The sequence below is a fragment of the Paenarthrobacter sp. E2MeOHC11 genome, from assembly GCF_058744955.1.
The window spans coordinates 57672-141365 of record NZ_CP196674.1; the positions used below are offsets into that span (position 1 = coordinate 57672).

At 61.2% G+C, this 83694-nt stretch carries 85 protein-coding genes and 1 pseudogene (1 of these 86 cut by a window edge); 46 read left to right on the plus strand and 40 right to left on the minus strand.

What is annotated here, in order from left to right; genetic code table 11:
* From ACSSVG_RS23580 to ACSSVG_RS23595, 4 genes are all read left to right on the plus strand, one after another.
* A protein-coding gene (locus tag ACSSVG_RS23580; RefSeq protein WP_492419546.1) for an ABC transporter permease crosses the window boundary here: on the plus strand, positions 1–154 show its end. 788 nt of this gene lie to the left of the window's left edge; only the last 154 of its 942 coding nucleotides appear in the window; its start codon lies off the left edge, out of view; the stop codon is at positions 152–154.
* Positions 151–1944 (plus strand): dipeptide/oligopeptide/nickel ABC transporter permease/ATP-binding protein, encoded by a 1794-nt coding sequence (locus ACSSVG_RS23585; RefSeq protein ID WP_492419548.1) that lies wholly within the window; start codon positions 151–153, stop codon positions 1942–1944. Before ACSSVG_RS23580 ends, ACSSVG_RS23585 begins: the two co-directional genes overlap by 4 nt.
* Positions 1941–2816, plus strand: coding sequence for an ATP-binding cassette domain-containing protein (locus tag ACSSVG_RS23590; RefSeq protein WP_492419550.1), 876 nt, complete (start codon positions 1941–1943; stop codon positions 2814–2816). The genes ACSSVG_RS23585 and ACSSVG_RS23590 overlap by 4 nt, the downstream gene beginning before the upstream one ends.
* Positions 2817–2956: 140 nt before the next feature.
* Positions 2957–5251 (plus strand): alpha-L-rhamnosidase, encoded by a 2295-nt coding sequence (locus ACSSVG_RS23595; protein WP_492419551.1) that lies wholly within the window; start codon positions 2957–2959, stop codon positions 5249–5251.
* A 606-nt stretch (positions 5252–5857) separates the two neighbouring features.
* On the opposite strand, the gene ACSSVG_RS23600 is transcribed toward ACSSVG_RS23595, so the two are convergent.
* Positions 5858–6361 (minus strand): MarR family winged helix-turn-helix transcriptional regulator, encoded by a 504-nt coding sequence (locus ACSSVG_RS23600; protein ID WP_492419553.1) that lies wholly within the window; start codon positions 6359–6361, stop codon positions 5858–5860.
* 95 nt (positions 6362–6456) lie between these two features.
* Here ACSSVG_RS23600 and ACSSVG_RS23605 point away from each other — a divergent pair, with 95 nt between their 5' ends.
* From ACSSVG_RS23605 to ACSSVG_RS23620, 4 genes and pseudogenes are all read left to right on the plus strand, one after another.
* On the plus strand, positions 6457–7131 hold the full coding sequence (locus tag ACSSVG_RS23605; RefSeq protein ID WP_492419555.1) for an NADPH-dependent F420 reductase: 675 nt from the start codon (positions 6457–6459) through the stop codon (positions 7129–7131).
* Between the two features lie 44 nt (positions 7132–7175).
* Positions 7176–8219 (plus strand): LLM class flavin-dependent oxidoreductase, encoded by a 1044-nt coding sequence (locus ACSSVG_RS23610; protein ID WP_492419557.1) that lies wholly within the window; start codon positions 7176–7178, stop codon positions 8217–8219.
* A gap of 54 nt (positions 8220–8273) precedes the next feature.
* Positions 8274–8393 (plus strand): annotated as a pseudogene (locus tag ACSSVG_RS23615) (superoxide dismutase); the annotation flags it as partial.
* Between the two features lie 84 nt (positions 8394–8477).
* The gene (locus ACSSVG_RS23620) at positions 8478–9524 is read left to right on the plus strand and encodes an LLM class flavin-dependent oxidoreductase (protein ID WP_492419559.1); all 1047 of its coding nucleotides are present in this window, start codon (positions 8478–8480) and stop codon (positions 9522–9524) included.
* Positions 9525–9916: 392 nt separating this feature from the next.
* On the opposite strand, the gene ACSSVG_RS23625 is transcribed toward ACSSVG_RS23620, so the two are convergent.
* Both ACSSVG_RS23625 and mobF read right to left on the minus strand, forming a co-directional pair.
* Entirely contained in the window at positions 9917–10963 is a 1047-nt protein-coding gene (locus tag ACSSVG_RS23625) for a PDDEXK nuclease domain-containing protein (RefSeq protein ID WP_492419561.1), read from the minus strand.
* A 197-nt stretch (positions 10964–11160) separates the two neighbouring features.
* Positions 11161–15768 (minus strand): MobF family relaxase, encoded by a 4608-nt coding sequence (gene mobF / locus ACSSVG_RS23630; RefSeq protein WP_492419563.1) that lies wholly within the window; start codon positions 15766–15768, stop codon positions 11161–11163.
* A gap of 433 nt (positions 15769–16201) precedes the next feature.
* Here mobF and ACSSVG_RS23635 point away from each other — a divergent pair, with 433 nt between their 5' ends.
* Positions 16202–16615: a hypothetical protein gene (locus ACSSVG_RS23635; RefSeq protein ID WP_492419326.1), complete on the plus strand. Its 414-nt coding sequence runs from the start codon at positions 16202–16204 to the stop codon at positions 16613–16615.
* Positions 16616–16675: 60 nt separating this feature from the next.
* Here the strand turns inward: ACSSVG_RS23635 and ACSSVG_RS23640 are convergent, their stop codons facing one another.
* The 8 genes from ACSSVG_RS23640 to ACSSVG_RS23675 all read right to left on the minus strand — a co-directional run bounded on the left by ACSSVG_RS23640 (position 16676) and on the right by ACSSVG_RS23675 (position 20366).
* The gene (locus tag ACSSVG_RS23640; protein ID WP_492419328.1) at positions 16676–17161 is read right to left on the minus strand and encodes a hypothetical protein; all 486 of its coding nucleotides are present in this window, start codon (positions 17159–17161) and stop codon (positions 16676–16678) included.
* Positions 17162–17287: 126 nt separating this feature from the next.
* Positions 17288–17431: a hypothetical protein gene (locus ACSSVG_RS23645; protein ID WP_492419330.1), complete on the minus strand. Its 144-nt coding sequence runs from the start codon at positions 17429–17431 to the stop codon at positions 17288–17290.
* 40 nt (positions 17432–17471) lie between these two features.
* On the minus strand, positions 17472–18062 hold the full coding sequence (locus ACSSVG_RS23650) for a thermonuclease family protein (protein ID WP_492419332.1): 591 nt from the start codon (positions 18060–18062) through the stop codon (positions 17472–17474).
* Positions 18059–18703: a sce7726 family protein gene (locus ACSSVG_RS23655; protein ID WP_492419334.1), complete on the minus strand. Its 645-nt coding sequence runs from the start codon at positions 18701–18703 to the stop codon at positions 18059–18061. The genes ACSSVG_RS23650 and ACSSVG_RS23655 overlap by 4 nt, the downstream gene beginning before the upstream one ends.
* Positions 18703–18957, minus strand: coding sequence for a ParB family protein (locus ACSSVG_RS23660; RefSeq protein ID WP_492419336.1), 255 nt, complete (start codon positions 18955–18957; stop codon positions 18703–18705). The genes ACSSVG_RS23655 and ACSSVG_RS23660 overlap by 1 nt, the downstream gene beginning before the upstream one ends.
* On the minus strand, positions 18954–19172 hold the full coding sequence (locus ACSSVG_RS23665; RefSeq protein ID WP_492419338.1) for a hypothetical protein: 219 nt from the start codon (positions 19170–19172) through the stop codon (positions 18954–18956). The genes ACSSVG_RS23660 and ACSSVG_RS23665 overlap by 4 nt, the downstream gene beginning before the upstream one ends.
* 67 nt (positions 19173–19239) lie before the next feature.
* Positions 19240–20094 carry a single-stranded DNA-binding protein gene (locus ACSSVG_RS23670; protein ID WP_492419340.1) on the minus strand — a complete coding sequence of 285 codons (855 nt, stop codon included), beginning with the start codon at positions 20092–20094 and terminating at the stop codon, positions 19240–19242.
* Between the two features lie 5 nt (positions 20095–20099).
* Entirely contained in the window at positions 20100–20366 is a 267-nt protein-coding gene (locus ACSSVG_RS23675; RefSeq protein WP_492419341.1) for a glutaredoxin family protein, read from the minus strand.
* Positions 20367–20612: 246 nt separating this feature from the next.
* On the opposite strand from ACSSVG_RS23675, the gene ACSSVG_RS23680 reads away from it, so the two are divergent.
* A complete protein-coding gene (locus ACSSVG_RS23680) occupies positions 20613–21116 on the plus strand; it encodes a hypothetical protein (protein WP_492419343.1) in 504 nt (167 codons plus the stop codon).
* Positions 21117–21437: 321 nt separating this feature from the next.
* Here the strand turns inward: ACSSVG_RS23680 and ACSSVG_RS23685 are convergent, their stop codons facing one another.
* From ACSSVG_RS23685 to dprA, 4 genes are all read right to left on the minus strand, one after another.
* Positions 21438–21797, minus strand: a complete 360-nt coding sequence (locus ACSSVG_RS23685; RefSeq protein WP_492419345.1) for a hypothetical protein — start codon at positions 21795–21797, stop codon at positions 21438–21440.
* 250 nt (positions 21798–22047) lie between these two features.
* Positions 22048–23382 carry a ParB/RepB/Spo0J family partition protein gene (locus ACSSVG_RS23690; RefSeq protein ID WP_492419347.1) on the minus strand — a complete coding sequence of 445 codons (1335 nt, stop codon included), beginning with the start codon at positions 23380–23382 and terminating at the stop codon, positions 22048–22050.
* Between the two features lie 582 nt (positions 23383–23964).
* Complete coding sequence (locus ACSSVG_RS23695) at positions 23965–24357, minus strand: hypothetical protein (protein WP_492419349.1); 393 nt, start codon at positions 24355–24357, stop codon at positions 23965–23967.
* Between the two features lie 61 nt (positions 24358–24418).
* A complete protein-coding gene (gene dprA, locus ACSSVG_RS23700) occupies positions 24419–25327 on the minus strand; it encodes a DNA-processing protein DprA (RefSeq protein ID WP_492419351.1) in 909 nt (302 codons plus the stop codon).
* 499 nt (positions 25328–25826) lie between these two features.
* Between dprA and ACSSVG_RS23705 the strand changes: the two genes are divergently transcribed.
* Positions 25827–26027 (plus strand): hypothetical protein, encoded by a 201-nt coding sequence (locus ACSSVG_RS23705; protein ID WP_492419353.1) that lies wholly within the window; start codon positions 25827–25829, stop codon positions 26025–26027.
* Between the two features lie 110 nt (positions 26028–26137).
* Here ACSSVG_RS23705 and ACSSVG_RS23710 read toward each other — a convergent pair whose 3' ends face one another.
* The 6 genes from ACSSVG_RS23710 to ACSSVG_RS23735 form a co-directional block, all read right to left on the minus strand.
* Positions 26138–26287 (minus strand): hypothetical protein, encoded by a 150-nt coding sequence (locus ACSSVG_RS23710; protein ID WP_314326833.1) that lies wholly within the window; start codon positions 26285–26287, stop codon positions 26138–26140.
* A 182-nt stretch (positions 26288–26469) separates the two neighbouring features.
* Entirely contained in the window at positions 26470–27453 is a 984-nt protein-coding gene (locus ACSSVG_RS23715) for a DUF4192 family protein (RefSeq protein WP_492419355.1), read from the minus strand.
* A 79-nt stretch (positions 27454–27532) separates the two neighbouring features.
* Positions 27533–27883, minus strand: a complete 351-nt coding sequence (locus ACSSVG_RS23720) for a DUF3846 domain-containing protein (protein ID WP_492419357.1) — start codon at positions 27881–27883, stop codon at positions 27533–27535.
* Positions 27884–28474: 591 nt separating this feature from the next.
* The gene (locus ACSSVG_RS23725) at positions 28475–28825 is read right to left on the minus strand and encodes a hypothetical protein (RefSeq protein ID WP_492419359.1); all 351 of its coding nucleotides are present in this window, start codon (positions 28823–28825) and stop codon (positions 28475–28477) included.
* 575 nt (positions 28826–29400) lie between these two features.
* Positions 29401–29676, minus strand: coding sequence for a hypothetical protein (locus ACSSVG_RS23730; protein ID WP_492419361.1), 276 nt, complete (start codon positions 29674–29676; stop codon positions 29401–29403).
* 72 nt (positions 29677–29748) lie between these two features.
* Entirely contained in the window at positions 29749–30186 is a 438-nt protein-coding gene (locus ACSSVG_RS23735; RefSeq protein ID WP_492419363.1) for a hypothetical protein, read from the minus strand.
* 507 nt (positions 30187–30693) lie between these two features.
* Here ACSSVG_RS23735 and ACSSVG_RS23740 point away from each other — a divergent pair.
* The 9 genes from ACSSVG_RS23740 to ACSSVG_RS23780 all read left to right on the plus strand — a co-directional run bounded on the left by ACSSVG_RS23740 (position 30694) and on the right by ACSSVG_RS23780 (position 36920).
* Positions 30694–30918, plus strand: a complete 225-nt coding sequence (locus ACSSVG_RS23740) for a hypothetical protein (RefSeq protein WP_492419365.1) — start codon at positions 30694–30696, stop codon at positions 30916–30918.
* A gap of 931 nt (positions 30919–31849) precedes the next feature.
* Positions 31850–32173: a hypothetical protein gene (locus ACSSVG_RS23745; RefSeq protein WP_492419367.1), complete on the plus strand. Its 324-nt coding sequence runs from the start codon at positions 31850–31852 to the stop codon at positions 32171–32173.
* A gap of 57 nt (positions 32174–32230) precedes the next feature.
* Positions 32231–33241: an ATP-dependent DNA ligase gene (locus ACSSVG_RS23750; RefSeq protein WP_492419369.1), complete on the plus strand. Its 1011-nt coding sequence runs from the start codon at positions 32231–32233 to the stop codon at positions 33239–33241.
* Positions 33242–33417: 176 nt separating this feature from the next.
* Positions 33418–33849: a LexA family protein gene (locus tag ACSSVG_RS23755; RefSeq protein ID WP_492419370.1), complete on the plus strand. Its 432-nt coding sequence runs from the start codon at positions 33418–33420 to the stop codon at positions 33847–33849.
* On the plus strand, positions 33842–35140 hold the full coding sequence (locus ACSSVG_RS23760) for a Y-family DNA polymerase (RefSeq protein WP_492419372.1): 1299 nt from the start codon (positions 33842–33844) through the stop codon (positions 35138–35140). Before ACSSVG_RS23755 ends, ACSSVG_RS23760 begins: the two co-directional genes overlap by 8 nt.
* Positions 35141–35168: 28 nt before the next feature.
* Entirely contained in the window at positions 35169–35483 is a 315-nt protein-coding gene (locus tag ACSSVG_RS23765; RefSeq protein ID WP_492419374.1) for a hypothetical protein, read from the plus strand.
* Positions 35483–35881 (plus strand): hypothetical protein, encoded by a 399-nt coding sequence (locus ACSSVG_RS23770; RefSeq protein ID WP_492419376.1) that lies wholly within the window; start codon positions 35483–35485, stop codon positions 35879–35881. Before ACSSVG_RS23765 ends, ACSSVG_RS23770 begins: the two co-directional genes overlap by 1 nt.
* A gap of 9 nt (positions 35882–35890) precedes the next feature.
* Positions 35891–36034, plus strand: coding sequence for a hypothetical protein (locus ACSSVG_RS23775; protein ID WP_492419378.1), 144 nt, complete (start codon positions 35891–35893; stop codon positions 36032–36034).
* The gene (locus ACSSVG_RS23780; protein ID WP_492419379.1) at positions 36015–36920 is read left to right on the plus strand and encodes a helicase associated domain-containing protein; all 906 of its coding nucleotides are present in this window, start codon (positions 36015–36017) and stop codon (positions 36918–36920) included. Before ACSSVG_RS23775 ends, ACSSVG_RS23780 begins: the two co-directional genes overlap by 20 nt.
* 22 nt (positions 36921–36942) lie before the next feature.
* On the opposite strand, the gene ACSSVG_RS23785 is transcribed toward ACSSVG_RS23780, so the two are convergent.
* From ACSSVG_RS23785 to ACSSVG_RS23805, 5 genes are all read right to left on the minus strand, one after another.
* Positions 36943–37164: a hypothetical protein gene (locus ACSSVG_RS23785; RefSeq protein ID WP_492419381.1), complete on the minus strand. Its 222-nt coding sequence runs from the start codon at positions 37162–37164 to the stop codon at positions 36943–36945.
* 467 nt (positions 37165–37631) lie between these two features.
* Positions 37632–37814 (minus strand): YegP family protein, encoded by a 183-nt coding sequence (locus tag ACSSVG_RS23790; protein ID WP_231339728.1) that lies wholly within the window; start codon positions 37812–37814, stop codon positions 37632–37634.
* Positions 37815–37901: 87 nt separating this feature from the next.
* Positions 37902–38120 carry a hypothetical protein gene (locus tag ACSSVG_RS23795; protein ID WP_492419382.1) on the minus strand — a complete coding sequence of 73 codons (219 nt, stop codon included), beginning with the start codon at positions 38118–38120 and terminating at the stop codon, positions 37902–37904.
* Positions 38117–38770, minus strand: coding sequence for a GntR family transcriptional regulator (locus tag ACSSVG_RS23800; RefSeq protein ID WP_492419384.1), 654 nt, complete (start codon positions 38768–38770; stop codon positions 38117–38119). The genes ACSSVG_RS23795 and ACSSVG_RS23800 overlap by 4 nt, the downstream gene beginning before the upstream one ends.
* Positions 38771–38808: 38 nt before the next feature.
* Entirely contained in the window at positions 38809–39684 is an 876-nt protein-coding gene (locus ACSSVG_RS23805; protein ID WP_492419386.1) for an NAD(P)-dependent oxidoreductase, read from the minus strand.
* A gap of 109 nt (positions 39685–39793) precedes the next feature.
* Between ACSSVG_RS23805 and ACSSVG_RS23810 the strand changes: the two genes are divergently transcribed.
* From ACSSVG_RS23810 to ACSSVG_RS23820, 3 genes are all read left to right on the plus strand, one after another.
* Positions 39794–40582: an SDR family NAD(P)-dependent oxidoreductase gene (locus ACSSVG_RS23810; RefSeq protein WP_492419388.1), complete on the plus strand. Its 789-nt coding sequence runs from the start codon at positions 39794–39796 to the stop codon at positions 40580–40582.
* A 34-nt stretch (positions 40583–40616) separates the two neighbouring features.
* Complete coding sequence (locus ACSSVG_RS23815; RefSeq protein ID WP_492419390.1) at positions 40617–41978, plus strand: MFS transporter; 1362 nt, start codon at positions 40617–40619, stop codon at positions 41976–41978.
* A 148-nt stretch (positions 41979–42126) separates the two neighbouring features.
* Positions 42127–42765: an HAD family hydrolase gene (locus ACSSVG_RS23820; protein WP_492419392.1), complete on the plus strand. Its 639-nt coding sequence runs from the start codon at positions 42127–42129 to the stop codon at positions 42763–42765.
* Positions 42766–42797: 32 nt separating this feature from the next.
* On the opposite strand, the gene ACSSVG_RS23825 is transcribed toward ACSSVG_RS23820, so the two are convergent.
* Positions 42798–43982 carry an ROK family protein gene (locus ACSSVG_RS23825; RefSeq protein ID WP_492419394.1) on the minus strand — a complete coding sequence of 395 codons (1185 nt, stop codon included), beginning with the start codon at positions 43980–43982 and terminating at the stop codon, positions 42798–42800.
* Between the two features lie 288 nt (positions 43983–44270).
* Here ACSSVG_RS23825 and ACSSVG_RS23830 point away from each other — a divergent pair, with 288 nt between their 5' ends.
* The 7 genes from ACSSVG_RS23830 to ACSSVG_RS23860 all read left to right on the plus strand — a co-directional run bounded on the left by ACSSVG_RS23830 (position 44271) and on the right by ACSSVG_RS23860 (position 50698).
* Complete coding sequence (locus ACSSVG_RS23830) at positions 44271–45170, plus strand: substrate-binding domain-containing protein (protein WP_492419396.1); 900 nt, start codon at positions 44271–44273, stop codon at positions 45168–45170.
* A gap of 58 nt (positions 45171–45228) precedes the next feature.
* Entirely contained in the window at positions 45229–46233 is a 1005-nt protein-coding gene (locus tag ACSSVG_RS23835; RefSeq protein WP_492419397.1) for an ABC transporter permease, read from the plus strand.
* A complete protein-coding gene (locus tag ACSSVG_RS23840) occupies positions 46233–47021 on the plus strand; it encodes an ATP-binding cassette domain-containing protein (RefSeq protein WP_492419399.1) in 789 nt (262 codons plus the stop codon). Before ACSSVG_RS23835 ends, ACSSVG_RS23840 begins: the two co-directional genes overlap by 1 nt.
* An 8-nt stretch (positions 47022–47029) precedes the next feature.
* Complete coding sequence (locus ACSSVG_RS23845; RefSeq protein ID WP_492419400.1) at positions 47030–48055, plus strand: NAD(P)-dependent oxidoreductase; 1026 nt, start codon at positions 47030–47032, stop codon at positions 48053–48055.
* The gene (locus ACSSVG_RS23850) at positions 48055–49077 is read left to right on the plus strand and encodes an aldose epimerase family protein (RefSeq protein ID WP_492419402.1); all 1023 of its coding nucleotides are present in this window, start codon (positions 48055–48057) and stop codon (positions 49075–49077) included. The genes ACSSVG_RS23845 and ACSSVG_RS23850 overlap by 1 nt, the downstream gene beginning before the upstream one ends.
* 38 nt (positions 49078–49115) lie before the next feature.
* Entirely contained in the window at positions 49116–50309 is a 1194-nt protein-coding gene (locus ACSSVG_RS23855; RefSeq protein ID WP_492419404.1) for a Gfo/Idh/MocA family protein, read from the plus strand.
* A 215-nt stretch (positions 50310–50524) separates the two neighbouring features.
* Positions 50525–50698, plus strand: a complete 174-nt coding sequence (locus ACSSVG_RS23860) for a hypothetical protein (RefSeq protein WP_492419406.1) — start codon at positions 50525–50527, stop codon at positions 50696–50698.
* Between the two features lie 156 nt (positions 50699–50854).
* Here ACSSVG_RS23860 and ACSSVG_RS23865 read toward each other — a convergent pair whose 3' ends face one another.
* Together ACSSVG_RS23865 and ACSSVG_RS23870 are read right to left on the minus strand one after the other, a co-directional pair.
* Positions 50855–51085 carry a helix-turn-helix domain-containing protein gene (locus ACSSVG_RS23865; protein ID WP_492419408.1) on the minus strand — a complete coding sequence of 77 codons (231 nt, stop codon included), beginning with the start codon at positions 51083–51085 and terminating at the stop codon, positions 50855–50857.
* Positions 51086–51263: 178 nt separating this feature from the next.
* A complete protein-coding gene (locus ACSSVG_RS23870; RefSeq protein ID WP_492419410.1) occupies positions 51264–51773 on the minus strand; it encodes a hypothetical protein in 510 nt (169 codons plus the stop codon).
* Positions 51774–51940: 167 nt separating this feature from the next.
* Here ACSSVG_RS23870 and ACSSVG_RS23875 point away from each other — a divergent pair, with 167 nt between their 5' ends.
* A complete protein-coding gene (locus ACSSVG_RS23875; protein WP_492419412.1) occupies positions 51941–52939 on the plus strand; it encodes a helix-turn-helix domain-containing protein in 999 nt (332 codons plus the stop codon).
* A 745-nt stretch (positions 52940–53684) separates the two neighbouring features.
* Here ACSSVG_RS23875 and ACSSVG_RS23880 read toward each other — a convergent pair.
* The 3 genes from ACSSVG_RS23880 to ACSSVG_RS23890 all read right to left on the minus strand — a co-directional run bounded on the left by ACSSVG_RS23880 (position 53685) and on the right by ACSSVG_RS23890 (position 57862).
* On the minus strand, positions 53685–54455 hold the full coding sequence (locus ACSSVG_RS23880) for a ParA family protein (RefSeq protein WP_492419413.1): 771 nt from the start codon (positions 54453–54455) through the stop codon (positions 53685–53687).
* Positions 54456–55589: 1134 nt separating this feature from the next.
* On the minus strand, positions 55590–57515 hold the full coding sequence (locus tag ACSSVG_RS23885) for a MarR family transcriptional regulator (RefSeq protein WP_492419415.1): 1926 nt from the start codon (positions 57513–57515) through the stop codon (positions 55590–55592).
* A gap of 113 nt (positions 57516–57628) precedes the next feature.
* Positions 57629–57862 (minus strand): hypothetical protein, encoded by a 234-nt coding sequence (locus ACSSVG_RS23890; RefSeq protein WP_018779737.1) that lies wholly within the window; start codon positions 57860–57862, stop codon positions 57629–57631.
* Positions 57863–58483: 621 nt separating this feature from the next.
* Between ACSSVG_RS23890 and ACSSVG_RS23895 the strand changes: the two genes are divergently transcribed.
* Genes ACSSVG_RS23895 through ACSSVG_RS23905 form a run of 3 tightly spaced genes read left to right on the plus strand, consistent with a single transcriptional unit; the run spans position 58484 to position 60297 of the window.
* On the plus strand, positions 58484–58933 hold the full coding sequence (locus ACSSVG_RS23895; RefSeq protein WP_492419417.1) for a hypothetical protein: 450 nt from the start codon (positions 58484–58486) through the stop codon (positions 58931–58933).
* Complete coding sequence (locus ACSSVG_RS23900; protein ID WP_144651040.1) at positions 58930–59376, plus strand: hypothetical protein; 447 nt, start codon at positions 58930–58932, stop codon at positions 59374–59376. Before ACSSVG_RS23895 ends, ACSSVG_RS23900 begins: the two co-directional genes overlap by 4 nt.
* 6 nt (positions 59377–59382) lie before the next feature.
* Positions 59383–60297, plus strand: coding sequence for a hypothetical protein (locus ACSSVG_RS23905; RefSeq protein ID WP_492419419.1), 915 nt, complete (start codon positions 59383–59385; stop codon positions 60295–60297).
* On the opposite strand, the gene ACSSVG_RS23910 is transcribed toward ACSSVG_RS23905, so the two are convergent.
* Both ACSSVG_RS23910 and ACSSVG_RS23915 read right to left on the minus strand, forming a co-directional pair.
* On the minus strand, positions 60294–61445 hold the full coding sequence (locus ACSSVG_RS23910; RefSeq protein ID WP_492419421.1) for an alpha/beta hydrolase family protein: 1152 nt from the start codon (positions 61443–61445) through the stop codon (positions 60294–60296). The genes ACSSVG_RS23905 and ACSSVG_RS23910 overlap by 4 nt on opposite strands.
* Positions 61446–61632: 187 nt before the next feature.
* Positions 61633–61971 carry an ArsR/SmtB family transcription factor gene (locus tag ACSSVG_RS23915; protein ID WP_492419422.1) on the minus strand — a complete coding sequence of 113 codons (339 nt, stop codon included), beginning with the start codon at positions 61969–61971 and terminating at the stop codon, positions 61633–61635.
* Positions 61972–62338: 367 nt separating this feature from the next.
* On the opposite strand from ACSSVG_RS23915, the gene ACSSVG_RS23920 reads away from it, so the two are divergent.
* The 11 genes from ACSSVG_RS23920 (at position 62339) to ACSSVG_RS23970 (ending at position 74843) form a co-directional block, all read left to right on the plus strand.
* Entirely contained in the window at positions 62339–63412 is a 1074-nt protein-coding gene (locus ACSSVG_RS23920; RefSeq protein WP_492419424.1) for a M23 family metallopeptidase, read from the plus strand.
* Positions 63412–63945, plus strand: a complete 534-nt coding sequence (locus tag ACSSVG_RS23925) for a hypothetical protein (RefSeq protein WP_492419426.1) — start codon at positions 63412–63414, stop codon at positions 63943–63945. Before ACSSVG_RS23920 ends, ACSSVG_RS23925 begins: the two co-directional genes overlap by 1 nt.
* A 41-nt stretch (positions 63946–63986) precedes the next feature.
* Positions 63987–65174 carry a MinD/ParA family ATP-binding protein gene (locus ACSSVG_RS23930; RefSeq protein WP_492419428.1) on the plus strand — a complete coding sequence of 396 codons (1188 nt, stop codon included), beginning with the start codon at positions 63987–63989 and terminating at the stop codon, positions 65172–65174.
* Positions 65175–65188: 14 nt separating this feature from the next.
* On the plus strand, positions 65189–65533 hold the full coding sequence (locus ACSSVG_RS23935) for a hypothetical protein (protein ID WP_492419430.1): 345 nt from the start codon (positions 65189–65191) through the stop codon (positions 65531–65533).
* A 3-nt stretch (positions 65534–65536) separates the two neighbouring features.
* Positions 65537–66319, plus strand: a complete 783-nt coding sequence (locus ACSSVG_RS23940) for a hypothetical protein (protein WP_492419432.1) — start codon at positions 65537–65539, stop codon at positions 66317–66319.
* Positions 66300–68201, plus strand: a complete 1902-nt coding sequence (locus ACSSVG_RS23945) for a hypothetical protein (protein WP_492419434.1) — start codon at positions 66300–66302, stop codon at positions 68199–68201. Before ACSSVG_RS23940 ends, ACSSVG_RS23945 begins: the two co-directional genes overlap by 20 nt.
* 24 nt (positions 68202–68225) lie before the next feature.
* On the plus strand, positions 68226–69788 hold the full coding sequence (locus tag ACSSVG_RS23950; protein ID WP_492419436.1) for a hypothetical protein: 1563 nt from the start codon (positions 68226–68228) through the stop codon (positions 69786–69788).
* Positions 69785–71425, plus strand: coding sequence for a putative type IV secretion/conjugal transfer ATPase (locus ACSSVG_RS23955; RefSeq protein ID WP_492419438.1), 1641 nt, complete (start codon positions 69785–69787; stop codon positions 71423–71425). Before ACSSVG_RS23950 ends, ACSSVG_RS23955 begins: the two co-directional genes overlap by 4 nt.
* Entirely contained in the window at positions 71422–73113 is a 1692-nt protein-coding gene (locus ACSSVG_RS23960; RefSeq protein WP_492419440.1) for a type IV secretory system conjugative DNA transfer family protein, read from the plus strand. The genes ACSSVG_RS23955 and ACSSVG_RS23960 overlap by 4 nt, the downstream gene beginning before the upstream one ends.
* On the plus strand, positions 73110–73742 hold the full coding sequence (locus ACSSVG_RS23965) for a hypothetical protein (RefSeq protein WP_492419442.1): 633 nt from the start codon (positions 73110–73112) through the stop codon (positions 73740–73742). The genes ACSSVG_RS23960 and ACSSVG_RS23965 overlap by 4 nt, the downstream gene beginning before the upstream one ends.
* Before the next feature lie 156 nt (positions 73743–73898).
* A complete protein-coding gene (locus tag ACSSVG_RS23970; RefSeq protein WP_492419444.1) occupies positions 73899–74843 on the plus strand; it encodes a hypothetical protein in 945 nt (314 codons plus the stop codon).
* A 405-nt stretch (positions 74844–75248) separates the two neighbouring features.
* Here ACSSVG_RS23970 and ACSSVG_RS23975 read toward each other — a convergent pair whose 3' ends face one another.
* The 5 genes from ACSSVG_RS23975 to ACSSVG_RS23995 form a co-directional block, all read right to left on the minus strand.
* Complete coding sequence (locus ACSSVG_RS23975) at positions 75249–76544, minus strand: SAVED domain-containing protein (RefSeq protein WP_492419446.1); 1296 nt, start codon at positions 76542–76544, stop codon at positions 75249–75251.
* A complete protein-coding gene (locus ACSSVG_RS23980; RefSeq protein ID WP_492419448.1) occupies positions 76537–77064 on the minus strand; it encodes a Mov34/MPN/PAD-1 family protein in 528 nt (175 codons plus the stop codon). The genes ACSSVG_RS23975 and ACSSVG_RS23980 overlap by 8 nt, the downstream gene beginning before the upstream one ends.
* A complete protein-coding gene (locus tag ACSSVG_RS23985) occupies positions 77061–78281 on the minus strand; it encodes a HesA/MoeB/ThiF family protein (protein WP_492419450.1) in 1221 nt (406 codons plus the stop codon). The genes ACSSVG_RS23980 and ACSSVG_RS23985 overlap by 4 nt, the downstream gene beginning before the upstream one ends.
* 73 nt (positions 78282–78354) lie before the next feature.
* Positions 78355–78942 carry a hypothetical protein gene (locus ACSSVG_RS23990; protein WP_492419452.1) on the minus strand — a complete coding sequence of 196 codons (588 nt, stop codon included), beginning with the start codon at positions 78940–78942 and terminating at the stop codon, positions 78355–78357.
* On the minus strand, positions 78939–79901 hold the full coding sequence (locus ACSSVG_RS23995) for a nucleotidyltransferase domain-containing protein (RefSeq protein ID WP_492419454.1): 963 nt from the start codon (positions 79899–79901) through the stop codon (positions 78939–78941). Before ACSSVG_RS23995 ends, ACSSVG_RS23990 begins: the two co-directional genes overlap by 4 nt.
* Positions 79902–80447: 546 nt before the next feature.
* Between ACSSVG_RS23995 and ACSSVG_RS24000 the strand changes: the two genes are divergently transcribed.
* Entirely contained in the window at positions 80448–82955 is a 2508-nt protein-coding gene (locus ACSSVG_RS24000; RefSeq protein WP_492419456.1) for a helicase C-terminal domain-containing protein, read from the plus strand.
* 244 nt (positions 82956–83199) lie between these two features.
* Here ACSSVG_RS24000 and ACSSVG_RS24005 read toward each other — a convergent pair whose 3' ends face one another.
* On the minus strand, positions 83200–83325 hold the full coding sequence (locus ACSSVG_RS24005) for a hypothetical protein (protein WP_492419458.1): 126 nt from the start codon (positions 83323–83325) through the stop codon (positions 83200–83202).
* Positions 83326–83694 lie beyond the last annotated feature (369 nt).

The window sequence follows — 83694 nt, forward strand, 5'->3', positions numbered from 1 at the left end:
GGGCTTCGGGCAATTCTCTGCGATGTCAAGTATGCAGGGAGATACCCCGGTCACGATGGGCGTCGTGGCATTCACCGTCATCGTCATCGTCATCGTCAACCTCGTCATTGATCTGGCCATCGGATGGCTCAACCCGAAATCGAGGACACGATGACTGTAGTCTCCCCTCTGACCGTAGACCCCCAATTCGCAGGGCCAGCAGCCGATCCAAGGCGACATGGACTTCTTCGGAAGCTCTCGCATGATCCGGTGGCAGCCATCTCCCTGGCCATCCTCGTCACACTTGTGATCATTGGCCTCCTTGCTCCATGGATAACGCCGCACAACCCCGCCGAAGGCGATCTCGAGTTGGTCAACGCACCTCCGGGTGGCAAATATCTGCTCGGCGGTGACAGCTCCGGTCGAGACGTCCTGAGCCGGCTGATCGCGGCAATCGATATCAGCGTGCAATCGGCCGTTATCGCCACGGGCGTCTCATTCTTCGTGGGTGTCACCGGAGGCTTGATCGCCGGATATTTCGGTAAGTGGTTCGATGCCCTCTCCACTTGGGTGGCAAACCTTGTTATGGCACTTCCCGGTGTCATCCTTCTCATCGTTCTGTACCCGCTCACCGCCGGTTCCACACAGGTACTGATGGTGATCCTCGGCACACTGGTTGCCCCCGGCATATTCCGGCTCGTCCGTAATATGGTCGTGGCTGTCAAGAACGAGCTCTATGTCGACGCAGCCCGCGTGTCCGGCCTTTCCAACGCAAGAATCATTCGTCGCCACATCCTCTATGTTGTTCGCGCGCCACTCATCATTCAGGCCGCTTTCATCTCCGGAATCGCCATCTCTCTTCAAGCGGGACTGGCTTTCATCGGCCTCGGATCATCGACTGCCCCCAACTGGGGTTCCATGCTCTCCGAAGGATTCAGCTCCATGTACACCGCCCCGCTCCTGGTCCTGTGGCCGGGGCTGGCCTTGGGAATCACCAGCATCTGCCTCGTGCTACTGGGGAACTCGCTCAGAGACATACTCGAAGGATCCGAACAAGTGTCGAGCCGGTTCCGCGGACGGGTCGTACGCCGGAGGCTACCCTTGGACAGCACAGGAAGCGGGGCGTTGCTCACGGTCAATGACCTGCATATCGGATACCCGAAGGGCCGGGACGTCCTACCCGTCGTGAACGGAGTGACCCTCCAGGTTGAGGCCGGAGAGATACTCGGTCTGGTCGGGGAATCCGGATCGGGTAAAACGCAGACCGCCTTCTCCGTCCTGGGCCTTCTTCCATCTCAGGCCATCATCACCAAGGGCTCGATACGCCTTCACGGCGAGGAGTTATTGGATTTGTCCCAGCGTCAGATGGATAAGAAGCGCGGCTCGACCATCGCCTACATCCCCCAGGAACCGATGTCGAACCTGGACCCTTCCTTCACCATCGGAAACCAGATGATTTATGGCATCAGAGCAGTAACCAAGGCCTCCAAAACGGCCGCAAAGAAGACCGCCGTGGAACTGCTGGGACGCGTCGGAATTACAAACCCCGAGCAGGTCATCAAGCTTTACCCGCACGAGATTTCAGGCGGGATGGCACAACGCGTGCTGATCGCCGCCGCTGTTGCATGCAATCCCGAACTCCTGATCGCCGACGAGCCCACCACCGCCCTGGATGTGACCATCCAAGCCGAGGTCTTAGACTTGCTCCGAGATTTGCAGAAGGAGCGCCACATGGGCGTGATTCTCGTAACCCACAACTTCGGTGTAGTCGCAGACCTCTGTGACCGCGTAGCCGTAATGCAGAACGGATCCGTCGTCGAGTCAGGACCTGTCAGGGAGATCTTCCGGAACCCACAAAACGAATACACGAAGTCACTGCTCAGCTCGATCCTCTCCGAAACTTCCGTCCGGCCGGATCTGGCGGACGAACGCACATCTGCAGAAGCAAAGGCAGCCCAATCATGAGCGAATTGCTGAATGTCCGGGGGCTGAAAGTCTCATTCGGACGCAAGGGGTGGAGAAAGGCTCCCTTCGAGGTCCTGCACGGGATCGATGTGTCGCTGACACCAGGGGAAACGCTAGGAGTCGTCGGAGAATCAGGCTCAGGAAAAACCACTCTGGGCAGAGCCGTCCTCGGGCTGGTGCCGGCCTCTGCTGGCTCCATAAACTTCGAGGGACGGGATATAACGCGTGCCAGCGGCGCAGAACGCCGCAGTCTGGCCAAAGACATCCAAGTCGTTTTCCAGGATCCCTACACCTCCCTCAACCCCGCAATGAGCATCGCCGACATCTTGGCTGAACCGCTCATCGCCCTGGGCAAGAGCCCAAAGCATGCACGAGCGCATATCCGGACACTCCTCGACCAAGTCCAGCTCCCTGAGGACGCGATTCATCGCTTCCCACGCGAGTTTTCCGGCGGCCAACGACAGAGAGTCGCTATCGCCCGTGCTTTGGCGCTGTCCCCCAAACTCATCGTGTGTGACGAGCCCGTCTCGGCACTGGATCTCACTACCCAAGCGCGTGTCCTTGACCTATTTATCGACATCCAACGCGAGACCGGCGTCGCCTACCTGTTCGTCTCTCACGACCTTGCAGTCGTGCGACACATCAGCCACCGGGTCGCGGTCATGTACCGCGGGGAGATCGTTGAAACTGGCCCCGCCGCGAAGGTGACGATGCACCCAGACCACCACTACACGCAACGTCTATTGCTGGCAGCTCCTGTTGCTGACCCGGTCGACCAAGAAGCGCGGAGGGCGGAACGACAACGGTTATCAGCGACCCACAAAGAGCACGATGTCCGGTCCGGCGCCGTCTCCCCGGTGGGCGCCGGCTGACGTGCCCTCATCCCCTGCCCTCCCGCTTTCGGCGCCAGCCACAACAGCCATGGTGGGGGTTGAGCACACTATCAACCAATACCCAGCCGATCCCCAAAGTCTCCAGTTTCCGTCGGCCCTACTTACGAGAGAGCTCCAGAATGACTGATCAAGAATGGACCGCACGCATGATCGCGGCTGATATGGACCGTGACTGTGCACCGCTGCTCCGTCGCTCATTCAGCCTGTCCGAAGACCACGGTCCCCTGACCAAAGCCGAAATCGTCGCCACCGCGCTGGGACTTTGCGAGGTCTTCCTTAACGGCCATATCGTATCGAGCGATGTCCTCACGCCTGGGTGGAGCAGTTACGAGTGGAGGCTTCGTTACGCCCGATGGGACGTTACGAACCTTGTCGAGCCCACCTCCGTGATCGGGATTTCCATCGGGAACGGCTGGCACACCGGCCACCTGGGCTTCACGGGCAAGAAAGCCCTCTACGGAGAACAACGGGCAGCCTTTCTGGAACTGCGCCTCACCTACGCCGACGGCTTCGCGGAAACAGTCGCCACCGATGAGTCTTGGGAGTCCGGACCAAGCCCGATCACGGCGGACGACCTCTACAACGGCCAGAGCATTGACGCGCGCCTCATCGATCCAACGTGGTCCAAGCCGGGACCGGCACCGGAAGGATGGACCGGTGTACGCGTAGTCGACTTCGACCAGAGCCGCCTGACCCCCTACATAGGGCCGCCCGTACGCCGACAGGAAACCATCCAACCGCAACGCATCTGGCAATCTGACTCTGGCGCGACGCTGATCGACTTCGGACAGAATCTCGTGGGCTGGATCAGGCTGCGCGTCCAGGGAACCGTGGGTGACGTCATCACACTCCGACACGCCGAGGTCCTCGAAAACGGTGAGCTAGGAGTCCGTCCACTCCGCCTGGCCCGGGCCACCGACACCTACACCCTCAGCGGTGGGGCCGATACTTTCGAACCAACGTTCACTTTCCATGGCTTCAGATATGCAGAGGTCACCGGCTGGAAAGGTAATCATGATGAACTTGCCTCCGCCGTTCAAGCCGTCGTAATCAGCTCGGACATGAAACGCACTGGATTCTTCTCCTGCTCGGAACCACTTCTGAATCAACTGCACTCCAACATCGTGTGGGGCATGCGAGGAAACTTCCTTGACGTCCCCACGGACTGCCCGCAGCGGAACGAACGCATGGGGTGGACGGGAGACCTCGCCGCGTTTGCCTCCACGGCCGTCTTCCTCTTCGACGTCAACCACTTTCTGCAGGATTGGCTGCTGGACTTGGCAGCAGAACAAAAGAACACGGGAGGCGCCATCCCCATGGTCATACCCGACAATATGAAGTACGAGACCATCCCGGTACCTGAGGGCACGGAGACCACAGACGATCACATTTTCGCTTTATGGAATGACGCAGCATGCTGGGTTCCTTGGGCTTCATGGCAGGCCTACGGCGACGAAGCGGCCTTGAGACAGCAATACCAGTCGATGGCCGAATACGGACGCCGCATCGCCCGGGCAATTTCGGATCGAGGCCTGCTCGAGAGCGGACTCCAGCTTGGCGACTGGCTAGACCCCACGGCACCGCCCGAGGCCCCGATGAACGCCAAAGCTGACCCAAACGTAGTCGCAACAGCCTGCGTATTCCGCTCCGCAAGCATCGCTGCGAAGGCCGCCAGGGTGCTCGGCCGGGCCGATGACGCATCAGAATTCGAAGCCCTCAGCCATCGGATCCGCGCCGCCTTCAACGAGCACTATGTCTCCCGCGGCCGCATCCAAAGTGATGCGCCGACAGTGTACGCGCTGGCCATCGCCTTCGAACTCCTCGACCAGGCGGAGCGCCAGAGAGCCGGAGACCGGCTGGCGGAACTCGTCGCTTCGGCTGGCTATCACATCACCACTGGATTCGCCGGAACGCCTTTTATCACCGGAGCACTTTCTGACACGGGCCACCTAGATTCCGCGTACCGGCTGCTCCTCGAACGGGAATGCCCCTCATGGCTGTACCCGGTCACGATGGGTGCGACTACCATTTGGGAGCGTTGGGACTCCATGCTTCCGGACGGCAGCATCAACCCCGGCGAGATGACGAGTTTCAATCACTATGCCTTCGGAGCTGTCGGCGACTGGATGCACCGGGTCGTCGGAGGTATGTCACCAATCGAAGCAGGATATCGCAAGTTCCTCATCGAGCCACGCCCCGGCGGGAGGATCACGTGGGCCAAGACCGACCTCGCAACTCCGTTTGGTGAGGCATCGGTCCACTGGGAGCTTGATGGAGACAAGCTGGCTGTTCAGGCTACCGTTCCCCCGGGGTGCACGGCCCTTCTGCGGATTCCCGGGTCACCGGAGATGACGCTAAATGAAGGACACCATCAGTTGTTGCATGCGTCCATCGACCTGGCGCCGGCAAGGTGACTTGAACGGTCCCGCAAGGCATGTCCAGGACGTATGCATGACCGTCTGCAACGTTCAAGAACACCGCGATCATATCCTCGAGAATGCGCGTCCTGCGGCGCGATCGATGCTCCATCAGGTCCCAATTCCGCCAAGGGTACCGTGACCCTCACAAGGACATTCCCCGCCTCGCTTGGCGCTCATTTTGTGGGCATATGCAGGATACCCAAATCATGTTTGAAACGTCGTTTGCCTCCCCCTTCCTCTTAGTTCTCTCCGCCGTTGCCATGCCCGCAAGTCGACTCAGCCTGGACCAAGGAACCCGCAGCACTTTGCCTTCTGCAACGCGAAGACCAGGCGGAAAGGCGCAATGACGCGGCCGGCAGCCCCCGCCGCTGTTGCAGTGATCGCGCCGCGCAGCGCAGTTTGGTTACGCTACGGGCCGGAACCGGCCGCCGGTGTGAGGGACTCCACGAGGCTTATTAATGCGGTGCGGACGCCGCCCGCATGGTGGACCGAACTCGAAACGCCAGACGGCAGCACCTTCCTAGGTCCCCATTCCCGTGCACAACGGGCCTGCGGCAAATTGCCGCGTAAGCGGATGACCGCGACGTGCGAGAAGCGCTGCTAGACGTTGTCCATGGCTTCGCAGGGGTTGGCGCCGGGGTGGGCGCGATGAACGTTCTTGGCTAACTGACTAATCAGGACACCAAGGGCCTGGGCGTCCTGCTCTTCAATCCCAGCGAGAAGGTCGGCTTCGGCTGCCGCGACACGTTCCTCGTATGCGGCCAGCAACTGCCGCCCGCTTTCGGTGGCGATGATTTTCCGAGCCCTACGGTCTGATGGGTCGGCGATACGTTCGACGACGCCGGCGTCCACAAGAGTGTCCAGTAAGTAGGTTAGGACGGTCCTATCGATGGCCAGGTGGGATCCGAGGGCCTGCTGGTTCGGCGGATCTTTGTGCACAACGGACGACAGCACCTGGAAGCCGCGGATGCCGGCCGGCATCTGGTCAACAGCAGCCTCGAAGCGGGTCTGGTAGCCGCGCAGCACCATGCCGAGGTGCCAGCCCAGATCTCCTGGAACGGATGCCGTATGTGTGCCGCGATGGGTGGTTGTGCTTTCGGTCATGAACACATCATACCGCCAAACGTGAAGTTGCGCAGATGTTCTGTGAGGAATATAGTCTGTGAAACAACATATATTAATTAGGGAGGACCAGCAGCATGAGCGTTGAGCAGCACCAGCCGGCAGAGGCCCGGACGATTGGAATCCTCGGGGCCGGCCGGGTCGGAACCGCCGTCGCCCGTCAGGCTCTCAAAGCTGGCTACGACGTGAAGATCGCAACCTCAAAGCCGGCGGACGAAATCGCGCTGCTGGTGGAGATCATCACCCCCGGCGCGGTGGCCGTCACGGCCGCCGAAGCGGCGGGGGCGGACATCGTCGTCGTGGCTGTACCTCTGCACAAGTACCGCACGCTCGACCCTGATCTTCTGGCCGGCCGGACTGTCATCGACGCGATGAACCACTGGGCGCCCATCGACGGGGAGATCGACGGCTTCGAGAACGATGACAGGACGAGCAGCGAAATCGTCCGGGCCTACCTGTCCGGCTCAGAAATCGTGAAGACTCTCAATCACATCGGCTACCACGACCTCGAGGAGGATGGCAGGCTGCCGGGTTCCGAAAACCGGCGTGCTCTGGCCCTGGCCGGTGGCAGTGACGATGCGAAGGCCCTCGTGGCGGCCTTCATTGATCGCATTGGCTACGACACGGTGGACGCGGGTCCGCTCGAATCCGGACGGGCCTTCCAGCCCGGCACCGAGATCTTCAACGGCAGCCACTCGGCAACACAGCTCCGGTCAATCCTCGCCGCAGACCGCGAACCCGTCCGGGCCTGAACCCCTGCATTCAACAACCAGAGCACTGCAATCAGGAGAACATAATGGAACTCGGCGCTTACAGTTTCGGCGACACCCCACGCAACCCCGACGGAAGCCTTCGGCCCACCGCCGAGGCCATTAGCAACCTCCTCGAGGCGATGCTCCTGGCCGACCAGACCGGGCTGGATTACTTCGGCGTGGGAGAGCACCACACCCTAGACATGCCTGCATCTTCCCCGGGTGCTGTGATCGCGGCCGCGGCCGCGGCAACGAAGCAGATCAAGCTCGGCAGCGGCGCGAGCATCATCAGCACCGACGACCCGGTACGGGTGTTCCAGCAGTTCGCCACCGCCGATGCCGTCTCCGGGGGTGGCCGGGTGGAAATCACCGCCGGCCGCGGATCCTCCGTGGAGACGTTCCCGCTCTTCGGCTACGATCTGAACGACTACGACCGGCTCTACGCCGAAAAACTCGACCTGCTGATGACCATTAATAACAGCAAAACCGAAAACATCACCTGGTCCGGGACCGTCCGGCCTGATCTTCACGACCTGGCCGTCGTGCCCCGTCCGGTCAACGGTCCCCTGCCCCTCTGGCTCGCGACCGGCGGCAGCGCCCCGTCCTCGGTCCGCGCCGGAAAGCTTGGCCTGCCCATTTCGTACGGCATCCTCGGCGGAGCTCCAGCCAGGTTCGCCCCGCTCGCCGACCTCTACCGGCAGACCGCCGCACAGGCAGGACACACCGGCGAGAACATCAAGGTCTCCGTCGCTGCCCTCGGACTCATCGCCACAACCAAGAAAGAAGCGCTGGAACGCTTCTACCCCGGGTGGTACAACCTCAACATCGAAATGGGAAAGCTCCGAGGCTGGCCCGCACCGGACAAGCGCCAGTTCCTGGCGCAGACGGAGTTCCCCGGCGCATACTACGTCGGCGCCCCGGACGAAATCGCCAAGCGCATCGCCGACCTGCATGGGCACATGGGTCACATGCGCCACTTCCTGCAAATGGACATCGGCGGCCTGCCACAGGAGCACTTCCTCGAATCCCTCACCCTGCTCGCCACCGAGGTCAAACCCCGCGTCGAACGCCTCCTGACCGGCAAGTAGGCGAGGCATTCACGCACGTATCATTCCCCACGTTCTGAACACTAAGGAAGAACCATGAACACCTACGTACTGCCCGACCTCGACTATGACTACGCCGCATTGGAACCCCAGATCTCCGCAAGGATCATGGAACTGCACCACAGCGAGCACCACGCCACCTACGTGGCCGGCGCCAAACGCTTCGACGCCGCCCGCACGAACGCCACCGGCCTCATTCTGCAGGGAACTGCCGCCGGATCACAGGCCTAAGGAAGCTCCATGGAACTCGGCGTCTACAGCTTCGGCGACACCCAGCGCAACCCCGACGGGGGCCTCCGCCCCACCGCGGAGGCCATCCGCAACCTCCACGAAGCCATCGTCCTGGCCGACCAGACCGGACTGGACTACTTCGGCGTCGGCGAGCACCACACCGCGGACATGCCGGCTTCCTCCCCGGGGGCCATGGTCGCCGCCGCCGCAGGCGTGACTAGGCAGATCATCCTCGGCAGTTCCGTGAGCGTACTCAGCACCGACGACCCGGTCCGGGTATTCCAGCAGTTCGCAATAGCTGACGCGGTATCCGGCGGCGGGAGAGTGGAACTCACCGCCGGCCGCGGCTCTTCCGCCGAGTCCTACCCCCTGTTCGGATATGAGCGGCAGGACTACGACCAGCTCTACGCCGAAAAGCTCGACCTGCTGATGACCATCAACAACGCCGACGACGACGCCCGCGTCAGCTGGGCAGGCACAGCCCGGCCCGCGCTGGCTGACCTTGCCGTTGTTCCTCGTCCCGTCCACCGCCGGCTGCCCATCTGGCTGGGAACCGGCGGCAGCGCACCCTCCTCGGCCCGCGCCGGAATGCTGGGCCTGCCCGTCTCCTACGGCATCATCGGCGGCACCCCGTCCAGGTTCGCTCCCCTGGCCAAGCTGTATCGGTCATCCGCCGCCCAGGCCGGGCACAGCGGAGAAAATATCAAGATCTCCGTGGGTGCGTTCGGCCTAATCGCCCCGACCAAGAAGGAAGCGACTGAACGTTTCTACCCCGGATGGCACAACCTCAACATCGAAATGGGCAAGCTGCGCGGCTGGCCTGCCCCGGAGATGAGCCACTTCGATGCACTCGTAGAAGCGCCCCGGGCCTACTACGTCGGCGCCCCCGACGAAATCGCCCAACGCATCGTCGACCTGCACGGCCACCTCGGTCATATGCGGCACTTCCTGCAAATGGACATCGGCGGCGTGCCCCACGAACACCTCCTCGAATCAATCACCCTGCTAGCCACCGAAGTCAAACCACGCGTCGAACGCCTCCTGAAAAACCACTAAGGAAGCCGGCGACAGGGCTGCAAACCGTATTAGGAATGTCAACCAAAGGCGACGGAGCACTCTCAATACGGGAGCTATCCGCTCCGATGGAGATGGGCGTGGAGCTAAGTTTCCGGTTCCGGTACACCCCAACCTGACGTCCTGGGGCGGGTGGAAACCTCGTCAGATTAGGGTCTGAATCTCTTTCATGGACAGCAGCTTGAGGAAACCTTGAATCCAACCTGACACTTCCACCTTCATCGCGACATATGGGTGCTTATCGGCGTGAGGCGACTCGACAGGCTCGTTGCCATGGCTCATAGATCACCTGCGGCTGTTCTCTGGGTAGTGCAGCACCCGGCACTCCCCCGCAGCGTACTCGTCGTGCCGCCGGCAGCCCGCTGGTGCAGTAATCAGGCTTCGACTGCGTCGGCGGGGTCGTGTTCGAGCGCAGCGGTAATTGCGGCCGGGGAGGGTAGGGTTTCCTTTTCGTCGGCCGGGAGCGCTTCGTAGGTGTACGAGGTGACCGTGAGCGGCTGGGCGGATCCGTCGAGTGCGTATCGGACGGTTCGCTCGTTCCGCGACCCGCAGACAAGGATGCCAACGGTGGGCGCCTGTCGCGGTAGGCGCAGCATGTCGTTGACCGCTGCGACGTAGAAGTTCAGCTGCCCCAGGTGTTCAGGCTTGAACTTCCCTGCTTTAAGTTCAACCACAACGTAACGGTCCGAAGGCACGTGATACAGCAGAAGATCGATGAAGAAGTCATCTCCATCAACGTCGAGTGGATACTGCCGGCCGATGAAAGCGAAACCGGGGCCAAACTCGGCCAGTGTTTGAGCCATCCGCAGGGTCATGGCCTCTTCGATAGCGTGTTCTTGGGCTTCTTCGGTAAGGCCCAGAAAATCCAGCACGAGGGGGTCCTTGGCCACAGCCTGTGCCAGATCGGTTCCTTCGCCCGGAAGGCGCGCTTCCAAGTTATTCGGTGCTGCCCCAGTTCGGGTGTGAAGCCCGGTGAGGATCTGGTGTTCAAGAGCGGCAACCGACCAGCCGTGCTGGACCGCCCTGGCGGCGTACCAGCGGCGCAGTTCGTGGTCTTTGAGTTTGTTCAAGAGCGCTACGTTATGGCTCCAGCTCAATTGTCCAGACGGTGTCTGGACAATTGGTTCAGGCCCGTTCCACGCGGCCGCGAACGCGCGCATGTTGTAGACGTTCGTCCGGGAAAATCCCCTCATGTGCGGAAACTCCGCCCTTAAGTCACGTGCAAGCCTGTCTAGGACCTTACTGCCCCAGGATTCGTTCGCCTGCCGTTCCAGGATCGTCCGTCCGATGTTCCAATACAGCTCGATCATCGCACTGTTGACCACCTGCTGGGCCCTGAGTTTCGCGTCCCGCACCAGACCTTTGAGGGTCGTGAGGGCGGCTACATAATCTTCGGGTAGGTCCGGCTCGATCTGGTTCATGAATCCACCCTAGCGGCCACCACTGACGCTCAAAATTTCAATTGTCCAGACAGTGTCTGGACAATTGCCTTTCGGTCGGGCAAGAGACACTACTCGCAAAGACTCTCTTGCGGATGATCGGCATTACGACTCCGCTAGAGACCCACCGCTGCGTTGGTCATGCCGCTTGCCGGGCCTGCCCGTCTAGTCAAGCCAGCCTACAGGCGCGGTCCGCGGGGGCCTTGTTCCGGACCGGTGCCCGGACCTGGCTGGTCGCGGCTGCGACGTTCTTCGGCGGCTTTCGCGTCTGCTTGTTCCTGGCGGAGGTTTTCGACCGCGGATGGGGTGCCGTTTGGCTGCGCTGCGCGCCGGACGGCGGCGAGTTTCTCGGCAAAGTCCGGGCCGGTCTTCTTCGCTTGTTCTTTCTCCTGTTCGCGGCGGGCCTTGAGCTGGTCAAGGGCTTCCTGGACTGCTTCCGCGCTTTGGGTCTCGGACTGTCCGCCGGGCCGGTCTGCCCGGTTCTGGCGGACCTTGCGGGCTAGTTCGGCCAGTCGTTCGGCACGTTCCTGTGCCGGGCTCAGCTGCGCTTCCGCGCCACGGGCCTGCTGCAGGTGATCCACGACTTCTTCTGCCGGTGTCGGGGTCTCCTTAACGGCGGCCTCCACGTGGGCGGCTTCGGCCATCAGGGATGCGTCTGCTGCGGACAGGGGATCCTTGGCGGTCTGGGCCGTGTATTTGTGCATGGCGGTGACTCGGGCGGTCAGTTCTGACCCGAGGCCCTTGTGTTGGTGGTCCTTGGGCACGGGGGCAGATTCGCTGGCCGGGATCCGGTAGATGTCCCGGTAGGTGGAGATTTCCACGGCGAGGGTCCGCCACTGGTCCTGCCGCGCAGGGTCGGACGGCACCGGTCCAAGGGCAACTGCCCAGGTTGGAGGTTGGGCCGCGAGCTGGGCACCGAGCCGGGTGACTTCGGTGGACATGGTCTCCCGGCGCTGGCTAAGTTCCTTCCGCCACAGGGCCGGGGTGTCTTCGTGGTTTGCGACGTCCGCTGGTGCCATCCATGCCGGCAACCGGTCAACTGCAGCTTGCGGGCTGACGGGCGCGGGCAGTTGACGGCGTAGTTCGATTTCGGCGCGGATCCTGCGGTGGACCTGCGCGGCTGCTTGCACCTTGGGCGCCGTCTCGTCCCGGCGGTAGTTGGTCAGCGCGCCGCGTTCGTAGGTTTCGTCGGCGCGGGCTTCGGGGTTCATCAGTTGACGGAGGGATTGTTCCTTGTGCAGGGATGCTGCCAGCCATTGTGCTTTCCGCGTGGCCGCGGGGTTGTTGACGGTCGTGTCCGTGCGTCCTTGCTCCTGTGCGGTGCGCAGGCGTGTGGCCAGGTCATCGTCGCTGAGGTGGCCGTGCAGGCGCCGCTGCCACGGCGTGTTTTTCCGTTCGGCCATCCAGTTACGGACGAGGTCTTTCCGGTCCGGAGTTTCAGCACCTGGTGTGCGCGCTGCTTCTGCCTTGGCGCGCATCAGCTGACCAACTGCGCGACGGTCGAGCCGTTCGAGCGCCTCGTCAGTGATTGATTCCAGGGGACGGCGGCCGGGATCTGCCGCGCGTGAACGCCACCGGTCAAGGCGGTCCTCAACCCGCCATGCAAGAACCGCGGTGGGATCCTCGGCCGCGCCGAAGTCTTCCTCGTTCACGCTGTCTTTGAGCAAGGTGACGAGGTTGAAACCTTCGTTCTCGGCCGCGCGCAGGTGCGTGGAGACTGCTCCCCAGGCAGTGGACTTCGTGAACGTCCCTGCCACGCCTTCGCCAAGTTCGCGGCGGGCGATGTTCGCCATGCGCAGTTCGTTGGCTTGGACGTCAATGTCTCTGTACTGCTCGGACATTTCCGGCAGCGATCGGGCTTGGGCGCGGGCGGCGTCCATCTGTTCGTGCGCGGTCAGGTTCCCGTCATGGTTGGCGGCCACCGCACTCAGTACGTCCTCCATGGTTTCTCCCTCAGCAACAATGCCGTAGAGCTTGTTGGAAAAACGGCCGCGGGAAGCGGCGACATAGGCCAGCGCGCGGGACAGTCCAGAGCTGATCAGGGCGTGCACGGTGTCGCACGTGACTCCCTGGGTGCGGTGGATGGTTGCCGCGTATCCGAGCATCGTTTTCCCGCGCACGTAGTCGGCCGGGAGAGTGACAGTGCCTTGGTGGCTGCCGTGGCGGACGGTCAAGGACCCGTCCTCGTGGGCACCGAGAACATTCCACACGTCGTTGTTTTTGACGAAGTCCTTGCCCCTGTTGGTGGACAGGCGACGGTTGTTCTCACGGGTGACGATGATGTCCCCGGCGCGGGCGGTCAGCCCGTCACGGAGCATGGCTGCCGGGGTCGTGGAATCCAGTTCTCCGGTGGCGATCCGGTACGCCTGGGCACGGGCGTTCAAGTCCGTGACGGTGGCATTGTCGAACGCCATCATGATGGAATGTTTGCCGGCGTTGGTGTCTTTCTGCCACGCCTCGAACACCTGGGACGTCATGGTCTCGGCGTCGCCACCGACAACGCGGCGGTTCTCCCGGTAGAAGGTCCACGGGTCATCGACCCCGTTGAGCGGAGGTTCGCGGAGGGCCAGAGTGGCTTCCGCTTCTGCCTCGTTCGGGGTGCCGTCAGCGTTCCTGAACCGGTGCAGGTCTTCCAGATGCACGGCCCCGACGGTGTTCTTCAATAGCCGCAGCGCGCCGCCTGATCCCACCGCTGAAAGCTGCTGATCATCACCGAGTGCGCGCACGACAGCGCCGTGCTGTTCTGCAATGGTCACTGCCGAGGCGAACAACTCCGTACCCACCATCCCGGCCTCGTCAATGATGATGACGTCACCGGGCTGGGGTGTGGTCTTCTCGTCATTCGCCCCTGTTGTGTGGGCGAGAACGAAGGAGTCGATGGTGGTCGCCGTGGCTCCCAGTTCGGTTCCCATCACGGCAGCGGCCACGGCGGTGGGGGCCAGACCGAAGACCCGCCCGCCGGCTTCCCGGATGGTGTCAGCGGCAAGCTTCAGTGCTGTGGTTTTGCCCGCACCGGCCGGTCCGACGCCGACGAGCAGCAGCCGGTCGCTGCAAGCAAACTCTCTGGCCATGCGCAGCTGCCCGGCGTCGAAGGTCTTATCCTGGCGTGCCAACGCGGCGTCGAAGGAATCGACTGTCGCGGCGGGAATGACACTGCTCTGTGCGGCGGTCAGCAGCCGGTCTTCGCTGTGGAGGATCCCTGCTGATGTGTACAGGGTGGAGTGCGGTTTTCCGTACTTCGAAGCACCGTTGGACAAGCGCAGTGCGTCGATTTCAGGGGTAGGCGTTTCGGGTGTGATGCGCAGTGAAAACTGGTCAGTTGCGCGTGCCACGACTTGTTCCAGCAGCGCCGCGGGGATAGGCATCTCACCGAGCCGGGAACCCAGCCGTCTGGTTGCTTCGGCCCTGATGTGGTGCTCTCCCCAGACACCTCGGCTGCGTTCCAGACGTTCGATGACGCCCTGCGCTTCGACGGCGGGATCAAGCTCGTCAGCGTGGGCAACCATCCACAAAGGCTGGTCCTTCTCGGCCTGTTCACGCGCGTCATGCCGATGTTCGCGTGCGTTCTCGACGGCGGCCGGGCCGGTAACAACGCCCGGCAGCGCCCCTAATTCGGTCGTCCATTCATCAACCAGAACGGACAGTTGTCGGGCATCCTTCTTCGCCGGACGGGTGTCCAGAGTTGCCTGCTGGGCGAGGGCGATCAGTTGCTTCTTGTTGGGTGCGTAGCCGTGCTTTTCAATGAACTCTTTCGTCAGTTCATCAATCACGGGCTTGATGCCTTCCCGCCGTGACGAGGCAGCTTCGATGGCTGCAACATTGACGCCGGCGATCTCAATGACCGGACGGTCGCCGTTGACTTTGCGTTCGGTCAGACCGACACCCAGGCGGGCGCAGATCTTCTCCATGACGAGCCGGTTGTACATTTCCGAGGCAGCCACATTGAACTGGTACAGCAGCCGTCCGTCGAGGCTGGACCACTTACCATCCGCACCAAGAACCTTGTTGGAAACCACGATGTGATCGTGCAGCTGAGGATCCCCGTTACGGGAATCGTAGTGACGGAACTTGGTATAGATCAGGCCACCGTCCACATCCTCCTGGCGGACGCCGTTACGTCCTCTACGGGTAAACGTGGCTTCCTTTTCGAGGTAGCCCATGGTTTCTTCGATGGCCTCATTGTGGGCCGCTTCGATCTGCTTACGGGCCTCGTCTCCGCCAATGGCCCACAGGACGGACGCTGATTTTGCTGGAGCAAATACAAGGTCGTATCCGGCGACGGTCTGGGTCGCTGGCTTGGTTTGGGCCGTGATGAACCTGCCCAACTCTTCCTTGTCGGAAGGGTTTCTTCCGTTGAGCTCCCGGAAGTATTTGGCCCCTTCTTTCGTGCGGATCAGGCGCCGGTTGTCCGCATCAGGTTCGCGGTGATTCATGCGCTTGTAGTCACCGGTGGCGCGGCTGATCCGCGCCTGAAGCTCACTGTCCTTCTGATTGGCCTGACGGTACTTCTGGCCCAGGGAGACATCCGCTTTGGGGTCTTCCTTCAGCATTTCCGCGGCGTTAGGGTGCAAACCATTTCCGAAAAGTGCCGCCATTTGGGTTTCGGTGACTTCCCCGGAGACCCCCAGATGGTGCACACCGGCCCCGCGCCATTGTCCCGGCGGGTTGCCGTCCACGGTGTAGTAATCACCCAGTTCGCGGCCCTTCGCGCGCAGCTCATCACCGCTGGCGACTTCACGTGTGTAGTACGTGTATCCGTCGCCGGCACTGAGCTTGTGCACGGTCATCACGGTCCCCAGCATACCCGCGAAACGGCCCCACCTATCGATGATGCATGAGGTGTGACAGATATTGCTCTTTTTGGTCTGTGGAATTGGCTGATGGTCGCTTGCGAGCGGGGCTCAATGAAACGGAACGAAAAGGGTAAGATCGGGCCATCAAGATTTTGATGCGGTTCTGCACATGAGAATGGGCGGTGGGTAACACGCTTTTCGTTATCCACCGTTCGTTTCGATTGTGTAGAACCGCTGCCCGGGTTATCCACAGGTGGGCAGCGGAGAGAGCGGACTTTCTCTCGGAGGGTCCACGTGTGGGAAAGCCGGGCACGGCCAGCCCGAGCGCAAGCGAGGACCTTTGCGGCGCGAGCCGCACGCTTGGAACTGGTGCCGCGCTAGCCGTTAGGTTTGTACACGGACAGTCCAAAGGGGAGGGACCCACACCATGGCAACACCACGTAAGTCTGCACTGCAATTGGCGGCCCGCGAGAAGGCAATGGCCAAGGCCAGAGAGCTGACCGAGCGGCACGAGAAGCTGATCGAGATGGCGGCCGAGTTCTTCCAACAACAGGAGCAAGCTGAACTCGTGCGCACCGAGGCGAGGAAGAAGGCTGATGCTCTTCTGGCCAAGGCCGAGGCTGACGCCCACAACGCCGTCCGCAGTGCCGCGACGACGCTTCGCGCCATGCTCGATTCCGGCGAGCCCAAGTCCTCCGTGGCTGCACGGCTGGGACTGAGCGGAGCTGAGCTGAAGCGCATGCTCGATCTCAGCTCTGACGAGGAACCTGCTTCCGCCGGAAGCGGGAAGTCAGACGATCACGACTCGTCCCAGCCCAACACCCAGGACGTCGCCGCCTGACCACCAACAGCAAGGAAACGCCGAAGCCCCCCCGACACATGTGCCGGGGGGCTTCTCTTGTCAGAAGAGCGTTGGTGCGTCTGGATCCGCTCCGGAGAGCAGCGCACGGATAAGTTCCTCACGTGCCCATCCATGCGCGCGGACTTCGTCTCGTAGCGCCCTGGATTGCTCCGCGAACTGTCTGCGCGCAAGACCTCGCCACCGGAATCCAGTACCATTCGTGTCACGGCCCTTGGCCTGACGATCGAGCATGTTTGCCCTGGCATCCCCGACACTTAGGTGCGTGTCCGAACCGGTGGTTGCCCGCACGCAGAGCGGAATGTCGCAGTGGTGCATCAGAGGCCCGAAACCGTCTAGGTCGGCACCGAAGGCCAAGTGGAAAGCGAAGCGGTGGGGGCGGACAGCCTGAGTCCGTCCGGCGCTGTTCAGGGTGAAGCGTCCGTAGCCATCGTCGGCAACGGCCCGGCTCCAGAGCCAGCAATCATTCTCCCGCGGTCCCTTGATCACCTTGGACCAGAAGCGCGCGGCATCCCGTGATGGGTTCACGGCCGGGCTACCATCGACGCCAGCGGCGTTCGAGCCGGTTCGCGGCAAAGAAAGAGGCAACCATGAACACAGCCGGCGGCACAGCCTGGAGCAGACTCTGACCAAGCCAGGCCACCACGGCGGTGATCAACGCGATGACGCCGGCGGCCTTGCAGAGAAAGATGAGGATGCCTTGGCCGGGGCGGCCACCGGGTGAGTGAGTGCGTAGATGATCCAGCCGCCCAGGGCGACAACAGCGAACGCTGCGAAGAAGATCAGAACGACGGCCATGGTGTTCCCCTAACGATGGGCTGATGCGTGGTCGGCGGGTTCAGCAGCTCCATCGGCCCGCCCTGCTGTCCTTGGCTTGGTCGGCGGCCGCGGTGAAGTCCTCGCTGTACGCGAAGGGCTTGCCGTAGCCGGTAGCTTCGGCGTGGCCCTGTTCAAGGATCGAGAGGTTGGCCAGGGCGCCGTCAGCGGTCCAGACGTAGGCAAGCAGCCGGTCGTACTTGTCCCGCACCCCTTGGCCGGGATCCGCGGAGAGAAACACTTGGCTCCCGTCCAGGAGTGAGTGCAGGTAGGTGGACGCTTCCGGTCCGCCGCATTCGACGGGCGCGTCGTCTTTGACGCTTTCCGGGGCGTTGATGCCAACGAGTCTGACGCGGGTGCTGGTGCCGTTGCAGCTGATCCGGATCGTGTCACCATCGACCACACTCTCCACGGTGTAGGGGCCGCTGCCGGTGTCCTGTAGTGCCGGCGGCCGCGCGGCCGTCCCCGTCGCGCTACAGGGCACTTCATGCAGCGGTGCCGGGCCGCCGGCAGGAACAGTCTGCGGTCCGCCCTGCGGCGTGCAACCGACCAGGGCAAAGATGGCCAGGACACTTCCGAGCATTAGCCGGCCCTTGTGCTGGGTGATGGTCACGGGTGGTCCTCTCTTGCCGCTGTTTCCGTCGGGGTAGGTCGTCCCGGCGGGTGGCCAGATGTGGTGCGCCAGTTGTGCCTGGACTTGAGTTGTTCACGAACCAGGGTGCGCAGAGTGTCAGTATCGAGGTGGCCGGCCAGGCGTGTCATGAGGACGTGGTTTGGTTTGGAGCGGAAACCTTTGTCGATGCCGTGTGCGGTCAGTGCGTTAAGCAGTTCCTCACGCCACAGCAGCGTGGTCAGGAACCTGGGATCGATGGATGGGTTGGGCTGCTGTTCTCGCAGGGGTGTCAGCTCGATTCCGCCGCCGCGAACTTGTGCAGTTATCACTCCCCACCAAGGGGGCAGCAAAGGAACGGCATGGGAAAGATGTTTGTCTGCGATGACCAAGCTCATGTGGTCAAGGACTTTGGAGTAGACCTCTACCTGTTTAGGGAGTCGGCGCAGAGTGTCATGCGCGCTCTTTATTTCGTAGCCGGAAAACGATCCGTTGAGCACAGCGACGTCTACGCGGACTTCTCCGGCAAGACTTAGCTCATCGATGACCATCGTCGGGGTGCGCATCTCCCGATGCTGGTGCGTCAAGGTCGCATGCAATACTTCCCGAATGTCTTGATCCCGCGTGGAGCAAGATTCGTTCATCAGTTGTCCTCCCTCGCTGCTGTTTCAGCTCGGGTACGCCTGCCTGGGCGAAGCTCTCCGGCTTCAACTCCCTCCCATTTCCGGCCGTCGTTGTACTTGCGCTGCAACCTGCGAAGTTCCCGGCGTGCAGCTGCTTCAACGAAGTCCGAAATGGACACATACCCTTCGAGCTTCCCGACGGCTTGAACTGCCGCGCGGATCTGCCGCAAGTCCTCTTCAGTGAAGTAGGGCCCCTTCTTTTCGCTCGCTTTCATTGTTCTCCGGAGCCGAACATGCGCCGCTCCGATGCCGCGCCTATTCGTCTGGCAACAGCCAAAGCCCTGCCGGAGTCCTCATGCCGAGGGTCCGTCCCGGCCATCAGCTGCTCGGCGTAGCCTTTGGCGTAATCCAGGTCGAGTTTCGGCCAGCCGTCCAGTTCCTCGTCGGTGGCCTTTTCTGCTGAGTTGAACAGCTTCCTTGGACTTGGCATGTGTGGATCCTTTGTTTGATGGGCGAGGTAGCGCCGGGGTCAGCGTAGCGCCCCGACAGCCGGTGGTTTAGAACGGGGGTTCGGAGTCGGGCCCGTTGCCCCAGGAACCGGCGTTGGCTGATGTGTTCGCGGCCCATGGGTCGTCTTGCTGGATCGGCTGCCCGGTGGGCTGGTTGCCGAAACCACCCGCGTTGCCGGCGCCCTGGTTGTTGTTGCGCTGGGCGCGGTTTACTTTCGCATTCGCATACCGAAGCGAGGGTCCCACCTCGTCAATTTCAAGCTCTATGACGGTGCGCTTTTCGCCCTCTTTGGTTTCGTAGGACCGGGACTTGAGCCGACCCGAGGCGATGACGCGCATGCCCTTGGTCAGGGACTCGGCGACGTTCTCAGCTGCTTCCCGCCACACACTGGCGCGGAGGAAAAGCGTCTCCCCGTCCTTCCACTCATTAGACTGGCGGTCGAAGGTCCTGGGCGTCGAGGCGATGGTGAAGTTCGCTACCGCGGATCCCGACGGGGTGAACCGCAGTTCGGGGTCGTTGGTGAGGTTTCCGATGACAGTAATAGTGGTTTCGCCGGCCATGATGGTTCCTTTTCCTCGTGCGCTGGTGGTGTTCTCGGTGTCTGTGCTGGTTTCGTTCTGAGGTTCGGTCCCACCCGGTTGGTCGTGGGTGAGGTCGTTGGGTTGGTGCTGGTCCGCGGTGTGTTCGTCCCAGAGGCCGCCGGCCCCGATGGGGGCCCTGCTGATCGCGGCAAGGTAGCGGTCATTGTCGACGCTGTAGGGGATGCCGTAGTAGCCGGCGAAGGGTTCTTCCTTGGCGTCGGGGTAGATCCTGCCGCTGGGGTTGGTTTCCCGGAACAGGTCCACTTCCAACGGGATCCGTGGGCTGATCTTGAACCCCTCCACGGGGTGCGGGGTGGTCACTGTTATCACGCTGCCTTGTGGTTCATGGCGGCTTGGACGAGCTTGTCGCGGCGGAGGCCGGACCAGTGGTCCTGGTCATCGGAGTTGTTCACGATGACGGGCGCCTGGGAGTAGCCGAGCTCTGCGGTGATGTATTCCAGCGCTGCCGGCACTTCGGTAATGTCCACGGGCGTATAGGTGATGCCTTTGGAGTCGAAATACTCCATGGTGCGGTCGCAGTTCGGGCAACCGGGCTTGGTGTAAACCGTGTAATCGGTGATTGAGGAAGTCATTTTCAGTCCTGCGTTTCGTATCAGTTCGGTTAGGTTCGTCTGGCTGACTTACTACCTCTAGTCTAGCTTTTATCCGATTGAATAAAAAGCATTTTACCCCGAATTCTAGGCTCTTTCTTTCCAATTTTGGTAGGTGAGATGCACCGCCAAGGCAGCTTGACAACAGGTATTGTCTTCTTGTTTGACAACAGCTATTGTCTTTGGAGGGGCTGATTGTCCCGGTGGTCACGAGTAGGGGGATTCATCATGTCCGAGCTGGAACAGTACCCGGTTGCGAAAGTGGGCGATCCAGTCCAGGACTGGGATGAGCGGTGGCGTTCGTCGGCCATTCCGGAGGAGGACAAGCCGCTGTGGCGGGATCTCATTTACTGGTCCCAGTCACCGGTGCTGGCGGAGCGTCTTGCTGTGCATGGATGGAAGCCGGAAGACCTGGCTGCCGCGGTGCAGGATCCGTATTACCTCCTGAAGCTGGAACGGAGGCTGGGCAACGATCCAGAGTTGAGGCGAAACAGCGACACTGTTGAAGAGGCGAGGCTCTTGGTACTGGCAGACGTGGTGAGTCGGGTCATCGAACACCGTTTAGGCCTTGCGTTACAGATCCGGCGCAACGCCATGTCCTCGCTTGCGGAGCCCAGGAACAACGAGGGCCTGTCACCGGCCAAAGGGTGGACCTTTGATCGGATAGGCGAATTGGTGGGCCTGACCAAACAACGCGTCCGGGCGATCGTGCGAGGTCGTGGCGGATACTAGCAACTCGGAACATCCTACGGTTGGCGGGTTCGGGGTTGCGGGTAGTAGTCCGGCGGAACTCCCCCGGCTTCTTTAGCAGCTGCCCTGTGCGTTGGGTTCTTGTGCCCGCATCAGGTGATCCCGCTTGTCCCGATGTGTGGTCCCGGCTGAAAAGAACTGTTCCCCAGCGGGCGGCGGGTCGGCGGCGGTTGTCTTGGCCCATGGGGAAGGTACCGGTTTTGGGGTTTAAACAAAGCAGGACCGGCGCGGGCCGGTCCTGCTTTGTTCCTCTCGGCAAAAAGGAAATCTGTGGTTCAGTCTATAAGACTGAAGTCTTGTGCGTCAGCGCGTGGTTCGTGGGTGTGTTGCGCGGTAGCGGCGCAGGAGAAGGTAGGTGACCAGGGCGAGGATGACTCCGATGGCTGCGCCGATGATCAGCCCGGTAATGCTCAGCAGGATCAGGGGCAGGGAGATGGCGGTGACGAAGCCGACGTCGAACGGAAGGGCGTCGGAATCGATGTCCTCCATTCTGGAGTGGGCGATCCCCCATTGGATAAATAGGTAGATCATGGCGACAATCCCGAAGATTGCTGCCCCGATGATCCAGTGCTCCAGGACCTCACTCAGGCCAGGAAACATCTCAGCAAGATAGATTCCCGGGGGTGTCTGAGCGTTCATGGTGGCTCCAATCTGTATTGCCATGGGATGAGCGTAGCGCTGGACTCCGACAAACTCCGGTGGTGAGTCGTGGAGTAGCCGGGTCCCTGGCGGGCCGCGGCATCTTGGTGGGCGTGTGCCTGGTGGCGTTGAATGGCGGTCCGTCGCTGGTGATTGGCTGTTGTGGTTCGCCCTGGCGGCGGACCGCCCGACGTGTGGGAGGTTCCCGGCCCTGTCGTGGTGAGTGGCCGGGGGCCTTGCCGGGCGGTGGGGGGTTCCGCCCGGCAAGGGGTTCTTAGGCCGCTTCTTCTTCGGCTGGTTTGCCGCTGTCGATGATGATCTGCTCAACCTCGCTCGGGGTGTAGCCCCATGTGACGAGCTGGTTCAGGTAGTCCCGGTGGGCTTGTCCCGGGGACCGCCATGAGTCCTTGGCGATGGTGCTCTCATATCCGGCGCAAACGAGCGCGATCAGGGAGAACTCGGGCCGGGTTGGGGACTTGGCCACGTGGTCTTTCAGAGGGTTCCATGCCCATGACTTCTGCCCGTCGATCTTTGCGCTGACCATTACGGCAGCTACTTCTCCGTCGTAGCTCCGGGCGACTTCGGTGTGGTGGGTTACGGCGTGGACGGTGAAGTACTGCCAGCCCTTCGGTGCCTGCTTCTTTGCCAGCAGGGTTTTGACGAATTCCCGGCGCACTGTGGTGGCCGATTCCATGGCCTTGTTGTTGGCGATCAAGGTTTTCCGTTCGGCCTTCTGTTCCTCGGTCATCGGGCCTTTATTGGCTGCTGAGGAGCTGAACCGGTCCCTGAAGCCCAGTTCTTTCCATCCCACGATTACCGGCACTGTGGTGCATTCGCCGTTGTGGTTTTGCGTGATGTAGACGGCGTTGCCGTCTTCCTCGGTGGCCGGTTCCCCGTCTGCCCGGTTCAGATAGCTGACACGTTCGGTCTGGTTATCGTTGTAGCTGGGCTTTTCAACGATGGTGGTTCCGGCCGCTTCAAGCTCGGCGGTGAACGCTGCGAGGGCGGTGGCTGCTGCGCGGTCGTCGCGGAGTTGCTGGGCTATGTGGAACAGCTGCTCGGGTTCGTCCTGGATGACCGATTCCAACTCGGCTGTGGCTTCCTCGTCTCCTTCAAACTCCGCGAGGATCAGCGCTTCGTCGATTGTGCGGCCTTTGGACAGGGCGGCCGTTCCGGCCTCGGATGATTTGGCTTTCAGCGCGCCTTCGACGGCGGGTTTGGGCCGTTTGGTCTTCGTGGCGATCTCGGCGGCTGAGATTCCCAGAAGAGACAGTTGGTGGTAGCCGTCGGCTTCGTCCCCTTGGGTCATCGCTGCGCGGTGGATGTTCTCCACAATCTGCGAGACGATCCGCTCTGCTTCTTCCGGCGACTCGATGATCATCACGGGGATGCTGTCTCGGCCTGCTTCCACGGCTCCGAGCGTCCGGCGCTGTCCCATCAGCACGTGCACGGTGCCGTCGTCCTTGCGGTGGGCGATCACTGGCTCCATGACGCCGTGTTCTTTGATGCTGGCAACAAAGTCAGCGGTCAGGGCGGCGTCTTTCCGGACGTTGATGTCAAGGGTCAAGGTGGTGGGGTCGATCATTTCCAGCGTGGGCGCTGCGTTCATGGTGTTGCTCCTTCTTTTGCCGAGAAAGGTGGTGGGTGGGGCGGCTTAGGTGACCGGCCAGCTCCCCTCTCCCCCCGTTGTTTTTTGGCTGCTGGCGAAGCTTGCGGAGCTGTGGCCGACGGAGGCCTGTCTACCCTTGGGCAAGGTGTGGGAAATTCCCGGAGGAAATAAGCGACGCAGGAGCGCCGGAGGGACATTTCCTGCACCGCAGGCCCCGGAGCTTGCGGAGGGGCTAGACGGGGTGGAGCGGACACATAGAATCCGAAGGACAGCAGCCAGAAAACGTCGTAGACACAACAGGGCCGGGCACGGCGGAGCTCTGCGACGTCGGGACCGGGCCCAACAGCCGGCCACGGAGCGAAGCGGAGAGGCCGCCCAAAGGGGTGCGAGCCCCGCGAGCATGCACCTCCCCTGGCCAACGCTGATCCGCCCAGGTCAATCCCGGCTTGGGCTTGCCGCACGCACCAGGTGATTGGTGCCGGCCCCGTCGCGGGAACGGCGGTCCGCCGCCGGCAACCACCCACCCAGGCCGGCCACCTGCGGCGGACCGCCCGCCCTTGCGAGGCGAACGGCCTACCCCGCTTACGTGGCGCTGTCGATCGCGCGGGTGTTGAACCGGCGGAAGTTGGCGGCGATTTCTTGGGCGATATCGGCTATCGGTGTGCCCGGCGTGATGGCCTTCTCTTCGTCGGCGGCGAACGCCACCGGTTCGCCGTCGTCGTCATAGCGGTCCGGACCGTAGTAGAGCTCGGCCGTGGTGAACGTGGATGCCAAGGGGTCCTTCCAGCTGAATGATCCGGGGCCAACCGTGAATGTGTGGCAGCCTGCGCTCTGAAGGAAAAAGGTGGCGGTACCTCCGCCGGTTTGGTCGACGTGAAGTTCCAGGCCTTCGGCTTTCATCGCGTCCACCAGTTCACGCGCGGGAAACCATACGATCTCTTCGGCGTCCTGTCGACTTTCGGGGCTTTCAGTCATGATCGTTCTTCCTTTACGAATGGGGTGGCGGCCGGGACGGTCGTCCCGGCCACCGGTGGGTTTAGCTGGCGAGTAGTTCGGCCAGTTCTGCGGCATCGGAAACCAGGGCCGCCGTGCCTTCTTTCAGGAGCCTGTGGCAGCCTGCCGAGTTCGCGCTGTGCACGCTTCCGGGTACTGCCGCCACATGGCGGGCAATGGTTTCGGCGTGGTGCGCGGCGTTCAGCGCGCCGGAACGCCACCGGGCTTCGACAACACAGGTGACCCCGGCTAGGGCGGCGATGATGCGGTTCCGCTGCAAAAAGCGGCGACGCGTAGGCGCGTTTCCCGGGGGCTGCTCTGAGACGACCAGACCGTTCGCCCTGATCGCGGCCGCGAGGTCGGCGTTGCCGGACGGGTAAACCCGGTCAAGGCCTCCGGCTGCAACCGCGATGGTCGCCGGTCCGGTGCCGGTAAAGCCAGCAAGCGCACCACGGTGGGCGTGCGCGTCGATGCCGTAGGCCAGGCCGGAGACAATGCAGATTCCACGCTGGGCCAATCCATGGGCCATCTCACCGGTGACAGCTGCGCCGTAGCTGGTGGAATCGCGGGAACCGGTCAACGCTGCCGCGCGCTGTACCGCGGGGATCCCCTGGGTGATGTTCCCGACGTACCAGAGCCCATACGGGGCATCCGGCAGATCGTCGAGGCCGACGGGCCAGTGTTCGTCACCGGGGATCAGGAAACCTCCGCCCAGTCGTTCAATGGTGGCAAGATCCCTTTCTGCGTCCACGTCAGGGATCCGCTGCGCCCAGCGGCGCAGCCCTTCGTTCAATTCCTCTTCGCCGATGTGGCGAAGAGTGTGGGGCGATTGCTCCCCGGTGGCTACTCTCAGGGCCGCGTAGGCGCCCAAGGCGTGGACAAGCGCCCGGCCAGTGGAGTCCTGGGAATCGAAAAGACGAGTCAGGGCGGCGCGTGCAATGCGGTCGTTCATCGTGTTGCTCCTTCTTTTGCCGAGAAAGGTGGTGGGTGGGGCGGCTTAGGTGACCGGCCAGCTCCCCTCTCCCCCCGTTGTTTTTTGGCTGCTGGCGAAGCTTGCGGAGCTGTGGCCGACGGAGGCCTGTCTACCCTTGGGCAAGGTGTGGGAAATTCCCGGAGGAAATAAGCGACGCAGGAGCGCCGGAGGGACATTTCCTGCACCGCAGGCCCCGGAGCTTGCGGAGGGGCTAGACGGGGTGGAGCGGACACATAGAATCCGAAGGACAGCAGCCAGAAAACGTCGTAGACACAACAGGGCCGGGCACGGCGGAGCTCTGCGACGTCGGGACCGGGCCCAACAGCCGGCCACGGAGCGAAGCGGAGAGGCCGCCCAAAGGGGTGCGAGCCCCGCGAGCATGCATCTGAGTCAGCAACACGGGCCACCGTCCCCCACCGCTTTGAAATTCGGCCTTACGTTCACCAAACCAAGTCGATCTAAAGCGAAGGACGCTGCCATGAATACTGAAAGCATCAGGTTGGAACTCTCCCGGATGACCGCGAGGGTTGAAGCGTTGGAGGACCAGCCGCTGTCCCAAATCGTTGCGGCGGCCAGGAGCGAGGCCAAGGTGATCAACCTGAGGATGGCCGAGTCCACGTTGGAGGCCTGGGCCCGTGCCGTTTACTACGGCATTAGGTTCCGGTTCCATCTCCGCTGAGTGCGACTGTGCCTGTAAGGGCAGAAGAGCCGGCTCCCTGGTGGGGCCGGCTCTTCGTTGTTCCTCGGCAAAAAGGAAATCTGTAGTGCAGCGTCGTTGCTGCGGTGGTGCTAGAAGTCGTGGTGTTCCTGGGGGTGGGTGAAGTCCACCGCACCCAATGATTCATTGGCGGTGAGCAGCTGCAGCTCGATGACGTCTTCGAGGAAGCTCGCCCCTGGTGTTGGTTTGTCGTCCTCGGTCAGGATGTATTCGGTTCCCATGCTGGATCTCCTGGTGCAGTGTTCTCGTTGGAATCACTGTAGCCGTGGATCCTTTGCGTTGACTGGGTTGCCGCTGCGCCCGCGCCAGCGTTAAGGCGGCCGGGGGAGCGCCAGCGGAGGAGGCCGCCCCGCTACCTGAGAGGCCGGGCAGGACCGTTGCTGATCCTGCCCGGCCGAACCGGTTAGCTGGTGGGGCGCTTGTAGGCGGTTTCTTGGTTCTTGGCGACTTCTGCGATGTAGACACTGCTGATCAGGTCGTACAGCTGTTCCGCGAACTGGTAGCCGTGCACGTCCTCGACAGCCAGTTTCAGGTAACGCGCGGCGTGCTTTCCCGAGCCTTTGAGCCATTGCAGCCATCCCATGAGGGTCAGCATGGGTGCGCGCTGGCCCTCGGGGACGGCCTTCATCAGTTCGAAGGCAATGGTTTCGGCGTGATCCACGCGCTTCCAGTCCGGGCGTCCGTTGAACTTGCCCAAAATGATGTCAATGACGACGCCGTTGTTCGTGGTGATGATGTCTGCCATAAGGAAGTCCCTGATGTACTTGTCTTGGAACCATGCCGCCAGCTTCCGCGCGGTCTCATGGTCCGGCATTCCGGGGGTCTCCAGCGCAGCGCCCCATTCGCGGCGTGCTTCCTCAACGGATTCCTCCGTGCGGACGGGCACCTGTACCGGCTCCACCCATTTGCCCAGCAACGCCGGGTTATAGACGTCCACGTTCGGGGCGCTTCCCCTGAAGGTCAAAGTGGCGTTGGCGTTGCTGTCCTTGATCTGATCCAGCGGGTTCCGCTCGGTGCTGCCGTAAGCGGCCCAGTGCGTGCTGGTAACGAGGTAGACCTTGCGGACTGGCATCCGTGCGGTGGCCAGTTCGTTGCCCAGGGCCGCGACGTGGGCGGCGTAGGGGAAACGGGCATCGGTGCTGGTTTCGTCGGTGTAGACGACGAGGTAGCAGGCCGTGGCGTTCTCGTCTTGTGCCGCGAGGCTGGTCACCGTTTGGGCGAAACCCAGCGGGGCCGCGTCCATGGGTGCGTCCACGCGCAGCGTGGCGCCCAGCGCTCCGGCGGTGGCGGTCAGCACGACGAAGGATTCGGTGGGGGTTCCTCCGAGCAGGTGCGGGACGTAGGCCAGCAGGTCAGCGGGGCTGGTGAGGGTGAGTTTTTCAGTCATGATGTATGTCCTTCTTTTGCCGAGAAAGGGAGTGGGCGGGGTGGGCGGGAGCCTCGGGTTCCCGGCCACCGGTGGGCGGCTAGGCCGCTGGCTGGATCAGGCGGGTATCGAACAGCACTTCGGCCCTGCGGATGAGGTAGTCCGGCACGTCAGTGTCGTGGTTCAGGCCTGCCCGGCCCAGGAACACGGCGTTCCCGGTTACCGGCAGGTCAAGGCCGGTTTCGTGGAGCAGCTGCACCGCACGGACGTTTGAGGCTCCGGTGGTTTGCGTTTCCGCGTTCAGGTAGACCTGCCAGTCATCTCGGGCGATGCATTCCAGTCCGCCGCCGACGATGATCTGAAGGCTTGTGTGCCGGGCATCAACGCTGTGGACAGTGACGCTTTCGCTCAGCCGCGCCGGGACGTACAGCGCGATCAGGTGGTTAAGCATGTTGCTCCTTCTTTTGCCGAGAAAGGTGGTGGGTGGGGCGGCTTAGGTGACCGGCCAGCTCCCCTCTCCCCCCGTTGTTTTTTGGCTGCTGGCGAAGCTTGCGGAGCTGTGGCCGACGGAGGCCTGTCTACCCTTGGGCAAGGTGTGGGAAATTCCCGGAGGAAATAAGCGACGCAGGAGCGCCGGAGGGACATTTCCTGCACCGCAGGCCCCGGAGCTTGCGGAGGGGCTAGACGGGGTGGAGCGGACACATAGAATCCGAAGGACAGCAGCCAGAAAACGTCGTAGACACAACAGGGCCGGGCACGGCGGAGCTCTGCGACGTCGGGACCGGGCCCAACAGCCGGCCACGGAGCGAAGCGGAGAGGCCGCCCAAAGGGGTGCGAGCCCCGCGAGCATGCACCTCCCCTGGCCAACGCTGATCCGCTCAGGTCAATCCCGGCTTGGGCTTGCCGCACGCACCAGGTGATTGGTGCCGGCCCCGTCGCGGGAACGGCGGTCCGCCGCCGGCAACCACCCACCCAGGCCGGCCACCTGCGGCGGACCGCCCGCGCGGTGACCGGCCCCCAAAAGGGCCGGCCACCCTCCGGTCTACTCGCGGCGGTCGTGGAGCGGGATGGCTCCGTATTGTCCGGCTGCGCGTCGGAATCGTGAGTCGCTGCTGAAGATGAACGTGCCGCCGAACATGTACCACGGGGCGGGTTCGTCGTCTGGGGCGACTGGCTCGGTGTGGGTCACGGTTTCGCGGTGGAAGCTCTCGTTTTTGACTAGCCGGACGGCGGGCCGTTCCTCGGTGGCTTCGAAAACGGGGTCGATGCCCTCGCCGATGACGGTTACCTCCATGACGCGGGCGGAAATGCCCTGATTGGAGAAGTCCGTGCCCAGGGCGTCGCGGTAGATCAGGGCGGTGATGCCTTTGGGGGCTGCGGTGGCGTTGTTCATGGTGTTGCTCCTTCTTTTGCCGAGAAAGGTGGTGGGTGGGGCGACCAATGGTGACCGGCCAGTTCCCCTCTCCTCCCGTTGTTTTTTTGGTTGCTGGCAAGCTTGCTTGCTCGGCGGCCAGCGGAGCCCTGTCTACCCGCAGGGCAAGGGGCGGGAAATTCCCGGAGGAAATAAGCGACGCAGGAGCGCCGTAGGGACATTTCCTGCACCGCAGGCCCCGACTGCTTTTGGAGGGGCTAGACGGGGTGGAGTGGACGCCTACAATCCGGAGGACAGCAACCAGAAAACGTCGTAGACAAACAGGACCGGGCACGGCGGAGCTCTGCGACGTCGGGACCGGGCCCCGCAGCCGGCCACGAAGTGGACGCCCAAAGGGGTGCGAGCCCTGCGAGCATGCTTTCCCTGGTCCCTGCGGATTCGCCCAGGCCAACCCCGGCTCGGGCTTGCCGCACGCATCAGGTGAGTGGTGCCGGCCCCTGTGCGGGAATGGCGGTCCGTCGCCGGCGACCACCAACCTAGGCCGGCCACCTGCGGCGGACCGCCCGCCCTCACTGGGCGAACGGCCCGCCCTCCTGCTAGTGGAAGGTTGGGCGGTGTTCTGCGGCGAACAGGACGGCTATAGCTTCGTTGTGCCAGTCCAGTGCCGCGTATTGCCGGGTGGTGTCCAGTACGGCGGGGTTCACGTGTGCCTCGGTGTTGACGGCTTCCGCCATGCCCCGGATGTGGGCGGCGAGGTCTTCGGCTGCGCTGGCACTGTAGGCCACGGGGGACTTCTCTACGATTGCCGCGAGGGTTTCGAGGAATACGACGGCTTGGGCCGGGCTGTTGGCGATGCTGCGCTTTTCGGTCATTGTTCTTGGTCCTTTGTTGGTTGGGTGCCTTGCCGGGCGGCGGGGTCCGCCCGGCAAGGAGTAGAGGGGCTGTTAGGCGGCGGCTGCTGGTTGGAACGTGGGCGGGATGCGGTAGCGGCTGGGAAGCTCCGCGGCGGCTTGGGGCAGGTCTGCCGGGCCTTGGGCTTGCCCGTTCTTCCAGTGGGAAAAAGCCTGTTCGGTGATCGCGTCCCAGTACCGGGCCTTCGTCCGGTAGAACGTCGTTTTTACGTCGCCTTCGCAGTAGGTGGCCATGCCGAACAGGTTTCCGATTGCGTCGGCGGTGCGGGTTCCGGCGACCATGACATAAGGCCACTGGCCCAAGTCCCACCCGTCCGAGCCCCATCCGGGGATCACGACCCAGCCGTGTTCTGAGATGAGGTCCATCCAGTCGTAGCCGTCATTCATGTGGTAGTTGCCAAGTACGGTGACGCCGTGGATGGTTTCGCCGGTGTCCTCGGTGGTGATCGTCTGGACGCTGATTGCGTTCATGGTGTTGCTCCTTCTTTTGCCGAGAAAGGTGGTGGGTGGGGCGGCTTAGGTGACCGGCCAGCTTCCCCTCTCCCCCCGTTGTTTTTTGGCTGCTGGCGAAGCTTGCGGAGCTGTGGCCGACGGAGGCCTGTCTACCCTTGGGCAAGGTGTGGGAAATTCCCGGAGGAAATAAGCGACGCAGGAGCGCCGGAGGGACATTTCCTGCACCGCAGGCCCCGGAGCTTGCGGAGGGGCTAGACGGGGTGGAGCGGACACATAGAATCCGAAGGACAGCAGCCAGAAAACGTCGTAGACACAACAGGGCCGGGCACGGCGGAGCTCTGCGACGTCGGGACCGGGCCCAACAGCCGGCCACGGAGCGAAGCGGAGTGGACGCCCAAAGGGGTGCGAGCCCTGCGAGCATGCTCTCCCGCTGGTCTTGTCAGACTGGGTTGGTACGGTGAACCTGTCCCGCCTGGTTTCCCCCAATCCCAGGCGGGACACTTATCTCAGAAGGAGGGGTGGCAAATGGGACTGCGAAACATTCTGAGCAGGCTCCGCAAAGCAACGGAGCCATCCGTGGCTGCCCCGGCCGGCGAAGGCGTCGAGCTGGAGGCCGCCTGGGCGGAGCTGCGGCAGACGGTCGATGAGTCCAAGGTGACCTCGTTCCGTGCCTGCAGCCGCACCGGGCGCTCGTGGGCCGAAGACCCTGAGGCGGTGCGGCGGATCGCCCCACGATCGCGCGCATCATGAACGACAGGACTGAAGGGCCGAAGGGCAACCCGGCCCGGTAGGGCGGGCCCCTGTGTGGCAGGCCCGCCCCGGATCCGGTCTAGCCCTTGGGGACTTTTGAGTTGGCGCGGTACGCCAGGATCGCTGCTCCAAGTGCTGTGAGTGAGAGAACGAAGTTCACGATGTCCAGTGGTTCCATGAGGTTTCCTTATCGGTGAGTAGGACTTAGTCTGAGAAGGAGCCGGTGGCCGCAACCAAAGCGGTCACGACCACCGGGTTTCGTAGCTACACCTACTCCCTTGCTTTACGCTTACGCTTCCGAGTTGCAGCTCGGGAGCGTTTGCTTGTTAGGCGCGTGTTCCGCATGGAGAGTAGAGCGATGACAGCTGTCATCAAGCTCACGACCGAAGTCGCGAGCTTGATCGCTTCGTCGATGCTCATGTAGCCACCTCCTTCCTGCCCCGCCGTGCGAGGCCCCCACATCGCAGCCGGTCGAGGGTGGGCCGTCAACCCCGAAGAGCGACCGGGGAATCCCGCGAAATAAGGGAGCGGAGCGACTGCGTGGGATTGCCCGGTTGCGTGGGTTGACGGGTCGGGCCCCCGGACGGCTACGATCAGTGGCCTTGTACGGAGAACAACCCAGCCACATGTAAGGCAAAAAGAAGCTTCTACAGGCCGAAGCGCAGCGAAGGTCCTTATTCTGTCGGTCCCCTGGCCCATGCTTGGATGAGTACTGTGACAACGAGAGGGATGGCTATGATTCCGATGCGAACGAGGATCCGCTACCGCCTCGGTGGTCTTTTATGCCGGCTACGAGGTGACCACCGGCTTTCACTCGTTGTGTCTCATACGTTTGTTCCTGGGCAGGGTGAGCGTAGCGAGAGACGCCCCCTTTGCCGTGTGTGCTGGCAGATGCCGGGCGACTAATCCCAAATACTCAAAGGAGCAATACGTGCTGGGTTTTAAAGTGAACGTCCAGAACGAGGACAAGAGCGCGGAGTTGGAGATCCAGGGTTTCCTGGATCCGGAGACGGCCGAGGGTTTCGCGAACGCAGTTCAGGAAACCCTGCAGATGTGCGTGGAAGAGTACGACGAGATCACCGGTTTCGAGGTTGGCCGTCCCGGCCCCATGGAAACCCGCGATGATGTCCCCGAAGCGGATATTGAATACTTCATTGATCAGATCACCATGTCTGTCATGAATCCCGAACCGGAGAACCTGGTCAAAGGCGAGTCCCCCGTGCGGTTCGCTGTTGAGTACCCCGTGGAGTTGTAGCCGGGCGGCAGTCCTATGGCCTGGCCGGCCGGAGCGGCACGAACAGAACGGGATCCCATGAGCGAGTCCATTCCGCGGGCACTGCAACCACCGGTTGCTGTTGCCCTGGCGAAACTCGTCAAGACGTTCCCCGGACCCGCTGCCCTCCCGGGCGGGATCTGGGCCGAACCCAAATGGGACGGGTACCGGGCCATCGTTTTGAACGATTCTGACGGGGTAACCCTGTGGAGCCGGCAGGGCAAAGAACTCTCTCGCATTTTTCCTGAGCTCTGCGCTGCTGTGCGGGCGCAGGTCCCGCCCGGTGTCGTCCTGGATGGAGAGGCGGTCATCTGGAACGGAGACCGGCTGGACTTCGAGGCGCTGCAGCGCCGCATGGTCAGCTCCCGGGCGGCTCTGCCGGCACTGGTCCACGAGTTGCCCGCAGCGTTCGCGGCCTTTGACGTGCTGGCCGTTGCCGGGCAGGACATCCGGAGTGTCCCGTTCGCGGGCCGCCGGCAGCTGCTCGAGGAACTGGCCCGCGACTGGGCCGCTCCTTTGAACATCTCCCCGACTACCACGGACATGGAACTGGCGAAGACTTGGTTGAAGGACCTACCGGCCACGGGGGTGGAGGGGCTGGTGTTCAAGGGAGGGTCGCAGCCATATGATGGCTCGCGCTCCTGGTTGAAGCTGAAGACAAAAAGCACTTTTGATGCGGTCTGCGCGGCCGTCATCGGCCCGATATCGCAACCTCAGGCCATCATCGCCGGCTTGCCGGTCGATGGGCAGCTGCGGATCGTCGGCCGGTCCACGGTCCTCTCCACCCGGGTAGGGCGTGAGCTGGGCCGCCAGCTCCGCCCCGCGCAGCCCGGGCATCCCTGGCCGGAAGAGATCAGCGAAACTTCGTTGAACAGATTTAGCAAAGACAAGGGCCCGGTTCAGCTGACACTGGTGGAACCGATCGTGATCGAGGTATCGGCCGACGTCGCATGGTCCGGTAAATCCTTCAGACACCAGCTTTCCCTGCTTCGGTCCAGACCTGAGCTTGACCCTGCCGACGTCGAACTTCCCCCGCACCTGGAGAAGTAGCTCGTACCAGTCGCGGTGGACGGGTTGTGCACACTGGCGGGCAGGTGGAGCCCTCCGCACAGCTCAAAGCTGTCCCCTATTGTGTGCAAGCCGTCCACCCCGTCCACGGGGCGGCTTATTTTGTCGCAGGGCGGGAGTACAGTTAATCGAACATAGTTTCGAATAAAAGGTGTGTTGTGGGCGTGATAGTTGGCCCCCGTGTGATAAATGCGGGACTGTCTTTGGTGACGGTGCTGGTGGCACCGGTAGCGGTGGCTGCCGGCTATCCCTCCCCCGCCCAGGATTACTTTGACGGCCGGATCGACCTCAACGAACACTTGGTCAAGGACGTGACCAGCACCTTCATCGTCCGGGTCAGCGGACAGTCCATGGAACAGGCCGGCATCAGTGACGGTGACGAGCTGGTCGTTAACCGGGCACTGGAACCGAAGGACGGTTGCGTGGTCGTCGCGGTCCTCGATGGGGAGCTGACGATCAAGCGGCTGCGGATCACACCCACAGGCGTGATCCTGCAGGCCGACAATCCACGCTTCCCCGATATCGAGGTTCCAGCACTGGCGGAACTCTCGGTGTGGGGCGTTGTCGAGCGCTGTTTACATTATGTCTAAGCCCGCGGTGATGCGCCGGATGCAGGAAATCGCGCACGTGGACGTCAACTGCTTCTACGCCTCGGCCGAGCGCGCTTTCAACCCTTCGCTGGAGGGCAAACCGGTAATCGTTCTCTCCAACAACGACGGCTGCGCGGTCACCCGCTCACCCGAAGCCAAACGCCTGGGCATTGCCATGGGTGATCCGTGGTTCAAACTCCGGCCCCGGGCCAAGGAATGGGGCTTGGTGGCCCTGTCAAGCAATTACGAACTGTACGGGGACATCTCCGCCCGGGTGATGGAGCTGCTAGGCCGCTACTCGGCCTGGCTGGAGGTCTACTCCATTGACGAGGCTTTCTTGGGCGTGAAGGGCGAACCGGACGAGCTGCTGGCCCTGGGCCGGGAGATGAAGGCCGCGTGCCGACGGCACGTCGGCGTGCCGGTCTGCGTCGGAATCGCTCCCACGAAGACGCTGGCGAAGCTTTGCAACAAGTGGGCCAAGAACAACCCAGCCTTCAATGGTGTCTGCCGCTGGGAGTCAGTGCCGGCCGAGCAGCGCGAAACACTGATGGCCAAGCTGTCGGTCGTCGAAATCTGGGGCGTGGCCAACAGGCTCACCAAGCGCCTGAACGCGATGGGGATCTTCTCGATCCTGGACCTGACCCGGGCGAACCCGGTAGCGATCCGGGACAAGTTCTCTATCGTCATGATGCGCACCGTCCTGGAACTGCAGGGAACACCGTGTATCCCGATGGAAGAGGAACGGATCGGCCGGGACCAGCTGATCTTCTCCCGGTCCTTCTCCACCCCGATCACCACCACGGCAGGGTTGCGGCAGGTCATGAGCGTTTACGCGCAAATGGCCTCTGCCCGTCTGGCCAAACACGATCTGCAGGCCAAGGTGCTGACGGCGTTCGCGGCGACGTCGCACTTCAACCCCAACGAAAAGTCCTTCCCCTCGGTCTGTCTGGCGTTGCCGATGCCCACCGCGGACCCGGTGCTCCTGACCCGGGCAGCCCACGCGCTGCTTCCCCAAATCCATAAGGGAGTGAAGTACGTCCGGGCCGGGATCATGGTCACCGATCTACGCCCGTCCGGAAACCAGAAGCCCTTGGAGTTGTTCGAGAACCCGCACGAAGAACGCGGCATCGGAATTCTGCTCGAAGACGTGGCCAAACGGTACGGCCGCGGCTCCATCGGCCTCGGCCATGCCGGGATCAAGGGCGGGCCCGACTGGTCCATGAAACGCGACATGCTCTCCCCCAGGTACACCACCCACTGGGACGAACTCCCCCTCGTCAAGGCCGCCTGACCGGCGCCAAGGTAAGAAAGGAAACGCAATGACCCTTGCACCCGAACACCCCACAACCGGCCATGAGGTCGGTGTCCGCTTCACCCCCGACGGGATGCCCATGGCGATCCGGTATGACGGCCGGATCTGGATGGTCGATCCCGACGTCCACACCGCGCACTGGTTCACCAGGGACTCCTGGTGGGAAGCACGGAACCGGGCAGCCGTAGGGACCGGCGACCTGGTCAGCGTTGAGCATTGGCAGGTCCAAGCCACCCTTCCCTCCGCCAACGCAGAGCTGCGCACCTTCACGCTGCGGCGGGAGCCCTTGGCTACCGCGTGGCAGCTCGAATCCATCAGCTAGTGCCCGCTGATTTGTACCGCTACCCCGTTCCGGAGCAACTGTGGGAGCGGATCCGCAACGAGTTTCATCTACCGAGCCTGGAACAGGTCCACGAACGGCTCTCCGCCATTCACGAGGATCCCGAACCAGCCATGCGACAACTCGCACGGGTCTTTATGGACGGGGGAACGTTTTGCCCTGGTTACCAGTTCGAACCTGACCTGACCCTGAACACCGTGGTGGTGGCACTCTTCGAACGGGCCATGGAGCTGCGGATCCCACATAATTATTTCGCCCTGTGGATGATGGTCCCCTCTCCTGCCCTGCAGGGGACCCGGCCCGTGGATCTCCGACGCAGAGGCAAGGCCTCCCTGCTGCATGCGACCTTGGAACAGACCTTCTTGGAGAGTGCGGCCTAGGATATGGGGGTGAAAGTGATCCTTACCGTAGTGGCCGGCAACGGCGAACTCAGCTACGTGGACGCCGAGGCCGAGACGTACGAAGACGCCAAAGCTGCCGCTGAAGCACTGATATCGGAAGGCTCTAAAGCCATTGCCATCCGCACGGACTAGCAAGCGCCCCAAGAGCCGGGACAAACGAAGCGCAGAAGAAACAGCCCAGCTGATAGCCGAGTTTTACAAGGAGAACGGGTACCTTCCGACTCAGCACACACCCCCGACCGGCGAACACAAACGCCTGGCCCTCGCTCTCCAAAGATTCCGTAGGCTCAAAGCTGCCGGGAACCTGCCCGATGACGCTGCCCGCATCCTGGAACAGGCGCACCCGGGCTGGACCGCCCGGTCCGGACACGCCACCGAACTGTGGCACAGCAGAGCGGACGAATTCATTGCCTGGGTCCAGCACCATGGCCGATTCCCGCGGCCCTCCGCTGAAAACCCTGCAGAACGCTTCCTCAGTAAGTGGCTGCACCGGCAACGACACGATGCCCGACGGGAACGTTTTCCCGACCGCGTCAAGGAACTGGATTCGCGCCTGCCCGAATGGCGTGAGACGTTTTCGGACCAGAACAGACAGTCATACGTCGAATCGGCCCAGCAGATAGCCGCCTATGTACAGCAGACCGGGAGTCTGCCTGCCCCTGACGGTCAGAGCGGGAGCGAGACAGAGCGGCTTGCAGGGGTTCTCATTGTTTTGCGAAACCAGAAACGGCGAGGTCTGCTGGCCAAGGAAGCCACCCAGGCGCTCGATGCTGCGTTCCCTGGCTGGCTGGACGGGGTCACGCTCAACGTCGAACGTCACTGGCAAAGCAGGGCCACCGAATTCATCGAATGGGTCAAGGAGAACGGCAGGCACCCGCACCGCAGCGCCTGGGACCCCAAAGAACGGGCACTGGCCGGTTGGGTCGCCAGGCAACGGGTCCATGCAAAGAAGCGCCAATACCCTCACCGCATCAGGGAACTCAACGCACGCCTGCCCGAGTGGAACTGCCCACCCTAGACCTGGACGGCACCGGGCAGGGTTACTTGTCGGCCCAGCGTTCGTGCGCGGCTTGGCGGCTGATCCCGGCGGCCCGCCCGATGTCGGTCCAGGAAGCGCCGGCTGCCTTCGCGGCCGCGACGGTCTTATCCAGCCTGTGCCCGGCCTGTCGGTGCTCCTTCGCCGCTGCTTCCACACCCAGGATTGCCTCGGACGGTGCGATGTGGACATGCCATTCCTCCTGAACGGCGTCCTCCACCTCCATCGAGACATACGCGGCGTCCCCTAAGGGGACGTATTCCTTGCGCGTAGCAATGTCAGACTCTTCAGGCGTGAGGACCCGTTGCCACAGCTCTCCCTGCCACCCACAGGTGCAGGCACCACGCCAGTCATAATGAGGTCGTGCGGGACGATCTCCTCATTGGGGTCGGATTCCCCTGCCGGTTGGTAGTGTCGGGTGATCCCGTGGAAGAGTATTCCCGCACTGGTTGAGCTTCCTGAGAGGCGTCCGTCGGGTGCGATTTCAGCCACATAGCCCTCGTGTTGGTAGTCGTTGGATGTCCAGCCCATGGCTTCATGCCTTCCTGTCAGGGTTTCCTGACAGGAAGTCTTGCAGTAGTCGCCGACAAAAACCAGAACCGCTAAACCACGCACCTGACGCAGCAAAGCCCCCACTGCTGCTCTCCGGCAGCTTGCGGGGGCCTTGCGTTCGATATGTGGCGGATCGCGGGGCTATGAGTCGGTCAGGTCCACGACGTCGGAACCGGCGTTGTTCTTCACCGAGGTAATGCCGCTAAGGGCTGCGGCCTTGGTGGTGTATGACTCACTGCTGGCGATAACTTCACCGTTGCCGGCCTTCAGCCGGAACCGGAAGCCACCGGACTTGTCTTTGTAAACTTCGAATTTTCCTGCCATGCGTGATCCTCCTTCATGATGCCCACCCCCACGGGCGGCAATACGGGGAACTGCCCTAACGAGGCCAATCCTAACCGCGCGGGTACCTCACTCGGCTGATTCAATCAGTTCTGGTCCGTTGTTCCGGACGCTATTCACACGGGTGCTGGCAATCCGGGGGTCAACGTTGGTTCCGGCAAGGAATCCAGCAAGCCCTGGCCGGGCTTTATCGGCCAGGCCCGGATCGAGCCATTCCGCAAAGCGGTCCGGCGGAATGATGACCGCTGACCGGTCGTGGATGCCCCAACGCGTCCTGCGTCCTGTCATTCCGATCGAGATCCGACTCCACGGATGTGATCGGCCATCGCGGCGCGTGCACTTCCGGGATCCCCTGACCTTACGGCTTGAAATATTGCGCGGTGCTCTCGCACGGACACGTCGAGGTCACTCACGCCAGTGTCGCCGAAAAGCCTGAATCGTTGGAAGTGGATCGGCAGGGCTTCGAGGGCGCTGGTCATGAAACGATTGCCGGACGCTTCGGACAGAAGTGCGTGGAACTCGGCTGAAAGCCTCAAGTACTCTTTGTATTCCTCATATGTGACACCGCCGTGGGTGCCTTCCGTTGCCTGAAGATTAGCCTGCAGCTGATCCAGCAGCTGAGGCGTGATGTTCGTGGCGGCCATGGACGCTATTTCCGGCTCCAGGATCATCCGGGCATGCTTGAGCTTGACGACTTCGTCGCTCGAAAGCGGTTGACTCACTATAAACCCACGCATTGGCAGGCGTTCTACCAGATTGTCACCGACCAGCAGCTGGAGGGCTTCGCGTACGGGAGTGGGACTAAAACCAAGTGCGGTGGATAATTTCGAGATCCTGATCGGATCCCCGGGTTTCAGCGTGCCGTCCATGATCATCTCGGCTAACCGGCTGTATGCGGCATCCGTGAGTGGAAGGCGTTGCTCCGGCAGGCTGGTCATGGATCCAAGACTATCGGCCGCGTGGACCAATATTCGGTTCACGCTCCTTCCCGCCCCGCAAGGAACAATTCTTGAACCACTGAGTGGTCCAGGGCTCCCTGCCCATTGGCGACGACCTGTGAAAACAGGCTTTCCAGTAGTTTCAGCAGCGGAGCGAAAGCACCGATTTCCTCAGCGCACTGACTGGCATAGCCCAAATCCTTGAGTTGGTTGACCGCGCTGCCGCCGAGAGAGTATTCCCTCCCCAAAAGCTTTTGGACTTTCAAGTTGAGCACGGCGCCGCCCGCGAGGCCGCCTGCAAGGATTTCGGCAAGGTTGTCCAGATCGAGTCCTGCACGCGAGGCCATGCTGAATGCCTCCGCGAGTGAGGTGAGGGTTCCTGCCACCACCACTTGATTGCAAAGCTTTGCCATCGAACCGGCACCGAGCTGCCCCATGTAGCGGACCGTGCTCCCCAGCACTTCAAGAACGTCCCGGGCAACGACGAAATCGTCCTTGTCGCCCCCAACCATGATGCTCAGCGTGCCTTCCCTGGCCCCACGGTCACCACCGGACATGGGTGCATCCAGAACCGCTATCCCATATGGGTTCAGATCTGCCGCCAAATGACGCACCTTGGCAGGCGAGGTCGTACTCATCACGATGAGACAGGCTCGCTTGCTTCCCCACCGCTGCAACGTTTCCTCATCCAACAGCTCCCGTAGCTGGTCAACGTCGGGAAGGACCGAAAGGACGAACTCGGCAGCGGCCTCTGCAGGCGCCGTCGCGACAGTGGCGCCCAGCTCGATAAACGGCTCAGCAACAGCAACCGTTCGGTTCCACACCGTGGTTTCGATCCCTGCTGCTAGCAGATTCCGGGCTATAGGACCCCCCATTGGGCCCAACCCAAGAACGGCGACGGTCGCACTCTTCATGACTCTCCTCGTTGACGATGACCTTCAAAGTCTAGACGGAATAAAATTTTATCTGTAGGGTTTGAGTCGTTTCTACACAAAATAAAATTTTATTCTCGAAGGAGAGAACATGGCTTTGACCCCATATCCCGCTTCAGCCTTCCCCGCTCAGCCCGCTGCCATCGTCACCGGCGCCGCTTCTCCCAGGGGCATCGGACGGGCAACTGCCCACAGGTTGGCCAAAGACGGCTGGGCCGTGGCGATCTTTGACCTGGACGAAACGTCCAGCAAGGACGTCGCGAAAGAGATTGCCGACACCTACGGCGTCCAGAGTCTGGGTCTGGGTGTCGACATCTCAGACGAGCAAGCCGTGATCGACGCTGTCCGCCGCGTGGACGAGGAACTGCCCCAGCTGGTCGGTGTGGTGAACAACGCGGGGATCTCATCACCTGTTCCATTCCTGGACGTCACCACCGAAGAATGGCGCCGTGTCTTCGACATCAACGTTCACGGCACGTATTTCGTAACGCGCGAAGCCACCAAGATCTTCGTCCGCGAAGGCTTGGGGCGAATCGTCAATGTCTCCAGCGCGTCCGCCCAGCGCGGAGGCGGTGTTTATGGCCGGGCCGCTTACTCCGGATCAAAGGCCGCGTTGCTTGGCATGGCCAAGACCTGGGCCCGGGAACTGGGACAGTTCGGCATCACCGCCAACAGCGTGACCCCCGGATCGATTGACACCGACATCATGGGTGGAAAATTGACGGATGAGCGCAAGGAAGTTCTTCTTCAGGAACTGCCCGTCGGCCGGGTGGGCACTGTCGACGACGTTGCCGGTGTCATCAACTTCCTGCTCGGCCGTGAGGGCGGTTACCTGACCGGAGTGACGTACGACGTCAACGGCGGATCCCACATCGCCTGACACTGATCCTCGGTCGTACAAAGGAGTAATCGACATGACGACAACAACGACGGCTCAACCAGCTGAGCTTGAAAAGTCCACCATCAAGAAGATCACGGTCCGGCTCATCCCTTTCCTGATCCTGCTCTACATGATCAATTTCCTTGATCGCACGAACGTCGGGTTCGCCGCCAAGGGGATGGAAGCTGATCTCGGTATTACCGCCGCGGCCTACGGGGCAGGGGCCGGAATCTTCTTCCTCGCTTACTTCCTGTGCGAAGTACCCAGTAACGTGGCCCTGCACAAATTCGGAGCCAGGGTCTGGATCTCCCGGATCATGCTGACCTGGGGCGTCATCGCCACGGCAATGGCCTTCATACAGTCAATCGAGCACTTCTTCATCCTCCGGGTTCTCCTCGGGGCAGCCGAAGCCGGGTTCTACCCGGGCATCATCTTCTTCCTCTCGCTCTGGTATCCGGCGAGGTACCGCGCCCGAGTTATGGCGTGGTTCTACCTCGGCATTCCAATGGCCTCGGTCCTGGGCGCACCTTTGTCCACGGCACTGATTTCGTGGGGTGAAACCATCGGCTACGACGGCTGGCGGATGATGTATTTCGTTGAAGGACTCCCGGCGATCATCCTCGGCGTGGTGACTTTCTTCTACCTCACAGACCGACCAGAAAAGGCCAAGTGGCTCAACCCTGAACAACGGCAGTGGCTCATTCATGACCTGGCACTGGAAGAGACCGTCAAGGATCTCGAAGTCAGGGCGACATCATCGCATTGGGCACAGATCAAAGCCGTCCTTCGGAACAAGTTCGTATGGGCCCTGGCGTTGATCTACTTTGGAATCACGTCCGGATCAAACGCGATGAACTTCTTCCTCCCCAGCGTTCTGCAGACGTTCCAAGAGCGCCTTGGCCTGGGGAATGACATCATGACCATCGGGTGGCTGACAGCCATCCCCTACGCCGTCGCAGCCGTCGCCATGACGTTGTGGGCCCGCCGCAGCGACCGGCATAATGAACGCAGGTACCACGCGGGCGGCGCAGCGATCGTCGCTGCTGTGGCGATCACGGCGGCGCTACTGATCAACAGCCCCGTGGCGATCATCCTTGGCTTCGTGGCCTTGGCGTCAGGGGTCTACTCCGCCGTCAATGTCTTCTGGTCTGTGCCGTCGCAGCTATTGACCGGGGTCGGAGCGGCGACTGGCATCGGACTGATCAACTCGGTTGGAAACCTCAGCGGGTTCACGGGACCGATGATCATCGGCGCCATCAAAGACGGCACCGGATCGTATACCCCGGCCTTCTTGGTCATCGCTGCCATCGTGTTCACCGCGGGCGTCTGCTTCATCGCCCTGATGCGCAAGAAACGCTTGGTAACCATCGACGTGCCCGTCCCCGCAATCCGGTGACGAACATCGCCCAAGCAGCGGGGTGAACAGCAAGGCTTCCGCGCGCAGCAGACATCCAGCGGTTGTTCGGCCCGCGACGCCCTAGGGCGTCGCGGGCCCGCCCAGGGCCATGACGAACCAGTAGGTTGTCCCACAAGGGAGGGTTTCGATGTATACGAGCAACGAGCGCGAAGAGCTTCTTGAAGTATTGGGACCGAAAGCGGTGGGTGCAAACGTCATCTGGGACTTCGACGGTGTCGTTGCCCATTCGGAACCCATCCACGAGCAGAGTTACATAGTGCTCGCGGACAGGCGGTCGCACACACTTCCGGAGGACTATTTCCGGTCCCTGGTCGGCCATACCGAGAGGTGGATTTGGGACAGGCTCCTTGATGCCGGATTTCCGGCCGACCGTGGTGAGGTCGAAAACCTCCGGGCGGAGCGTTCCAAAGTTGTAGAGACCCTTGCCCGTGAAAGCCTTGACCCATCGTGGTTGGCGTTAGCCCTCATGCCGGTCTTCGCAGCCGTCGCCCGCAGGCAAACAGTTGTCTCCAATGGGGACCCGGAGTTGATTGGTTCGCTGCTTCGCCAATGGCACCTGTCATCGTTCGTATCCGTGGGCCTCAGGGAGGCGGCAGCCGACAAGGAACAGTTGTTCCGACGGACCTGCCAACCGCCGGCCATCGTCCTCGAGGACAGCGATGCCTTTTTGTCATTGGGTCGCGATCTGGGGGCGTTAACCGTGGGGGTACGGCATTCGCATAACAGTCAGGCAGCTCTACCTGCTGACCTCCTGGTGCAGTTGTAGGCGAATGGCGCAGTTGTAGGAGAAAATTCTCTCTACGCTGCGTTCAGAGAATGCTCGACGGCCAGTACCCCTGCCCCGATGATGGCAGCAGTGGCCTCCGGGCTGGCCTGCACGATCGTCAGCCCCTTGGTCGCCAAGGGCATCGCGCGTGCAAAGACCACCTCGCGGACGCCGGCGATGAGATGCTCCCCCACGGACGCGAGGGATCCGCCGATCACGATGACTGATGGGTTGATCAGACTCACGGTGGACGCCAGAATCTCTCCCAGATCGCGGCCGGACTGACGCACTGCCTGAACGGCGGCGATGTTTCCCGCTTTCAGAAGTTCCATGAGTTCAGCTCCGGATTCCACATTCAGGCCATCTGCCTGGAGGCGCCCCAGGATCGCCGGTACGCTGGCCACGGCTTCAAGGCATCCATGGTTCCCGCAGTGGCATGGCGTGTCCGTGTCACGACTGAGCCGTACGTGGCCGATGTCGCCGGCGGTCCCCTTCTCGCCCCGGAAGAGCTTCCCATCAAGGATCAGGCCAGCGCCGATACCCGTGGAGAGCTTGGCAAAGAGAAGATTGGTCTCCTTCGGCCATTGGAGCCTCCTTTCGCCGAGCGCCATGAGATTGACATCCTTTTCCACCAAAACGGGCGCATCGATGCGGCCCCGGAACCACGCGACCGTATCGAAGCCGTCCCACAAGGGCATGATGGGTGGGTTGATCGGACGCAGGGTGGCGTGTTCGATCGGTGCCGCCAAGCCCACCCCCACGGCGGCGATACGGGCCAACCCCCATCCCTCCGCGACGAGCAAAGCCTGGGCCGTAGCCCACGCCCACTCAAGGATCTCCTCGGGAGAGGTGGATGCATCCACTTTGCATCTCTGCTGAACGATGAGGTGCCCGGTGAGGTCAACGAGACCTGCCGCGGCATGAGTTGCTCCGATATCGACGGCGAGCATGACACGGCTGTCTGGAATGAGCTGGACCCTCATCGACGGACGCCCCCCGGAATAGACCGGATCCTCCTCAAAGCGCACCAGACCCACCGCTACGAGTTCGTCCACCCTCAGCGCAACCGTAGAGCGGGCAACCCCAATAAGGTCCGCGATCCGCACCCGTGTACGCGCTCGTCCATCCAGCAAAGTCCGCAGGACCTCGAGGGCCCCCATGGAGGTGCCAAGGCACCCTGTCATGACTGCGCTTCGGTCGACTTTTGTCCGTGGCATCGCGACATCTTTCGTTCGTGGAACTAACCCTAGCCAGTTCTATCGTCAAATGTTTATCCTGTAAAGCCAAACTTACGTTGACTATCGTCAAAAGTGAGATCTATCGTGATTGAAGTAGCCCATTGTGGGGCTCATCACACCCCTTTGAGAGGCAATACGATGAAGTATCGGCATCAGACAATCTTGTCCGCAGTAGGGCTTCTGGCTCTTTCCTTGACCGCATGCTCGTCCGGAAGCGGGACCGAAGGGTCCTCCGGGGGCACGCCCGGCCAGCCGGCGAAGGTCGCTATGGTCCTGAAGACGACCAGCAACCAGTTTTGGGCCACGATGGAGCAAGGAGCCAAGGCTGCCGCGGAGGAATCCAAAACCTCCCTCACTACCCAGTCCGCGACGGCGGAAGGGGCGATCGAAGAGCAGACCGCGCTGCTGCAGAGCCTTGCAGGTCAGGATTATTCCTGTTTCGCGGTCGCCCCGATCAGCGGTACCAACCTGATCCAGCCCTTGTCGGCTGTGCAGCAGGCCGGGCACACCATCGTCAATCTCGACTCGGCAGTTGACGCCCAGGCCGCCGAAGCAGCGGGGGTCCGCATAGCGTCCTTCATCGCATCCAATAATCAGGACGCGGGCCGCCTCGCCGGAGAGCAGATGGTGAAACTGCTCAATGGGACGGGATCGGTCGCCGTGATCGGGGGCATCGCCGGTGACGCCAACAGCGCAGCACGCACTGGTGGGTTCGTTGCAGCCGCGAAGGCTGGCGGGTTGACGGTGGTTCAGGAGACCGCAGCTAACTGGGACCGGCAGGCCGCCCTCGATGCTGCCGATAACATCCTGCACTCGAATCCCGACCTCGGAGGGTTCTACGCGGCGAACGACACCATGGCCCTCGGCGCCGTCCAAGCGAACGTGAACAACGGCAAGAAGGCTTTCGTCATCGGCACTGACGGTAATGAAGACGCCTTGAAGTCAATTTCCGAAGGGGCCCTGACGGCCACCGTTTCCCAGTACCCATCGGCCGTGGGCCGGCTCGGAGTAGATGCTTGCCGCGCCGCGGCCGGAGGCGCCACTCTTCCCGAAAAGGTCGACGCGCCGATCGCCCTCGTGGAGTCGTCCAATGTGAAGGATGCCCTTGCGAAGTTCCCGGAGCCATTCGCCCCGTACGAGAACCCGTTCACCGCTCTCATTCGCTGATCTTCTTCCCCACCCAGAGGCGCCTGTAGCCCGCCTCCCCTGATACAAGGAACAATTCATGTCCTCTAACACCTCAACCCCGCAGGCGGAGCTCCTGAAACCTCCCGGCCTAACCAGCCGGCTGGGCCTGACCAAGGATCAATTGGGAATGGCTTCGATAGCCAAATGGGCGCCGGTCCTGGCGCTTATCATCCTCATCGTCGTAGGTCTGCTGGCATCTCCGTCGTTTCTGAGCCAGGGCAATATCCGCACGCTCCTGCTCTCCTCCACTATCCTGATGATCCTTGCCGTGGGTCAGACCTTCGTCATCTCCACGGGTGGCATTGATCTGTCCATTGCCGCGATTGCGCAGCTCTCCGGCATTGTGATGGGGCTCTGCTTTGCTGCCGGCGCCCCCATCGGCCTGAGCATCTTCGCTGCCGTAGCCGCCGGTACTGTTGCGGGAATCCTCAACGGCCTGGTCGTGGCAAAGGGTCGCATCACCGATTTCATCGTGACATTGGGCAGTTTCAGCATCCTTTCCGGTCTCACATTGCTCATTTCCAATGCCAAGCCCCAAGTGGTGAACTCGCCGCTGTTGACCACCATCAGCACCGGCGGTATCGGCATCTTCAGTTTCATGATCCTTATTGCAGTCATCGTGGCCATTCTGGGACGGGTGCTGCTGTTCAACACCCCCTTTGGAACGCACGTCCTGGCGGTGGGCGGCAACAAGAAGGCAGCCGACGCCATGGGCATCAGTTTCGTCCGGGTCAAAGTTGGCGTTTATGCCGTCAGCGGGCTGCTGGCCGCTGTTGGAGGCATCCTGCTGGCCGCCCGGTTGGGCGCCGCCGAGCCCACGGCGGGATCGGCTTACCAGCTCACCTCAATTGCAGCCACGGTGCTCGGCGGCGTGAGTCTGTTCGGTGGAAAAAGCAACATCATCGGCCCGCTCATCGGCGCCGTGGTCCTCACCGGCGTCGTCAATCTGCTGAACATCACAGCAGTGCCCGTCTACTACCAGCCCATCGCCGTCGGAGCGGTCGTCATCCTGGCAGCCTTCCTGCGCAGATATGAGAAGTGATGAAACAAACAGAAACCCTCCCCTTTGCCACAGTCCCCGCACCCGAGAACGCACTGCTGAAAATCGAAGACCTTCAGCTGAGGTTCGGACCCGTAACTGCTTTGGGTGGAGTCACCATGCACGCCATGCCCGGAGAAATCACGGCCATCATCGGGGACAACGGGGCCGGTAAATCCAGCCTGACCAAGTGTATTCTCGGCGTTTATGAAGCGACCTCCGGGTCGATCTCCTTCAACGGGCGCCCGGCAGAGGTCAAAACGCCACATGACGCCAAAGCCCTCGGCATCGAGGCCGTTTTTCAGGACCTCGCGCTCTTCGATGACCTGACGCTCTGGCAGAACATGTTTATCAACCGGGAGCTCAAAAAGGGGTTCGGTCCCTTTAGTATCCTGGACAAGCGTGCGATGATCTCCCGCTCCGATGAACTCGTTCGGGGCCTTACGGTCAACGTGCCGGATGCCAAGAGGACAGTGCGCAGTATGTCCGGCGGCCAACGCCAGGCCGTGGCCATTGCCCGTGCGGTCGCATGGGGATCGGAACTTGTGATCATGGACGAACCCACTGCCGCGCTCGGAGTACGCGAACGAACCGAAGTTGAGGACACCGTCATTGGTCTGCGAAACGACGGACGGTCCTTCATGCTGATCAGTCACAGCTTCGACCAAGTCATGCGCGTCGCCGATGCCGTTTGGGTCATGAGGCAGGGCCGTGCCGTCGCACACCGCCGCATCACCGAAACCTCTGGCGAAGAACTCGTCGCACTCGTCACCGGCGCCCAGACAAACTAAGGATTCTTGTGGAAACCGCAACCAAACCCGTCGTCATCCTGAAACCCGCCCCGCAGCTACGGGACCGGATCTTCTCTACAGCCGCTCTGAAACGCCTTAACGACACCTTCGAAGTCATTGACCTGGAAGCCAACCCTGACCCGGGACTGTTCGAGAAGCATCTCCCCGACGCCTTCGCCGTGGTCGGACAACCAGACCTGGATGCACCCACCTTGGAAAGGGCCAAAAGCCTCAAGGCCATCGTTAACGTCGAAGGAAACTTCTTTCCCAACGTCGACTACGGGTCGGCCTTCTCCAAGGGCGTCCGGGTTCTAGGCTGTGGGACCGCCTACTCCCAAGCAGTCGCCGAGTTCTCCCTCGGCCTGGCCCTGGACCTGGCCCGTGGCATCAGCCGTGAAGACCGGGCAGCCAGGCGAAACGCTGAACGGTACGTGAGCGAGAGCAACATCGACGCCATACTACTGCGACGCGCAACGGTCGGCATCCTCGGCTACGGCAACCTCGGACGAGCCCTGCATGCACTGATCCGCCCCTTCGACAACGAAGTACTGGCCTACGACCCGTGGCTACCGGATGCGGTACTGCGGGATGCTGGAACCAAACCGGCCTCATTGGAAAGGACACTGCGCGAGAGCCAGTTCATCTTCATCTTTGCCACCGCCACAGAGGCGAACCAACATCTGCTCGATGCCGCAGCGTTGGATCTGATTCGAGACGATGCGCGCATCATTCTCGTCAGCAGAGCAAACGTGATGGACTACGACGCTCTCCTGGAGCGCCTCCAAGCCGGCCGGTTCTTCGCCGGAGTAGATGTTTGGCCGGTGGAGCCAGTCCCCGCGGACAGCCCGTTCCGAAACCTCGAAAACGTCATCCTCTCCCCGCACCGCGCCGGAGGAATCCCCGAAGCCTTCTACTCCATCGGCGACATGGTGAACGATGACCTGGAGTTAATGGCCGCAGGCCTTGCCCCGGTCCGTCTGCAATCCGCAGCGCCCGAGCTCGTGAGCCGCTACCGCAACAAGCCCGTGGGCTAATGTCCCGCTCAATTGTGCTTGAGGACGACTACATGCGCGTAGTTTGTTACCCCGAGCATGGATTTACCATCGGGTCCCTCGTTGACAAGCGTCACGACGTTGAACTGCTGTGGAACCCGCCGGAACCGGACTTTGGGGCGCTGACCATGGACCTGGGACCGGCCGGTGCGGCTTCGAGTGAGTACTTTGACCGGCGGATCCTCGCCGGCGGCTGGTTCGCCATGTTTCCCAACAGCGGACCAGCCGACTCGGAAGGTGGGCGGTGGATGCACGGCGAAGCTCCCCGCATTCCATGGCAAGTAGTCTCAGTGTCGGACGATGGGGTCGTCTGCGAAGTACTGACGCCAGCATCCCAATTCAGGCTCACACGAACCGTAGGACTTACCGAGGGGCTTTTGACCGTCCAGACAAGGGCCGTGAACACCTCCGCGCATCCGATCGAAGTAACGTACGGCGAGCACCCATGCTTCAGAAGGGAGGCCTTCGCGGGCGGCGCGGTGAACACTTCACGGGGTACCCCAGGCATGATCGGCTCACAGGGAGACCCCAGGAACTCACAGCTGGTCCCTCGTCAAACCTTTCTCTGGCCAACGGCAAAAGCCCGAAGCGGCGAGGACACGGATCTTGGCCACATTCCTCAAGAGCCGGACGGCCGCCACAACCACATAGTCATCGCCCCGGCCGACGGAAGCCTTGAATTGTTCTCCCCCTCGGACTCCCACATCAGAATTTCCTGGGAACCGGCGGCCATGGACTACGCCCTGTTGTGGCAGCACTACCAGCCCGAAGGCAGTCCTTGGGATGGTGATGTGCTGGCCATCGAACCAACGTCTACGCCCGAGCGAACCTGGGAAGAGTCGGTGAAGGCCGGATCAACCCGGACCGTCCACCCGGACGAATCGATTGAATTCGGCTGCTCTCTGCAACTCTTGGCCCGGCAAAAAGACAACACCTCGCCCCCGTCCGCCCGGCCCAGCGAGGCACCGCTCAATGGGCCACCCGATGCCCTCCCCACTGCCTAAAGGCAACACCTCGTCAACAACTTTTAGGAACTGGAACAATGACACACGACCTTCCCGCCGAATCTTCACCAGCCCAGGGCCGGGCTGAGAGACGCCCCTTGGGTGTTGCTGCGATCGGATACGCCTTTATGGGCAAGGCCCACTCCAACGCATGGCGGAACGTGGCAAGCTTTTTCGACGTTCCGGCGTTCGAGCAGAAAGTATTGGTTGGCCGGGATGCCGGACAGGTCTCGGAAGCAGCAGCGAAGTACGGCTGGGCTGAATCCGCCACTGATTGGCGGTCGGTGCTGGAGCGGGACGATATCGACATCATCGATATCTGCGCCCCGGGCTGGATGCACGCCGAAATCGCCATCGCGGCCTTGGCCGCGGGCAAGCACGTCCTTGTGGAGAAGCCTCTGGCCAACACGTTGGACGAAGCCGAAGCGATGACGAAGGCAGCCGCAGCGGCACGGGAACGTGGCATTCAATCCATGATCGGTTTCAACTATCGCCGTGTACCCGCCTTGGCTTTGGCCCGTGAGTTGATTGCCGAAGGCAGAATCGGCACCATCCGGCACGTCCGGGCCGCCTACCTGCAGGATTGGCTGTCCGATGCCGCATCACCCATGTCATGGCGGCTACGCAAGGAAACGGCTGGCTCAGGCGCTCTTGGGGACATCGCTTCCCACGCCATCGACCAGATCCAATACCTCACGGGCCAAACCATCCTGGAAGCAACAGGAACCCTGAAGACCTTCGTCGCGCACCGCCCGGGACCGGATGGGAATGAGGAGGTGACCGTGGACGACGCCGTGTGGGCCACCTTCTGGCTCACCGAAAACATGGGTGCTTCCGTCGAAGCCTCCCGAGTTGCGACCGGACAGAAGAACAGCCTGCGGATCGAGGTTTATGGGACCGACGGCGCCCTGACCTTCGATCTTGAAAACCTCAACGAACTCCGCTTCCTAGATGCCACTGCCCCGCCACGGGAACAGGGCTTCCGCCGATTGCTGGTCAACGAACCCGAACACCCGTACATGGAAGCTTGGTGGCCACAGGGGCACATCATCGGATGGGAGCATACCTTCACCCATCAAATCCGGGATTTCCTGGTCGCGATCGAGGATGGCATTGCTCCATCGCCGTCATTCGAAGACGGACTCCAGGTACAGCGCGTCTTGGCCGCCGTCGAAGAATCCGCCAACAACAAGAGCACCCTGACAGTCATCCCAGCACCGCCGGGCCGCTAACAGCCACAAGCCCAGCCCGGACAAGCTAAAGACAACACAACAGGATCCACCCCAACCAACATTGCTGCCCGAAACCTCCTCCGACAGGACGGGTACTGGAGTGACCCCGGCGTAGGAAGCCGCTTCGTGAAAGAGGTCGTCCATCAATCCGGGAACGCACCGGCCCGGACTTTCACGTCGGGCTCCGACTGTCCATCGAACGTTACGGATTGGTCATGGCCGACATGGTCCAGCTTGTCCGAGAACTGCTCGCCAGCAGGGACCTCGCCGATCCTGGCTACCGCGCGAACTCCTTCCCCGTGACACGGGGCCACCTCCGCGCGGAGAAGCTGGAAGAGCCCTTCGTGACGTACTTCGCCGGCAACTGGCCACAGTTGGTGGAAGGCTGACGGCACCCAATTGCCAATGGCACGGTGAGAGGCTGCGGCAATCCTTGGGGGCACCTCGGACCCCAAGCAGACCGCCCCCACCGTCAGCCATCAATCGATCTGGAGCCGGCAGACACTTCGCTGCATCGGCCCCGGAAGAGCACGCACGTTGGTCAGCTACTCGGGCAACTCCCCCGCTGCAATTCGCTCAGCCGTCCGCCGGTAGGCCTGGGAGATGTAATCCTCAACATCCGTGGCAGCAATACGCCACACGTTCCGGCCACCGACCTGGAACCCCCTAAGTTCGCCGGACTTCAATAACGCCCTGATCTGGCCCACTGAAACGTTCAGTTCTTCGGCGACCTGCTCGACAGTCAGGAACCGGTGCTTCTTGGCTTCATCGGACATTCGTCCATCGTAGAAGGAGGAAAGCGAGGTAACTCGCGCCGCACCATCTGTAGGCCCAACGACCTAGGGAAAGTTAGGGAATGTTGTTGTACACTGAACGTGAGCTTCCATCCTGAGGGGTGGAGGAAGTGAAGCCAGGACCCCCGCTGTTCATAACGGGACCTGGCTTTCGCGTTTTCTAGAGATCTATCCGCGAGATCTTGACGTCCTCAAGGATCGTTTTGAAGTATCTGGGTTCTCCAGCTTCAGCATCCCCAATGGCACCTAAGACTTGATCAGCGATCCAAAGCATTGGGTCCTCGGAACCCCTAAGCCACTCGACTCGCAAGCCGACGGGCAGGGCGCCCTTGCCTCTGAGGTTGGGGATCAGTTGCCGATCGCGTTGGTTCAGCGATTGGGTCCGAGCTTCGAAAGTCACGCTCGTACCACCCAGATCTTCCACCTCCCAGCAAAGCCTTTCAATGCACTTGGCACGTGCGCGCTCCTGCCGCCGCGGATCCAGGGGGCTGGCGATAACAACAATATGGTCCAGACTCAGGGAAGATACGGCTTCTACAGACAGCATCTTGGCTCTGGGGTCCAGATCTCGCCAATGAAGTTTCGGGCCCTTCTTGTGAATCCCCAACATGGCCTCGCGAGCCTGGGTCGCCGTCACCTCGTCCGCAAGAGCGGCACCAAGCATGTACATGGGTGATGGCACCTTGGTAAGGCGCATACTCTCATCGCTCCATGCCCCAATGCTTCTCGGTTCGCCTCCCGTCAACCCACCCATGCGCTTCGTACCCTCCCCTGCTGCAGCCACCCCGCCTCAGAGCAGGCTTCCAATCATCATCGAGACTACCATGATGTGTATCAATGAAACATATTGCCGTGTATTGTGTTGTCATGACACAAAATTCGATGGGCATTGGTCGACGCATCAGCGCTTTCCGTAAACGGGAGGGTCTATCAGCCCAGGATTTGGCGGAAGATTCTGGAATGTCCCGGTCAGTCATCGCCAATATCGAGACGGGGCGTCGCGAAGACATCACGGTCAGTGAGCTCATGGCGTTATCGAGAGCCTTGCGCGTACCTCCCGTGGCTATCCTCTTTGACGTAACGAGACCACTCGCCCCAGTACCCGCTTCCAGCGATGGCGAGCCTGAGATTATGCCGATGAGAACTATCGATCTCGTAGACTGGTTTGCCGGCATCGACGGCCCGGCGGAGTGGAGCTACGACCGTGCGTCAATGGAGGAAGAACTAGCCACCAAAGGACCGGCGGTCATGCCAATGACCAACCTGGTCTTGGAAGCAACCTATAGCGACAGCGGGTGGGATGCAATCCGCCTCCTCACCGTAGGACGGCAGCTTCGAACCGCCAGAGAGACCCACGCCGAGCTCATCCGCGACTTCGCATTTGATGTAAAAACGGGGAGTTTCGGTTGGGAGCCGAACCCGGACGAGCATCGCCATCTAATGGACGCCGTGAGTGACCTAGTTGATATCGAAGCAGCCATCCCGCTGGAAGAATTCGTGAACAAAGTTAAAGAGATCGCTCCCGGCAAAGCCTCCGATGCTGAGACAGCGGTGAGACGTTTGCGCTCGTCCGCCCAAGACCTTCGCCGCTTCAAGGGTCTGCTGAAATCCTTGGGCGGGGACGCAGGCGAGTCCGCCCTTCAAATAGACGACGAACACTCGTTTCCCTCCTTCGGGCGCGAGCAGATCCTCACCCTTTGGACACGGATGAAGTTTCAGTTCCTGCGGGACCTCGTCGAAGGCGACTTCAATCCCAAGAAGCACCGGACATACGATCAGATTCAAAGGGCAATCAAGACGGGAAAGCTACGCCGTAAACCGGAACAAACTTCATGAACAGATTCATCTGAGATGAGAATCAGATTTCTTACGCCGCCGTATCCCGCCGGAGCCGCCCAAGGGTACTGTTGCTTCGAACTCCACCCAGAGCCTGGTGATAGGTTCGAGAAGCTGCGGAGGGAACCATACTCCCGCGCGAAAAGTGGCGCCATCCATAAGGACCACGCCAGATGTCAGACTACTCGTTGGGCGCCGGTGACCTGACCTCGTACCACGCCCACTATCATTTCTAAACGAATCATCGACGTCGTCACCAGAAGCTGCCACCTGGAAAGTGCTCCTGGCGAAGCTCGTTAATACCAGTCCGTGCGAACGTTGCTGTCCCCCACCCACCTGCCACCCCTTTTCCGAGCCACGTAAGAGAGAGGGGCGTCAGGAATAATTATGTCCAGACAGATTTAATTGCGGCGGAGTCTCTCCCGTAAGGCCTCGTCGAGTAGGTCTGTAATGGTGATTCCGTATCTCATCGAGTAGGCATCCAGTTCATCGCGAAGGCCAATCTCAATCTTTGATGAGAAGGGTTCCATGCGGCGCTTACTTCTCGGTCTTCCTGGACCCGGACGCCTCGCCTCGAGGTCAGTTGGGGGTGCCAGTTCCGCTTGTACTTGTGCGTTCGCCGCGGTGGCCTGAATAGACTCCCCCTGTTCCACAGTTACAGTTCGCTTCTCCGCGGATGTCAGAACGTCCACGACATCGGCGGCTGGTGCTTTACGGATTGATGATTTGCGATCCAAAGCCATGATTAATTCACCCCATCCAGATAGCGTGCATGCGCAACAAATTTTTCGGTCATGATAGCCGCTCCACGGCCTGCTAGCTTGGTGAGTGGCGAGCGTGTACTGACGGAGTCCTGCATCGCCGTTCGGAGAGGAAGATGAGGCTCTCTTACGTCGGCGCCGTAGGTATCCTCCAGCTCTCCGATTTGGAAGGAGTGTTCGGAAGTGAGGGGTGAACTCGTCTTATTGATGATGATGCCCAGGAACTCCAGCTGAGGATTCAAATGCGGAAGGGACCTGACCTTCTTCACTGTGTCGAGAAACTCCGTCACGCCCTTCACAGAGAAGGCTGCTGGTTCAGTGACGGCAAGTACACGATCCGCCCAAATGAGTCCGTTCAACGTCAGTCGCCCGAGGGCTGGTGGAAGGTCGATGAGGATGTGGTCGTATTGTTGAAGCTCGTCTGCCCCATATGCTGCAGTCTTGAGCCGCATCTCGGGCGTTAAGAGTGCCTCCGACTCAAGTCGTGCCAGGGACTCAGAACTTGGGATCAGATCAATACCCGGCCATGTAGTTTGGGTGATGGCTTGCCCGAGTGTCCCCGATTCTCCCCCGTACAGCACATCGAACACGTCAAACTCCCCAGCCCCTTCAAGTGCTTCCGTGACATTCGATTGAGGGTCGAGGTCGATTACCAGCACGCGCTTTCCAATGAGACGCAGGCCTGTAGCCAGCCCCAGCGTCACTGACGTCTTGCCCACGCCGCCCTTGCGGTTACCTATAGCCGTAACTCTCATACTGGTCCTCCAAAGCCTGCCGGGTATTGATGAAGATCAGTCAATACATCCTTCAATCAATCATTCATTCGATCCAGACATCAATCTATCAAGCAATCAATACATCTCGCAATCCATCAATACATCGATCAATCTTTCTGTCATGACATAATTATTTATTAGTGGGTTATCGCTTCGGTCGGCGGCCCAAGGCGTGAAAGTGGTAGGGGTCGTTTGCCCATCCGCTCCTGGGCAAACGACCAGTTCGCCCCGTTACGGCAGAGCCTCCCGGACTGAGAACAGTGCGCCCATGGCTTAACGCCCACATCAATCAATCTTTCTGTCATGACATAATTATTTAATGGTAATTGCCCAACTACTTGTGAGTTTCCTAGGGCGCTTAAGGCCGAGGCGTCAGTCGCGCCGCTTACGGGGAGAACAAGTAACAGCACGGAACAATCCGCGGCAAGCCTGTAGCGCTTGCAACCCATAAAATAGGAGATCGTCAACAAAACCTGACAGATAGGACGTCGCATGGAATGGGATCTAGGAGACGGATTCCACTGCGGACGACTTGGGGTCCTTTTAGACGATGGTCGACTGGGGTCCAGCCACCAACATGACGGGACGATCAGCGTCCAAGGAATCACTGGCCGACACAAACGAGATCCGCACAGGCCCGGCTACGAGTTGCTGGTGGAAAGCGCAGCTGCAGGTTGGCAAGGTAGCTGCGAATGCGGCTGGACCGGTAGAAAGTGGCAGCGAGTCCTTGGGGCAGGTAGTACCGACATGGCGAGATACCGAGCAAAAGCATTGATCGGATCACCAGCTATACCGCCCTTATCGGTAGAAGAGTCCATCATGAGCGAATGGCAGAAACATGTACAGGCCTGGGCACTGCAAATGGCGGCTCGCAGTTATGACCGGGCAGCTGCCCGTCTTGACGAGGCTGTCAACGCTGCACGAGACTCTGGTCTGACATGGGCCGATGTAGGCGCAGAAACTGGAATGTCACGCCAAGCAGCACATCAACGATGGACCCGATCTAGATAATCCTGCTCAGATGGAGCTACACAACCTATACAAACAAACGACGTTCTGTCTTCACTTGCTAACGATCTCGTCGTCCGAGACCTGTGGTCCTCCCGCTCCGGGTCACATCGCTCTGGTGAACGCCATATCAGCGAGGGTCCATTCGTCAGGTGGTCCTTCATAGGCTTCCCACGGGTAATCTTCGGTAGGGGATAGGAGCTCCGCTACCGTATTCACATTTCTCGAAAGCCACTCCCGCCAGATGACCCGCTCGATGCGGTACCTCTGTAGCTGGCCGGCCACGGACTCGAGAACTCCAAAGTATTCAGCAAGTTCGTGGAGGGACGTCGAAGCGACGACTGTCCAGGATCTTCCACCATTCCTTGACACCATGTTCCAGGCTGCCAAGGTCTCAAGACTTTCGCTCACGGCCGTCCTGGACAGTTTTGTCTGACCCACCAACTCTGTGGTGGTCAAACCGGGAGTGCGCTCCAGTGCTTCGTATACAAACGCTGCAGGCAGGCCCAGTTCCCTGAAGACGGGCCTGAGCGCATGGATCTTCCCCTTCCGCCAGGACAAATCTTCGGCACTTGGCAGAAGGCCTTCAGGAATTGTCAACATGTATAAGTCTCCCTTGGTCCCTCGCCCGCGCTCCACCAGGGTCACTAGAGGATCCTTTTCAGAGCGCAGAGCTCTCAGGTGGGAGCCCACGGTTGTGTGGTCAAGACCTGTCGCCACTGCGATTGAACGATCACCAAACTCAACAAAACGAGAAGCGGTCATGTGAGCGGCTGCTCCCAGAGCTCTCAAAACCATCCGCCGAGCCAGGCCGATGCGGGAGCTAGCATAAACGGGCTCTCTTAGTCGTAGCGCGTTTTCCCAAGTCCGCAGGTAGCGGTGCTCGCTGGCGGCATCTAGGTTAGACGCGGCTCCTGGGGGGGCCTGTGTATTTGGCTGGCTTGTGGGGGATCTACGTGCATTGTTATTCCCTTCACCTTTGAACTGGTTTTTTCGTAGGTAGGTGATCGCGTTTTTCCAGTCTCGCTTCAGAGAGGGAAGTCTGTGGCTGGAGGGGTAGCGGGCATAGAAAGACGCGAGTCCGGGCCAAACACCCTGAAGCACCCGCCGTTCTACATCCATGAGTTTCATGCCCGCGGCGGCCGCAGCGGTCAGGACAGCCTGACGTGCCTCTGAATCTGATGCGTACCGGTTCGCATCGTACAGGCCTGATAGCGCCAGCTGCTGCATAGGCCTGGACATCCGACCGGCCATTTGCGGTATTTCAAAAGCTGAGTTGTCTGCAGACAACGGCTGCTCCAGTCTCAGCCGTCGTACACCAGCGATTTCGTCCTTTAGGTCTGCGCGAATTGTTGCCCATACTTGTTCCTTGTTTGGGCGTTTCGCAACGTCATACGCCATGCTGAGGCTCATGGCGAGTTCCTGGTAGCCGCCACGCTTGTGCGGTGACCCAGGGGTTCGCATGCAACCGTGAAGCATGTTCTGGTGCGGCGTCTTGTCCAGTGTGCGGTATCGGGTGCCTAATGCCTCGACAACATCTCGTGCTTCAGAAAAGGCAATCCGTTTTTCCAGCGGTATGTATACGTGCCGTCCTCCATTGGGCGAGTGATCTTCAATCCACCGAGCCCCACAGTTGTGCAGCCATGTTTGAAGAGATTTCACATCGGATTCCACCCAGTCGATGCCCGCAATCGACGAGTCGAAGTCAAGGAAGATTGCCGAGCAGCTGCCGTCTTTGCCGAAGATCCGAACGGCCGCAGGAAAGGTGGGGAGGGTCTCAGTCAGAGCGCGTTCGTGCTTCTGGGGATAGGTCTTGCCGCCGTCCCGGGAGAGGCGGATGCGGGGTTGACCTGCAAGAAGAGGCGCCAGCGCAGCCCACACTTGAGCGGCGTTGGAGGTCTGGGATGGCTCCTGAGACACGCCAGTAGCGTCGGCTGCTGGCAGCACGAGAGCGTGCTGTTGTACGATGATTTTGTTCCTGTTCAGGGAATGACGAAGGGCCGATCCTGCCAGATCGGTTTTGCTACACAAATGAAGGCCTGTTAGGGACTTCCATATACGATTTACGATCTGTCTGCCAGCAAGCTATCCGGATCGTGAATCTTCAGCTTCGAAGGCCCGCTAATGGCGGGCCTTCCTTGTATCTACGAGGCCATGCGGATCGGGAGTTCATCCTGCTGAGTGAACTGACCCAGCAAAGCCAAATCTTCGCGCAAGGACCGGTCGACTGCAGAGGCAACATAGTCGGTGACAGTCATGCCTTTTGCGGCGGCGATCATGTGAACGTCCTCCGCGGTCTTGGCCGGCGTGCGGAAGCCAATGTATTTGCGGAGGCCCTTGCTGGGCCGACCGCCTCCACGATTGATTACTGCGCTCATTGTCAGGTCCTTTGAATCTCGCACAACCAGAGGTTGTAGCTGGTTCATTGTTGGTGCCACGTGCAGTCGATCGAATTTCTGTTTACAGCTATCGACTGAATCGAACCTAGCACCGTGCCGAGTCCCATCGGGGGATTTGTTTACAGAAAACGGCCGTGCGTGTCGCCGCCCACTGCTTGTGAAGCTGATGGCTGGCTTCAGCCTTGATGCGGGTGAATGTCGGGTCCATCTATTCACGCACATGGGCTCAGCGTCCAGCGAGTTGGGGGGGTGAAAGAGACAGGACTGGGCGCGGCGCCATGCAACAGTGGTGGGGTGCCCGCGGCGGCAGTCCCTTGAATTCAAGCCACGCCATCCTTTCGTTCCTGCGACAAGCGTCCGCCGAAACCCGCTTTTCAGTGAACCTGATAGGTACCCATGCGGGTTCCGGCGGCATCAACTTGAATCCCCCAAGAAATCAAGTACGAGACAGCCTACAGACATGCTTCGCACATGCACAACTCAGTTGTTACTCATGGCCTATACGGTATGCATGACATCAGGTAAAGTTTTGTGTCGGCTGTCCGCCGCTCTATAGCGGTCGCATCGCAAGCAGCTGACCTTGGCTGAAGGAGCTTTGAGATGGCAAATGGGGGTCGTAGCGTGTTCCTTACGCAACAGCAGAAGAAGGAGCGCCTGGCGGATCGCATGGGCATCCTGGTGGATATCTGGGAGTCCGACAACAACGCGGCGCTTACGTACAATCACGTGGAGGAAGCACTTTCTGCCAACGGGATCCATCTGTCGCGGACACGGTGGTCATATTTGATCAATGGCACTGGCAGCCTGGTGACCGATCAGGAACTTCTGAGGGGCATCGCAGAATTCGTTTTTGATGTGCCGGCCAGCTATCTCGTTGATCTCAACAGTGAGACTCCTCCCGAGGTGGAAGCGCGGATGGAGTTCCTTGTACAGATGCGCAAGCTCAAGGTGAAGAACTTCGCTGCAAGGAACCTAGGCGCGACGTCGCCGGAAACACTGCGGATGATCACGAGGATTATCGACTCGTCGATGAACGGTGAGGATGAATGACCCTCCCACCTGTACAGGACAAGGTTCGGGAGTTGTGCGGTGACGGCACGACGTCGATGAAGGAAGTCGTCGAACGCCTGACCGTGATCTGCGAGAAACCGATCAATCTGATCGAGTACAACGAGTCCTGGGGTTCCCTGACGGCGTTCAAGGCCGAATTCGAAGATCGCATCAACGTGTATTTCCCCCCGCAGAAGTCCCAGCAGTACAAGCTCCACTGCATCTATCACGAGCTCGGACACATCTACTTGGAGAGCCTTCAGGTAGCCCTTGCCCTGCCGGATCTCTCTGGAGAAATGCTGAGGGAAACCGCGGACGCGATTAGCATCACCTGCCGTTCGGTTCCGAACCACCCTGTCGAGCGGTGGGTGGAGGATTTCGCGTTCGAGATGTCGAAAAAGACACGTTCACGCAGCTCCTCCGATCTTGATCCTTTCCTCTGATAAACCATGAAACTGTTGCTCTTTGGGCTGCTGAGCGCCCTATGCCTCCTTCGGATCCCCTCGGTGGTCAAGGTCGCGGAATCCCGAGCCTCGTGGGTGGCCTCGATCTTCGGGCTCGCGGCACTCTATGTGTTGGGAACGGTTACACCGTTGGAGGATATTGACCGCTACCTCGGTGGCATCAATGTGACGAACCTGCTCCAGGCCGTCTTCGCGCTCCTGGCAATCTTCTTCTTCAACGACAGCGTGCGGCGTCTTGCGAACGTACCCATAATCAGATGGACTTACTACGCGCCGTTGCTGAGCATTCCCATCATGGTTGCCAGCTTCACCCTGATTCAGGACAAAGGTCCAACGGCCGCGGACTTCATCGATACCCGCATGGACCAGCTCGCTACCGCCGTGTACAGCGGCATATACATGCTCGCGCTGTTGTTCACCGTCCTCAGGATCATCTACATGCTTCGGCACAAAGCCAAGGGACTGTACGCCACATTCTCAGCGGGCCTGCTGGTGGTTGCGGTCGCCGTTTCGTGCCACATCACCTACGTGGTGCTGTTCCATTTCTCGCCCTCGGACGCCCTAGCCCGGGATATCGGCGCCTGGTTTGACCGCCTTTTCTATGTAGGCCTTTCAGTGACCGCCGCGGGATGGTTGATTCTCTTCCTGTCGAAGCAGCTGCCCAGACTGCGTCTCTGGATGATCGATGCTCTGTGGCTGACCGCATTGAGGATGCGCGTCCGTGCCGATCGGTCACGAGTCAGTCCGGCCTGGGATCTCTTCAATGAAACGCTCGAAAACGGCGTCTACAAAAGCCTCATTGTTCTGCACAACTACGAGCGGGTGAACTTGATGGACTTCCCGGACTCTGTTCAAGGCAGGATCAGCAACATCGAAGCCAAGCTCGACGCGCGGACCTAGCTCTGATCGGTCAAGATCCTGTTCCTAACCCACCTGGTCAGTTCGTTGGTGAAGGTAGAAGGCGAGGCGTTCCACTCCTGGGTGTGGTGAGCCTCGGGTAGTGATATCAAGGTGACGGTGGTCGGATTCGCGCGTTGGAACCCGGCCGAGATCTCCCAAGGAACTTCTTGATCAGCGGTCGAGTGCAAGACCAAGGTGGGGACATCCACTCTGTTGGCTACGTCCACCCAATCGAGCGCATCGAAATCAATCGGTTCTTCCAGCCCGAGCATCCTCGCGAACACGGGGACACCCAACAGGCGCATAACAAGGCCGGCACCAACCGCCGGCACCCGGGCGCGCACTGCTCCTGCTGTAATGGCTTTCCGCCAGCTGGTGACGGGACCTACCAGGACGAGCCCGACGATCCTGTCCCGGTGGGCGCTGCGCTCTGCCGTAAGCAGGGCCATGGTCCCACCCATGGACCAGCCGGAGAGGATGACGCGCTTGGCTCCCTGAGCAACGGCATAGGACACGGCACTTTCCACGTCACGCCATTCCGTTTGCCCCAGGTGACTCGATTCCGCCTGGGGCGGGCTGACCTCGACGTCACTGCGAAAAGTGGGAACCAGAGATGTGAATCCTAAGGAGCTGAATGCATGGACATCTCGGAACATGATCGACCGGTCCGTCCAGCTGCCATGGATATGGATCACCCACACGTCCTGATTTGCGGCCTCAAATAGCCATGCCGGCGCCGCACCGTACTCGGTGGGGACATCCACCTCTTGATAGTGACCGCGGACGGCAGCTGGCTCAAAGAAAACGTCGGGGGTCCAATCGACGATTGGACCAAGACCTCCCGGCGTAGAGCTTGACTGATCGAGCAGCCTTTCTACGAATTTTTGTTCCTCGTCGATCAGGGTGACCGCACCGACTCGCGTGTATTTGGCCGTCACAGGGTCGAACACGCCGAAGTCACCTGGGGCTTTGGTGTAGTCGTCCAAGTCAATGCGGACGCGACGTCCGCCGTCCACCATCTCTGCCCGGCGGTAGTCCTTTGGGCCTCGCTTGACGATTTTCCGAGCCATGACGATGGAGAACCCGGAAAGCCCTGCGGCCGGCACAAGGAACGCCAAGCAGCACAGGATGCGCCGTTTCGTCAGCATTGGGTCTTCGTCCTCCAAGGCGGATCACGGGGGAATGGGACCCAGACATCGTATCGTCCCTTACTGCTTGGTGACGGCGTAGATCATGCTCACTACAGGCGTTGCACATGTTCACTACAGGCATGTAACGTGCTTAGTGAAACAAGAAGGTATTGCTATTTGACAAGGCTTGTTATGACTGCGGCGTTCATCTACCGCGGAGGTAGCTGACATAGGCAGGAAGCATCTCGAACTCCACGGCATCAATATTGGCCTCGTACTTCACGCGCCTGCCATGACGTTGACCTGCAGGAAAGTCGGCCGTGACCGCGCCGGAAGCCTCGAGTGCTTCCAGGTGGTGTTGAAGACTGGGTCGGGTCAGCTTCCTGTTGTCGTCGTCCAGGACGATCCCCTTGAGGATTTCGCCGGTGGTGCAGGGGCCGTTCTGATGCAGGTAACGCAGTATGGCCGCGTGGGCACGATTCCCGAGAACTTCGATGGCTGCCTCAACCTCCTGCGGATGATTGGGCTGGATGAGGCGCGGCATGCGTCTATCTTGCCCGATTATTCGGATAGCTCTGAGTCGCAGCATAAAGTGTATCGCTAAATGATCAACTTTGAGCTACAGTCAAATTGTAGGCCTTACTCGAAAGAAGGAGGCGCAACGTCCTTCGGAAGGGGATCCTGCCGAAGGACGAGATGCGTCTCATGCTGACGATGTGACAAGCATCTTGGTTGGAGCGAGAGAAGAATGGCACGCCAGCGTGGACTTGATTGTCAGTCGCTGGCAGTAGACAAGAAGCGATGCCCATGGGGGAGGGACAGGTTTTGAAGAACATGCTGCTGTTCTGTACACAGCGGCCGTTGAACGCGTCACTGCCTAACTGCCGCAAGCAACGTCCGGTGGTGAAGCGATGACCGTCCGCAAAGTCATTACCGGTGCCTCGATCGTTGCGCTGCTGACCGCTGGGCTTGTCACTGTTGTCCTGGATGACAGTGATCCGGCGCAGGCGGCATCATCGTGTGCTGCACCCGCCGGGGCAGCCGCTGGATCTGCCCCCGCCGGGGGAGTGGCCGGGTTTGATGCCGAGCAAATGAAGAATGCCCAAGCGATCATGAACGCCGCCAAGTCACTCAAGCTGCCCGTCTCCGCGCAGCTGATCGGCATCCAGGCTGCGATCGGTGAGTCCACGCTCCGCGTCATCGACTACGGCGACGGAGCCGGGCCGGATTCGCGTGGTCTGTTCCAGCAGCGCGCCAACGGCGCGTGGGGATCCTACACAGACCGGATGGACCCCACCATTTCGGCGACGAACTTCTTCAAAGCCCTCCAGAAGGTGGAGGGCTGGGAAACCCTCGAACCGACCATCGCCATCCACCGGACACAACGGAACGCGGATCCGAACCACTACACGAAGTTCCGTGCCCAAGCCACTGAAGTCTTCAAAGCCCTGGGCGGGGAATCCGCCGCCGCCGTGGACCCGTCCGGTGTCTGCCCGGCCGAAGGCAACCAGGTTGTCGGGGAATTGGCCGGTAAGTGGGTCGCTCCCATGGAAGGGGCGATCAACAGCAGCGGCTACGGTCCCCGCCCTGCACCTCCCGGCACCGCCGGGGGAGTACTGGCCAACTTCCACTACGGCATCGACTTCGTTCACCCAGGCGGGCCGGGAACGGTTGTTGCCCTGACGGACATGAAAATCGTCAAGGTCCGCAACCTCGATGGCCTGTTCGGCACCGGGGTGACCGGCCAGACCATGGACGGGAAGCTCACCATCGGCATGTACCACATGGAGGCCGGATCGGTGAAGGTCAAGGAAGGCGACACCGTAGCCGCCGGAACACCCTTGGGCGCCGAAGGCGCAACGGGCAACGTCACCGGCCGCCACCTGCACATGGAGTTCTTCGCCGGCGCCCTGCCCAACCCCATGGTCCCGATCAATCCCACCATCGACCCGACCCCGATCATGAAAGAGAAAGGCATTCTCTGATGCGCAAGCACCTCGCACTCACCGCCGCACTGGCCGTTGCGCTCTCGCTGAGTGCCTGCGCCGGAAACGCGGGCACCGAACCCGCCACCAATTCCACCCCCACCGTGAATACCGGGCAGTCCGGCCAGGAGAGCCACAATGCCGGCGACGGCCACGACCACGGCGCCGATGAGCATTACGGCGTCCCGGAGGTGACGTGGGACGCCGCCGCTGAGAAGTCGGTCAAGGACACCGCAGCCAAGGTCATGGGCCTGTTCGCCCGTCCCGATGTCCCGGAGACAACCTGGTTCGCTGACCTCGCCCCACATCTCGCACCGGAATACGCCGAAGACGCGAAGTATATCGACCCGGCCAGGGTGCCCATCCGGAAAGTCACGGACGGGCCCGCTATCAGCAGGGACGCCGGCAATCCGCTGACCGTCACGGCAACGTTTTCCACCGATGCGGGCCCCTGGACGATGTTCCTGCACCGGTCAGGACAGCAGCAACCATGGCTGGTCACAGCCATAACACCCCAAGAACCGACGTCATGAAACCACCCACAGAACCTGAAACGAGCGAGAGGAACCATCCGATGAGCACGAACTGGCAAGGAAGCGAACGGAAGAGCCGCGCACCCATCAGCCTGACCGACACCGAACCCGAAGAAATCACCCCGGAACCGGCCCCGATCATCCACGCAGTACCGGATGCCGAACCGGCCGCAGCAGCAAAGGCCGAAACCCCTCTGGTGGAGGACCTGCACCGGGAGGCTCCGCTGGTCAGCGGCCGCCGCAGCGCCGCTGTGCTCAGGAAGGAGAACGTGAATGACCAGCTGCCGCCGGCCACCGGCTGGCAGGCATTCCTGCGGGCGGTCAGCTTCGGTCTGATCAGCCCCAAGGTGGGCGCAGCGGAGTTGGCACGCCGGGCGGACCTGTCCGCGATCCAGCGCGTGTATTCCCGCCCGATGCAGATCATGGTCGCCCAGCCCCTGGGAGGTGTGGGCAAGACGATGTGCAGCGTCGGTCTGGGTTCCACGTTCGGGATCCACTCCGGGCAGCAGACGCTGGTGTGGGACAACAACGAGATGATGGGCACCGCCGGCGTCCGGACCAATGCGAACGACTCCACCCGCACCGTGTGGGACCTGTTGAACGTTCTGGAGTCCTTCGAGACCGTCACCGCCCGCAAGGGCGAGCTGTCCTACTACACCCGCCATCAGGGGAACAACCAGTTCTCCGTCCTGGTCGCGGACGAGGACGCGGACCGGATGAAATCCATTGGTGCCGATGAGTTCAACCGCATCCACACGGTGGTGAGCCGTTTCTACGACACCATCATCGTGGACACCGGGAACAACACCCGCTCAGCGAACTGGCTCGCCTCCATCGAGGTCACCGACCAGCTGGTGATCCCCACAACGCTGAAGCGCAACGCTGTCGTCTCCGCACTGCGGATGATCGAACAGCTTGAATCCATGTCCGAGCGCACCGGCAACCCGCACTACAGAGACCTGGTGACCAACGCCGTCGTCCTCGTCACCCAAGGCGGCGGGGCGAAAGTATCCGCAGCCGAGCAGGCAGAGCTTCGCGAAAACCTCTCCTCCGCAGTACGGGTGATGATCGACATCCCGTATGACGGGGCGCTGGACACCGGCTCGATCATCGACTGGCAGCTCGTCGGCGACCCGGCCCGCCGCGCCTTCGAACGCGCCGCAGCGGAAATCGCTGAAGGCCTCCTGGCCGTTGACCGCGCCACCGCGACCAAAACCATCAACCGATAAGGAAACCAAAAACAATGTTCAGCACCATCAGCAACGAAATCATCATCCGATCCGCCGCGCCCATGATCGACAACCCGCTGGACGGCGTGACCCCCAGCATCAGCGTCCTCGGCGTCAAGTTCGAAGGAGCCGTCCAAATGGTCCTCGGTGCCCTCTGGGCTCTTGCCCTGCTCATCCTGGCTGGATACTTCATCTGGAACCTCATGAAGTGGGGCGTCGCCCGCAACCGCGGCCACTCCGATGACATCGAAGAAGGCGCAGCAGGGGCCAAGAAGACCGGTATGGCCTTCGGTATGGCCGCCGGGGCCAGTGTCATCATCGGTGGCATTCTGGCTCTCGCAACGGCAGCAGGAGCCTAGCCCATGCGGAAGCACTGGAAACTCCTCACAGCCTTGGGGGCGGTGATCCTGGTCATCGCTGTTGCCGTCGTACTCCTGAACCCGCCCGCACCGGCGGCCAAGCAGGATGACCCCAGCCCCCTGCAGTCATCCGGGAAGTTCGGATTCCCAGTCACCGGGATCAAGATCGGCGAGGGCGGGACCAAAACCGCCAGTGACGGCAAAACCATCACCGGCTACAACGGCAGCTGCGACTCAGCCGCCCAAGCAGCCGCCAACTACACCCACCTCATCGAAGACGTAAACACTTCCACCTGGGCACAGCAGAAAAAGACCTTGGCTGAAGTTGGCAAGGCTGGGACCTGGACGGAGAAGGTCACCTCAAAAGGGGATCTACTGACCACTTCAAAGGATCTAGCCAGTCTCTCTTTTGACGGTGGCTGGGTTTACCGTTCCGATGTTGCTGCTGGTGGTCTGTACCGGATGGCCAGTTGCGAACCTAAAAAGACTGCTGTGGTTCAGGTGTTCTTTGGCGCCACCAGCGCCAACGTTAAGGCAGCTCCAAGTGCTTTCTTCCAAACGGCTACCCTTGCACTGGTTTGGGATGGCGACTGGAAGATTGCCGACGCTGCGATAGTCGCAAATGGCCAAGATTTCGGCGGCAGGGTCAAAGACTCCGGCCCGATGAGCGTGGGAACCAACATGGATGACGAAGCCACCCCGGTTCTCCGCGACGAGCTGGTCAATGCCTTCTTCAAGGACAAGACCCGTGAGGGGTGGGTTGAGTATGCAAACGCTAAGCGTTAGCAGAACCGTCCGCCTAGTCGCCATCGTCCTGGCGATGTTCCTCAGTTTCGGAATCCTTGCCGCCGGTCCCGCCCACGCAGCGGATGACGTGAGTAAGTCCGAGAAATTGAACGCAGACCAGCTCAAGCGCCTGGCTGGTTTGCCCGCGGATCAGCGCGACAAGATCCGGGACCGCATGAACCAGGAACTGGGTAAATCAGTCTGCGCCGACCCGTGGTTCTTCGGACTCATGGGCGGAAACGATTGTGAGAGCGTCTCTGCCAAAGCCTTCGGGACCTTCTTGACCACACCCGAAAAAGTTCTGGATTACGACGGAAAAAACACCGTCCCGTTCTGCGCCGCGCTTCCAAACGTTGGTGCACCGGCAACCGGCTCTGCCTGGTGCGCCCAAGGGGCCGTATTCAGTAAGTTCGCCCCTATTGCTGGGGTGGTGATGCGGACGGCCATCTCCACGATGCCGGGCGGCCAGGTTGTCCTGGGCACCGTGGATACTGTGGCGTTCATTGCTAACGCGAAGGACGGGTTTGAGAAGTTTGCAAACACCGTGAAGGCCGAGGGTGTGAAGTCCACCAACGAGGTGTTGAACAACCTTTTGAAGGTCTCCGTGTTTGAGATTGATGACGCCTTCCGTGCCACGTGGGCTCTGTTCGCCGGGATCGGGATCATCGTCATGGGTTTGATGTATTTCAAGCTCTGGAAGGACGTTGCGAACGAAGAGATCGATATGGACTCCGCCCGGACGTCTTTGCTTTGGTATGGGCCGTTGTCCATGATCCTGGTGCTGTTCGGACCAGCTATCGGCTATGTGTTCAACGGATGGATGAGCGGTGTCACTGAAGGAGTCACGTTCTGGACCTCCAGCAGGGTCACGGACTTCGGCGTCGCTATCTCCCGGTTCGCGTCCTACGAATCCAACGGCGCGTTCGGTCCCTTGGCAGCGGTGCTGCTGTTCGGTCTATTGTTCCTAGCTGCGTGGGCCATGCTCGGGTTGCTCGCGTTGCAGCCGTTGGCCCTGTACCTGCTCGGTTTGGGCATTGCACTGATGGTCGGGTTCATGATCCACCCGAAGTACCGCGAACGCGTGGGCAAAGTCAGTGCTCTGTGGCTCGGGATTTCCCTGTCAAAGCCGCTGCTGCTTCTGCTCATGGGAGCCGTGTTCAGCTACATCGCCTCCCGTCCGGCGTTTAGCGGCGAGGGCGTGGACGATGGCATGGTGAACGCCACGTCGGTGTTCCTGGCCGCGGCCGCGATGTGCGTTCTGGCCTTCGCCCTGCCGCTGCTCTACAAGTACGTCCCGATCCTTTCTGCTTCTTCGACCAGCCTTGGAGAGGGCCGCCAGTCCGTCGCCGGACCGGCCATGGTCGCCGGCGCAGGCGCTGCGATTTCCTCGGCCATCCGGCAGAAACGGACCGCGCAGGTACAGTCCGGCGCTACTGGCGGACGGAGCGGGAGTCCTTACGGCGCCGCCGCCACGAAGGGTCCTTCGTCGATGGCCACTCAATCAGAAGGCCAAGCGGGTTCAGGACCGGGATCGAACGGTTCCGGGATCTCGGGCCGCCGGAGTGCAGCCTCCAGGGTTCCGAACGAGCAGGGTGCACCCTCAGGCCAGGACCGCCAAAGCGGCCAGACACAAGGACAGCCGGAAACCCGCACGATCGGGGAGCTGCAAAAAGCCGACCGCGCCGGAACCGGCGGGGCCAAGGCAGCGCAAGATTTCAAGACCGGTGCCGGGGCAGTAGGCCGAGGATCGGTGAAGGTCGCAGCCGGTGGCGCGACCGCGTTCCTGCTGGCAGGCCGGGAAGCGGCGCGCCAAGCCTCCATGCGCGGCCAGCGCTCGACCCGTTCAATGGCGCCGGATACCGACCACATCAGTGGTCGGTAAGAGAAGTACAAGGAGTAGGTAGTCATGGGAAGAATGGTTGTTGTCGGCGGTGAGGTCCAAAGCCGCGGCCTGTTCGGAGGAAACCGGACAGCACCGGAATGGATCGGCCTGGCTACCTCCATCGGTGCCGCACTGCTGATCGTTGTGGCCGGCGGCAGCCAGCTCGTTGCCCTGATCATCGCAGCGGTGCTGGTCCTGGCGGGGGTCATCCTCACCACGCCCAACAAACTCTCCGGCCACCGCTCCCTGGGCGCCATTTTCGTGGAGCTCCGGCACAAGAAGGTCCGTGCCAAGAACAAGTCCTTGGTCTATGTTCCGGTCAAGGACCGCCCGCAGACGCGGATGATCAAGGCCGGGAAGAAGGACCGGGAACGGGCCGACGAGAACGGCATGATCGAAGTTCCCGTCCGGCACAAGGACAACGCCCCTCTCATGGTGGGCACCGTCCGCCATTTCTCCATCGAAACCCCGGAAGGGCCGTTGGTCATCTTCCGGCATCAGGGCAAGGTCAGGAAGTCCTACTACACGGCCACGATGGAAGTCATGGGATCTTCCTCGGGGATCCGGGAGGAATACCGGAAGGAATCCGGCCACGTCGCCCGTGGCCAGTACCTTGCCCGGCTGGCACGCCGTCAATCCCTCGTCACCCATGTCCAGACGCTGGCCCGGGCTGTGCCGATGGATTCGGCCGATCACCTGCTGTGGGTCAAACGGCGGGTCGCGCAGAACGTTCCGCGGATCCTGTTGGAGTCCTACGGCGAGTTGTGCGAGACGACCCGTTCACGTTCCGAACAGCACCGCACCTATGAGACGTTCCGGATTCCCGGCTCCGCTGCCCTGTACCGGCGGGCGGAAGCTTACGGGTCAGGGGACGAAGGCATTGGTCAGGCGATTTATCAGGAAATCCGCTCTGCCATGGCCCAGGCCTCGATGATGGGTTCGATCACCAATTCCCGGCCTCTTGGCCCGCAGGCGATGGCCGCGCTCCTGCGTCATCTGCAGGATCCGGACTTCGACATTGACGACTACGACGGCGCCAACCTGATGGACTGCTGGCAGCACCTGGACGGCGCGTCCTCTCCCATTTCCCTGGTGGTCAATGATCACTGGCACGTCCGTACCGGTTACGTGCCGGCCTCGGCGTTCAGCCCCGCCCCGATCCCGGTCGAGGCGTTGGAAGCGATTATCAGCGGCATCCAGCCCGCCGTGGTGCATTCGGTGTCCATGGTCATGGAACTTGAAGATGCCCGCAGTGCCCGGTCCAAAGCCCGTTCCGATGCCGCAGAGGACCGGGCCACGAGCAACAAGGTGGCCAAGTCCGGTGTCGTGACCGACGGCACCGAAGAAGTGTTGTTGGGAGCCTCCCACCAGCGGCTCCTGGATCTGAAGCCCGGCTCGGGCCACCACGGCGCGGCCTACGGGCTGTATATCTCCTTCGCAGTGGAGGACGCGAACGAGATCCTGTCCACCACCGACATTGTTGAGGCAGCTGCCTCCGATGCCGGTATCGAGTTCATTGACTGGCTGGATCACCGCAACGACCTTGCCCTGATCACGACCATGCCGTTCACGAGGGGAATCCGATGACCACCACGAACGATGTCAAGCGTCTGAGCCTGCCGTGGGTTCTGGCCAGCAAATCCAAGAGGACCCTCAGGGCGCAAGCCCGCGATGGGCAGCTGGAGCTCGAAGCAGCTGCAGCCGATACCGCGGCCGAAGGCTTGCGACGGAACAAACCGATGAGCAAGCGTGCGGTGAAGAAGGCCGAGAAGAAGGAAGCCAAAGACCGTGAGCTGGTAGAGGCAAAAGCGAACGCCAAGACCCGGTGGCACCACGAGCGGAAGTGGGCGTTCGCGTCGAAACTGGGATTCTATGACCCGGCCGCACCGGGCATTGCCTCTTCCACACGGCAGATGGAGTTCTCCCATATGGCGATTGCTTCCCCGCCGACCTCGCACCGCGGCCTGGTCTTCGGCGTGGACGCCGGGTCGGGGTGGATGATCGTCCATGACCCGTTCACCGCCTACGGTGACACCCTCGAATCTCCGAACGTCTGCTACATCGGTGACCTCGGCCAAGGGAAGTCCTCAGCCATGAAAACGTGGGGCGTACTGCGTCAACTGATCCTCGGCCGCCGCGTCGTGGTGATCGATAAGAAGTACCAGAAAGACGTCGGCGGCGGCGAGTACACACCCCTTGCACGGAAGCTCGGCGTCGCCCCGGTCCGCTTCAGCATCGGTGGCGGCGGATCCCGGATCAACATCCTGGACCCCCGCATCGCAGCCCGCCTGAACGAGGAAACCCACGACAGCGCAGAGTCGCTGAGCACCCCTGCCGGCCAGTCCATGCTGGTTCGTGCCGTCATGGAAGAGGCCCTCCGCCGGCCCATGACGCCCAAGGAAGGCAAAGCCGTCCGGATGGCGCACAGGCAGGCGTTGACGGAGGCTAAGAAGGCCGGGGAAGTCGCGCACATCGGGCACGTCCTCAAAGCCCTCTACGCGCCCAACGAAGACGCCGCCAGGGCCACGAACCTGACTGTGGAAGAGCTGCGGGAATGGGGCCAGGATCCGGCGTTCGAACTGGAACGCATGATCGAGGACGACCTGGCCGGTCTGATCGACGGGGAGACCAGCGCTGACATCCAGCTCAACGCAGGCCTGACGGTCTTCGATGTGTCGCTGCTTCCCGAAGACGGCCCGGCGCTGCCGATCGTCATGACGATCATCAACACCTGGTTGGCGAACACCCTCTACCGTCAGGAAGAAGCAGTCCCCACGGTCCTGCTGATTGAAGAGGCCTGGCACACCGTCCAGGGTTCGGTGGCCACGGTGACCCGCCGCAACACCAAGCTCTCGCGTGCACTGTCCCTGTCGTGCCAGTTCGCGTTCCACCACATCTCGGACATCCCGGCCGACAGTCCGGCGATCTCCATGCTTAAGGAGTGCGGCACGGTCCTGTTGTACAAGCAGCAAAAGAGTGCTGACGCGTTGGCGTGTGAAGAGATGTTCACCCTCCCAGTCGGGTCGGCCGAGGTCATCACCAAACTGGTCAAGGGCACCTGCCTGTTCAAGATCGACCAATATGATCCCTTCGAGGCCATCCACGTCCGCAGCCCCCTGGAAGTCGAGCTGACCGACACGGACGGCGCCATGAAGTCCACCTCCACCATCGCGTTCACCGAAGAACCCATCATCGATGAAGCCATGGAGGTTATTCCGGCATGAGCAAACAAACCTCAACAGACACCCTGATGAAGCTCGGGCTTGCCGGCTTCGTTGTTGTGCTGACAGGCCTCGCCTGGGTCTCCGCATTCCTCGGTGAGATGCTGACGCCCACGGGAATGCCATGGACCAACGTCACGGAGTTGGTGGCGCGGTTCAAGGAAGGCACCTTCGCCTGGCCAGGAGCCGCGACATGGATACTGATCGTGCTCGCAATACTCGCTTTCCTGGGGATTGCGTTCATCACCATCGTGCTCGGGGGTAACAAGCCGAAGGACGACGGCCTGCCCAGGTACAAGGACCTCGAGCCCCGGATGGGCAAGAAGGCAGCCTTGGCCAAAGCCCGGCAGTCACTCCACCTGCCCGAAGACGCGGCCGAAGCGGATATCATCGTCCCCGCGTTCAAACTCGACGGCAAAGTCCTCTACGTCCAGCACGAAGACTCCATGTGGGTCTACGCGCCGCAGCGCTCAGGAAAGACGCTCTATATCGCCGTCGGAATCGTATTGGATGCCCCCGGCCCGGTGCTGGCGACGTCCACGAAAAACGACCTGCTGATGTACACAGCGGTGACGCGCAAGCGGCGCGGCCATGCGCAGGTCTTTGACTTGCAGGACATTTCCGGTTGGCCCGACACGATCAGCTGGAGCCCTGTGGCCGGGTGTGAAGACCCGGACGAAGCCCTCGCCCGCGGCAAAGCCTGGGCCGGTGCCCAGCCGATGGGGAACGTGAAGAACGGGGACTGGTTCAACTCCAAGGCCGCAGCCATTCTTGGCCGGTTCCTGCACGCCGCGGCCCTCGATGGTGGAACCATTGAGGATGTCGTGCGCTGGTCCAACAACTTCGCGGATCCCGAACCTTTGGAAATCCTCCGCGAACATGGGGCACCGGCCGCGTTCGCTGAACGCCTGCAGGCGCTGACTTCCTCCCGCGCGGGCGAAACGGTGGACTCGATCCAGGAAACCCTCGCCGGCCTGCTGGAGCCGCTGTCCTCGCCGAAGGCCCTGAAGCTCCTCACCCCTGGCGAAGGCCAGGGGTTCAACGTGGACAACTTCCTGACGGGGGCAAATACCCTGTACCTGCTCACGGACGGAGAAGATTCCCCGGTTGCTCCGTTGGTGACGATGTTCGCGGACCATGTCTTCCGTAAAGCCCAGAAGATCTCCCAGACCCGCGCCGGCGGTCGTTTGTGGCCGGTGTTCACGATGGTTCTGGATGAAGCTCCCAACGTTGCGGCCTTTCCGAAGATGGCCGGTGCCCTTTCGGACTCCGGCGGCCGCGGTATCCGCATTATCGGGTTCAGTCAGTCGTTCGCTCAGAACCGTGCCCGTTGGGGAGACGATGGGGCCAAAGCGATCCGTGGGACATCGTCCCTTCGCCTGTTTCTTCCCGGTCTGGAAGAGATGGCCGAACTTGAAACCGTCGCCAAAGCTGCCGGGCCGACCACGCATCAGCGTGTTTCGACGTCGCGGGGCAAGGGCGGTTCGTCGAAGACCACCAGTGAAGAGGAACGTCCTGCGATCCGCGCCCACCAAATCCAGCAACTGGAACAGGGCAAGGCCTTCATGCACTACACCAACGTCCGCCCTGCCGTCGTGGAACTGACCCCGTACTGGCAACGCGATGACGTTGAGCAGATCAAGAAGGACAAGCAGGCCGCCGAGGCCCTGACCCGCCGGATCACCGCATGAGCGAGGACCCCTACGGCGACATCCCGCTGCCGGACGAGGAACCTGCACCGGAAGACGCGGGTTCAGGCAGCGAGGCAGGGGCAGCAGGCATAGCACCGGCCGGCGTTGACGGGGACGGCGTATTGCCCTCGGTCGAGGAACTGGTACTGGACCATGATGGCCAGCTGGGCCAGCTGCGCGCAGACGTTGATGGGTTGGTTGGACTGGTCGGGGATCTTCTCCGGAAGCCGCCCGCCGAGAAGCCGGCGCCCTGGAACTGGAAGGAATTGGACGGCCCCGGACAGGCAGCCCTTCTCACGGAACTGCGTCAGTGGGTTGACTGGTACAACGGCCGCTACGGTGTCACGGCCGATTCCAGGATCCTAGGCTGCTGGTACCGCCACGGCCCGGTCGTGGAAGAACTCATCGGCGTGTGGATCGGCTGGCGGGCAGCCTACTATGGCCACCAGGCTCCGAACGATGCCGCTGCGTACTGGCACGAACGGATCCTGTGGCCCGCCCTGGCGCGGATCACTAAGAGCAACTGGGGCCTTTCGGCGTGCATCCCCACACACAAAGACCCCCGGCCCAAGTCTGAGCCTTCTACCGATGACGGCTTCTCAGCCTTTGTCTCCGCCCTGAATGGCTGAGCGTATGTCCGGGATCCTCCGCGCAGCGCGAGCTTGGCATGGCTTCTTGGGGTCCTTCACGGCACAAAGCCGGCGTCGGAGAGAGCGGGAATGATTATCGCTTGTGTTGCTGTCCCGCGGCATCAGAGACTCGGCCCGAACGGATGTGAAGAATGCGTGCAAGCTCTCTTGCATGCCGTGCGTGAACAGCCCACACCACGGAAGGCTGTCGAACACTTCAGTGCTGCTGCACGTGAAGCCCGCGAGGAAATACGACGCCGACAGCGCTGGTGGGTCCGCAAGGACCCAGTAGAGCCCAGCCACGACTTCGCGTTTGCGATCGCAGCCAAGGAAATGTCTGCGATCGAAGCGTTCTGGGTGGAGAACCCGAGGGAACGGGGCTTCCCCTCCCGGAAGGCCTATGAGACTTTCAAGAAGAACGAACTGGGTATTGAGGGCGGCCCCGCTTCGTTGACCTACCACGAAACCATGGCGCTGCTGGCTGGGTATCCATCGGCCTACCGCCTTGGCCCTGACCCAGCCGTGTTCGAGTTGCTGGAACAGCACCGCGACACGATCTGGGACAGCGTTCCCGAAAACATCCAGCGGATACTACAAAACCACGCCAAGGACGACTACAACGGTTGGGGTCGGGTTAACAGTGCACACGTGCAGCAGCTCGCAGCGTGGATCGGTGACCATGGCCAGCTGCCCCGGCCCGTGGCTACATACAGGCAGGAATCGCTCACCTACTCGCACGACCGGAAGTGGTGGGACCGCGTCTTGGCGCTGACCCCAGGGGACACCATCAGCTGGGATGACCGCCCGGTTTCAACTTCGGTTGATCCGGGCTTTACCCGGCAGCCCACACCAGGCCTGGGCGCTGATGAGGAATGGACCAAGCAGCACCGATACATTCACTTCATCATCACCGCCACAAAGGGCTTCTACTTGGGGTCGGCAACGGCAATGCAATTCGATGAACATGAGCTCATTCTCAAACCCGGTCAGCTGTACCGTGTCACAGGCATCCGGCAGCACAGCACGCCGAACATGCAGGGCAGACGATATGGGGCAGGAAACCGTGTCTACATCGTGCTGGAGGAAGTACCAGGAGCTTAGTCCAGCAAACCGTTCGCCGGCGGAGAAAGTCACTGGAGCGCCAATGCGGCCTACTCCTAAGGGCTACGGTGCCGCTTGCGGGTCAATGTTCGGCACTTCACCGCATGGTCCGTCCCGCCGGCGAGGTTCCTTCAGAGCCTGCGACGCTTGCTCAAGGAGCTGCCGGATGGGTTCGGAGGCTGCCGGGTCCGCGCGCTGGCTGCGTTGGGCGCTGAGGTACAATCGAAGTGCTCTGTGATCGCGTCGATGGTCTTGGGTGAGTTCGTTCCGACTCCCAGACTGACGGAGTGGTCCAGGGCAGGGCGCTGGGCGTCGGCTTCAACCCGCACGGCCCTCAGGGCTTTGTTCTCTTTGCCCTGGTGGACTAATCCTGATTCAGAAGCAACAGCCGGCGAGAGTTGGGATTCAGTTGAGGAGGACTTCCTCGATCGCTCCGTCACGGGCCCCGGCGCGGACACGTAGGGCGGAAATGTAGCTCGGCCTGAAATGGTCGTCGGTCTCTGCTTCCGAGTCGTCCCATTCGTAGAGCACGCCCCTTAGCGTGTTCATGAGGCGTCCGATCAAAACGGCAAGGGGAAACGGACACCGCAGCAGTATGTGTACTTCGGCGTTTCCATTCTCGTTTGAGAGTGCCCTGATGTGCGCTGCAACTTCAGCGGCAAGTTTGCCTGCAGTAGCGGGATCCAGGAGCTCATCTGTGCTGCTTCTAAGGTGAATCCATGATTTCAGGATGTCGCCGTGTTCCTCGAGATACTTCTCAAAGGCAGCGTTGCTTCTCTGGTTGAGGAGATCAACGTATGCAGCAACGGCAGGCCTGCCGGGTTTGCTTGCTGATGGGTTGGTCCCTGAATCATTGATTGATGTCATGGGGAAGGTGCTGAACCGGGGTTCGCCATCGCTGGCCCAGATATTTCCTTGCTGGTCTGTAACTTCCATGACGCCGACCCTTGAGGAGGGCAGGGAGGCGCCTATGGCGAAAGCAACGGACAAGTGGGCACCTCCTTGAATTCGTATCTTGCGGGCGCCCGTACGCGTGACGGCGTCAGGAAGGAACCCTAGGGTGTCCTTTAGGTCGATCAGCCCTTCGCGGCTCGGCAATCGTTCGTGGTCGGATGGTCGAACGCGAATGTCCAATTGGCCGCCTGTCCGGTCGTAGACCTGGGCCACATTGCGGGTCTGAACGGACAACGCGAAAGTGTGATCATTGCGGGCAACCTCTTGGCGATGCGTGGCTAGACGGTGCCAGAGCATCTTCCTGACCACGGTCCGAAGTCCCTCGCGATGAGTTGGGTGCTGGTCAACGCCGCTAAGTGTCTTTTCTGCCATCCCGAGTAGCCGTTCGGGGGCGGAGTAGTCAATTTTGCCGGGGGATTTTTCAACAGCGTTCGCTATGCCCAATGCGAAGCTTTCGTGAGCTTTGTGGGAAGCAAACAAGAGCGGGGCCTCTACCCGCTTGACCACCTCGCTCTCTGTAACCTCTGGCGTAGTGATCAGCACTCCGCCTGAAATGCCATCTCCGATTGCTTGGCGCAGGCGGGCTTCGGTGTCGCCAGGAGGCAGATCGTCGCGGTCCCGCCACACAGGAATGCCGCCTGCGCGCATTAGCCATGCCAGCTCTGCACAGATCTCTGTTCCATCTGACTGCCTGTATGAGATGAAGATGGGATCGGCGGGTTCGTGGGCGGAAATAATGTCAGCCAATGTGTTCCTCACTATTGATAGAGACAGAGGGCGCTGCTTTTGCGGGGGCGTCGGAAATAGTTGCTGGTACTGGGCGGGCGGATTTTCGATCGATGACCCACGGAACCATCAGGACTTCCCCCGTGGGAGAGTGCCCAACAAGAATGGAAACAAAACGGGTGAATCCAAGCTCAGGGTCATTCAAGTGCTTGGAATACGCATCGAGATCGTATTGGCTCGGCCGGAGGTCACCGGATGGGTGGGTGTGCCATTCCCCGATCCACTGGCTTCGGTCTGTCGCCCATGCGCGGGCAGCAAGTTCTTGGGCGTGGGCCAAGTCGCGGAGGAAACGGTTGGTTTCCCGGATGGCGTTCGGGCCGGGTCCTCCGGCGTGACGGATCGCGATGGTCTGGCTGTCGTCTGTGCCGAGTAGTATCCCGCCGGTCTCTGACCCGTCGCGGGAACGGGCAGCCTCCCTTTCGATGTCGCTTAACGAGCGCAGATGGATGCGAAGATGCGGGCCGTCATCAGGGCTGTTCATTTGACACCGCATGTCGGACATTCATCCCTTGGTTTGGGGATAGTTGACCAGCAGATCCCGGCAGCAGCCTTGGCGTCAAAAGGTGCGGCGAGGTCTCCTGACGGCCGCAGGCCGATCACCGCATGTTCCCCTGGGAGAGCCTGGGTGTGGTCTCCGTGCAAGGACTCGAGTAGCGTGGCTACGCCCATTTTCGCCGCCATTGTTCCCATGAGGTGCAGATCTGGCGGCACCGCAGTCATGGGCTGATGTACTCGGCCTGTGCCGTAGTCCAGTTCTTGGTCTGCTTCGGCGTCCATGGCACCCGCCTCATCGAGGTGCGCACGGAAGCACAGGAGACACCCAAACCGCGGCGTAGGACGGAGTCTCAGGAGCTCGCCGATTGCCCCGTTATCCAGGACACATGCCATGATGGCAGGTTTTCCAGCCCGGCGGGCGAGGTGGCTGACGACTCGACGGGGAGCTATGCCGTCCGCAGCGCAGATCACTAGATCAACTTCGTTGATCAAGGGGCGCAAAAGATGGGTTTGGTTGACTACATCAATGGGAAGCGCTTCGACATCCTGCAGAGGCCACTTAACTTTCAGATGCGCCTTCAGCGCGTCTACTTTTCGCCTCCCAACACTCTCTGGGCCGAGACTATGCCGCAAGATGTTATGCCATAGAAAACGGTCGGGGTCAGCAAGAAGAACACGGCCAACACCGTAGCCGGCCAGAGCTTCCGCTACTGCGCTACCGATGCTGCCGCACCCAACGACCAGAACGGAAGTACCCGCCAGGTGCTCGATGGGCCATCTACCCGCAAGCTGCAGCAAGCCAACCACTTCGGGCTCCACCTCAATCGCAATGGGTCTGACCCCGCTTCGTTCCACGTTCCATCCAGCGAATTCGTGGACTCCCGCCTGAAGGTTTTCCGCAGAACGCTCGGGGTCGTGCGTAATCACCAGCGCGGCGTTACGACCGGGGTCGACAACGCCAGGAACCATTTCCCGGAACCATTCGTAACTCATGACACCACTGGGCCGACTGATCAGATAGCGGTGGGCACCGTTGATCTCGTCATGCGGCTTCCTGAACCACTGTCCGCCCATAGGCTCACCATCCCACTTAAGGGTTTGGTATGCCGAGGGGATGTCAACCGGCAACGTGATACTTCCCGTGGACGAGGACGAGGTAAGCGCACTCACGACGTACATGTCCTCGGAGCGAACGTAACGCATCCGGATCCTGCCGGAAGCCTCCGTAGTGTTCGAAATCTTTGTGGCCGCGTCCCGGGGGAGGACTATGAAGGGATTAATTGGTGGCAATAGGATCCTCGGTGTCAGGGGCTTCCGCATCGGCGCAGGTGTATTCAGTAATCAGGTGATCGAAGGACGAGTCTGTAACGATGCCTCGTACCGACATTTCTTGGATTGCCCCGCACTTCATCAGGGCGTACTCGATGCGCCATCCCGCGGCCTTAGCAAGCAGTTCAGTGATGCTGGCTTCAGGATTCCAACCGCCTTCGCTTTGGAGCAGGCACAAAGAACCTCCAGGAGCGACATGCCACACCGAGCGTGATTCTTCCTGGAGCGTGGGTTCGACGCTCACGGGAAAAATTGTCGGGGCAATCATTGGATGCGCAGCTGAATACACCACCGCGACCACCAGCCCCGTCGGGCCGATCAGTTCTTTCAGGCCCTCCGGCACTGACCGCTCGAACGGCCAAAGAGGCAACTCTCCCAACCAACCGCCGTGAATGTACTCCCCGATCCCTGATGGATCGATTCCGTGGTACTCCAGATTCGGAGCGAACATGGCAACTTCCCTACGATCACGTTCCAGCCTCGCAGGCTCGGCATCCTGCCAATACACCGGTTCAGCGGTCCTGAGAGAGGTCATCCCTGGGGAGTGTCCTTGACTGTTCGCGGCACCTCGGGCGCGATGGCTGGGAGAGGGCTCCCCGTTGAAGAAGGTTTGGGGAAGTCTTCGCCGAACACATTGCCCCAGTGCTGAATGGCCGCGGCAACGTTTTCGTTGTTTTGTGCTTGAAACCCGCGAACCGCGGCATCACGAGCTTCCTGTAGGCAGCTAGCGAACTCCTCGTAATCGAGGTCTGATTGGATGGTTCCGCAGATACCCGCTGGGTCGACTACTTCGCGGCCACCGTCGATGGCGTAAAAGGCGCTGACGAAGAAATCCTTGAGCGCGACTGGCCGGGTCCGATCGGTCGGGAGGAACTCCAGGGCGAGGACCTCCATCACCAAAGATTTGACCTTGGTGTCCTGTTGGGACGCCCACCGCTTGAGCATGCGGACGGTGCCGGCGTAATTGCCCCACTCTGCGTGCTTTTTCGCGACTTCGCTGATGAGATACTCGGGGTCGGCTGGAACCCATTCCTTTGAAGCGGCCTCGGGGATGCACAGCATGCCATTGCGACGAAGGGCGGGCATCGCGTCCACGGTGAAAGCGTTGGGGTCCTCGGGATCATCCAGGAAGCACTTCACTGCATGATTGCGCGGGCTGGCCAGCCGGACCGCCTTGTCGAAGGTCCCGTTTGTGGCTCCGAGCAGAGTATTGACACGAGTCCTGGTGTAGTCGAGTGCGTCCTCCGCTGAAGTGCCAGGCGCACTCCAGCCTGGATGTTGTGAGCCGTCGTAGATGATGACGACGTCGACGTCATGGATGGGGTCCTTGTGTGTGCCTCTGGCCAGCGAACCTGATGCAATCACCTCGTTGACGTCGCCTTCGGTCAGGAATGCGTCCCGAAAGAGGTCTCTGCGACGGCGGGCTTCTTTTACCTGTTCGGCGTCAGCGTTGACAATGCCCTGAAATTCGTCGAAAGCGTCAGCTACGCTCACCCTTGGTTCCCCTTACATAGTGGCCATGACCCAACATGTAGTACAAAACTATCGATTGATGACTACATGTTGTATTACAAGTATGTCATTCGATTGGTGAAAGTGTGGTCTGGAGTCCCTCAGGAGTCCCTCAGGAGTGGCTCAAGATTTGCTCAAGATTTGCTGAGCCTGGCTGTCGCCGCGCTCCGCCAGGTTAGCCTCTTTAATCTGGAGCCTGTGAAAGGCCATCCGGGGGAGATCCCGTCGTTGCTGCGTTCAGCGTTCGAAGTTGCCGAGGCACAAGGTCTAACGATCCCTGCGCTTGCGAGCGAGCTGGCATGCAAACCTGCTCGCGTACGAATGCTGTTGGGACAAAAAGACACTCGACCTGCGCTAAGGATCGTTTGACCTGGCAGGCGCCACACCGGGCAAAAACCCACAGGGAATCCTGGCTCAACGGCCGCGTGCGAAAGCCCTGACATTACGCTTCATGGGTCCAGTCAGGGGGCATCGCAGCCAGTAGTCTTATCCATCATCATTACGTTCGCGACATATTGGGGTACAAACATGGCATTCGACTTCGGAAAACTAGCACTGGGCGGGGAACTGTCGTCCATCACCGATCCGGAGGCCTTGTTCGATGCTCTGCCAAACAAGGAGGAAGGTTACGGCTACCTGCGGTCGGTGCAAAGCGATGTACTGCAGGCATGGGAGGGCCGTCGCGACCAGCGGGACCTCGTCATTAAGACCAACACGGGCGGCGGGAAGACAATCGTCGGACTGCTGATACTCCAATGCTCACTAAACGAGGGCCGCGGGCCAGCCATGTACGTCACGGCCGACGCCCACCTCGCTGCCCAAGTAAGGGCCGAAGCCAGTGCGCTCGGACTAGAAGTAACAGATTCGCCAGACGATGAGAGCTTCCTCTTCTCCCAAGCCATCCTTGTGGTCTCCGTCGGCGTTCTCATTAACGGCAAGACCCGCTTCGGGCTCGAAGGCAGCACAACCTCACGGCAGCCCATCACTGTGGGCAGCGTCGTGATCGACGATGCGCACGCGGCAGTAATGGAACTGGAAGGCAAATCAACCCTCCGCATCCCAGCCACCCATGCAGCCTACGAAAAGGTTCTAAATCTCTTCGTCGACGACCTGGAAGCCCAAAGCAGCACAACGCTGATGGACATCGCATCCGGAGTGCACTCGGCGGTCCTGCGGATCCCGTTCTGGTCCTGGCGCAAAAAACGAAGCCAAGTCCTCGAAGCGCTTTATCCACACAGCAAAGAGGCGCCCTTCGAATGGGTGTGGCCCCTACTGGCAGACGAACTGGAACTTTGCCAAGCGGCCGTGACCTCGGCCGGGCTGGAAATCAAGCCGCAATGCCCTCCTATCCAAAAATTCCCCAGCTTCTCAGAGGCCCAACGACGGGTCTACTTGACAGCTACCCTGGCCGAGGACAGCGTCCTGGTGTCCCATTTTGACGCTGATCCGGCCAGCGTTGCGGACCCCGTCGTGCCTGCGTCGGCGACCGATCTCGGGGACCGGCTCATCCTCGCCCCTATGTCGCTCAACCCTCGCATCAAACATGAGCAGGTCCGGGAGATGGCGGCCGGGCTCGCCGAACGACACAACGTTGTTGTCCTCGTGCCTAGCCACGCCCAAGCGGGGGAGTGGGCTCAGGTGGCAAAAGCCACCGTCAGCACAATGGATGAGATCGGCGAGCAGGTACAACGGCTCAATGCCGGCCACGTCGGTCTGGTGGTCATCGTCAACCGGTATGACGGAATAGACCTTCCCGGCGATGCCTGCCGTGTCCTCATCATTGATGGCATCCCAGAGGCGTACACAGGCCTTGAGCGCCGTGAAGCAGCTGCCTTGCGCAAGAGCAGAGCCATGACCTCCCGGCAGGTACAGCGCGTCGAACAGGGCATGGGCCGCGGAGTGCGCAGCCGCGATGACCGCTGCGCAGTGGTCATTCTCGGTGCTGGCCTCACCCGCCTCCTCGCAAACGCTGACGCAGCAAGTCAGCTTTCCCCCGCCACACGGGCGCAATTGAACATGTCACGTACCGTCGCAGCAGGCATGAAGGACGCCTATGCGCAGGACATCGTCTCCGTCATTGAACAGGTAGTCTCCGGGGACCAAAAATTCCGCGAGGCGTCCCGCGGCGCCCTCAAGGGCGTCGTCTACGGACCCGCTACAGTCGACCCTGCCGCAACTCACCTCAGAAGGGCCTATAACGCAGCGGTACGCCGTGACGCCCGTGCGGCCGCCGCGCACGCACAAGAGGCCGTTGCCGCCGCCCATGCTGACGGCGATGCACGCTATGGCGGCTGGCTTTCCGAGACCCTGGCCGGCTACATAGATGCATTCGACACGGCTAAGGCGCAGGCTGAATTGGCCGAGGGAAGAAAGCATAATATGGCTACCCTGCGCCCGATAGTTAGCGCAGGATACGAACCGGTCGAGGCTGCCTCAGCCCAAGCCGACGCATGCCGCGACTACATCCGCGAAAACTACGCCAACGGGGCCGAACTGATCTTGGGCGGCCAAGCGATCCTCGACGACCTGAGCTGGAACACCAACCGCACTGCGGAGGCGGAGGCGGCACTGGAGGATCTCGCCGAGCTTTTAGGCATCCGGGGACAGCAGCCGGAGAAAGAACAAGGCGTGGGCCCTGATGTTCTCTGGGCCCTCGGCAACCACACCTACGCGGTGATTGAGGCTAAAACCGGTTCCCAAAGTGATGTCATCTTCAAGAAAGACATCAACCAGCTCGCCGGCTCCGTCAACTGGTGCGAGATAAACTACGGCACGGACGCGCACATCATCCCTGTCATGGTTCACCGCAAGACAACCGTCGAACGCACCGGTACCCCGCCATCCGGAACGCGCATAGTAAACGGGAATGGACTGAAGGCGCTGAAGAACGCCGTGGGATCCTTCCTCCTCGCCGTTGGTGACGACTTTGGCGACGCGGCCAAGATCTCTACTTTGTTGAAGGAAACCGGACTTACTGCCGAGCATATATTCGCTGCAGACTCGCCGTACTCCGCACCCGCCAGCACACAACGATGACTGAGCAATCAGACGACGTACGGCCCATCGGTGGAGTGATCTCTTGGAATTTGTCGCAGGCATAACGTCCGCATGGGGCTCATTGTCACGTCCGGGGAGTGGGAATACGGGCTGCCCCACATCGCCAAAACGGGCTCACTGTGGCGTCTGATGCCGGCGGTGATGGCTCTGTTGACCGCGTCGGGGGAGAGCTGTCCTTTGTTCTTCTCGGCTCCTCGCCAGAGGAAGTAACCGATGAGCTGGATCAGGAAGGGGTATCCGCCCGTGGCGGTGCTGCTGCACGGACCAGTACAGGTGCGATGTTGATGTCTGCGGCGGCGAACGTGTCGGTGTAGGGCTTCTCGACGTCGAGGATGGCCGCCTTGTGCAAGGTCGATTTTTGTCCGCCCTGCGAAGGAACGTCGCAACACCTTCGTTGAGTAGGTCCGATATACTGCTGAGGGCAGTCCGGCGAAGATCAACGCGATCGGTAGCCGGTCCTGGATCAAGTGCTCCCTTGGGGTCCAGCTGGGCAGGCTCAGCGCGGTCAACAGCATGGATCTCTTCCACCGTGATCAACAGCCCGGTGCCGCGTTCATCAAGGAGGCGGCCGCATCTTCCTTGTCCATGGGCACGATGATGCCAAAAAGTTTTCAGCTGGCACGCTTTCTAAAAGATCTAACGGGACGTGATCCCGTCATACTGCACGAGCAGCCCAACAATGGTGCTGTCCTCTGTTGGCGTCTCTTGCCAAGGAAAA

Coding starts and splice junctions, on each gene's coding strand:
- ACSSVG_RS23585 (WP_492419548.1), top strand. CDS start 151: ATGACTGTAGTCTCCCCTCTGACCGTAGACCCCCAATTCGCAGGGCCA.
- ACSSVG_RS23590 (WP_492419550.1), top strand. CDS start 1,941: ATGAGCGAATTGCTGAATGTCCGGGGGCTGAAAGTCTCATTCGGACGC.
- ACSSVG_RS23595 (WP_492419551.1), top strand. CDS start 2,957: ATGACTGATCAAGAATGGACCGCACGCATGATCGCGGCTGATATGGAC.
- ACSSVG_RS23600 (WP_492419553.1), bottom strand. CDS start 6,361: ATGACCGAAAGCACAACCACCCATCGCGGCACACATACGGCATCCGTT.
- ACSSVG_RS23605 (WP_492419555.1), top strand. CDS start 6,457: ATGAGCGTTGAGCAGCACCAGCCGGCAGAGGCCCGGACGATTGGAATC.
- ACSSVG_RS23610 (WP_492419557.1), top strand. CDS start 7,176: ATGGAACTCGGCGCTTACAGTTTCGGCGACACCCCACGCAACCCCGAC.
- ACSSVG_RS23620 (WP_492419559.1), top strand. CDS start 8,478: ATGGAACTCGGCGTCTACAGCTTCGGCGACACCCAGCGCAACCCCGAC.
- ACSSVG_RS23625 (WP_492419561.1), bottom strand. CDS start 10,963: ATGAACCAGATCGAGCCGGACCTACCCGAAGATTATGTAGCCGCCCTC.
- mobF (WP_492419563.1), bottom strand. CDS start 15,768: ATGACCGTGCACAAGCTCAGTGCCGGCGACGGATACACGTACTACACA.
- ACSSVG_RS23635 (WP_492419326.1), top strand. CDS start 16,202: ATGGCAACACCACGTAAGTCTGCACTGCAATTGGCGGCCCGCGAGAAG.
- ACSSVG_RS23645 (WP_492419330.1), bottom strand. CDS start 17,431: ATGGCCGTCGTTCTGATCTTCTTCGCAGCGTTCGCTGTTGTCGCCCTG.
- ACSSVG_RS23655 (WP_492419334.1), bottom strand. CDS start 18,703: ATGAACGAATCTTGCTCCACGCGGGATCAAGACATTCGGGAAGTATTG.
- ACSSVG_RS23660 (WP_492419336.1), bottom strand. CDS start 18,957: ATGAAAGCGAGCGAAAAGAAGGGGCCCTACTTCACTGAAGAGGACTTG.
- ACSSVG_RS23665 (WP_492419338.1), bottom strand. CDS start 19,172: ATGCCAAGTCCAAGGAAGCTGTTCAACTCAGCAGAAAAGGCCACCGAC.
- ACSSVG_RS23675 (WP_492419341.1), bottom strand. CDS start 20,366: ATGACTTCCTCAATCACCGATTACACGGTTTACACCAAGCCCGGTTGC.
- ACSSVG_RS23680 (WP_492419343.1), top strand. CDS start 20,613: ATGTCCGAGCTGGAACAGTACCCGGTTGCGAAAGTGGGCGATCCAGTC.
- ACSSVG_RS23685 (WP_492419345.1), bottom strand. CDS start 21,797: ATGGCAATACAGATTGGAGCCACCATGAACGCTCAGACACCCCCGGGA.
- ACSSVG_RS23690 (WP_492419347.1), bottom strand. CDS start 23,382: ATGAACGCAGCGCCCACGCTGGAAATGATCGACCCCACCACCTTGACC.
- ACSSVG_RS23695 (WP_492419349.1), bottom strand. CDS start 24,357: ATGACTGAAAGCCCCGAAAGTCGACAGGACGCCGAAGAGATCGTATGG.
- dprA (WP_492419351.1), bottom strand. CDS start 25,327: ATGAACGACCGCATTGCACGCGCCGCCCTGACTCGTCTTTTCGATTCC.
- ACSSVG_RS23705 (WP_492419353.1), top strand. CDS start 25,827: ATGAATACTGAAAGCATCAGGTTGGAACTCTCCCGGATGACCGCGAGG.
- ACSSVG_RS23710 (WP_314326833.1), bottom strand. CDS start 26,287: ATGGGAACCGAATACATCCTGACCGAGGACGACAAACCAACACCAGGG.
- ACSSVG_RS23715 (WP_492419355.1), bottom strand. CDS start 27,453: ATGACTGAAAAACTCACCCTCACCAGCCCCGCTGACCTGCTGGCCTAC.
- ACSSVG_RS23720 (WP_492419357.1), bottom strand. CDS start 27,883: ATGCTTAACCACCTGATCGCGCTGTACGTCCCGGCGCGGCTGAGCGAA.
- ACSSVG_RS23725 (WP_492419359.1), bottom strand. CDS start 28,825: ATGAACAACGCCACCGCAGCCCCCAAAGGCATCACCGCCCTGATCTAC.
- ACSSVG_RS23730 (WP_492419361.1), bottom strand. CDS start 29,676: ATGACCGAAAAGCGCAGCATCGCCAACAGCCCGGCCCAAGCCGTCGTA.
- ACSSVG_RS23735 (WP_492419363.1), bottom strand. CDS start 30,186: ATGAACGCAATCAGCGTCCAGACGATCACCACCGAGGACACCGGCGAA.
- ACSSVG_RS23740 (WP_492419365.1), top strand. CDS start 30,694: ATGGGACTGCGAAACATTCTGAGCAGGCTCCGCAAAGCAACGGAGCCA.
- ACSSVG_RS23750 (WP_492419369.1), top strand. CDS start 32,231: ATGAGCGAGTCCATTCCGCGGGCACTGCAACCACCGGTTGCTGTTGCC.
- ACSSVG_RS23760 (WP_492419372.1), top strand. CDS start 33,842: ATGTCTAAGCCCGCGGTGATGCGCCGGATGCAGGAAATCGCGCACGTG.
- ACSSVG_RS23765 (WP_492419374.1), top strand. CDS start 35,169: ATGACCCTTGCACCCGAACACCCCACAACCGGCCATGAGGTCGGTGTC.
- ACSSVG_RS23785 (WP_492419381.1), bottom strand. CDS start 37,164: ATGGAGGTGGAGGACGCCGTTCAGGAGGAATGGCATGTCCACATCGCA.
- ACSSVG_RS23790 (WP_231339728.1), bottom strand. CDS start 37,814: ATGGCAGGAAAATTCGAAGTTTACAAAGACAAGTCCGGTGGCTTCCGG.
- ACSSVG_RS23795 (WP_492419382.1), bottom strand. CDS start 38,120: ATGACAGGACGCAGGACGCGTTGGGGCATCCACGACCGGTCAGCGGTC.
- ACSSVG_RS23800 (WP_492419384.1), bottom strand. CDS start 38,770: ATGACCAGCCTGCCGGAGCAACGCCTTCCACTCACGGATGCCGCATAC.
- ACSSVG_RS23805 (WP_492419386.1), bottom strand. CDS start 39,684: ATGAAGAGTGCGACCGTCGCCGTTCTTGGGTTGGGCCCAATGGGGGGT.
- ACSSVG_RS23810 (WP_492419388.1), top strand. CDS start 39,794: ATGGCTTTGACCCCATATCCCGCTTCAGCCTTCCCCGCTCAGCCCGCT.
- ACSSVG_RS23815 (WP_492419390.1), top strand. CDS start 40,617: ATGACGACAACAACGACGGCTCAACCAGCTGAGCTTGAAAAGTCCACC.
- ACSSVG_RS23820 (WP_492419392.1), top strand. CDS start 42,127: ATGTATACGAGCAACGAGCGCGAAGAGCTTCTTGAAGTATTGGGACCG.
- ACSSVG_RS23825 (WP_492419394.1), bottom strand. CDS start 43,982: ATGCCACGGACAAAAGTCGACCGAAGCGCAGTCATGACAGGGTGCCTT.
- ACSSVG_RS23830 (WP_492419396.1), top strand. CDS start 44,271: ATGGTCCTGAAGACGACCAGCAACCAGTTTTGGGCCACGATGGAGCAA.
- ACSSVG_RS23835 (WP_492419397.1), top strand. CDS start 45,229: ATGTCCTCTAACACCTCAACCCCGCAGGCGGAGCTCCTGAAACCTCCC.
- ACSSVG_RS23840 (WP_492419399.1), top strand. CDS start 46,233: ATGAAACAAACAGAAACCCTCCCCTTTGCCACAGTCCCCGCACCCGAG.
- ACSSVG_RS23850 (WP_492419402.1), top strand. CDS start 48,055: ATGTCCCGCTCAATTGTGCTTGAGGACGACTACATGCGCGTAGTTTGT.
- ACSSVG_RS23855 (WP_492419404.1), top strand. CDS start 49,116: ATGACACACGACCTTCCCGCCGAATCTTCACCAGCCCAGGGCCGGGCT.
- ACSSVG_RS23860 (WP_492419406.1), top strand. CDS start 50,525: ATGGCCGACATGGTCCAGCTTGTCCGAGAACTGCTCGCCAGCAGGGAC.
- ACSSVG_RS23865 (WP_492419408.1), bottom strand. CDS start 51,085: ATGTCCGATGAAGCCAAGAAGCACCGGTTCCTGACTGTCGAGCAGGTC.
- ACSSVG_RS23870 (WP_492419410.1), bottom strand. CDS start 51,773: ATGTACATGCTTGGTGCCGCTCTTGCGGACGAGGTGACGGCGACCCAG.
- ACSSVG_RS23875 (WP_492419412.1), top strand. CDS start 51,941: ATGAAACATATTGCCGTGTATTGTGTTGTCATGACACAAAATTCGATG.
- ACSSVG_RS23880 (WP_492419413.1), bottom strand. CDS start 54,455: ATGAGAGTTACGGCTATAGGTAACCGCAAGGGCGGCGTGGGCAAGACG.
- ACSSVG_RS23890 (WP_018779737.1), bottom strand. CDS start 57,862: ATGAGCGCAGTAATCAATCGTGGAGGCGGTCGGCCCAGCAAGGGCCTC.
- ACSSVG_RS23895 (WP_492419417.1), top strand. CDS start 58,484: ATGGCAAATGGGGGTCGTAGCGTGTTCCTTACGCAACAGCAGAAGAAG.
- ACSSVG_RS23900 (WP_144651040.1), top strand. CDS start 58,930: ATGACCCTCCCACCTGTACAGGACAAGGTTCGGGAGTTGTGCGGTGAC.
- ACSSVG_RS23905 (WP_492419419.1), top strand. CDS start 59,383: ATGAAACTGTTGCTCTTTGGGCTGCTGAGCGCCCTATGCCTCCTTCGG.
- ACSSVG_RS23910 (WP_492419421.1), bottom strand. CDS start 61,445: ATGCTGACGAAACGGCGCATCCTGTGCTGCTTGGCGTTCCTTGTGCCG.
- ACSSVG_RS23915 (WP_492419422.1), bottom strand. CDS start 61,971: ATGCCGCGCCTCATCCAGCCCAATCATCCGCAGGAGGTTGAGGCAGCC.
- ACSSVG_RS23920 (WP_492419424.1), top strand. CDS start 62,339: ATGACCGTCCGCAAAGTCATTACCGGTGCCTCGATCGTTGCGCTGCTG.
- ACSSVG_RS23925 (WP_492419426.1), top strand. CDS start 63,412: ATGCGCAAGCACCTCGCACTCACCGCCGCACTGGCCGTTGCGCTCTCG.
- ACSSVG_RS23930 (WP_492419428.1), top strand. CDS start 63,987: ATGAGCACGAACTGGCAAGGAAGCGAACGGAAGAGCCGCGCACCCATC.
- ACSSVG_RS23935 (WP_492419430.1), top strand. CDS start 65,189: ATGTTCAGCACCATCAGCAACGAAATCATCATCCGATCCGCCGCGCCC.
- ACSSVG_RS23940 (WP_492419432.1), top strand. CDS start 65,537: ATGCGGAAGCACTGGAAACTCCTCACAGCCTTGGGGGCGGTGATCCTG.
- ACSSVG_RS23945 (WP_492419434.1), top strand. CDS start 66,300: ATGCAAACGCTAAGCGTTAGCAGAACCGTCCGCCTAGTCGCCATCGTC.
- ACSSVG_RS23950 (WP_492419436.1), top strand. CDS start 68,226: ATGGGAAGAATGGTTGTTGTCGGCGGTGAGGTCCAAAGCCGCGGCCTG.
- ACSSVG_RS23955 (WP_492419438.1), top strand. CDS start 69,785: ATGACCACCACGAACGATGTCAAGCGTCTGAGCCTGCCGTGGGTTCTG.
- ACSSVG_RS23960 (WP_492419440.1), top strand. CDS start 71,422: ATGAGCAAACAAACCTCAACAGACACCCTGATGAAGCTCGGGCTTGCC.
- ACSSVG_RS23965 (WP_492419442.1), top strand. CDS start 73,110: ATGAGCGAGGACCCCTACGGCGACATCCCGCTGCCGGACGAGGAACCT.
- ACSSVG_RS23980 (WP_492419448.1), bottom strand. CDS start 77,064: ATGAACAGCCCTGATGACGGCCCGCATCTTCGCATCCATCTGCGCTCG.
- ACSSVG_RS23985 (WP_492419450.1), bottom strand. CDS start 78,281: ATGCGTTACGTTCGCTCCGAGGACATGTACGTCGTGAGTGCGCTTACC.
- ACSSVG_RS23990 (WP_492419452.1), bottom strand. CDS start 78,942: ATGACCTCTCTCAGGACCGCTGAACCGGTGTATTGGCAGGATGCCGAG.
- ACSSVG_RS24000 (WP_492419456.1), top strand. CDS start 80,448: ATGGCATTCGACTTCGGAAAACTAGCACTGGGCGGGGAACTGTCGTCC.